This window comes from Natronocella acetinitrilica (assembly GCF_024170285.1).
GTDB classification, from domain to species: domain Bacteria; phylum Pseudomonadota; class Gammaproteobacteria; order Nitrococcales; family Aquisalimonadaceae; genus Natronocella; species Natronocella acetinitrilica.
The window spans coordinates 451246-564966 of record NZ_JALJXV010000001.1 but is presented as its reverse complement, the minus strand read 5'-3'; the positions used below and the strand labels follow the sequence as shown (position 1 = coordinate 564966).

Annotated in this window: 114 protein-coding genes and 2 pseudogenes (2 of these 116 cut by a window edge); 47 read left to right on the top strand and 69 right to left on the bottom strand. The window is 61.7% G+C overall.

The genetic code is table 11. The annotated features are described in order from the left end of the window. Positions 1-125, bottom strand: partial view of a c-type cytochrome gene (locus tag J2T57_RS02710; protein WP_253473819.1) — the start only. It extends 493 nt beyond the left edge of the window; 125 of the gene's 618 nt are visible here — the first part of the coding sequence; it begins with the start codon at positions 123-125; the stop codon falls past the left edge of the window. A 206-nt stretch (positions 126-331) separates the two neighbouring features. Between J2T57_RS02710 and yihA the strand changes: the two genes are divergently transcribed. Next, positions 332-940 carry a ribosome biogenesis GTP-binding protein YihA/YsxC gene (yihA, locus tag J2T57_RS02705; protein ID WP_253473818.1) on the top strand — a complete coding sequence of 203 codons (609 nt, stop codon included), beginning with the start codon at positions 332-334 and terminating at the stop codon, positions 938-940. 216 nt (positions 941-1156) lie between these two features. Here the strand turns inward: yihA and polA are convergent, their stop codons facing one another. After that, entirely contained in the window at positions 1157-3859 is a 2703-nt protein-coding gene (polA, locus tag J2T57_RS02700; protein WP_253473816.1) for a DNA polymerase I, read from the bottom strand. 237 nt (positions 3860-4096) lie between these two features. Here polA and J2T57_RS02695 point away from each other — a divergent pair, with 237 nt between their 5' ends. After that, positions 4097-4816 (top strand): LOG family protein, encoded by a 720-nt coding sequence (locus J2T57_RS02695; RefSeq protein ID WP_253473814.1) that lies wholly within the window; start codon positions 4097-4099, stop codon positions 4814-4816. Positions 4817-4845: 29 nt separating this feature from the next. Then, complete coding sequence (locus J2T57_RS02690; RefSeq protein ID WP_253473811.1) at positions 4846-5181, top strand: DUF2782 domain-containing protein; 336 nt, start codon at positions 4846-4848, stop codon at positions 5179-5181. Positions 5182-5184: 3 nt separating this feature from the next. Here the strand turns inward: J2T57_RS02690 and uvrD are convergent, their stop codons facing one another. Next, the gene (gene uvrD, locus J2T57_RS02685; protein WP_253473809.1) at positions 5185-7359 is read right to left on the bottom strand and encodes a DNA helicase II; all 2175 of its coding nucleotides are present in this window, start codon (positions 7357-7359) and stop codon (positions 5185-5187) included. A gap of 33 nt (positions 7360-7392) precedes the next feature. After that, complete coding sequence (locus J2T57_RS02680) at positions 7393-8322, bottom strand: LysR substrate-binding domain-containing protein (protein ID WP_253473806.1); 930 nt, start codon at positions 8320-8322, stop codon at positions 7393-7395. Between the two features lie 193 nt (positions 8323-8515). On the opposite strand from J2T57_RS02680, the gene J2T57_RS02675 reads away from it, so the two are divergent. Further along, positions 8516-9523: a GGDEF domain-containing response regulator gene (locus J2T57_RS02675; RefSeq protein ID WP_253473802.1), complete on the top strand. Its 1008-nt coding sequence runs from the start codon at positions 8516-8518 to the stop codon at positions 9521-9523. Positions 9524-9542: 19 nt separating this feature from the next. On the opposite strand, the gene J2T57_RS02670 is transcribed toward J2T57_RS02675, so the two are convergent. The 9 genes from J2T57_RS02670 to J2T57_RS02630 all read right to left on the bottom strand — a co-directional run bounded on the left by J2T57_RS02670 (position 9543) and on the right by J2T57_RS02630 (position 18566). Further along, a complete protein-coding gene (locus tag J2T57_RS02670) occupies positions 9543-10700 on the bottom strand; it encodes an NADH:flavin oxidoreductase/NADH oxidase (RefSeq protein WP_253473799.1) in 1158 nt (385 codons plus the stop codon). Positions 10701-10733: 33 nt separating this feature from the next. Next, positions 10734-11525 carry a hypothetical protein gene (locus J2T57_RS02665; protein ID WP_253473795.1) on the bottom strand — a complete coding sequence of 264 codons (792 nt, stop codon included), beginning with the start codon at positions 11523-11525 and terminating at the stop codon, positions 10734-10736. Continuing rightward, positions 11522-12862: an amidase gene (locus J2T57_RS02660; protein ID WP_253473792.1), complete on the bottom strand. Its 1341-nt coding sequence runs from the start codon at positions 12860-12862 to the stop codon at positions 11522-11524. The genes J2T57_RS02665 and J2T57_RS02660 overlap by 4 nt, the downstream gene beginning before the upstream one ends. A 2-nt stretch (positions 12863-12864) precedes the next feature. After that, positions 12865-13542, bottom strand: a complete 678-nt coding sequence (locus J2T57_RS02655) for a DUF2848 domain-containing protein (protein WP_253473789.1) — start codon at positions 13540-13542, stop codon at positions 12865-12867. Between the two features lie 68 nt (positions 13543-13610). After that, positions 13611-14894, bottom strand: a complete 1284-nt coding sequence (locus J2T57_RS02650; RefSeq protein WP_253473787.1) for a TRAP transporter large permease — start codon at positions 14892-14894, stop codon at positions 13611-13613. Further along, the gene (locus tag J2T57_RS02645; RefSeq protein WP_253473784.1) at positions 14891-15484 is read right to left on the bottom strand and encodes a TRAP transporter small permease subunit; all 594 of its coding nucleotides are present in this window, start codon (positions 15482-15484) and stop codon (positions 14891-14893) included. Before J2T57_RS02645 ends, J2T57_RS02650 begins: the two co-directional genes overlap by 4 nt. Before the next feature lie 62 nt (positions 15485-15546). Continuing rightward, positions 15547-16611, bottom strand: coding sequence for a TRAP transporter substrate-binding protein (locus tag J2T57_RS02640; RefSeq protein WP_253473781.1), 1065 nt, complete (start codon positions 16609-16611; stop codon positions 15547-15549). 160 nt (positions 16612-16771) lie between these two features. After that, positions 16772-17575 carry a putative hydro-lyase gene (locus J2T57_RS02635; RefSeq protein WP_253473778.1) on the bottom strand — a complete coding sequence of 268 codons (804 nt, stop codon included), beginning with the start codon at positions 17573-17575 and terminating at the stop codon, positions 16772-16774. 115 nt (positions 17576-17690) lie between these two features. Then, positions 17691-18566: a LysR family transcriptional regulator gene (locus tag J2T57_RS02630; RefSeq protein WP_253473775.1), complete on the bottom strand. Its 876-nt coding sequence runs from the start codon at positions 18564-18566 to the stop codon at positions 17691-17693. A 129-nt stretch (positions 18567-18695) separates the two neighbouring features. Here J2T57_RS02630 and J2T57_RS02625 point away from each other — a divergent pair, with 129 nt between their 5' ends. Next, positions 18696-20060 (top strand): autotransporter outer membrane beta-barrel domain-containing protein, encoded by a 1365-nt coding sequence (locus J2T57_RS02625; protein ID WP_253473772.1) that lies wholly within the window; start codon positions 18696-18698, stop codon positions 20058-20060. 82 nt (positions 20061-20142) lie between these two features. Beyond that, the gene (locus J2T57_RS02620; RefSeq protein ID WP_253473769.1) at positions 20143-20742 is read left to right on the top strand and encodes a 2-hydroxychromene-2-carboxylate isomerase; all 600 of its coding nucleotides are present in this window, start codon (positions 20143-20145) and stop codon (positions 20740-20742) included. 48 nt (positions 20743-20790) lie between these two features. Here J2T57_RS02620 and J2T57_RS02615 read toward each other — a convergent pair whose 3' ends face one another. Next, a complete protein-coding gene (locus J2T57_RS02615) occupies positions 20791-21039 on the bottom strand; it encodes a hypothetical protein (protein ID WP_253473766.1) in 249 nt (82 codons plus the stop codon). A gap of 238 nt (positions 21040-21277) precedes the next feature. Between J2T57_RS02615 and J2T57_RS02610 the strand changes: the two genes are divergently transcribed. Together J2T57_RS02610 and J2T57_RS02605 are read left to right on the top strand one after the other, a co-directional pair. Beyond that, on the top strand, positions 21278-21553 hold the full coding sequence (locus J2T57_RS02610; RefSeq protein WP_253473763.1) for a hypothetical protein: 276 nt from the start codon (positions 21278-21280) through the stop codon (positions 21551-21553). Between the two features lie 69 nt (positions 21554-21622). Continuing rightward, positions 21623-21877, top strand: coding sequence for a DsbA family protein (locus tag J2T57_RS02605; protein WP_366519061.1), 255 nt, complete (start codon positions 21623-21625; stop codon positions 21875-21877). A 333-nt stretch (positions 21878-22210) separates the two neighbouring features. On the opposite strand, the gene J2T57_RS02600 is transcribed toward J2T57_RS02605, so the two are convergent. Together J2T57_RS02600 and J2T57_RS02595 are read right to left on the bottom strand one after the other, a co-directional pair. After that, complete coding sequence (locus J2T57_RS02600; RefSeq protein ID WP_253473757.1) at positions 22211-22642, bottom strand: phasin family protein; 432 nt, start codon at positions 22640-22642, stop codon at positions 22211-22213. Between the two features lie 197 nt (positions 22643-22839). Beyond that, complete coding sequence (locus J2T57_RS02595) at positions 22840-23079, bottom strand: HupE/UreJ family protein (protein WP_253474211.1); 240 nt, start codon at positions 23077-23079, stop codon at positions 22840-22842. A 273-nt stretch (positions 23080-23352) separates the two neighbouring features. Here J2T57_RS02595 and J2T57_RS02590 point away from each other — a divergent pair, with 273 nt between their 5' ends. Both J2T57_RS02590 and J2T57_RS02585 read left to right on the top strand, forming a co-directional pair. Then, positions 23353-24672, top strand: a complete 1320-nt coding sequence (locus J2T57_RS02590) for a ferredoxin reductase family protein (protein WP_253473754.1) — start codon at positions 23353-23355, stop codon at positions 24670-24672. A 149-nt stretch (positions 24673-24821) separates the two neighbouring features. After that, positions 24822-26344: pseudogene (locus J2T57_RS02585) on the top strand (NAD(P)H-dependent oxidoreductase). A gap of 487 nt (positions 26345-26831) precedes the next feature. Here J2T57_RS02585 and J2T57_RS02580 read toward each other — a convergent pair. Next, positions 26832-27797 (bottom strand): Bug family tripartite tricarboxylate transporter substrate binding protein, encoded by a 966-nt coding sequence (locus tag J2T57_RS02580; RefSeq protein WP_253473752.1) that lies wholly within the window; start codon positions 27795-27797, stop codon positions 26832-26834. 418 nt (positions 27798-28215) lie between these two features. Between J2T57_RS02580 and mdcA the strand changes: the two genes are divergently transcribed. From mdcA to J2T57_RS02545, 7 genes are read left to right on the top strand one after another with little or no spacing between them, the layout of a single operon-like run. Continuing rightward, complete coding sequence (mdcA, locus tag J2T57_RS02575) at positions 28216-29874, top strand: malonate decarboxylase subunit alpha (protein WP_301289049.1); 1659 nt, start codon at positions 28216-28218, stop codon at positions 29872-29874. 8 nt (positions 29875-29882) lie between these two features. Further along, a complete protein-coding gene (gene mdcC, locus J2T57_RS02570; protein ID WP_253473746.1) occupies positions 29883-30197 on the top strand; it encodes a malonate decarboxylase acyl carrier protein in 315 nt (104 codons plus the stop codon). Positions 30198-30202: 5 nt separating this feature from the next. After that, complete coding sequence (locus J2T57_RS02565; RefSeq protein WP_253473742.1) at positions 30203-31090, top strand: biotin-independent malonate decarboxylase subunit beta; 888 nt, start codon at positions 30203-30205, stop codon at positions 31088-31090. Next, the gene (locus J2T57_RS02560; protein ID WP_253473739.1) at positions 31087-31815 is read left to right on the top strand and encodes a biotin-independent malonate decarboxylase subunit gamma; all 729 of its coding nucleotides are present in this window, start codon (positions 31087-31089) and stop codon (positions 31813-31815) included. Before J2T57_RS02565 ends, J2T57_RS02560 begins: the two co-directional genes overlap by 4 nt. A gap of 17 nt (positions 31816-31832) precedes the next feature. Further along, the gene (mdcG, locus tag J2T57_RS02555; protein WP_253473737.1) at positions 31833-32477 is read left to right on the top strand and encodes a malonate decarboxylase holo-[acyl-carrier-protein] synthase; all 645 of its coding nucleotides are present in this window, start codon (positions 31833-31835) and stop codon (positions 32475-32477) included. Beyond that, entirely contained in the window at positions 32474-33334 is an 861-nt protein-coding gene (gene mdcB / locus J2T57_RS02550) for a triphosphoribosyl-dephospho-CoA synthase MdcB (RefSeq protein ID WP_253473735.1), read from the top strand. The genes mdcG and mdcB overlap by 4 nt, the downstream gene beginning before the upstream one ends. A gap of 54 nt (positions 33335-33388) precedes the next feature. Further along, positions 33389-34318 carry an ACP S-malonyltransferase gene (locus J2T57_RS02545; protein ID WP_253473733.1) on the top strand — a complete coding sequence of 310 codons (930 nt, stop codon included), beginning with the start codon at positions 33389-33391 and terminating at the stop codon, positions 34316-34318. A gap of 35 nt (positions 34319-34353) precedes the next feature. Here J2T57_RS02545 and J2T57_RS02540 read toward each other — a convergent pair whose 3' ends face one another. The 9 genes from J2T57_RS02540 to J2T57_RS02500 form a co-directional block, all read right to left on the bottom strand. Further along, positions 34354-35862 carry a tripartite tricarboxylate transporter permease gene (locus J2T57_RS02540; RefSeq protein ID WP_253473731.1) on the bottom strand — a complete coding sequence of 503 codons (1509 nt, stop codon included), beginning with the start codon at positions 35860-35862 and terminating at the stop codon, positions 34354-34356. 57 nt (positions 35863-35919) lie between these two features. Beyond that, the gene (locus J2T57_RS02535) at positions 35920-36444 is read right to left on the bottom strand and encodes a tripartite tricarboxylate transporter TctB family protein (RefSeq protein ID WP_253473729.1); all 525 of its coding nucleotides are present in this window, start codon (positions 36442-36444) and stop codon (positions 35920-35922) included. Positions 36445-37091: 647 nt separating this feature from the next. Then, positions 37092-37784, bottom strand: a complete 693-nt coding sequence (locus J2T57_RS02530; RefSeq protein WP_253473727.1) for a nitrile hydratase subunit alpha — start codon at positions 37782-37784, stop codon at positions 37092-37094. Continuing rightward, the gene (locus tag J2T57_RS02525; protein WP_253473725.1) at positions 37777-38088 is read right to left on the bottom strand and encodes an SH3-like domain-containing protein; all 312 of its coding nucleotides are present in this window, start codon (positions 38086-38088) and stop codon (positions 37777-37779) included. Before J2T57_RS02525 ends, J2T57_RS02530 begins: the two co-directional genes overlap by 8 nt. Continuing rightward, positions 38085-38423 (bottom strand): SH3-like domain-containing protein, encoded by a 339-nt coding sequence (locus J2T57_RS02520; protein WP_253473723.1) that lies wholly within the window; start codon positions 38421-38423, stop codon positions 38085-38087. Before J2T57_RS02520 ends, J2T57_RS02525 begins: the two co-directional genes overlap by 4 nt. 178 nt (positions 38424-38601) lie before the next feature. Continuing rightward, positions 38602-40023: an amidase gene (locus J2T57_RS02515; protein WP_253473721.1), complete on the bottom strand. Its 1422-nt coding sequence runs from the start codon at positions 40021-40023 to the stop codon at positions 38602-38604. Positions 40024-40060: 37 nt separating this feature from the next. Beyond that, positions 40061-40606 (bottom strand): amino acid synthesis family protein, encoded by a 546-nt coding sequence (locus tag J2T57_RS02510; RefSeq protein WP_253473719.1) that lies wholly within the window; start codon positions 40604-40606, stop codon positions 40061-40063. An 84-nt stretch (positions 40607-40690) separates the two neighbouring features. Continuing rightward, on the bottom strand, positions 40691-41857 hold the full coding sequence (locus tag J2T57_RS02505) for an ABC transporter substrate-binding protein (protein WP_253474208.1): 1167 nt from the start codon (positions 41855-41857) through the stop codon (positions 40691-40693). A 172-nt stretch (positions 41858-42029) separates the two neighbouring features. After that, entirely contained in the window at positions 42030-42809 is a 780-nt protein-coding gene (locus J2T57_RS02500; RefSeq protein WP_253473717.1) for a FadR/GntR family transcriptional regulator, read from the bottom strand. Between the two features lie 306 nt (positions 42810-43115). On the opposite strand from J2T57_RS02500, the gene J2T57_RS02495 reads away from it, so the two are divergent. The 5 genes from J2T57_RS02495 (at position 43116) to J2T57_RS02475 (ending at position 47384) form a co-directional block, all read left to right on the top strand. Then, on the top strand, positions 43116-44036 hold the full coding sequence (locus J2T57_RS02495; RefSeq protein ID WP_253473715.1) for a dihydrodipicolinate synthase family protein: 921 nt from the start codon (positions 43116-43118) through the stop codon (positions 44034-44036). A gap of 31 nt (positions 44037-44067) precedes the next feature. Beyond that, positions 44068-44934 carry a branched-chain amino acid ABC transporter permease gene (locus J2T57_RS02490; protein ID WP_253473713.1) on the top strand — a complete coding sequence of 289 codons (867 nt, stop codon included), beginning with the start codon at positions 44068-44070 and terminating at the stop codon, positions 44932-44934. 143 nt (positions 44935-45077) lie between these two features. Continuing rightward, complete coding sequence (locus J2T57_RS02485; RefSeq protein ID WP_253473711.1) at positions 45078-45935, top strand: branched-chain amino acid ABC transporter permease; 858 nt, start codon at positions 45078-45080, stop codon at positions 45933-45935. After that, positions 45935-46696, top strand: a complete 762-nt coding sequence (locus J2T57_RS02480) for an ABC transporter ATP-binding protein (RefSeq protein ID WP_253473709.1) — start codon at positions 45935-45937, stop codon at positions 46694-46696. The genes J2T57_RS02485 and J2T57_RS02480 overlap by 1 nt, the downstream gene beginning before the upstream one ends. Then, complete coding sequence (locus J2T57_RS02475; RefSeq protein ID WP_253473707.1) at positions 46680-47384, top strand: ABC transporter ATP-binding protein; 705 nt, start codon at positions 46680-46682, stop codon at positions 47382-47384. The genes J2T57_RS02480 and J2T57_RS02475 overlap by 17 nt, the downstream gene beginning before the upstream one ends. A gap of 206 nt (positions 47385-47590) precedes the next feature. Here J2T57_RS02475 and J2T57_RS02470 read toward each other — a convergent pair whose 3' ends face one another. Then, positions 47591-48847, bottom strand: coding sequence for an MFS transporter (locus tag J2T57_RS02470; protein ID WP_253473705.1), 1257 nt, complete (start codon positions 48845-48847; stop codon positions 47591-47593). A gap of 195 nt (positions 48848-49042) precedes the next feature. On the opposite strand from J2T57_RS02470, the pseudogene J2T57_RS22550 reads away from it, so the two are divergent. The 6 genes and pseudogenes from J2T57_RS22550 to J2T57_RS02445 all read left to right on the top strand — a co-directional run. Next, positions 49043-49219: pseudogene (locus J2T57_RS22550) on the top strand (IS3 family transposase); the annotation flags it as partial. Further along, on the top strand, positions 49215-50717 hold the full coding sequence (locus J2T57_RS02465) for a UbiD family decarboxylase (protein ID WP_253473703.1): 1503 nt from the start codon (positions 49215-49217) through the stop codon (positions 50715-50717). The pseudogene J2T57_RS22550 and the gene J2T57_RS02465, both read left to right, overlap by 5 nt. 41 nt (positions 50718-50758) lie before the next feature. Next, positions 50759-51754 carry an ABC transporter substrate-binding protein gene (locus J2T57_RS02460; protein WP_253473701.1) on the top strand — a complete coding sequence of 332 codons (996 nt, stop codon included), beginning with the start codon at positions 50759-50761 and terminating at the stop codon, positions 51752-51754. Beyond that, positions 51744-52604 carry an ABC transporter ATP-binding protein gene (locus J2T57_RS02455; protein WP_253473699.1) on the top strand — a complete coding sequence of 287 codons (861 nt, stop codon included), beginning with the start codon at positions 51744-51746 and terminating at the stop codon, positions 52602-52604. The genes J2T57_RS02460 and J2T57_RS02455 overlap by 11 nt, the downstream gene beginning before the upstream one ends. Continuing rightward, positions 52601-53389, top strand: a complete 789-nt coding sequence (locus J2T57_RS02450) for an ABC transporter permease (RefSeq protein WP_253473697.1) — start codon at positions 52601-52603, stop codon at positions 53387-53389. The genes J2T57_RS02455 and J2T57_RS02450 overlap by 4 nt, the downstream gene beginning before the upstream one ends. Next, the gene (locus J2T57_RS02445) at positions 53386-54687 is read left to right on the top strand and encodes an amidohydrolase (protein WP_253473695.1); all 1302 of its coding nucleotides are present in this window, start codon (positions 53386-53388) and stop codon (positions 54685-54687) included. Before J2T57_RS02450 ends, J2T57_RS02445 begins: the two co-directional genes overlap by 4 nt. 23 nt (positions 54688-54710) lie before the next feature. Here J2T57_RS02445 and J2T57_RS02440 read toward each other — a convergent pair whose 3' ends face one another. Next, positions 54711-55646 (bottom strand): LysR family transcriptional regulator, encoded by a 936-nt coding sequence (locus J2T57_RS02440; protein WP_253473693.1) that lies wholly within the window; start codon positions 55644-55646, stop codon positions 54711-54713. Between the two features lie 257 nt (positions 55647-55903). On the opposite strand from J2T57_RS02440, the gene J2T57_RS22545 reads away from it, so the two are divergent. Further along, positions 55904-56074 carry a hypothetical protein gene (locus J2T57_RS22545; protein WP_436262679.1) on the top strand — a complete coding sequence of 57 codons (171 nt, stop codon included), beginning with the start codon at positions 55904-55906 and terminating at the stop codon, positions 56072-56074. Positions 56075-56690: 616 nt separating this feature from the next. On the opposite strand, the gene glmS is transcribed toward J2T57_RS22545, so the two are convergent. From glmS to rpmH, 22 genes are all read right to left on the bottom strand, one after another. Further along, complete coding sequence (gene glmS / locus J2T57_RS02430; RefSeq protein WP_253473691.1) at positions 56691-58526, bottom strand: glutamine--fructose-6-phosphate transaminase (isomerizing); 1836 nt, start codon at positions 58524-58526, stop codon at positions 56691-56693. A gap of 48 nt (positions 58527-58574) precedes the next feature. After that, the gene (locus J2T57_RS02425) at positions 58575-59420 is read right to left on the bottom strand and encodes a universal stress protein (RefSeq protein ID WP_253473689.1); all 846 of its coding nucleotides are present in this window, start codon (positions 59418-59420) and stop codon (positions 58575-58577) included. Positions 59421-59516: 96 nt separating this feature from the next. Beyond that, positions 59517-60899 carry a bifunctional UDP-N-acetylglucosamine diphosphorylase/glucosamine-1-phosphate N-acetyltransferase GlmU gene (gene glmU, locus J2T57_RS02420; protein WP_253473687.1) on the bottom strand — a complete coding sequence of 461 codons (1383 nt, stop codon included), beginning with the start codon at positions 60897-60899 and terminating at the stop codon, positions 59517-59519. Between the two features lie 88 nt (positions 60900-60987). Continuing rightward, positions 60988-61416, bottom strand: a complete 429-nt coding sequence (locus J2T57_RS02415; RefSeq protein ID WP_253473684.1) for a F0F1 ATP synthase subunit epsilon — start codon at positions 61414-61416, stop codon at positions 60988-60990. 15 nt (positions 61417-61431) lie between these two features. Continuing rightward, positions 61432-62808: a F0F1 ATP synthase subunit beta gene (gene atpD, locus J2T57_RS02410; RefSeq protein ID WP_253473681.1), complete on the bottom strand. Its 1377-nt coding sequence runs from the start codon at positions 62806-62808 to the stop codon at positions 61432-61434. A 63-nt stretch (positions 62809-62871) separates the two neighbouring features. Continuing rightward, positions 62872-63741 carry a F0F1 ATP synthase subunit gamma gene (atpG, locus tag J2T57_RS02405; RefSeq protein ID WP_253473678.1) on the bottom strand — a complete coding sequence of 290 codons (870 nt, stop codon included), beginning with the start codon at positions 63739-63741 and terminating at the stop codon, positions 62872-62874. Positions 63742-63759: 18 nt separating this feature from the next. Continuing rightward, positions 63760-65301, bottom strand: a complete 1542-nt coding sequence (atpA, locus tag J2T57_RS02400; protein ID WP_253473675.1) for a F0F1 ATP synthase subunit alpha — start codon at positions 65299-65301, stop codon at positions 63760-63762. Between the two features lie 13 nt (positions 65302-65314). Then, positions 65315-65851 carry a F0F1 ATP synthase subunit delta gene (locus J2T57_RS02395; RefSeq protein WP_253473672.1) on the bottom strand — a complete coding sequence of 179 codons (537 nt, stop codon included), beginning with the start codon at positions 65849-65851 and terminating at the stop codon, positions 65315-65317. A gap of 10 nt (positions 65852-65861) precedes the next feature. Then, positions 65862-66332 (bottom strand): F0F1 ATP synthase subunit B, encoded by a 471-nt coding sequence (locus J2T57_RS02390; protein WP_253473669.1) that lies wholly within the window; start codon positions 66330-66332, stop codon positions 65862-65864. Between the two features lie 49 nt (positions 66333-66381). Beyond that, the gene (atpE, locus tag J2T57_RS02385; protein ID WP_253473665.1) at positions 66382-66669 is read right to left on the bottom strand and encodes a F0F1 ATP synthase subunit C; all 288 of its coding nucleotides are present in this window, start codon (positions 66667-66669) and stop codon (positions 66382-66384) included. Between the two features lie 44 nt (positions 66670-66713). Continuing rightward, entirely contained in the window at positions 66714-67538 is an 825-nt protein-coding gene (atpB, locus tag J2T57_RS02380; protein ID WP_253473661.1) for a F0F1 ATP synthase subunit A, read from the bottom strand. Positions 67539-67545: 7 nt separating this feature from the next. Beyond that, complete coding sequence (locus tag J2T57_RS02375; protein ID WP_253473658.1) at positions 67546-67920, bottom strand: ATP synthase subunit I; 375 nt, start codon at positions 67918-67920, stop codon at positions 67546-67548. A gap of 192 nt (positions 67921-68112) precedes the next feature. Further along, entirely contained in the window at positions 68113-68967 is an 855-nt protein-coding gene (locus J2T57_RS02370; protein ID WP_253473655.1) for a ParB/RepB/Spo0J family partition protein, read from the bottom strand. 13 nt (positions 68968-68980) lie between these two features. Next, a complete protein-coding gene (locus J2T57_RS02365; RefSeq protein ID WP_253473652.1) occupies positions 68981-69766 on the bottom strand; it encodes a ParA family protein in 786 nt (261 codons plus the stop codon). Between the two features lie 59 nt (positions 69767-69825). Beyond that, entirely contained in the window at positions 69826-70461 is a 636-nt protein-coding gene (rsmG, locus tag J2T57_RS02360; protein WP_253473649.1) for a 16S rRNA (guanine(527)-N(7))-methyltransferase RsmG, read from the bottom strand. Then, entirely contained in the window at positions 70458-72359 is a 1902-nt protein-coding gene (mnmG, locus tag J2T57_RS02355; RefSeq protein WP_253473646.1) for a tRNA uridine-5-carboxymethylaminomethyl(34) synthesis enzyme MnmG, read from the bottom strand. The genes rsmG and mnmG overlap by 4 nt, the downstream gene beginning before the upstream one ends. Positions 72360-72425: 66 nt before the next feature. Next, complete coding sequence (locus J2T57_RS02350; RefSeq protein ID WP_253473643.1) at positions 72426-73718, bottom strand: flavohemoglobin expression-modulating QEGLA motif protein; 1293 nt, start codon at positions 73716-73718, stop codon at positions 72426-72428. Positions 73719-73940: 222 nt separating this feature from the next. Further along, positions 73941-75299 carry a tRNA uridine-5-carboxymethylaminomethyl(34) synthesis GTPase MnmE gene (gene mnmE / locus J2T57_RS02345; RefSeq protein WP_253473640.1) on the bottom strand — a complete coding sequence of 453 codons (1359 nt, stop codon included), beginning with the start codon at positions 75297-75299 and terminating at the stop codon, positions 73941-73943. 6 nt (positions 75300-75305) lie between these two features. Next, a complete protein-coding gene (gene yidC, locus J2T57_RS02340; RefSeq protein ID WP_253473637.1) occupies positions 75306-76988 on the bottom strand; it encodes a membrane protein insertase YidC in 1683 nt (560 codons plus the stop codon). 4 nt (positions 76989-76992) lie between these two features. Then, on the bottom strand, positions 76993-77223 hold the full coding sequence (gene yidD, locus J2T57_RS02335; RefSeq protein ID WP_253473634.1) for a membrane protein insertion efficiency factor YidD: 231 nt from the start codon (positions 77221-77223) through the stop codon (positions 76993-76995). Further along, the gene (rnpA, locus tag J2T57_RS02330; protein WP_253473631.1) at positions 77199-77615 is read right to left on the bottom strand and encodes a ribonuclease P protein component; all 417 of its coding nucleotides are present in this window, start codon (positions 77613-77615) and stop codon (positions 77199-77201) included. Before rnpA ends, yidD begins: the two co-directional genes overlap by 25 nt. Next, a complete protein-coding gene (rpmH, locus tag J2T57_RS02325; RefSeq protein WP_253473628.1) occupies positions 77584-77718 on the bottom strand; it encodes a 50S ribosomal protein L34 in 135 nt (44 codons plus the stop codon). Before rpmH ends, rnpA begins: the two co-directional genes overlap by 32 nt. Before the next feature lie 262 nt (positions 77719-77980). On the opposite strand from rpmH, the gene dnaA reads away from it, so the two are divergent. From dnaA to gyrB, 4 genes are all read left to right on the top strand, one after another. Continuing rightward, a complete protein-coding gene (dnaA, locus tag J2T57_RS02320) occupies positions 77981-79333 on the top strand; it encodes a chromosomal replication initiator protein DnaA (RefSeq protein ID WP_253473625.1) in 1353 nt (450 codons plus the stop codon). Positions 79334-79554: 221 nt separating this feature from the next. Then, positions 79555-80655 carry a DNA polymerase III subunit beta gene (dnaN, locus tag J2T57_RS02315; RefSeq protein WP_253473622.1) on the top strand — a complete coding sequence of 367 codons (1101 nt, stop codon included), beginning with the start codon at positions 79555-79557 and terminating at the stop codon, positions 80653-80655. A 12-nt stretch (positions 80656-80667) separates the two neighbouring features. Further along, positions 80668-81738 (top strand): DNA replication/repair protein RecF, encoded by a 1071-nt coding sequence (recF, locus tag J2T57_RS02310; protein ID WP_253473619.1) that lies wholly within the window; start codon positions 80668-80670, stop codon positions 81736-81738. 25 nt (positions 81739-81763) lie between these two features. Further along, positions 81764-84184, top strand: coding sequence for a DNA topoisomerase (ATP-hydrolyzing) subunit B (gene gyrB / locus J2T57_RS02305; protein WP_253473616.1), 2421 nt, complete (start codon positions 81764-81766; stop codon positions 84182-84184). 46 nt (positions 84185-84230) lie between these two features. Here gyrB and J2T57_RS02300 read toward each other — a convergent pair whose 3' ends face one another. The 4 genes from J2T57_RS02300 to glyQ form a co-directional block, all read right to left on the bottom strand. Further along, entirely contained in the window at positions 84231-84947 is a 717-nt protein-coding gene (locus tag J2T57_RS02300; protein ID WP_253473613.1) for a lysophospholipid acyltransferase family protein, read from the bottom strand. A 117-nt stretch (positions 84948-85064) separates the two neighbouring features. After that, positions 85065-85598 (bottom strand): D-glycero-beta-D-manno-heptose 1,7-bisphosphate 7-phosphatase, encoded by a 534-nt coding sequence (gene gmhB, locus J2T57_RS02295; RefSeq protein WP_253473611.1) that lies wholly within the window; start codon positions 85596-85598, stop codon positions 85065-85067. Positions 85599-85650: 52 nt separating this feature from the next. Then, positions 85651-87750, bottom strand: coding sequence for a glycine--tRNA ligase subunit beta (gene glyS, locus J2T57_RS02290; RefSeq protein ID WP_253473608.1), 2100 nt, complete (start codon positions 87748-87750; stop codon positions 85651-85653). Then, on the bottom strand, positions 87743-88684 hold the full coding sequence (glyQ, locus tag J2T57_RS02285) for a glycine--tRNA ligase subunit alpha (protein WP_253473605.1): 942 nt from the start codon (positions 88682-88684) through the stop codon (positions 87743-87745). The genes glyS and glyQ overlap by 8 nt, the downstream gene beginning before the upstream one ends. Before the next feature lie 207 nt (positions 88685-88891). On the opposite strand from glyQ, the gene J2T57_RS02280 reads away from it, so the two are divergent. The 5 genes from J2T57_RS02280 (at position 88892) to glnG (ending at position 94353) form a co-directional block, all read left to right on the top strand. Further along, complete coding sequence (locus J2T57_RS02280; protein WP_253473602.1) at positions 88892-89458, top strand: hypothetical protein; 567 nt, start codon at positions 88892-88894, stop codon at positions 89456-89458. A 197-nt stretch (positions 89459-89655) separates the two neighbouring features. Then, positions 89656-91071 (top strand): glutamate--ammonia ligase, encoded by a 1416-nt coding sequence (gene glnA / locus J2T57_RS02275; RefSeq protein WP_253473599.1) that lies wholly within the window; start codon positions 89656-89658, stop codon positions 91069-91071. Positions 91072-91199: 128 nt separating this feature from the next. Next, positions 91200-91721 carry a DUF4124 domain-containing protein gene (locus J2T57_RS02270; protein ID WP_253473596.1) on the top strand — a complete coding sequence of 174 codons (522 nt, stop codon included), beginning with the start codon at positions 91200-91202 and terminating at the stop codon, positions 91719-91721. Positions 91722-91895: 174 nt separating this feature from the next. Continuing rightward, complete coding sequence (gene glnL / locus J2T57_RS02265) at positions 91896-92963, top strand: nitrogen regulation protein NR(II) (protein WP_253473593.1); 1068 nt, start codon at positions 91896-91898, stop codon at positions 92961-92963. Beyond that, positions 92953-94353 carry a nitrogen regulation protein NR(I) gene (glnG, locus tag J2T57_RS02260; RefSeq protein WP_253473590.1) on the top strand — a complete coding sequence of 467 codons (1401 nt, stop codon included), beginning with the start codon at positions 92953-92955 and terminating at the stop codon, positions 94351-94353. Before glnL ends, glnG begins: the two co-directional genes overlap by 11 nt. 50 nt (positions 94354-94403) lie before the next feature. On the opposite strand, the gene J2T57_RS02255 is transcribed toward glnG, so the two are convergent. Then, on the bottom strand, positions 94404-94988 hold the full coding sequence (locus J2T57_RS02255; protein WP_253473587.1) for a hypothetical protein: 585 nt from the start codon (positions 94986-94988) through the stop codon (positions 94404-94406). Between the two features lie 95 nt (positions 94989-95083). Here J2T57_RS02255 and J2T57_RS02250 point away from each other — a divergent pair, with 95 nt between their 5' ends. Beyond that, positions 95084-95548, top strand: coding sequence for a tRNA (cytidine(34)-2'-O)-methyltransferase (locus J2T57_RS02250; protein ID WP_253473584.1), 465 nt, complete (start codon positions 95084-95086; stop codon positions 95546-95548). A 12-nt stretch (positions 95549-95560) separates the two neighbouring features. Here the strand turns inward: J2T57_RS02250 and J2T57_RS02245 are convergent, their stop codons facing one another. From J2T57_RS02245 to J2T57_RS02235, 3 genes are read right to left on the bottom strand one after another with little or no spacing between them, the layout of a single operon-like run. Next, positions 95561-96556 carry an NAD(P)H-dependent glycerol-3-phosphate dehydrogenase gene (locus J2T57_RS02245; RefSeq protein WP_253473581.1) on the bottom strand — a complete coding sequence of 332 codons (996 nt, stop codon included), beginning with the start codon at positions 96554-96556 and terminating at the stop codon, positions 95561-95563. 29 nt (positions 96557-96585) lie between these two features. After that, complete coding sequence (gene secB / locus J2T57_RS02240) at positions 96586-97074, bottom strand: protein-export chaperone SecB (RefSeq protein ID WP_253473578.1); 489 nt, start codon at positions 97072-97074, stop codon at positions 96586-96588. Between the two features lie 19 nt (positions 97075-97093). Continuing rightward, a complete protein-coding gene (locus tag J2T57_RS02235; protein WP_253473575.1) occupies positions 97094-97519 on the bottom strand; it encodes a rhodanese-like domain-containing protein in 426 nt (141 codons plus the stop codon). A gap of 151 nt (positions 97520-97670) precedes the next feature. Between J2T57_RS02235 and J2T57_RS02230 the strand changes: the two genes are divergently transcribed. The 5 genes from J2T57_RS02230 (at position 97671) to J2T57_RS02210 (ending at position 102632) form a co-directional block, all read left to right on the top strand. After that, positions 97671-98852 (top strand): murein hydrolase activator EnvC family protein, encoded by a 1182-nt coding sequence (locus J2T57_RS02230; protein ID WP_253473572.1) that lies wholly within the window; start codon positions 97671-97673, stop codon positions 98850-98852. Between the two features lie 47 nt (positions 98853-98899). Next, positions 98900-100198 (top strand): S41 family peptidase, encoded by a 1299-nt coding sequence (locus J2T57_RS02225; protein ID WP_253473569.1) that lies wholly within the window; start codon positions 98900-98902, stop codon positions 100196-100198. Continuing rightward, entirely contained in the window at positions 100195-100923 is a 729-nt protein-coding gene (locus tag J2T57_RS02220; protein ID WP_253473566.1) for a divergent polysaccharide deacetylase family protein, read from the top strand. Before J2T57_RS02225 ends, J2T57_RS02220 begins: the two co-directional genes overlap by 4 nt. Positions 100924-101074: 151 nt before the next feature. Beyond that, positions 101075-101884 (top strand): motility protein A, encoded by an 810-nt coding sequence (locus J2T57_RS02215; RefSeq protein WP_253473563.1) that lies wholly within the window; start codon positions 101075-101077, stop codon positions 101882-101884. A 1-nt stretch (position 101885) separates the two neighbouring features. Continuing rightward, on the top strand, positions 101886-102632 hold the full coding sequence (locus J2T57_RS02210) for an OmpA/MotB family protein (protein ID WP_253473560.1): 747 nt from the start codon (positions 101886-101888) through the stop codon (positions 102630-102632). Between the two features lie 164 nt (positions 102633-102796). Here J2T57_RS02210 and J2T57_RS02205 read toward each other — a convergent pair whose 3' ends face one another. Continuing rightward, the gene (locus J2T57_RS02205; protein ID WP_253473557.1) at positions 102797-103051 is read right to left on the bottom strand and encodes a helix-turn-helix domain-containing protein; all 255 of its coding nucleotides are present in this window, start codon (positions 103049-103051) and stop codon (positions 102797-102799) included. A 47-nt stretch (positions 103052-103098) separates the two neighbouring features. On the opposite strand from J2T57_RS02205, the gene J2T57_RS02200 reads away from it, so the two are divergent. From J2T57_RS02200 to J2T57_RS02190, 3 genes are all read left to right on the top strand, one after another. Then, positions 103099-103734, top strand: coding sequence for an XRE family transcriptional regulator (locus J2T57_RS02200; protein ID WP_253473555.1), 636 nt, complete (start codon positions 103099-103101; stop codon positions 103732-103734). Positions 103735-103800: 66 nt separating this feature from the next. Continuing rightward, entirely contained in the window at positions 103801-104058 is a 258-nt protein-coding gene (locus J2T57_RS02195; RefSeq protein WP_253473552.1) for a YcgL domain-containing protein, read from the top strand. Positions 104059-104132: 74 nt separating this feature from the next. Continuing rightward, positions 104133-104462 carry a hypothetical protein gene (locus J2T57_RS02190; protein ID WP_253473549.1) on the top strand — a complete coding sequence of 110 codons (330 nt, stop codon included), beginning with the start codon at positions 104133-104135 and terminating at the stop codon, positions 104460-104462. A gap of 117 nt (positions 104463-104579) precedes the next feature. Here the strand turns inward: J2T57_RS02190 and ubiB are convergent, their stop codons facing one another. The 10 genes from ubiB to lysA form a co-directional block, all read right to left on the bottom strand. After that, the gene (gene ubiB, locus J2T57_RS02185) at positions 104580-106244 is read right to left on the bottom strand and encodes a ubiquinone biosynthesis regulatory protein kinase UbiB (RefSeq protein ID WP_253473546.1); all 1665 of its coding nucleotides are present in this window, start codon (positions 106242-106244) and stop codon (positions 104580-104582) included. Continuing rightward, positions 106241-106864, bottom strand: a complete 624-nt coding sequence (locus tag J2T57_RS02180; protein ID WP_253473543.1) for a ubiquinone biosynthesis accessory factor UbiJ — start codon at positions 106862-106864, stop codon at positions 106241-106243. Before J2T57_RS02180 ends, ubiB begins: the two co-directional genes overlap by 4 nt. A 28-nt stretch (positions 106865-106892) precedes the next feature. Next, a complete protein-coding gene (locus tag J2T57_RS02175; RefSeq protein WP_253473540.1) occupies positions 106893-107645 on the bottom strand; it encodes a class I SAM-dependent methyltransferase in 753 nt (250 codons plus the stop codon). A 60-nt stretch (positions 107646-107705) separates the two neighbouring features. Next, positions 107706-108065 carry a gamma-butyrobetaine hydroxylase family protein gene (locus J2T57_RS02170; protein WP_253473537.1) on the bottom strand — a complete coding sequence of 120 codons (360 nt, stop codon included), beginning with the start codon at positions 108063-108065 and terminating at the stop codon, positions 107706-107708. Positions 108066-108093: 28 nt separating this feature from the next. Then, on the bottom strand, positions 108094-109440 hold the full coding sequence (gene hslU / locus J2T57_RS02165) for an ATP-dependent protease ATPase subunit HslU (RefSeq protein WP_253473534.1): 1347 nt from the start codon (positions 109438-109440) through the stop codon (positions 108094-108096). 12 nt (positions 109441-109452) lie between these two features. Beyond that, positions 109453-110004: an ATP-dependent protease subunit HslV gene (gene hslV / locus J2T57_RS02160; protein WP_253473531.1), complete on the bottom strand. Its 552-nt coding sequence runs from the start codon at positions 110002-110004 to the stop codon at positions 109453-109455. A 104-nt stretch (positions 110005-110108) separates the two neighbouring features. Further along, a complete protein-coding gene (xerC, locus tag J2T57_RS02155; protein WP_253473528.1) occupies positions 110109-111020 on the bottom strand; it encodes a tyrosine recombinase XerC in 912 nt (303 codons plus the stop codon). After that, a complete protein-coding gene (locus tag J2T57_RS02150) occupies positions 111017-111703 on the bottom strand; it encodes a DUF484 family protein (RefSeq protein WP_253473525.1) in 687 nt (228 codons plus the stop codon). The genes xerC and J2T57_RS02150 overlap by 4 nt, the downstream gene beginning before the upstream one ends. Positions 111704-111791: 88 nt before the next feature. Further along, positions 111792-112619, bottom strand: coding sequence for a diaminopimelate epimerase (gene dapF, locus J2T57_RS02145; protein WP_253473523.1), 828 nt, complete (start codon positions 112617-112619; stop codon positions 111792-111794). Continuing rightward, positions 112619-113721, bottom strand: the 3' portion of a protein-coding gene (gene lysA / locus J2T57_RS02140) for a diaminopimelate decarboxylase (RefSeq protein WP_253473520.1). 145 nt of this gene lie beyond the right edge of the window; only the last 1103 of its 1248 coding nucleotides appear in the window; the start codon falls outside the window, past its right edge; its stop codon occupies positions 112619-112621. The genes dapF and lysA overlap by 1 nt, the downstream gene beginning before the upstream one ends.

Below are 113721 nucleotides of genomic sequence, written 5' to 3'. Positions count from 1 at the left end.
TCGGCGCCGTGACAGGCCACGCAGGACGCGGATAACTCTTCACCGCGGGATACATCTCCGGCGGAGGAAACCACGGTGAAACACAAAGCCATGGCTGCAACTGCAAGGCATTGCCAGATCTTCATGGAATTCACGACTCCTGGGCAGCTTGGGGCCGATTAAGGGGCGCGACGAGACACCTGTCCCGCAGGCAAAACGACTGGTTTTATACCAGCCACCCCCGACAAGGTCAATTCAGGCCGACGGACACCACCGGGGCGACCCGGCAGGCTGGAGGCCGTACACTCTGCGTACGATTCACTCTGACCAGAATTTCGCCGGAGAATTCAGCATGCCATCCGCCTATCGCCAGGCGCAGTTCCTGACCAGCGCGAGCCGGCTCGATCAGTTGCCCCCGGACACGGGTCTTGAAGTGGCCTTCGCCGGCCGCTCCAACGCCGGCAAGTCCAGCGCGCTGAACGCCATCACCGGCCAGAAGTCTCTCGCCCGCACCAGCAAGACGCCAGGCCGCACCCAGCTGATCAACGTCTTTCCATTCAACGACAGCATGGCATTGGTGGACCTGCCCGGCTATGGCTATGCCAAGGTGCCACCGGCCATGCGCCAGCATTGGCAGCAGACGCTGCCGGCGTACCTGTCGGGGCGACAGGCGCTGCGTGGGCTCATGCTGATCATGGACGTCCGCCACCCGCTACGGGAATTCGACCAGCAGATGCTGATGTGGACCGGTCACGGGGGCTTGCCGGTCCACGTGCTGCTATCGAAGGCGGACAAGCTCAAGCGCGGCCCGGCGGCGACCGCGCTGCAGACCGTGCGAAAAGTGCTGGACCGGGAATTCGGCCATTCGACAGTGCAACTGTTTTCCGCCCAGACGCGTCAGGGGGTCGATGAGGCCTGCGCCATGCTGGACCACTGGTTCGGCCTGGATGAGGCGCCGTAGGCAGGGCGCCGATTTCCATGGTTCGATGAAGATTTTTCGTGTTCCGGATCTGGAACAAAAGAACGTACAGAATTGTCTTAACAGTAGCGCCAGTGCCCGGCGCTACCCCGACCGCAGGAACGCGGAGTCGGGAATACGGCCTGAACCCCAAGGCCGTGATTTTGGCCCTGGTCTTTCCCCCCGAGAGTCAGGGCCTTTCTTTGTCCGGGCACGCCCTCAGTGCGCCTCTTCCCAGTTATCACCCGAACCCACGTCCACGTCCAGCGGCACGTCGAGTTCGGCGGCGCCGGCCATGAGCTTGCGCACCTGCTCGCCTACCGCCTCTACCTGGGATTCCGGCACCTCGAACACCAGCTCATCGTGCACCTGCATGACCATCAGCACGTCGGGATCCTCATCCCGCAGCCACTGATCCAACCGGATCATGGCCCGCTTGATGATATCCGCGGCGGTGCCCTGCATGGGCGCATTGATGGCAGTGCGTTCCGCGTACTGCCGGCGCTGGGCGTTGCGGGCGTTGATCTCCGGCAAATAGAGCCGCCGACCGAACACGGTCTCCACGTAACCCTGCTCGTGAGCCTGGGCCCGGGTGCGGTCCATGTACTGCCGCACACCAGAGAAGCGTTCGAAGTAGCGATCCACGTATTCCTGGGCCTGGCCACGGTCCACGCCGATCTGCCGGGCCAGGCCAAATGCGGACATGCCGTAGATCAGGCCGAAATTGATGGCCTTTGCCGCGCGGCGCTGATCGTCATCCACCGCCGTCGTGTCGACGCCGAACACCTCGGCTGCAGTGGCCCGGTGGATATCCTGCCCATCCGCGAACGCCTTGCGCAGACCCGCGTCACCGGACAGATGCGCCATGATGCGCAACTCCACCTGGGAGTAATCCGCTGCCAGCAGCTTGTAGCCGGGGGTGGCGATAAACGCCTTGCGAATGCGCCGACCCTCGGTGGTGCGAACCGGTATGTTCTGCAGATTCGGGTCGGACGAGGACAGCCGCCCGGTGGCCGCCACGGCCTGATGGTAGGAGGTATGCACCCGGCCGGTGTCCGGGTCGATCATCAGCGGCAGCTTGTCCGTATAGGTGGACTTGAGCTTGGACATTGCCCGGTGTTCCAGGATCAACCGTGGCAGGGCGTAGTCGTCGGCGAGTTCCTGCAGCACCGATTCGGCGGTGGACGGCTGACCTTTGGGGGTTTTCTGCAACACTGGCAGCCCCTGGCGCTCGAAGAGGATCTCCTGGATCTGGCGGGGTGAGCCCAGGTTGAACGGCCCGCCGGCCTCGTCATGAGCCTGCTTTTCGATTGTCTGCATCTTCTCGGCGAGTTCCCGGCTCTGCTTGCCGAGCAGGTGGCGGTCTACCAGCACGCCGGTGCGCTCCATGCGCGAGAGTACCGGCACCAGTGGCACCTCGATCTCCCGATAGACGCCGGCCAGGCGTTCGAGCCCCTCAAGCCGGGGCCAGAGCGTCTGGTGCAGCTGCAGGGTGACGTCGGCATCCTCGGCGGCGTAGGCCGTCGCCTCCTCCAGCGCCACCTGGTTAAAGGTGAGCTGCTTGGCACCCTTGCCGGCCACGTCCTCGAACTTGATGGTGGAGCGTCCCAGGTACTTGAGGGCCAGGGAGTCCATGTCATGGCGGGTGGCGGTGGAGTCCAGCACATAGGACTCCAGCATGGTGTCATGGGCCACCCCGCGCAGGGTCACACCGGCCCGGGCCAGTACGCTCATGTCGTACTTGAGATTCTGGCCGAGCTTGGGCCTGCTGGCGTCCTCCAGCAGGCCGCGGCACCGCTCCAGCACCGTATCCCGGTGGAGCTGATCCGGCGCGCCGGGGTAGTCGTGGGCCACCGGCACATAGATGGCCTCGCCAGGCTCGATGGCGAAACAGAAGCCGACGATATCCGCCTGCATGTAGTCCAGGCTGTTGGTCTCCAGGTCGAAGGCGAACAAGGGCGCCTCCTGCAGCCGGGCGATCCAGGCGTCAAGCTCTTCCAGGTCGGTGACCGTGCTGTAGCGGGTCTCCACCGGATCTGCTGCGGGGGCGGCTTCCTCGCCACTCGCTTCCTCCAACTGGGCCAGCCAGTTGGAGAACTCGAAGCGACGGTAATGATCCCGCAGCGCGCCGGTATCGGGCTCGCCCCGCTTGAGGTCCGCCGGACCGACGTCAAGCTCCACGTCGCAGAGGATGGTGGCCAGTTGACGGGACAGTGGCAAATCGTCCTGATGCTCGCGAAAGCTTTCCCCCACCTTGCCCTTGATGGAACCGGCCTGTTCGATGATGGTGTCCAGATCACCATATTCCCCCAACCACTTGGCGGCGGTCTTGGCGCCGACCTTGGGAATACCGGGAATATTGTCCGAGGTGTCCCCCACCAAAGCCAGGTAGTCGATGATGCGCTCCGGCGGCACACCGAACTTCTCCATCACGCCGTCCACGTCCAGGGTCTTGCCGCTCATGGTATTGAGCAGGGTGATACGCTGGTTCACCAGCTGGGCCATGTCCTTGTCGCCAGTGGAGATCACCACGTCCCAACCATCGGCGTCGGCCCGGCGTGCCAGTGTGCCGATCACGTCGTCCGCCTCTACACCCGTGACTTCGAGCAGCGGCAGGCCCATGGCGCGAACGATGTCCTTGAGGGGCTGGACCTGTGGCCTGAGGTCTTCCGGCATGCTGGGCCGGTTGGCCTTGTACTGTTCAAACAGTTCGTCACGAAAGGTCTTGCCCGGGGCGTCGAAGACCACCGCAATATGGGTCGGTTCGTAATCCGCCAGCAGCTTGCGCAGCATGTTCGCCACGCCGTAGATGGCGCCGGTCTGCTCGCCGGCGGAATTGCTGAGCGGGGGCAGGGCGTGAAAGGCCCGGTACAGGTAGGACGAGCCGTCCACCAGAATCAGCGGTGCATTGCGATCGGCCATGCGACGGTCTCCACCGGGGAATTGATCTGCCGTAGGATACGCAAAGGGCGACCGCTTGCAACGCGAAGCCTGCCGTTGGTGCTCGGGGTCTTGATGCAGTGGTACCGCCCCGGCGGACACGCCGTTAATACATCCATGTAGGCTCGACAGCGGCATCCCTGCCGCTGACGGTCCGCCAGGGCGGTACCACTGCATCAAGACCCCGAGAGCCTCACACGATTTCAACCCGGAGCGTTCATGAGCAGCATCGACAAGTTCACCGGTCGAGCCCCGGTCAATGACACACTGATGACCCGTGAATCCTGGAAGATTTTCCAGATCATGGCGGAGTTCGTGGAGGGCTTCGAGCGGCTGGCACAGATCAAGCCCTCGGTGAGCGTATTCGGGTCTGCCCGCATACCCCCCGATCACGCTTACTACAAACTGGCGGAAGATACCTGCCGGCAGCTGTCCGATGCGGGCTTTTCCGTGGTCTCCGGCGGTGGCCCGGGCATCATGGAGGCCGCGAACCGCGGTGCCCATGCCGGCAAATCGCTCAGCATCGGGCTCAACATCCAGCTGCCCAAGGAGCAATCCGGCAACCCGTACCAGGACATCAGCCTGAACTTCCGCCACTTTTTTTCACGCAAGGTCATGTTCGTAAAATATGCCTCGGCCTATGTGGTGTTACCTGGCGGCTTCGGCACCCTGGACGAGTTGGCGGAGATCCTTACCCTGGTGCAGACCGGAAAGACCCGGCGCATCCCCATTATCCTGGTGCACACCGCGTTCTGGGAGGGGCTGGTGGGCTGGTTCAGCGAGCATCTGGTGGCCGAGGGCATGATCAGCCCACAGGACATGGATCTGTTCAAGCTCGTGGATGACCCCAAGGATGTGGTCACAGCCATCTTCGACCATTACGAGGATCGCGGCTTCGAGCCCTCCGCCTGGGAGAAGGAAATTCTGCTAGACCTATAAGAGAACGGGGCGATCAGAGTGGCATGGTGATGGCGCGATTCGCGGTTGTTCTGGCTCTGCTTGGGCTCTTGTGCTTTTTGCCGATCCACGCCGATGAGCTGCGGCGACCCATCATTACCGCGCCGCCACCCCCGGAAGAGCTCATGATCGATGAAGAGCTGGAACCTCGGGTCACGATCATCGAGCGAGAATGGGCCACCATCGAGGAGTACAGCGTCAACGGTCAAGTCTACGCGGTCAAGATCACACCGGCGCTGGGCCCGCCCTACTATTTCTACGATCTGGACGGCCGCGGCAGCTGGCAGCGCTTCGAGGATCCGGGCGCCATTCCCAGCGTTCGGCAGTGGAAGATCATCCGCTGGTAGGACTCAGGCGCCCTGTAGCTTGGCGTAGGACGCCACCAGCCACTTCGCACCCACGGTATCGAAGTTGACCTGGATGCGGGCACTCGGGCCCTGTCCCTCGTACTGGAGCACCACGCCCTCACCGAACTTCGGGTGCATGACCCGCTGACCCAGGTGAAACCCGCTGTCGGCCATTTCGTGACTCTCGGCCAATCCGCGCCGAATCGCCATGGCGGGACGGCTCACCGATACCCGCGTACGCACGTGATGGATGAGGTCGTCGGGCAACTCGCTGATGAAACGGGAGGGTGCGCACCAGCGCTCTTCACCGTGCAGGCGGCGCTTCTCCGCCCAGGTCATCAGCAGTCGGCGCCGGGCCCGGGTGATGCCCACATAACAGAGGCGCCGTTCCTCCTCCAGGCGGTCCGGGTCTTCAGCGGACATTCGGTGCGGAAACAGCCCCTCCTCCAGGCCCGCGAGGCAGACCCAGGGGAATTCCAGCCCCTTGGCGGAATGCAGGGTCATCAATTGCACGCAATCCTGCCAGTCCTGGGCCTGGCCTTCACCGCCCTCCAGCGCAGCATGGGCGAGGAATGCGGTGAGGGTATCCATCTCGCCGTCACCCTCCCAGTCCTGCTCGAATCCCCGGGCAGCGCTGACCAGCTCGTCCAGGTTCTCCAGGCGCGATTCCCCGCGATCGTCCCGGTCTCGCGCGAACAGTTCCCGCAGGCCGGAGCCCTTGATCACCAGATCAATGGCCTCCGCCAGCGGCTGATCGGTGACCTGCTCACCCAGCGCCTGGATCAGCGCCAGAAACTGTGTGACCGCATTGTGCGCCCGCCCGGGCAACAGGCGCTCCTGCAGGCACTGCTCCGCGGCGTCCCACAGGCTGGCGCGCCGAGCCCGGGATTGCTCCCGTATCAGGTCCACGGTCTTGCCACCGATACCCCGCGGCGGCGTGTTCACCACCCGCTCGAAGGAGGCGTCATCCTGCGGATTACTCACCAGGCGGGTATAGGCCAGGGCATCCTTGATTTCGGCCCGCTCGAAAAAGCGCAGGCCACCGTAGACCCGATAGGGTATGCCGTGCGTCAGCAACGCCTCTTCGAACAGCCGGGACTGGGCGTTGGAGCGGTACAGGATCGCCAGCTCGGAGCGGGCATGACCATCGGCGATGGCCTCGCGCAGGCGATCAACAACAAAACGGGCCTCGTCCAGGTCATTGAAGGCGGCGTACAGCATGATGGCTTCGCCATCTTCGCCATCGGTCCACAGGTTCTTGCCCATGCGGCCGCTGTTATTGTCGATCAGCGCGTTGGCGGCCTTGAGAATGGTTGCAGTGGAACGGTAGTTCTGCTCCAGCCGGAATACGCGCACATCCGGGTAGTCATCCGTCAGGCGGCGAATGTTCTCCACCCGGGCACCACGCCAACCGTAGATGGACTGGTCGTCATCGCCCACCACGAACAGATCGGCCTCGGGGCCGGCGAGCATCCGCAACCAGGCATACTGGATGCCATTGGTGTCCTGGAATTCGTCCACCAGGACATGGCGGAACTGCTCCCGGTAGTGGTTGCGGAGCGACGCGTTATCCCGCAGCAACTCGAAGCTGCGCAGCAGCAATTCGGCGAAATCCACCTGACCGGTTCGCTCGCAGGCCTCCTGATAGGCGCGATAAATGCGGATCATGCGGTCAGTGTGCGGGTCCGCCCCTTCACCGAGATCGTCAGGCCGCTGGCCATCATCCTTGCGGCTGTTGATGTAGCCCTGGACCTGACGTGGCGGGAAACGCGCCTCGTCGATTTCCAGCAGGCGCATCACCCGGCGCAGCAGCCGCTTCTGGTCATCGGAATCGAGGATCTGGAAGCTTTCGGTCAACCCTGCCTCGCGCCAGTGGCGGCGCAGCAAACGGTGCGACAGCCCATGAAAGGTGCCCGTCCACATGCCCGCGGCACTGAAACCCAGCAGGGTCTCGATGCGCCCACGCATTTCCGCCGCAGCCTTGTTCGTGAAGGTAACGGCCATGAGCGTAAACGGGGACGCGCCCTCCACCCGGTTCAGCCAGGCGGCGCGATGCACCAGCACGCGGGTCTTGCCACTGCCGGCGCCGGCCAGCACCAGGGTGCGCCCCGGCGGCGCGGCGACCGCCTCGCGCTGGGCTTCATTGAGCGGATCGAGGATATCGGAGACGTCTTCCATGGCGGGGCAGTCTACCCGTCTCCGGTAACGGATTCACGCAGCCGCATCGTCATGTTGCAGCCGCTGGATCACGTCCAGCTCCTGCACCTGCGCCACCAGGGCGCGCATGGTCGGTTCCCGAGCGGAGCCCTTGCGCCAGAGCAACGCGACATGTCGGCGGGGCTGTGGTGAGTCGAAGCGCTCGATGGTAATCGATCCGGCGTTGGCAATGCCGTCGGTGGACAGGGCGGCCAACTCCGGCAGGAGGGTAATGCCAGCCCCGGCAGCCACCATCTGCCGCAGGGTCTCCAGACTGGTTGCCCGAAACTCGCGCTCCTCGCTGGCCCCCACCAGCTTGCAGATCTCCAATGCCTGATCGCGCAGGCAATGCCCCTCCTCCAGCAACAGGATTCGGGCATCGCTGAGCCGCTCCAGGCTGGGGACACGGGCCTTGCTCAGTGCATGACCCTTGGGCATGGCGAGCAAAAACGGCTCATCGTACAAGCCGGCCTGGGCAAAGCCTTCGCCGCCGTCCACCGGCACCGCCAGCACCGCTGCGTCCAGGGTGCCGTTGCGCAGACGCTCCAGGCAGCGCGACGTTTGCTCCTCGTAGAGCATCAGACGCAGCCTGGGGAGGCTTTCCCTCACCGCCGGCACCAGGTGCGGCAACAGGTAGGGAGCCACCGTGGGGATAAGACCGAGGCGGAAGTCCCCTGCCAGCGGGTCGCTGGCCGCCCGCGCAACCTGCACGATGTCATCCGCAGCGCTGAGGATGTAACGGGCGCGCTGGGCGACTTCATCGCCGATGGGCGTCAACATGACCCGCCGGTTGCTGCGCTCGATCAGCTGCACCCCGAGAAAGCCCTCCAGCTTCTTGATCTGCGCGCTCAGCGTTGGCTGGCTGACGAAGCAGGCCTCCGCCGCGCGGCCGAAATGCCGCTTGTCCGCCACCGCCACCAGGTATCGCAAGTCTCGAAGATTCATCAGTCCACCATTGATCGAACACACCGCCAGCACAAGGTCGCCTAGCCTGCCGTCAGCAAAATCATGCCGTCCAGCCGTTGAGCGATTCGGCCCACTTCCCCGCCCAGCGTCGCTGTAATAGCCTAGGGCGAAAAGACACGTTCAGGAAGAACGTGCACTACTCACCAGCGGCCAGACGGGATCGGCTCGGCAGATGCAGTCAGTATTCGCGCAAAGGTCGCACGAAAACATCCCGGTCGTCATCGTTGACGATGCACGCTTCACGCTGGAGATGCTGCGCCGAACCCTCAAGCAGGCAGGCTTTCTGGACATTCGCACGGCGGGTACCGCCGGTGAGGCGCTGGCCATTTTGCGGGAGCGATCGGCGGGAATCCTGCTTGCAGACTGGCTGATGCCGGAGATGGACGGGCTCGATCTCACCCGCGAAGTCCGCCAGCTCGAGGCCAGTGGCGATCATTACACGTACATCATACTGCTCACCGGCAGCGACAAATCGGAGTCCCTGAGTCTCGCCTTCGCGGAAGGCGTCGACGACTTCGTCAACAAGTCACCGGATAACGAGGAATTGTTGGCGCGAATTCACGCGGCGGGCCGTATCACCCGGCTGCAGAATGATCTCATCCAGGCGAATCGCCGCCTGCTTGAGCTGAACCGGCAGCTGGACGAACGCGCCGGCCTGCAGCCGGGCTCCCGCCTTGGCAACCAGCCGTTCCTGATGACCCAGCTCGATAACCTGCTGCGGCACCTGCGGGGGCGCGGTGGCTCGCTCTGCGTCGCCCTGGTGCAGATGCAGGGCTATCCGGCCATCGCCAATGAACATGGCATGGATATAGCCGCGCAAATGCTCGACACCATTGGTGAGCGCCTGGAGCAGACTTCCCGCCCGGTAGACGTGGTGGCCCGCCTGGAGGGGGCGCGGTTTGTGCTGGTGATGCAACAGGCCGATGAAGAGCCGGTTCCGCCAGGCGCATTCCGTCGCATTCATCAGGCTTTGAATCTGCGCGCCTACAAGACCGGCGCCGGCTTTCTCACGGCGGACTGCGCCATTGCCGTGACCCACGTGGTCAGCAGCCATCTGGAGGACGAGCTGACCGCGCAGGCACTCCTGGACTACACCGAATGCCGGATCGGCGACGCCCGGGATGCCGGGCGGCCACTGATGACATCATGGCAGCGCGAGACCACCCAGTCCGACCAGTAATGCCGTGGGTCAGACCCACTCAGAAAATGTTCGAACGCTCGTACTGCACGGGCCATTCCACGTTCTGTGCCTTCAGGGCAACCGCTGCACGCAGGGGCCACACCGGGTCGGCCAGCAATGCGCGGCCAAGAATGACCAGGTCGGCCTGACCATTGGCAATCACGGATTCCGCGAGATCCGGTCCGTGGATCAGCCCGACGGCGCCGGTGGCGAGCCCGGTTTCCTCACGTACCCGCTGGGCGAACGGCACCTGATAGCCCGGGTGAATGGGGATCTGCTGACGCGGGTCGTTGCCGCCGGACGAACAATCCATCAGATCCACCCGGCCATCGTCCTTGAGCATCTTGCCAAGGCGGATACTGTCCTCCAGCGTCCAGCCGCCCTCCACCCAGTCCGACACCGACAGGCGCATGAACAGCGGCAGGTCGTCCGGCCACTCGCTGCGCACCGCGTCCACCGACTCCATCAGGAAGCGAATCCGGTTCTCGAAGCTACCGCCGTAGCCATCGGTACGCTGGTTGCTCAATGGCGAGTAGAACTGATGGATCAGGTAGCCGTGGGCGGCGTGCAACTCGATGACACGAAAGCCGGCCTCTCGTGCCCGTCGCGTGGCGGCGGCCAGCGTGGTCATGGCGTCTTCGATGTCCGCTGCCGTCATGGGCTCGGGGGTCGGCCAACCCTTGGCATAGGGTAGATCCGACGCCGACACCACCGGCCAGCCACCCTGGTCGACGGGAATCGGCCGCGTGCCCTCCCAGGGCCGACCCACGGAGGCCTTGCGACCGGCGTGACCAAGCTGGATTCCGGGCACTGCACCGCGTTCGGACACAAACGCGGCGATGCGGGCCAGCCGATCACGCTGCTCATCATTCCAGAGCCCGAGGCACCAGGGGGTGATACGGCCGCGAGGTTCCAGATGCACGGCCTCGGTGAAGACAATGCCCGCACCACCCGCGGCGCGGGCACCGAGATGCACATAATGCCAATCGTTGGAGAGCCCATCCTCACCCGAGTACTGGCACATGGGCGAGAGCACGACGCGGTTACGGGCAGTCACCGAACGGAACGTGACCGGGCGGAACAGGTGGGGATTCGGATCGCGGCGCAATACACGCCGCTCGGTCTCACCGCTGGTGCGGGAGTCCACCATCTTGGAGGTCTCTCTGGAGTCAGACATGGCAAGCTCCTGACTGGTTCTGGGTTGAGGGGCTCAGGCCACGGATACCCGGGCCCGGAATTGACTGACTGCCAGCAGGGCCGCACTCACCCCGATGGATGCGATCAACGCAAGAGTAAACGTCCACATGGGTGCAAGCCGCTCGGCGCCGAAGCCAACCACGGCGGTAAAGGCGATCAGGCTGAACAGCGCGGGCTGGGCCGCCGCCATCGTGGCCCGCGCCACCGGCGCACCGTAGCGCTGGTGCAGGGTCAGGCCGATGGTGATCAAGCCGATGGGAAAGCCCAGCATCACACCGGAGATCAACGGCCCGAAGCCATCGGCAAGGGTGGCAGCGAACCCCACCAGCAGGCCCGCCAGGACGCCGCGCAGGAACAGATCGAACCAACCGCCGGGAGCGGATACCCGGGGCTGTGGCAGGTGCAGGCGACGCTCAACGATTCGCACCACCAGGAACACAGCGACGTAAGCGCTCAATGCGGTGAAGAGGCCGCCCGGCAGCAGACCCGCAAACAACAGCGCCGTGGGCAACCAGACCAGGACGGCAAGCGTCAGGCCGCGCACTGCTCCGAGGCGCTGACCGGTAAGGATGTAGCAGATCATGAACGCCAGCGTCGCGGTGAGGGCATGAATGCTGGACACCGCCGCCTCGGCAATGAATGCCGCAGGCTGCTCACGCAGCATGAAAAAGTAGGCCGGGCCGAGCACGATGGGTGTCCCGGCGACAATACCGCCGAGCCGCGGGCCCAGGTTGCCCACCGTCACCGCCACGGCGATCACCACCAGGGCAGTCGCCAGCATCTTCACAAGCAAGGCGGTGATCATGTGGGAGAACGCGCTCCCAGCAGCGCCTCTGCGGTGGCGGCGACCCGCAGCAGCCGTCGATCGGCACCATTTCGCGCCAGCAGCATCAGGCCCACTGGCTGCTCTCCCGGCGCATGACAAGGCAGGGACACCCCGCACAGATCGAGCAGATTACCCACGGTGGGGTTGCGCAGCGCCAGCAGATTGATACGGCCGTAATCGGCATCGTCCTCGAGTTCGTCGAAGCGCGGCGGAATGATGGGCACGGTGGGCAACAGCAGGGCGTCATGGTCCTCCAGCAAGCGATCCATCAGCGCGATCTGGCGGCTACGTTCGTGTTGCAGGGCCAGGTAGTCGGCGGCGCTGATGGACGCGCCCCGCTCGATGCGAACACGAACCCGGGGGTCGTACTGATCGGCATCATGCTCCAGCCAATGGCGATGCACACGGTAACTCTCGGCAGCGGTAAATCCACCACCGGCAAGCAGGGCCGGCAGTTCGCCGAGGTTGTCAGCGGCCACGTCCTGCACGGGGACACCCGCCGCCGACAATCGGCTGACCGCGCGCTGGAAGGCGGCGGCCACGGTATGGTCCATGTCGTCCAACACGTAACGCTGGGGGATGGCGAGCCGCAGGCCGGCCGCAGGCAACGTCTCGGGGGTCCATGGCGCCTCGCCGGCGAGTACCGCATCAAGCAACGCACAACAGGCAACGCTGCTCGCAATGGGGCCGATGGAATCCAGACTGGATGACAGCGGAAAGGCACCGTCCAGGGGCACGCGGGCTTGTGACGGCTTGAAGCCCACCAGGCCGCAGAAGGCGGCGGGAATCCGGATGGAGCCGCCGGTGTCACTGCCAACGGCCGCCGCCGCCATACCCTGGGCTACGGCAACGGCAGCGCCGGAGGAGGAGCCGCCGGGGATGCGCGTCGGGTCAAGCGGGTTGGCCGGCGTGCCGTAGTGTGGATTCAGGCCAAGGCCCGAGTAGGCAAACTCGGTCATGTTGGTATGGCCTGTCAGCACGGCACCAGCCCGGCGCAAGCGACTCACCACGGGGGCATCCACCGCTGCCGGCGCGGCGTCGGCAAGCAGCCGCGAGCCCGCATGGGTCACCTGTCCGGCAACGTCAAACAGCACCTTGAGGGCCACTGGCAGGCCTGCCAGCGGTGCTGCTGGAACTCCACCCTCGCGCAGGATGTCCACCGCCCGTGCCTCGGCCCTTGCCGTGGCCTCGAAAACCGCTGTGTGGATACGGCCGTCATCCGCCTCGCGTATGCGCTGCATGGCGTGGTCGAGAAGGGATACGGCCGAGGTCTCACCACGGGCCTGTGCAGCAAGCAGATCGGCGAGGACGGTCATGGTCAGCTCACCACCGGCAGGGTCTGGACCTCGTAACCATGATCAATGCGTCGACCGCGCACCGGATCGATCAGCGCCATGTCGAAGCGACTGGCGGGTCGGACGCCACCGTGCACCGGTAGGGTGCCGCAGAGCATGGCCTGGCCGGGGCGCAGGCTCGAGCCATTGATCCCGTAACTGGCCAGCAGATCCTTCGGGTGCAGCAATTCGGCGATACTGCCATGCTGGTAAAGGTGACGCTCGCCACCGATTGTGGCGTGGGATTCCAGCTGTAGCTCGTCCCAATGGTGGATCACGTCGTCGAGTCGCCACAACAGGGCTGCTGCGGGCTTGGCACAGCATTGCTTGGAGTAGGCCACGGACCAGGCCTCTGCCTCCCGGTCGGTATGGTCGGAGGACACGCCGACGAAGGTACCGTCCGGCGTACCCACCAGCAGCGCCTCGACCTCACCGCTACTGCCCTCGCCCAGCACCTGGATACGGCTGTTGCTGGTGAGCAGATCGCCGGATACACGATAGAAGAGCGGCGTCTGCGAGGGCGGCGATACGCCGAGCGCCTGCAACTCTTCTATATGGGCCTGGATAGAGGCCTGCTCGCGGCCGGCCCATCCAGCGATGATCAGTTCGTCGATGGCAATGTCGAGGGTGGCGTCCGTGTCAGCCAGGCGAAATCGAGTCATTGGTGTCATGCCTCTTGGCTGTTTGGGTCAATTTCTCCGTCCTGCGCCAGGGAAAAGCGGGTGTCTCCCTAGCGCAGGATGGAGGGCAGATACAAAGCGATGGACGGGAAGGCGATCAGCAAGGCCCCCATGACCATCATGATCAGCACATAGGGCAGAGCGCCGATCATCACATCATTCAGCGAGCCACGCTCACGGACCCCCTGGACCACATAGAGATTGAGGCCCACCGGCGGGGTAATCAGCGCCATTTCGATCAGCAGGATCAGCAGGATGCCGAACCACACCGGATCGAACCCGAGGGCGATGATGATGGGTGCAACGATGGGAATGGTAATCACCATCAGCGACAAGGTCTCGATGAAAAAGCCGAGCACGATGTAGAGCACGATCACCAGGGCCAGGGTCTCGTAAGGCCCGAGGCCGGCACCCTGGAGGAAGCTCGCCAGCTCCCGCGTGATGCCGGTGGACGCCAGGACGAAATTGAGGAAGTACGAGGCGATGATGATCAGCATGATCATGCCCGTGGTGCGCATGGTGCCGTCCAGGGCGTCGACAATGATGCGCCAGCCCAGCCGACCCATGACCAGTGCAATGATCATGGCGCCGATCACCCCCAGCGCAGCGGCCTCGGTGGGGGTCGCCCAGCCGGCATAGATGGAACCCACCACCACACCGAAAAGGATCAGCACCGGCAGCAGATGGCGCAGGCCGCGGAACCGCGTGGGCCAATCATGATAGCGCCGCGGCCCGCCCATGGCCGGCCGCCAGTAGCACAACAGCGCGGTGCCGATGATGAACAGCAGCGCCAGCATCAGGCCGGGAATGAGGCCGGCGGCAAACAGCCGCGGGATCGACGTCTCGGTGAGAAAGCCGTAGACGATCAGGTTGATGGAAGGCGGGATCATGATGCCGAGCGTTCCCCCGGCGGCGATGGAGCCGGTGAAAAGCCGCGGATTGTAGCCCAGCTTCTCGCCCTGGGGCAGGGCCACGGTGCCGATGGTGGCGGCAGTGGCGACGCTGGATCCGGAGGTGGCGGAGAACATGGTCGCCGTTCCGATATTGGCATGAAGCAGGCCACCGGGCAGCCAGGACAGCCAGGACTCCAAGGCCTCGTAAGTGCCCCGGGCGATACCCGTGCGCACCAGGATTTCGCCGAGCAGGATGAACAGCGGTATGGCGATCAGCAGAAAGCTGTCGGACGCCGACCAGAGCACGTCTCCCAGTGCCCGCACCAGCGGGAACGGCGAATAGAATTCGTCGAGAAACAGCGCCAGTGCAATGAGGGTTGCGGCCACCGGTACACTGAGAATCAGCAGCAGCAACAGGACGAACAGGATCATGCCGATCATTGTTCTTCCCTCACTTCGGCGCTGATCTGATCATCCAGGGTGGGACTGCCGGCCACCCGCTGCACCGCCTTCACATCCAGCGCTGCCAGCCCGACCAGAACCCGAAGCAGCAACAGACCCACGGCAAAGGCGAACCAGCACAAGCCGAAGGCCCAGAGAAACTGGGGGATCCACATGGGCGTCTGCAGGGGCGTGTTGGCGGTCGAACCGCGATTGAACGACGACATGGCCACATCCAGCGCGGCACCCACCACCAGTACGCAGAACAGCCCCAGGGTTGCCAGCGCCAGCAGGTCGAGAATACTGCGCACGGACACCGGCAACTGCAGGTAAAGAGCGTCTATCCGGATATGGGCCTTGCGAAACAGCGTGTAGGCAAACGCCCAGCTCGCGCTGATAGCCATGATGTAACCGGTGAGTTCCGTGGCATGGACCGCGGAACGACCGATGAAACGCCGCGAGAGGATCTCTACCGTCACCATGGCAACGGTGAGCAGAATCAGCACGCCACCGCCACGTGCAAGCCAGAGCGAACCACGGTCGACCCAGAAAAGGGCCGTGTCCAGCCATTTGGCGAGGCGATCGAGCATGGGGATGAGCCTCCGTTCAGAGCCTCCGGGGCAGCCTCATGCCACCCCGGAGACATTCACCTTCAGCGTGAAGCGGTGATACCAGTGATTTCACCGATGGTCTCGTTCCAGCGGTCGACCCACTGCTGGCTGACACGAGCGGCCCAGCGGGGAATCACGGTTTCTTCCAGATGGCGGGTGGCATTGGTGAAGTCGTCGTCGGAAGCCTCGACCAGCACCATTGAGCCGGCGTCACCGCGACCGCATTCGCCGGTGCCGGTCAGGCAGGCGATACCTTCGCGGGTTTCTTCCACCGCGGCTTCCCAGACGGCGTTCTCGTAGTTGGTGGCAACTTCGTCCATCAGCCATTCCTGCATTTCGGCGGACAGGCCGTTCCACTTGTCGCCATTGATGGCGGTAACGACGTGATCCCAGCCACCCACGGGCAGCGGGTAGAGGTGGGTGGACACTTCGTGCCAGCCGGAGCTGTAACCGGAAAGGGAGCCGGTCACGGCGCAGTCGATGACGCCGCGCTGCAGGGCACCGGGCACTTCACTGAAGTTGAGGGTGATGCCCTCGGCCCCCAGCGCTTCCAGGAACTCGGCGGTGGTACGGCCACTGGCACGAATCTTCTTGCCGGCAAGATCATCGAGGCCGGAGATCTCGGCATTGCAGAACACCATCTGCGAGGGGTAGGGCACAATAGCCAGCAACTGGGCACCGTCGAAGCGCTCGGCCATCGCATCGGCCATCACCGGCTTGTAGGCGTCAGCCAGTTGCCGCGCCAGGTCCAGATCCGGTGCGATCATGGGCATATCCAGCCCTTCCAGCTCCGGTGCGTCCTGCACGGCATAACCGGCCACGGTGGATACCACCTCGAGCACGCCACGGCCCATGAGCCGGTAGACTTCACCGCCACCCAGTCCCATCTGGTCAAAAGTGGTTACCTGGGTGCTGACCGCGCCATCGGAGGCCTCGGGCAGGTGGTCCTCCCAGAAAGGCCGCTCGAAGTTCTGGTACAGGGACAGACTGCTCCAACTGCCCACGTAGTTGAAACTGGCGTTCTCCATGGCCTGGAGGTTCCCTGCGGTGAGGGCAAGCCCGCCACCCATGACGGCGGCTGCCAAAAGCTGAGTCGACTGCTTCATCATCGTTCTCCCGACATGTTTCGTTAATGGTTGCGCTGCGCGCTGGTGACGGTGTCCGCCGCTGTCTGCGGGTTTCCCGGCAGGGCACCATCGCCTCTCCCCTGAGTCTGAATTGTTGTCCTCCTGGACTGCTCTCTTGTTGTCATGCACGAAATGGCCGTCAACACACGGCAATTTCGTGCTCCCGCAGGTCGGTTACCAGCATGTGCCCCGGGCTGTGGGTCATGGCCAGCGGCAGGCCGGCATCCACCAGCGCGCGCTGCGGCGTCACACCGCAGGCCCAGAACACAGGTAGTTCTCCATCCCTGATGGCCACCGGCTCGCCGTACTCGGGCGCTGCGATATCGCGTATCCCGATCCGGTCGGGGTCGCCGAGGTGGACGGGCGCGCCATGCACCAGTGGAAAGCGTGTGGAAATCTGAATGGCTCGAATGGCATCGGCGGCGTTCAGGGGCCGCATGCTCACCACCATGTTGCCGCCGAATGGTCCGGATCTCGCCAGCGGCAGGCTCGTGTCGTACATGCTGACGTTGCAGCCCTGCTCGACATGGCGGAGCGCGATGTCCGCCTGGCTCAGCACATGGTCGAAGGTGAACGAGCAACCAAGGGCGAAGGTCACCAGGTCGTCCTGCCAGAGTTCGACGATATCGGTGGGGTCGGCGACGGCCTGGCCATGGCGGAACACGCGGTAGCGGGGAACATCCGTGGCGATATCGAGATCCGCGCCGAGCCGCGGCAGGCCGCGCTCGCCGGGCTCACTGACTGCCAGCAGGGGGCACGGCTTGGGGTTGCCCTGACAGAACCGCAGGAAGTCGGCGGCGTCACGGGCCGGAAGAATCACCAGATTGACCTGCACGAATCCGCCGGCCATACCCGCCGTGGATGCTGTCAGCTCTCCTGCTCGCGCCGCCCTGCGCACGTCGACGGCGCTTGCCTGCGCCCACCGCTCCACCGTCGATACCATGCCTTGATCTCGTAGTTGTCATGGACACTTATAGCAATAGATCAGGACTATGATTCACACAAATCGATATTTGGTATCAATTCCGATAGGAAATCTTTATCAGTCATGCCGGTTCTCAGCGGGGAACACTGTCCAGAGCCAGTTCGGCGATGGCGCGGGCCACCTGCGACTCCGGGTTGATGCCGTATGACACGCTGAAGTCGAGGCTCAGGTCCGGGGCGGCAACCTGAAACACCCGCAGATTGCCACTGGCGATCTCCTGCTCAAGGATCTGTGTAGGCAATGCGCTGACACCGATGCCGTCCACGGTCATGCGGATGATGGTGGCCAGCGAAGAACTCGCATGGATACGCACTCGCTCGCCGGATTGCTCCAGCATGCCGCGGATATCGGCGTGGGGTTTGCTCAGGCGGGGATAGGTGATGATCGGCCAGCGAGACAACGCGGCAAGCGGCACCGGCTCGTCAGGGATGTCGAGGCGTGGGCTCGCTACCCAGCTCAGCGGGTAACGGCACAGGGGAAGGTTCGCCACATCGGGCTGGTTGACCGTTCCCATGAGAAAGGCGAGATCAAGCTCATGGGACATGATTTTTTCTGCAAGATGTACGGAGATGTCTACATCTAGCTCGATGTTAACCGCAGGATAGGCGACGTTCAGTCGCTCTATCAGTCGCGGCAGCCAGGTGTAGACGATGGTCTCCGCCACACCCAGGCGAATGCTTCCGCGAATCGCGTCCCGGTTGGCCACCGCCTGCAGCATGTCACCGCGCAGACTGATGAGTCGCTCGGCGTAATCCAGCAACTCCCGCCCTTTCGCGGTGAGGGACACCTGGCGGCCGCGACGGTCGAACAAGCGCACGCCGAGTTCGGATTCGAGATTGGCGATGCGTGAGGAGACCGATGGCTGGGTGGTGTAGACGCGTTCTGCGGCCGCGCGAAAGCTGCCCAGGCGGGCGATCCAGACAAAGGTTTCCAGGGTTCGGAAGTCCACGGCCTCTCCGGAAGCGCGGGCCCTCGCCCGTTGGTCCATTGTAGCGCCAGGGATGGACTAGGCGGGAAGGGGGTTCCAGAAACGCTCATCAACCCGCAGTATGATCAGACAAGCCGAAAAGAAGAACTGGTGGGCAAGTTGCACGGAGCACGCATCAGGACCGCATGGTTGGCGGTGGCCGGATTGACCGTCTGGGTGGGTACGTTGAGCCCGCTGGAAGCCCGCCGTCTGGCTGCGGAGATTGACTTCTACCTCGGTGACGATTGCGCCGCCATGGGCTTTGAGCGGGACGCCAACAATCAGGTCCCGCCGGAGCAGGCCGGTCCGAACCTCGCAGCTTATTGTTCCTTGCCACCGCCGCCGCCTCCACCAGATCCCGGTGCGCCCCCGGGGATCATCGTACCTCCGGACCCGACGCCGACCTTCAGTGCTCCCGGCACCGGCGCCACCAGCAACAGGATCGGACGCCGTGCGGGCAGCGAGCTCAGGCGGCGAGCGCCACCGCCGGAAGACGAGGAGGAGCAGGACAATGGCATGGCCCTGCACTGGCGTCAGCTGGACCGCGCCCTGGGTGGTGGGAGCAGCGAGTTCTATCTGGAAGGACAAACACCCTGGTCCGCCTACCTCACACTGGAGCGGGAGCGTGAGGAGCAGCAGCAAACCCGGCTCGAAGATGGTCACGACAGCCGTGGGCAGGCAGTGCTCATCGGCGCTGACCGGTGGCTATCGGCAAACGTCCTGCTGGGCATTGCCGCCGACATACGCAGAGTGGAAGGTTCGCCGCGCAATGGTGGCGACTTCACGATTGATAGCCAGGGGCTGACCCTCTATGGATCGTTTCTGCCGGATCAGCGCGGCACCTTCATTGACCTCAGCCTGGGCGTGAGTCGACAGGACATGGAGCAACGCCGCCGCACCTTGCGGGAGATCATCGAGGGCGATCCTGATAGCGACCCGCAGATTGATATTCCCCCCACCGTTGTCCGCGGCACCACGGATGGTTCCTCGGTACACGCAGCCCTTGGCGTCGGCACCGACTTCACGAGCGGGCGTTACGTGGTCGGGCCCCGCGCCTCGCTGCAACTCAGACGAACGCGCATGGACGCCTACCGGGAACGCGGCGAGACGCCGCTGACATTGACCTACGACGATCGGACACAACAGTCCGTGCAGAGCATGATCGGGCTCTACGCCAGCGCAGCCTTCTCCCTGCCCAAGGCGGTGCTGGTTCCTCAGCTGGAAGTGAACTGGATCCATGAATTCCGCGACGACCAGCAGACCCTGACCGCCCGCTTCGCCGAGGATCGGCGGGATGATCCGGTGATCCTCCGCTACAACGACCAGCCACCGGACCGTGACTACTACCTGGCCCAGGTCGCGGTAACCGCAGTACTGCCCTACGGCATCAGCGCCTTCGCCGCGCTGCGAACAACCTTCCGCCACGACTACCTGCGCCAGCGCAGTGCCGCCATCGGCCTGCGGGCGGAGTTCTGAGACCCGGTCCTGGTGGCCAGTCTCCAGGGCGAGTATCGGGAAATCGTGGCACGATGATCGCTTTGCTGCCGGGAGAACGCCCATGTCCGACACCATCATCTATTACTACAGCCACGTGTCACCGTGGAGCTTCATGGGCCACGCCCCGTTGGCGCAACTGGCAGCCGAGATGGGTTGCGATATCGATTACCGACCCGTGTCCACCCGGCGCATTTTCCCGAAGACCGGGGGCGTTCCGGTGGCGCAGCGGCCACCGGAACGGCAAGCCTACCGTATGACTGAACTCAGGCGCTGGTCGCGCAAGCGCGGCGTACCGCTGAACCTGGAACCAAGGCACTTTCCCACCGACGACCAGCCGGCAGCCCGCCTGGCCTTGACGGCAAAGGCCGAGGGCCACGACATCGCGGCACTCTCCGGCGCGCTGATGCGGGCCTGCTGGATCGAGGAGCGGCAACTGGCAGACGAGGAAACGCTGGCAGCCATCGCCGACAGCGTGGGGCTGGATGGCAGCGCCCTGCTCGCCGCAAGCAAGGAAGACAAAGCTGAAGCGCTACTTCACCAGTCCTGCGAGCAGGCGCTGGCCGACGGCTGCTTCGGTGTCCCCTGGTACATCTACCGCGATGAACCGTACTGGGGCCAGGATCGGCTTGAGTTGTTGCGAGAGGCACTTGCCAGCGGCTGAGTAAGCGCTGACGTTATTCCGATCCATTGTCACCGGCAGCGGAACCTATCAGTCACGGGCTGGCTCGCAGTGCACCGTCAGACCGTCCATGATCGAGACGAAGCGCGCTGCCTCCATGTTGGGGTTCTCCTGCCGCGCCAGCACGTGGAAAGCGTCGATCGCCACCTGCCGAAGATGGCTCTTCGGAATGTCGTGCTCCGCCGGAATGCGAACACTGTTAGCGATGTCTCCCAGACCGAATTCGGTACGCAGAAGGGCGAGGGACTCGTCGTCTAGCCGGCAGATCCAATTCGCCATGTGGCTCTCCCGTTGTTTGATACCTACTGCGTGACGTGAGGTCGTCGCAGAGAGAAACAACCCCCTTTTATCGGCGACGCCGGGTTGACATGCCCCATAGGTATTTCCCCGATAAGCAGAACCCCTCTCCGTAACTTCGCGAATACAACACCTGCCGCTCTTTGGCCAATATGCACCTCAAGCCAACGGGGATACCGGCGGCGCAAAACTCAACCAATGAAGCGAAGGAGTTTCAATCATGCGTACCATCATCACTGCAACTGTCATCGGCTTTGCCACCGTGTTCTCCGGTCATGCGCTGGCGAACGACACCCAGCCCGACGTCTACGGCAACCTCGGTGCCGGCCTCGCGGGCGATAGTTCAGCCGGTCTGACTCTGGGGCAGCGCACGGCTCCGGTGGCGCCGGATGTCTACTTCACACTGGGCATCGCCGAGCGTTCACCCTCCGTCCACGAGATCACCGTGACCGGTATGACCGATCACCGGGGCAACGCCTTCAAGGGCGGCGCCTGATCACGTCAAGATCACCTCTCCCCTCTCGCCGGAGACCCCTGTCAAGGTCTCCGGCATTCTGCTTTCAGGATTTGGCAGAATGGCTGGATCGCATCAACCACTACCGCCATGCTGACGGCATTGGGATTACCAGCCCGGGAGATCATCGAGACCGCCGAGTCACCGTCAAACAAGGAACACCTGCGCCAGCAGACCGACGAAGCCCTGGCAAGGGGGATTTTCGGAGCACCGACGTTTTTCGTCGGTGACGAAATGTTCTGGGGAAATGACCGGCTGGACGACGCAATGGACCGTCTGCGATCAAGAGAGTCAACACTTTATTAATGCGAGTTCAATGTAGGGAAGGCGGACGTACGCAAACCGCTGCGCTGCTACCCATGAGCCTCAGGCAACCTTGTGCTCGCGTCCTGCCGCATTCCAGCCTGGGTTATCGGACACCGTACGAGTACAAGGCTACCTTGAGAGGCCACTATCAACCCAAGGCCAGATTCCAGGAATCAGTGGTCCGATAAAGTCAGGCAGCTCAGTTACGTCAAGCAGATTCGGGCGGCGTTCCGCTCGGAGCGACTTGACGGATCCGGACGTTCCATAACGAGACCACCCGCCCGGACGAATCCGGAAATGCGGCTTACTGACGACCAAGCAAAGGGCGAATACTTACTGACCTTTTGCTTGAGCCTGAGTCGATTTCCTGGTGCCTTTCTCCAAGGCCTGAGCTGCCCTCTCGGTGCCTTCCTCGGCGGCACTGGACATCTCCCGGGCACTGTCCTGCGCAATCTTCTGTGCCTTCTGGGCGAAAGTCTGGTTCAGGGACGTGACCTTTTCGATATCGCTCTTGAAGCGCTCGCTCAACGCCTGGGCGACCTTCTGTTGGTTCTCGACGTAGCTGTGAAGATCGGATGGGTCTTTCACCTCCAGTGCGGCGCGAGCCTGTTGCAGACCGGTATCGGCATAGGCCCTGGCAGCCTCGAGCTGCAGGCTTGTAAGCTGCTGAATATGATCCAGCATCAGGTTGGCGTAAGTGCGCGCCGGACCGGCAACGGTGCTCTCTATCTGGCTATGCATCTGGTTAGCGGCTTCTTTACTCATCACTGTTCCTCATCTGTTCAACGGCGGTCTGCCGGACCCTCCTGGATCGGCAAGTAGATGCCACCTCAGGGTGGGGGCAAGCGAAAGCCCCGTCAGTTCGGTGGCGCACCCAAGAGAGACAAAACGCCCCATGAACCCAGGCATACTGAATGAGCAACAGCCTTATGCGGATGCCTTTGCCCGCTCCTGGTATCACATCATTCGGCCAGCCGAAGAGGGCGGAGGAACTTGTTTCGCTCATCTCCACCCAGCATTGCGAGGGACGCGCCCGTGAGGAGTCCGGGGATGAATTCGTGAAAGTTTGTCGAGTTGATCAGGGTGACGCTGTTGGCGAGTCCATGGCTCATGCCAAAGAGCACTGAAAGTGCATAACAGGCGGACCACGGCAGCGGCGGCGCGGCAGCAATCAGAATGCCGACGATTATCATCGATGCCACGTTCAAGATGTTTGCGTATGTAACGTAGGACGGGCCAATCACTCAGGCGGCGAGGGAAGAAGCAAGCACAGCAGGAGCAGAACGAGCAGTCGGTTTTGCATGACGGTATCTCCTACGCAACGATGCTGCACAGCCTGAACGAGTTCGGCAACGCACAGATGTAATTCTCTATATCAGTGACTTTGTCAGCCACGGACGCCGGGCCGTGTAGGCCGCGGACACCGTCCGTGAATCGCCATTTCCGTACTTTTGTATGCGGAGACTCTCAGCGACATGATCCCACGCGCCCTTCTGTGGTTGTCTGCTTACGTCGTATTGGCCCTGATTCCCCTCGGCGTGGCCCTCGTCCATCAGCCTGCCGAGGCGAGAGCGTTCTGGGTGGAGTTGGGTGCGATGCTCGGTTTTCTCGGCCTCGGGGTGCTTGCCGTGCAGATGCTGATCACCGGCCGCCATCGGTGGTTCGCCCCAGAAATTGGCCTGGACAACACGTTGCAGTTCCATCGGCAGGTCGGCATTTTCGCCATGCTGCTCGTACTCGCCCATCCCGTAACGTTGATCCTCGCCGAGCCGGAGAACCTGACGTACCTGGACCCCCGGGAAGACATCCTGCGTGCAGTTTCACTCACTTTGGTCGTGATCAGCGTGATTATCGTGGTGTGCACCTCCCTTTGGCGGGTCACCATCGGCTTGCCCAATGAATGGTGGCGAGTTCTCCACGGCGGGCTTGCGCTGTTCATTGTCATTGGCGGCCTGGGCCATGCCTTGATGGTCGACCATTACACCGCCGGGGCGGCAACGAAAGGAATGCTTGCCGGCCTGGTGCTGATTCCGCTCGGGTTTCTGGTGGATACCCGCTTGCTGCGGCCGCTGCGAATGCGCCGACGGCCCTGGCGTGTCGCGGCAACACAGCCCGAGCGCGGCGATTCAACCACCATCCGCCTCGAGCCCGTTGGCCACGAGGGTCTGGTATTCGCGCCCGGCCAGTTCATTTGGGTGACATTGGGCGAGACACCGTTTTCGCTACAGCAGCACCCGTTCTCGCTGGCTTCCTCGGCGACAGAACCGCAGGCAATCGCCTTTACGGCCAAACGACTTGGCGACTTCACGGCCACGCTGCCGAGTGTGGAGCCCGGTACACGGGCCTGGATTGAGGGCCCCTACGGCGCCTTCGTTCCCGACAGCGATCGCGCGGGGACTATCGTTCTGATCGCGGGCGGCATTGGAATCACACCGATCATGAGCATACTGCGCACCTTTGCAGAGCGCGGCGTGCGCACGCCGCTGTGGCTCATCTACGCCAACGAAGACTGGGAGAGTGCCACCTTTCGGGAGGAACTCGATGCGCTCACCAACAGACTTCCGCTGCAGCTCATCCATGTGCTGGATAGTCCACCAGAACACTGGAGCGGCGAGACAGGCTTTGTCGACGAGGAGTTGCTTGAGCGCTGCCTGCCGGCGGACAGCAAGGACGTGGAGTATTTCATCTGCGGACCACCTCCGCTAATGGATGTCGCCGAGAAGGCCCTGTTAAGCCGCGGCGCTTCCCCTACGCGACTCTACTCCGATCGCTTCGACCTATATTATAAGGAGTGACTCCATGCTCCATGTCTATGCCCTTCGAGCCGGAATCGCGGTGTCGGTGCTGTTGCTGCTGATCGTGATCGTGCTGGCAAGCGTTCAGGCAGGCTAAGGCGCATGCCTGGCACACGAATCCGTCGATACGCAGGAAGAACGAGATGTCCATGAACGTGCTTGTCATCCTCGGGCATCCGCGCGCGGACAGCCTTTGCGGCGCATTGGCGGACGCATTTGCGACGGCGCGCGCGCAGCGGGCGTGCAACTGCGCAGGCTGGATCTCTCGGCGCTGGATTTCGATTTACACGTGCGGACGCCATCACCCAATGAGCAGCCTCTCGAGGAGGGCCTGCGCGAGGCGCGGGATCTCCTGGTCTGGGCAGATCATCTGGTGTTCGTCTACCCCACCTGGTGGGGGACCATGCCTGCGCTGCTCAAGGGTTTCCTGGATCGCATCCTGACCCCGGGATTCGCGTTCCGGACCTGCGAGGGCGGAATCGGTTATCAGGGGCTGTTGCACGGCCGATCCGCCGAGCTCATCACCACGATGGACACCCCTCCGCTCATCCATAGGCTCCTCTATCGGCAGCCGGGCAGGAATGCCATGGCGCGGGCGACGCTGGGGTTCTGCGGCATTGATCCCGTGCGCTCGTTGATGTTCGGCTCGGTCAGAGACGCCCAGGCGCGGCAGCGGTCACAATGGCTGGCCCGCGCGGAACGGCAGGGGAAGCGGCTAGAGCGGGGCCGGATCACCACGTCGGAACGGCTGCGGCAGAAAGGCGGTGCCTGGCTGCGGGGCCTGCGGCTCCAGTTCTATCCCATGACCTGGTTGGCGTACCTGCTCGGGGCCCTTGCCATCTCCCCAGACGGCTCCGTAAGGGGCAATTCGGTGTTCTGGATAGGCTACCTCTGTCTGTTCCTGCTTGAGGTGACCACGGTGCTGATCAATGAGCTGGTGGACTTCCCAAGCGATCGCAACAATCGGTACTTCAGTCCGTTCACGGGCGGATCGCGTGTGCTGGTGGAGGGAATGCTGAGTACGCGTGAAGTCCGGGCCGGCGCCATCGCCGCGTTCCTCGGCTTTCTGGGCACTTCACTCTGGCTGCTTGCGGTGACGCCGGCGGAGTCGGCGTCCGTTGTCACCGTCCTGGGCATTCTTGCTGTTCTGGCAATCGGCTACACGGCGCCGCCCCTGAAGCTCAGCTATCGTGGGCTGGGCGAACTGGACGTCGCGGTCACACACAGCATTGGCGTCCTGTTATGCGGCTATGTGTTCCTCGGGGGCGCCTGGAGCGACCCGCTACCGTGGCTGTTGAGCCTGCCACTGCTGTTGGCCATTATTCCGTCCATCACCCTGTCCGGCATTCCGGACTACGAGGCCGACCAAGCCGTGCGCAAGCGCACGCTGGCCGTACGCCTGGCACCGACGGGCGCGTTGGTGGTGGCACTGGTCTTCACTGTGCTGGCCGCCATTGTCGCCGTTGCATGGCAGCTCATGGGGCTGGCTGGCGGCGCCTTCGCCGGGATCGCCCTGGTGGTCGTTCCCCACGCTGCACTGCTGACCTGGTTGTTGTCCCGGCAGCTTCGCTCAGACAGTTCGCCCGGGCGAATCGACGGCCTGATGGTTGCGTCGCTCGGCTATGTGCTGTGGTTCGGACTGATCCCCGTGTTCCGGCTGGCTGGCGGATAATTGAAGTGTGGAAAAAGACCGTTGTAATCACTGAATTCAGATGAAGACTTTGTCGATGGCTAGGGCGCATGGTTGGCACGGTGTTTAGGAGACGTTTTTTAAACGGAAACAGAGACAGTCTTCGAATCATTCAGAAAAAATTGAAAAAACATGGGCTTACAATCCTCGCTAGTGGAGGCTGCCGTAGCCGTTGCTGCCCCCAGGCAAACACCTAACAGCTGAGGTGGCCGCCACGGTCGTAGACCCCTTGTACTACTCAGTACTACTCAGGCTCCGGGGTCACGGCGACGGATTAGCATGGCAAGGGTGCCTGATTATAGCAACGATAGCGCCTACGAGGCGGGAGGCTATCAGGCGCGTGACGCTGGAGAACAGCTAGTCCAACTCAAAAAACGGGCCGGGGGAGACGCCAGCCCCCCAACCCGCACCATGATGAATCCGCTGTCGTTGCCACCGCCACTCGTTGCGGGGCCGCGAAGCGCCGGACTTACAGGTGGCCCAGCGCCCCCAGTACCTCTTCGTATATTTCGATTTCCCCTTCGAGGAATTCCTGGAACTCCTCCGGACCAATCACCACGGAACGGAACTGCAACGCATTCTGCTCCTCAATGTTTTTGTACACGTCCTGCTTGGCCGCCTCCGCCAGGATGTCGTACATCGCTTCTGCGTGGTCCGGATCATCGTCGGCATGCATCGCGAAACCCCTCCAGCGGCCGATGTTGACCTCAAAGCCAAGCTCCTCCGCGGTGGGGACATCGGGTAGCACTGGCAGGCGCTCCTCCATGAAGACGACCAAGGGATTGATCTCTCCGGCCTCGACCAACGAGCGGGCGGGGCCGTACTCCTCGAAGAGAAGGTCGGTGTGTCCACCCAACACCGCCGAGAATGCTTCCGCCGCCGAGTTGAAAGGAATGTAGTTGAGCTCGGCGCCAGAGCGCAGGCCCCACAGACCCACGAGAGTCTCATCGTAGCCCGCTGCGCCGGTCCCGGCGATGGTGAGGCCCCCCGGGTTCTCCCTGGCATATTCGATGACCTGCTCGATGTTCTCGAACTGGCTGCCCTCGGGAGCGTAGAAGACGCCCTGATCCCACTGCACCCGGCTCACGCCCTGCAGTTGGGTGATGTCGATGCGGCCGAGTACATGGTTGATGATCTCCTCTGGGCCCACGGCCATCATGTTGTGACCATCCGCCGGTCGGCTAGTGAACTCGATATAGGCCGGGACGCCACCCCCCCCGGTCACGGAGATGCCCACCATGGATTGCCGGGTGATCTGGGAGAATGGAATGCCGATTGCCCGAATGAAGAGATCGGTGCCGCCACCCGGGCCGAACTGGTTGATCACCTCGACGGTGCGCTCCGGATAATTGTCGCTGGAGATCGCCGCAGTGGGCACCGCCAGACCAAGCCCGAGGCCAACGGCCAGGCCCACTTTCAGTAGCTGATTGTTCATTTAGTACTCCTCTCGCTCGATCATTGTTGTCGACACCATTCGCGGCGCCGTTGTTTTGCAACCATCAATCCCTGTCCGCCGCGTATAACGGCGGTGGCTAACCCGCTGTCATTTCCCTGATTGACGAACTGCCTGCTCCCCCATCCGACAATCGGAGATGTCATGGCCAAGAAGCCACGGCATCCACTGGCTCGGAGCGTCGTGCATGGCAGTGCTGTTCGTGTTTATATTAGTCACAATTATTCAAAAAGAGCGTAGGCACTGCTTCCTACCCCAGTCAACTTTCGGGGTGTCAAGCCAGTGACCTCGGATCACGCGAGCCACAGGCCACACGTATCAAGGGGGCAAACCACTCCAACTGGTGCGCGCCCCGACTACTGGCGCTTGCCGCGCACGGTCTCGGGAGTTGTGGAGGCATATGAGGACCGAAGGCGACGAATCACCTGGCTGGGACACAATCCAACGTAGTTACCGCGCCAGGATGGAACGGAGCAGACGTCTTGCCGACGGCAAGGTGGTGGCAGCAGATGATGCCGTAAAATTGCTGGAGTCGGTGCTCGAACCGGGTGATCGGTTGTGCATCGAAGGCAACAACCAGAAGCATGCCGATTTCCTCGCGGCCAGCCTGGCCCGAGTGTCTTCTGATCAGGTGCACGGGTTGCACATCGTCCAGTCTAACCTGGCCCTGCCTGCTCACCTGGATGTCTTCGAGCGTGGTATCGCCGACAGGCTAGACTTCTGCTATTCCGGGCCGCAGGGGCTGCGACTGGGGCGGCTAGTGGCCGAGGGTCGTGTCCGGGTGGGCGCCATACATACCTACCTGGAGCTCTACAGTCGCTATTTTTCTGACCTGACCCCTAGGGTGAGCTTAATTGCCGCCGACGCCGCCGACGCCGCTGGTAATCTCTACACTGGCGAGAACACCGAGGACACGCCAGCAATTGTGGAGGCGACCGCATTTAAGTCCGGAATCCTGATCGCACAGGTCAACCGGATCGTTGACGAAGTGCCCCGTGTCGACGTTCCCGGAGACTGGGTGAGCTATGTCGTGGAGGCGCCGAAGCCCTACTACATCGAGCCAATATTCACGCGCGATCCGGCGGCCATCACCGAGGTCCAGATCCTCATGGCAATGATGGTGATCCGCGGGATCTACCAGAAATACGGGGTGACCCGCCTAAATCATGGGATCGGATTCGACACGGCGGCCATCGAGTTGATCCTGCCGACCTATGCAGCCGAGTTGGGGCTTCGGGGCGAGATCTGCCAGTATATGTCGGTAAATCCCTGCCCGACCCTGATTCCGGCCATTGAGTCCGGTTTTGTCGAGGGGATCCACTGTGCCGGCTCGGAACTCGGCATGGAACGCTACGTGGCCAACCGTGCAGACGTATTCTTCATCGGTCGGGACGGCACCATGCGTTCCAACCGCATTTTTTGTCAATTGGCGGGGCACTACGCGGACCTGTTCATCGGATCCACCCTGCAGATCGACCTCGAGGGTAATTCGTCCACAGCGACCCTGAATCGCATCACCGGCTTCGGCGGCGCGCCGAACTTCGGTTCTGAATCGCGCGGCAGGCGGCATGGCAGCAAGAGCTGGCTGCAGGCGGGTGAGGAAGCAAACCGGGGTCGACACATGCCCCGGGGCCGCAAGCTGGTGGTGCAAATAGTGGAAACCTTCCGCGAGGGTCTGGAACCCACCTTCGTCGAGCGGCTCGACGCCTGGGAACTGCAGCAGTCCTTCGATCTGCCATTGCCCCCAGTCATGGCTTACGGTGACGACATCACCCACATCGTCACCGAGGAGGGGATCGCCAACCTGCTGCTGTGTGATGACCTGTCCGAACGCGAACAGGCTATCCGCGGCATTGCCGGTTATACGCCGGTTGGGCTCGCCAGGGACCGAGCGGTGGTCGATCGCCTGCGCGAGAAGGGTGCGATCGCCTACCCCGAAGACCTCGGTGTCGACAAGCGCCTGGCCAACCGTGACCTTCTTGCAGCCCGTTCCATCAAGGACCTGGTCCACTGGTCCGGCGGGCTGTACCAGCCGCCGACGCGATTCCGCAACTGGTGAGGTGCGTTATGGATCATCTGGAGTTTGATTTCGTGGGCCACGGCAATCCACCGCGGCGCAGCCATGCCCTGGTCGGGGTGGTGGGGTCTGGAAACCTGGAAGTTCTGCTGGAGCGCGCCGAGTTGGCCGGCAACTGCCAAGCGGTGGTTGATACCTCCATCCGCGGTTTCGACACGCTCTGGCAGCGGGTGCTCACGGACTTTGTTAACCGCCACGGGCTCGCAGACGTACGCATCAGCGTCAATGACGGCGGCGCAACACCAGCAGTGGTCACGCTCCGGCTGGATCAGGCGGCAGCGGAAATAAAGGAAGACCGCTTATGAGACCCGTGCGACGCAGCTATGACGAGGCCACAGCCCGAGGTCGCGTGGCTGGCCTGCTGGATTCGAAATCTTTCCGGGAATTTTGTGGCCCCACCGCCCGCCGCACCAGCCCCCATCTTTCCGCCTTGGGTCTGCCCGTATCCTTCGATGATGGCGTGGTGGTCGGCGAGGGCTACCTCGACGGACGACCCGTACTGATCGGCGCGCAGGAGGGCGGGTTCATGGGTGGGTCTGTGGGGGAGGTCCACGGCGCCAAGTTGACTGGGCTGCTGGAACGGGCCCTGGATGTCGAGCCGGCGGCTGTGATCCTGCTTCTAGACTCAGGTGGCGTGCGTCTGCAGGAAGCCAATGCTGGCCTCATTGCGATGGGTGAAATCCAGCGCGCAGTATTCCGGGTGCGTGCCGTAGGTATCCCGGTGATCGTCGCCATAGGCGGACGCAACGGCTGCTACGGCGGCATGTCCATCGTTGCCCGTTCCTGCGACTGGATCGTCGCCAGTGAGCAGGGACGACTTTCCATCTCTGGCCCCGAGGTGATCGAGGCAGTGGAAGGTATCGAGGAGTTCGATGCCCAGGACAGGGCCTTGGTGTGGCGGACTATGGGCGGTAAGCACCGCCGCCTGTTGGGCGAGGTGGATGCCCTGGTGGACAATAGCATCGAGGCGTTTCGTTCTACGGTGACCGGTTGGCTGGGGCAGTCCCGGCCGCTTGAGTTGGAGGACATCGAGGCCGAGCACCATCGGCTGGTTGCGCGCCTGCGGCGTTTCGGCGAGTGCTATGATGGCCTGGATGTCTGGCGCGAGTTGGGCATGGAACACCCCGAGGAAATCCCCGAGTTGGATGCCGACGCCTTCAATGCGCTAATTGCCGGCGTCGAGGAGCGTGAACGATGAACAACGACAGTGCGGCACGCACCGCCCACCTGCTGGACGAACTCTTCGGATCCGGACATGGTGTTGTGGTGGACGCTCCCTTGGTGAGTGGGCACGCCAAACTGGACGGACGTGACGTTGCTGTGATCGGGACCACCGGCCAGGTGCATATCGGTGCCCGAATCGCGCTCGCCCTCGCCGGGCATGTGCTGGATGTCGTCCGCGATACCCCGGGCAGGCCGATAGTGCTTATCGTGGACAACTCCGGGCAACGCCTCAGCCTTTGGGACGAGCTCATGGGCAATAACGGCTGCATCGCGCACCTGACCAAATGCCTGGATCTTGCCCGGCGGCGACAGCACCGGGTGGTGGGCCTGGTACATGAACTGGCTGTGAGCGGGGGATTCATGGCGACTGGTATGGCAACGGAGGCCTGTTACGCGCTGCCCGGAGCAGAAGTGCGAGTGATGGCGACGAGCGCCATGTCCCGGGTGACAGGCATTCCGGAGGAGCAATTGCAAGAGCTATTCCGGACATCCGCGACACTCGGTCCCGGAGTGGATAACTTCGTCCGCATCGGGGGACTGCACGGAGTCCTCGACGGCGACCTGCGGGCAAGCATTGTCGAGGCCCTGCAACAGACCGATCCGGATCCCGATCCGCGTCGACGACTTGGCGCGGAGCGGGGGGGACGGACCCATGCCGCGGAGGTCGCGGCCATTTCTCGCGCAGGGCGCGAGCTCTAGTGGAACCGTGCACGAGCATGCAGTCCCCGCCTCGTCACCACCTGGCATGGCTGGTGCCCGATGCCCAGGTCCATGTGGTGGAGTCCGCCTGGACGCCCATCGTGCGATCTTGGCTGCAACAGCGACGGCCGCTGATAGTGCGTCGGCGACTTCCCGGGGAACCGGCGGGCGAGCTTGTGCTTGGCCTGCCATTGCCGAACAGGCTGGGGCGCCAGCGACTGGCACTGCGGGCCCCGCCGGATGCCCTGCTCCGACTGGAGCCGCCGCCGCCTCTCGCGCTCGCCGCCGACGTGCTGCCGGAGCAGGCGCGGAGGATCGTGCGCGAGATTGCCGACCGCATTGATGACTGTGGGGCCCGGGCCTTGGTATACGGCTCCGTTGCCTGGCAGTGGCTTACGGGGGAAGCGTACCTGCGATCCGACTCCGACGTCGACGTGCTTATCGTCCCAGATGCACTCTGGCACCCGGGTCGTGGGCATGCGGTGCTGCGGGACATGGCCGCGGTGCGAAAGCCACGTCTCGACGGTGAGCTAGTCCTAGGGGACGGCGCTTTCGTCGCCTGGCGTGAATTGCTGGGCGACTCCCGCGACGTTCTGGTGAAGACCGCTGGCGGCGCTAGCCTGCGCCAGCGTGCCGCATTGCCCCTAGGGACTCTGGCATGAACGCGCCGGCCCTGGTCACCAGCCCTGCCACGGAGCGCTTTCGGGTCATCGACCGCTGCGCGATCAACGCCCTACTGGACGAACTGGCGTGCTACCCGAAGCCGGGACTGGTGAGCTTCGTCGATTCCGGCAGCCACGATGACATGAGTGCTGCAACGTTCCTGCGCAGTATCGAGGCGTTGCGCGGCTACTTCGCGCAAATGGCGGCAGCGGGCGCCGATGACGCCTCGTTCAGAGAACTGAACGTCATTGGACGCACTGCTGAGGCACGCATGTTCGACGCCACCGGCGGCCGAAATACCCATCGCGGTGCCGTGTTCAGCCTCGGGCTGCTCGCCGGGGCAGCGGGCCGGCGGACCCGGACCCAGAAGGGCGCCGGTTCCGGGGTTTGCGAGGTCGTCGGACGACGCTGGGGCGAGGAAATCCTCGCCGTTGCTCGGACCGCGAAAGATACCAGTCACGGTGACCTAGTGCGTCGCCGCTACGGTGCGAACGGCGCGCGAGATCAGGCCGCTGCCGGCTTTCCGACGGTTAGGGAGCATGCCCTGCCGGCCTACCGGCAAGTCAGGGAGCAGGCAAGCAACCCCAGCGCTGCCGCGGTACATGCGCTGTTCGCGATCATGGCGGCACTGGAGGACAACAATCTCCTCTACCGAGCTGGCCCCGAAGGGCTTGACTACGCGCGCACGGCCGCATCGGGTTTTCTCTCCCGGGGCGGCATGATACAGAAGGACGGACATGCGCAGGCGGACGCGATCCACCGACGGTTCGTTGCCTACAATCTCAGCCCCGGTGGTGCCGCGGACCTGTTGGCCGCTACGCTGTTCGTCGTCGCCTGGGAGCAGGAAGCATTCTAGTGTCCCGTTTCAGCCTGTCAGAAACGCAAGTGACGAGTGGGAGGGCACACTAGCATGGGCCTGGCACTGCTCTGCGCCGGTCAGGGCTCACAGCATCCGGCAATGTTTCAGCGCCTGGCGGCAGAGCCTGCCGCCTCACAGGCACTGGAACTCGGTTCCCAAGCCGCCGGGCTGGACCTGCGGGAGCTGGCAGACAGCGCCTCCGGGGACGACCTCACCACCAACCGGATGGCGCAGTTACTGGTCGTCACCCATGCCTTGGGTGCCGCAGCTGCACTCGCCGATTGCGGCGTAGAGCCGACCGTCTGTGCGGGCTACAGCGTCGGCGAGTTGGCCGCGCACTGTTGTGCGGGGTCCTGGTCTGCCTCCACTGCCATCGACGTCACGTCGCAACGCGCAGCGCTGATGGACACAGCCTGCGACGCGGCGGCGACACCCCTCAGCATGGCGGCACTGGTCGGCCTGAGCATCCCGCGTGTGGAGCGCCTGGCTGCGGAACACGGATGCGAGGTGGCCATCATAAACGGACCGGATCACGTGGTGCTCGGCGGTCCTGCCGGAGCGGTTCAGGATATTGTGGATCTGGCACCGGAACTTGGCGCACGCCATGTAAAACGACTTCCCGTGCAGGTCGCATCGCATACCCACTTTATCGATACCGCCGTGGAACCGTTCGCAGGCGTGCTGCGCGAGGCGGACTGGCGAATGCCGCAGTACGCGGTGCTCTCCGGGCTCGATGGGCGCCCGGTGCGCGAGAAGCCGGTCATGGTGAGCCTGCTCTCCCGCCAGATCGGAGAGCGCCTGGACTGGGGCCGATGCCTGGAGTGCGTGGTCGAGCACGGCGCCACCGCGGTGCTGGAGATTGGTCCCGGCCGGGCGCTGGCGCGGATGGTTCAGGGTCGTTTCCCGCACGTGCCGGCGCGCTCGTTCGAGGATTTCCGCAGTGCCGCCGGCGCGGCCCGGTGGGCGAGCCGGCAAGCCTAATACCTCCTTCCGCTCGCCCATGGACGCCTTGGGTGTCACGTTGCCGTCAGCGCCCGTTTCTTGATCTCGGCGTTGCGACGGAACTGGCCGTAGAGCCCATAGAGCAGTGACGCCAGGGCCAGGATCAGCAACGTTGCGGTGATCGGCCGCGAGATCACGGCGATAATGTCGAAATTGTTCATAAGCATCGCGCGACGCAAGCTGATTTCCGCAATGGGGCCAAGTACCAGGCCGATGATCAGCGGCGCAATAGGATAGTCCAGCCGCCGCAGGATGAAGCCCAGGGCGCCGAAGACCAGCATGACGACCAGATCCATAATGTTGTTCCGCAGGGCATAGACGCCGGTCATGCAGAGCACGATGATGCTCGGCCCCACAAGGGCGTAAGGCGCATCCAGGATCTTGGCGAAGTACCTTGCCGCCTTCAGACCGAAGAAGATCATCAGCAGGTTGGCGGCCAGCATGCCGATGAACACCGAGTAAACCAGTTCCTTGTTCTGCACCAGTAGCATCGGCCCCGGTACGATGCCGTGAATTGTGAGGCCCCCGATCATGATTGCCGTGGTGGCGCTGCCGGGTATCCCGAGGGCCAGCAATGGCACCATGGAGCCGCCGACGGCGGCGTTGTTGGCCGCCTCCGGGGCTGCAATGCCCTCGTAGGCACCCTTCCCGAAACGTTCCGGATTCTTCGACCAGCGCACCGCCTCGCTGTAACTAAGGAAGGCGGCGGTGGTAGCGCCCACGCCGGGCAAGGTGCCAATGACGGTGCCGATACCGGCGGAGCGCAGCAGCGTGTACTTCAGAGCCAGGAATTCCTTGAGCTTCGGCAGCGTGGTGGAGACGGCGATGACTTTCTCGCCGATGGGTCGGGACTCGCTGAGCCGGGTCAGCACCTCCGTCAGGGCGAACATGCCGATAATGGCGGGAATGAAGCTCACCCCCGACAGTAGCATGCTGACATCGAAGGTGAAGCGCCCGGTGCCGGTCAGGGGGTCCATCCCGATGGTGGCAATTGCAAGCCCCAGCGCCCCGGACATGAGTGCCTTGAATACCGACGTGGTGCCGATGGAAGCGATTGCGGTAATCCCCAGGACCGCCAGCGCAAAGTATTCCGATGGGCCGAAGGTGAGTGCTATGCGGGCCAGTGGCGGCGCCAGCATCGCCAGCACGATGGTCCCGAATATGCCGCCTAGCGCGGAGGATGCAAGCGCCATCCCTAGCGCTTTGCCGGCATGTCCCTGCTTGGCGAGGGGATAGCCGTCCAGCCCGGTACAGGCGGCCTCCGGGCTGCCGGGGGTGTTAAACAGAATTGCGGCGATGGATCCGCCGAAGGTCGCCCCCACATAGACTGAGCCCAGCAGCAGCAGCCCTTCGATGGGCCCAAAGACGAAGGTGAACGGTATCAGCAGCGCCACCGCCACCACACCGGTGAGCCCGGGCATGGAACCGAACGCGATTCCCCAGACCATCCCGAAGACGATCAGAAGAAAGGAGATCGGGTTGCTCACCATGTAGCTCAGCGCTGAAACAAACCCCTCAACCATGATCCGTGGTCTCCCCGTGGTTTCGGCGCAACCGTTTACCGTTCAGACCGCGGTCGCTCAGTAGAAGAAAAGATTGAACTGGTAGAACGCGCCCACTCCTCTGGGCAACGGCAGTGAAAGCACCAGGACGAACAGCAGCGCAACCAGTGCCGTGAAGACAAACGGAAAGACCACCTTCAGCCACCAACGCTGGTAAGGGGTGATATGCACCGCTATGGACATGAATACAGCAGTGGCAATGAGGAACCCGGTATAGCGCAAGGCAATGAAGTACCCCACCGTAAGTACCGCCGCCAACAAAAACTTGCCCCAGTTGAAGTAGGAGGTGTCCTCGCTAAGTGAAACCTCCGGCTTTTCTTCCATCTGCTGCTGCCGGCGATAGAGCAGCAGGCGCTGGACGTTCTGATACAGAATGCCGAGCGCCAACAGCCCGATCAGCACCAGCAACGCCTTGGGCCAGAAGTCGCTGTCTACGTACTGGTAGCGGGCAAAACGGGGCAGTGCGTCGGCGACGAACCAGAGATAGACTGAGCCGATCAGCAGTGCCACCGCGAAGACGATGTCGGCGACGTACTTGCTCATGTGATCCCCTCCCGGCCTGCCACAAGACTACTCATACGCATCCGGTGCAGGGGCGCGTGGTTGTGGAATGACGTCGGATAGGGGCAGGCGCCGGATTGCTAGCCTGGCGGCAGCGATCATGGCTCGCCCCAGCCGCTCGCCCCGGTGACCCGGCGGGACCGATCTCTACTGGCATGACTCCTCCATCATCCGTCTCGGCCGTCCCCGTTATCTGATCGCGGGGTAGGGCCGTTATTGTTATCTTGCGGCGTGTGCCCGGTCAGGTACCCGGTCTGGCGAATGTGGGATCCGTCAGGTACGTGAGCATGTCTTGCAGGGTGCGGCCCCCTCCGCCGCGACTACGCCCCTAATTCGCGTCGGCTCCATGTTTCGACGACCGACCAGGCACAACCTTCTCGTAGACACTAGGTAAAAACGCACGCATCCGCCATTATCCGAGCATCCGGCATTCGCACCTGACGCGCAACCGCAATATCCTGAGAATCCGGCATAAAGTCTTACTCGACGCAGGTCAAATGGAAGAACGGTCGTACCCCATTTTCTATACCCCGACGCAGCCGCCCTGCTGCTAATTCGTTGGCCTGTTGGTGGCATTACCGAGTGAAGACGACCAGCGTGCCACCCGAAAATACCGACTCAGCGGAATGTCAGGGCTCATCTCCGGCGTCCTCGCAAGTCGTGAGGCCGTGGGCTTCGATGCTCGGATCACGCGGAACCGCCGTGCCTATCATGCAATCTCGGGTCACCAAACCCGACAGTGCCTCCAGGCTCCATCCGTCAGTTCCCTCCGGGCGACGCGGCAGGACGAGATAGCGCATGTCGGCCGTTGAGTCGGAAACGCGCACTTCGACACTGTCAGGTAACTCGAGCCCGAATTCGCGCAACACGGCACGGGGCTCTCGAACGACGCGCGAACGGTAGGCTGAGGCTCTGTACCAGGCTGGAGGTGGACCCAGTAGCATTCGAGGGTAGCAGGAGCAAAGTGTACACACGACGACGTTGTGTACCGCAGGCGTGTTTTCCAGGACCTTCAGGTCTACTGGTACAGGCCCACTCATTGGAAGTTGGAACGCTTTCTCAAGTGTATCGAGCGGATTGGACAGCAAAGCTTGATGAAACGCCGGATCGGTCCAGGCACGTGCGACGACTTGTGCGCCGAGCGCCGGGTTCCGGCTCTCGATCACGTCAATCTGCTGATCCACGGCGCCGGCCGACAAGACTCCTCGTTCAACCAACAATTCACGGAGCGCGACTTCAAGGAGCTCGTCCTCACCAGGGGGACCCTGCGGTTCCTCGATCGGGGCATGGGCATCGTCGTGATGATGATGCTTGTCAGCCATTCGCATTGTCCTCGCTCGCAATTAGCCAGTGCTCATAGAGATCGGCGACCACGCTATCAGCGCCTACTTCCGGGGTCTGCGGCCAGAGTGTCTGTTTTGAAAACAGTACCCGATAAAGCCGCCGACGAGGGAGGCCTGGCTTGTTGAATGCAAGTTGCGATGGATTCCGGTAGACGCCGAGCAATTCCATTACTACACCCTGCTTGCCACGAAGATAGGTAGGGGTTCTACAATGGGCCTCGGCTGGATCGGTACGCACCGTCACATGGGCCCCCTTGGGCAGCGGATCGCGTGAACCGCTCATCGCTCTGAACCTCCTTCCGCAAACCGAGCGCGGACCTCCACAAGTTTTCCCCGAATTTCCTCGGACGTCAGGACCTCCTGCTCGATCAGCAAATCCCGGACTGCGCGAACCCACTTCTGGTAGTAGCCGAGCGTCGCATAGTCTTCGACGCTGTTCTGCTCGACCATGCGGCGTAAGGCATCGACCTTGAAAGCGCCGATTTCCGGATGAATTAACAGCATCACCAAGGCATCCACGCGCTGCTCGAACAACGTTTTCGGGGTCTCGTGACGATCAATCGCAGCGCCATCAAGCCCTCCCAAATCATTCACCTTCCGCCCGGTCACCGTCCTCACCTCATTGATGCGTTCCGCCAGCCACCATCAAACCTTGTCAGCACCGTAGGCCCTACATGGGGCGTACTGAATCTCTCACTTCAGTACGTCCCGTCGTTGAGCCCAGGCGTTGCGCAGAGCGGCATCGGGTCATTAAGATCGATGACTCTAAACGAACTCGGTGGCGTCGATAAAGGGATCACGCGCCCGCAAGCACCGCTTGGTCGGTTGGAAATGTCGCGGCAAATGCATCACTGATCGCTTGCGCGCCGCGGTAAACCAGGTCATCCCGAAACTTGGGTCCCACTAACTGGACACCCACTGGAAGTCCGTCGCTCGCGAACCCGAATGGAATCGACGCTGCCGGCTGTTGTGTCATATTGAATGGATGGCAGTACGGCGACCACGTCACCCAATTGTCCGAAGGCCAATTCGCAGGCACATTCGAGCCCACGGGAAATGCGGTAATCGGCAGGGTCGGGGTAAGCAGAAGGTCCCAACGCGAATGGAATTCAACCATTTGCTCAGCCAGTTCGATGCGCCGGTCAACAGCGCGCAGATAATCCAAGATATCGATACGACGCCCAAGTTCGGCCACCCGCAGAAGCCCCTCGTCAAGCTCACCTCGAGCCTCCGGACTAAGCTTGAATATGGCATTAGCAGCACCGGAGTACCACAGCGTTTCGAAATCATTGGTGGGGTCCGCGAATCCCGGGTCCACGATGTCGACCGTAGCTCCGTTTTCCTCCAGCACCCTGGCGCATTTTGCGGTAAGCGCCTGAACGTCCGGATCGACCTCGGCGTACCCAAGAGTCGGACTGTAAGCAATTCGCAACCCCTTGACGCCGAGATCGAGCGTCGCGGTCCAATCACGAGAGCGCGGTTCAGAGCAGTAAAAGTCATGCACATCACCACGACCAATAACCGACATCATGAGCGCCGAATCAGAAACGGTACGGGTCATCGGCCCGAGGTGTGACAACGTCCCCATTGCACTCGTCGGCCACTGCGGCACATAGCCGAACGACGGTTTGATTCCGAAAGTTCCGGTAAATGCACAGGGAATTCGAATCGAACCACCAGCGTCACTGCCAACATGCAGCACGCCAAGATTCAACGCAGCCGCAGCCGCCGCACCTCCGCTGGAGCCACCAGGCGTCATCTCGAGATTCCAGGGATTCCTCGTAATACCCGTCAGCGGACTATCGGTCACACCCTTCCAACCGAATTCGCAGGTTGTCGTCTTGCCAAGGATGATGCCGCCGGCCTCACGCAGATGAGCCGTGACGGGTGCGTCCACGTCTTGAGGGGCATCAGACGGCGTCGTTAGCGACCCCTTGCGGGTTGGCATGCCTCTCACTAACACGAGGTCCTTGATCGAGCATGGAACACCGTCAATCTGGCCCAGTGGTTCACCACGGAACCACCGGTCCTCGGATGCTTTTGCCTGCTCAAGCGCACCATCTTCGTCGACATGGCAGTAAGCATTCACGTACGGATTCAAGGACCGAATTCTCGCGATGGCATCCGACACAACTTCGACCGGCGACAGCTCCTTCGCCTTGTAGAGTTGCAACAATTCGACTGCCGTCTTTTGGGCTGGACTTCCTTTCGGCGTCATAACGCGGTTCTCCGACAGACTGGTGAGCGCGGTACAGTCAGTTCTGGCAAACAGTGGCCCGCGTCCCCGTGCTAAGTGCGACGATCACCATGATCTCGTCAGCCCGGGGAGAGCCCGATACGGAGACAGTGATTGTGTCGAGATGATCGAATGACCATGCGTCATCCTTATGCGACAGGGGAACATCTATTGACGCACCCATGGGCCCCACCTTGACGTTGGACGGTATGATCGCCTTGCCTCCATTGAGAGCCGCCCGAATCGGCTTGCCAAGCGTTGGATGCATGAGTGCAGCTCCGTGCTCCGGATTGCCCGACTGCCCAACCAGTGTCGCCTTGCCGTAAGCACAGGCCGAAGACGGAAGCATCTCCACCATGTCGTGAATAACGAGGTTGCCGATTGTTTCCCCGAGCGGGAAATAGTCCGACAGATCGTCACCCTTCTTCATACCTAAGAATGGATTCTCGATGATGACGATGCCCGCCGTGCGTACGAGAGAGTCTCCCGAGCGGCCATCGCCATTGGCGGGGAGTTCTTCCCTGACGGTGACGATCCTTCTGACATGCAAGCGGTTCATGTTCATTCCCGGCTCCAAGAAGAGACGCCGGCGCCGGTGCCGAGGAAGCCCTGCAACTGCCACCCGCCACCGACACCAGCGCTCAAATCACTACCGTTGCCAGTCAAGAAGCAGGAATTCCCCAGTCTTGACGTCTTCAGGCCACACGACTTCCCGGGTGCCGTCCTCCTGCCACTGGGTCATGCCCATCACGCGATAGTCGGGACCGAACTTGGGATCATGCTTCTCATCGAAGACCCACCGCCCAGCGACGCCCGTATAATCAGTGGATTCCATCGCTTCCACGAAGGCATCCGGATCTGTAGAACCAGCGCGTTCAATGGCTTCCTTCACGATAAACATGGCATCGTACGTATAGCCCGTCGTGTAGTCCGGAGAGACCTCGAAGCGCTCGGTATACCGATCGAACCATTCGATGGTCTTCGGGGTCAGCTCGACGCGGTAACCACCCTGAATCAGATCGGCATGACCACGCGCCCCGCCTTCTGTATCGTTCCAGAAGCGAGATGACGTACCAGAGGCATTCAGCCCCCCCATAACGGGCCCCTCCAACTGTCCCCACTGGCGGACGTACGTCGACCCATCGACGTGTGAGGAAAAGTCGAGGATAAATTCGGCTCCTCTACTCTCAATTCGAGAAAGTATCGGACGAAAATCACGCGTATCGAGATCGAAGTGCTCTTCTGCGACGATCTCGACGCCCGCCTCTTCCAGGAGTTCACGCACGATTGGAATCACGCCGTCCGTCCACAGAGCATCCTCTGACAGGATTGCGCCCTTGGTATATCCAAGTTCCCCGTGAAGGAAGTTCACAGCCCAATCGGCGACGGACTCGGCGATGTCATCGCTCGTATGCATCACCCGAAACCAGTACTTGTACCGGTCATAGTTCTCTGCGACTTTTGCCGAAAGCTCCAGACTTGCAGCACCTGTCGAGATGAAGGGTACGCGATTACGTGCCATGTGATCGGTGATAGCCATGGATACACCGCTCGATGCCGTTCCGAGCACCACTGCAACCTCGTCACGCAACGCGAGGCGACGGTAGGCGTCAACCCCCTCACTGGCGTCATACTGATCGTTGCGAATGACAAGCTCGACTTGGCGACCGTCGATGCCACCTTCGGCATTTATGTCGTCCGCCGCCATTCGTGCGGCATTGATCAAGCCTTCTCCGGGCGGTGTATCGAATGGCGCAATTATGCCCAGCTTAATCGGGTCTTGGCCGAACGCAGGATTGAACACCATCCCCAGCACGAGGGACAACCCCCCAAGAAATCGAGTCGGGATTCTAGGTTGCATAGCTTTACCCTCCACGCATCTATTCTGCGTATTATGGATAGTCAGTCAGAATCGACTGATACGTGTACCACCACCTTCATTCCGGAAAAGTCCCCTTGGTTGCTCCCGGTTCGTCGTCGCCCTCAGCTCACCCATGGTTTCGCTGGAGCAAGAAATCGCCACTCACTTGACCGTCGCGCGCGTTCACTATGCAGCGCGCATCATGGATATGCGCACTCATAAGGTCACGAACACGCTTCGCATCCTTGTCCTTATAGGCCTGCAGGAGTTGTCTGTGGTATCGGAGCGCGGCTGCCGCGAACTCGCTGTTCTGCGGTTCGATTACGTTTCTGTGCTCCGCGAAATCACGCAAGAGGTCGTTGATGAACCCAGCGAAGAATCCCAACATCGGGTCTGGGCACGCGCGTGCCAGGACGGAGTGAAACTCCAGTTCAGCTGCGCGATGTTCCGAGGGCGGAATCCTGCCGGCGACCCCGTCCTCGCATAGCTCTACGGTCTTCTCAAGCGCCTGAATCTCGTCCTCAGACAGTATGCCTACTGCCTTCTCCGCCACGAGAGGCTCCAACTGTTCCCGAATCTGGTAGACGCTCTCCCAAGTAATGGGCTGGAAGTAGAAGTAATGCCTTAAAAACTCGTTAGCGTGCTCGTAGGAAACCGCGCCAACCTGGGCTCCACCGCCGGCACCGGGAACGATTCTCACGATACCTTGATACTCAAGTATCTTGAGAGCTTCACGGATCGTCCCGCGGCTGCAACCAAGCATCGCGATCAGTTCACTTTCCCGAGGAAGGCGGTCACCCGTCTCGAGATCGTGTCGCACAACCCATCCCTTGATGACTTCTACGACCTGATCGGTCCGCCGGACTCGTGGAATGCGGCTACCGCTTATGGATTTCGATTCCGTCATCCGCCAGTAGTCTCTTGCGTCTGCTTTACATTCATCGTATTTTTTATCATCGTAACGATGCAAATATTATAATAGTTTTTAAACGTTACTAACGCCGCTGAGCACAGTCAAGATTCAGACACTCACGCGACGAGGCGGGACAGAAAGAAACCAAGAAATTCCACTAGGTCAGCAACCTAGAACAAGTTCGCACTGATCGGGACGACAAGGCTCTACACATTTGCCCAGGTCTCAGAAGCTGAGCTGCGTGAGGGGGATCGCATGACTTCAGGGGATAAGGAGCATCAAGGTCGGCAGAATCGCTGGTTGAGTGGCATCTGGGCATCGGTGCCGACCCCGTTCAGTGCGACCGGGGAGTTGGATCCGGCAGGTCTGTCGGCAAACGTGAAGCACTATTCACGCGTCCTTCAACTAACTGGCATCTACTGCAACGGCATCATGGGAGAAGGCTGGTCGCTTACCCTCGAGGAGCGCATGCGGACAGCCGAAATCACGGTGTCCGCCACTTTCGATGCCTCACTGAGGGTCGGTGTGGTGGTAACGGCGGGGTCTCTGAAAGAAACGATCCGCCTCGCGAGACACGCGGAAGAAGTCGGCGCCGATCACATCATCATTTCGCCGCCACCTGGCGACTACGACGCAGTTGCCATCCATCGATACGTGGCGACAATCCGCGATTCAGTTTCACTGCCCATAGTGATTGTTGAGGCCTCCTCTGGCGGGTTCGGCATAGCAACCCTGCAACACCTCGCTTCCCGTCCGACGTTGGTATCAGCGATCAAAGTCGGCAGCACCCGAGACCGTGTATCCGAACTCTCGAACACACACGGCGAAGACTTGGTCATTACAGACCCCTGCGAATGTAACTGGCTAGCGAACTTGGTCGAGTTCGATATGGATGTGCTGTATGCGGATCCCGAGCCATATCTCTTCCAGAACGCCAACTGGCTGCCAATTCAGTCGTACTACGAGGCTTTCCTCGCAAAAGATGTCGATGCGGCGACACGGATCAGCGAAAGCCTCCGGCCGATCCGTGCACTTTACGACCGCATGATCATGCAGCCCCTGCGTGCCGGCCAATCCCCGGTTCCGGCCCTGAAGGCCTGGTGTGACTATCTCGGCCTAGCTGCCGGCCCACCGCGACTACCGCTGGTGCCACTCGAACCCGATGCGCGGAACGAACTTTTCTCCGCACTTTCCGCCCTGCGGCCAGACGCAGCGCCCTGATACCTAAAGCATCATAGCGGGGGAACGAACAATGATGGATATCCTGATGTTTAGCCTGACACGGGGAGCCGTATATGCGCTCGTTGCCGTGGGCTTTGTCCTTATTTTTTCGGTTGGCGGAATCCTCAATCTAGCCCACGGTACATTCTTCATGCTGGGCGCGTACTTCACCTATATCTACTATGCCGAAGTGATCGGCCAACCCAACCTCATGGCGCTACTTCTCTCCATGGTTCTGGCGATCGTTACGGTCGCGCTCTTCGCCGTACTTATCTACCGGTACCTATACCAGAGGCGCATCGAATCGATCTCCTACGTGATGGTCATCTCTTTAGCCATTGCGCTGCTTGTTTCAGAGGTCATGTCCTTGTTGTATGGCGTAACCGGAACATCCGTGCCGCCAATTATTCGTGGAAGTCAGATCGTGCTGGGCACGCGTGTTCTGAACCAGGAATTGCTGATTCTGCCGATCTGCGCCTTTGTGCTTGTGGGACTTTTGGTTTTTCTGCACTACACCAAAATTGGAAAAGCCATTACTGCTGTCGCGCAAAATCAGGAAGGAGCGAGGTTGGTTGGAATCAACTCGGCATACATATTGGGATTAACCATCTTCATTTCTGCCGCGCTGGCTGCCCTAGCCGGGACTCTCGTCTCTTCCCTGTACACCGTGGTGCCGGATATGTGGGTGTTCTGGCTCATCAAGGCCTTCGCGATTGCCATCGTCGGCGGCCTCGGAAGTATCTATGGCGCCATCATTGCCGCATTTCTCTTAAGCTTTGCGGAAGTAGTCACTTTTACGTTGACTAGCGAACAATACGCCGACCTCGTCGCATTGGGAATAATTGTCGCCATCCTCGTGTTCAAGCCGTCTGGCTTGATGGGAACAAGGCGCATATAGCTCTGCCTGGAGGAATCATGCTTACGAAGCTCCGGAGTTCAGCAATGCACATGGTCCACACAGTCACGGGCTTATCACCGCTCGTATATCTGTTCGCAGTCGGATCATTCATGCTCCCGTTCGTTACATCGGATTTCTACCTGATGGAGCTGGTGGTCATCGCGATATTATTCGCACTATTCGCCGCAAGCTGGGACATATTGTGCGGTTACACGGACCAACCTAGCTTTGGCCATGCACTCTTTATCGGCGGCGCTGGTTATATCGCTGCGATACTCAACCGTAACTTCGATTTTTCACCCTGGGTTACGGTGCCTCTGTCAGCTTCAATTGTTGCCGTCCTTGGCGCTTTCATTGGCGTACTGACGCTTCGCCTTCGTGGACCATATTTCGCATTGGCTACTATTGCTTTTTCTGCCGCTTTCTATCGGTTAATCTACATCCAGCGACCGACTACTGGTGGCGACGAAGGATTGACTGGGGTAGATCCTTTCACGTTCTCGGTGGAAGGCGACCTCCAGATTACAGTCTCCGTGTTTCTTGTTTCCGTGATCCTGCTAAGTGCATTTGCGCGCTCACATTATGGTCTGATTCTACGGACTACGCGGCATAACGAGGAGGCGGCCCAAGCTTCCGGAATCAATACTGCGTACTACAAGATCGTCGGCTTTGCCGTAAGTGCGTTTTTCGCCGGTATCGCCGGCGCACTGTATACCCACACTCACATGCAAATCACGCCGGGCATGGCGGCAGGCGGCCTGTCCGTACTGGTGGTCCTGATGGCGACCATTGGTGGCGCCGGTACGCTAGTTGGGCCGATTCTGATTGCCGCGCTTCTCGCCTATTTCAACCAGTGGCTCCGAATTGTCGAAGAGTACCGGATGGTCCTGTTTATGGGGACGCTGGTCGCTCTGATTTATCTCTATCCAAAGGGCCTGGCTAATGCGCCGTGGTTAAAACGTGCACCCTCGATTCGGCGACTGTTGCTCGGGAGAGACTAATGGCACGCGCGATACTGAATGTACAGAACCTGCACAAGTCGTTTGGTGGGTTAATAGCTATCGACGACTGCTCGTTCGAGGTCGAGTCAGGGACCATATTTGGCATCATCGGTCCAAACGGGGCTGGCAAGACGACATTGTTCAATATGCTTACTGGGTTTCTCTCGGCCAACTCCGGAACAATCACCTTCGATGGTCGCGAGGTAAACCGGCTCAAGCCTCACCAAGTAGTAGAGCTAGGAATTGCCCGCACCTTCCAAGTGATGAAGCCGTATTACGAGATGACAGTCTGGGAGACGTTGCAAGTATCCAGGCAATGCAAGCGCGTCCGATCCCGCTACAGTGATGCCGCCATTATCAACAGGATGAACATGGACCTACTCGCACGACTAGGTCTTGAAGATAAGGCGGACATGCTCGTGGACGAGCTGACCCAGGGTGACTTGCGGCTTGTCGACATTGGCCGCGCTCTTGCAACCGAACCCCAGGCGCTTTTCCTCGACGAACCATTCTCCGGCTTGGGCGGTGAGGCATCTGACCGGCTTTCGGCGCTACTCACCTCCCTTCGCGACGATGGTGTCACGATCGTCATTATCGAGCACCGCCTGCGGGAACTGATGAGACTCGTATCCACGGTGATGGCAATCAATTTCGGCGCAGTTCTGGCCAAAGGTACGCCCGAAGAAATCGTCAAGAACCCGGATGTCATTGAGGCATATCTCGGTCGGAGCGGAGGGTCTCTGAGTGCTACTGCAAGTTAACAATCTCGACAGCTATTATGAACGCGTACAGGCTCTGCACGAGGTCTCACTTGAGATCAACGAAGGGGAACTGGTCGCGCTAATTGGGCCAAACGGCGCCGGTAAAACCACACTCCTGAGATCAATCTCCCGACTCGTTCGATCAACTGGCGAGATCTGGTTCGACGGCCAGGATCTTACAAAGCTGTCCGCTCACGACGTCAGCGCAATCGGAATCGGCCACAGTCCCGAAGGGCGCCTTTTGTTTCCCGACATGCCAGTCGAGGATAACCTCAAACTCGGCGCTTTCAGGCGTCGCGACCACCCTCAGATCTCGAAGGACCTCAAGCGCGTATACGACCTGTTCCCAGTTCTCCAGGAAAGAAAGTCCCAGATGGCGCGAACCATGAGCGGAGGCGAGCAACAAATGCTTGCCATTGGGCGTGCGCTGATGACACGCCCCCGCCTGCTAATACTCGACGAACCTTCATTCGGGATTGCACCGATTATCGTCGACCGAATCTTCTCTGCAATCAAAGAGCTCAATCGAGACGGACTCACTACGTTCTTCTCAGAGCAAAACGTGCGCGTGGCGTTGGAGAATTCGGAACGAACTTACGTACTCGAGTATGGCCGCATCGTGATGGCAGATGTCAGTGACACGTTGCGGGATGACCCGCGCATTGCGAAGAGCTACCTGGGGATGTAGTTCTTAGCGACCCGTAAGGTGCCTCCTGCCCCCGTTTTTTCGGGGCCGATCGCGCTGCGCCCTGAGTACCATTCCCGAGAAATAGACAAGGAGTACTTGGAGCCCAGCATTTCTGGGTACGTACTCGATGGGCGGCTGCTTAGAACCGAAAGCCTCGACGGAAGCCGTGGCGGTTCAATGAATCCGATATTTACGCATTGGTTTGCTTATCGCCGCATCGGCTGTTCGTGCCCGCGCACCGGCCACAACAACCAGAGTAACGCCGCGGCCTGCAGCGCCGCCGTCAAGCCAAAGGCGATCTGATACCCCTGCGCATATCCCTCCCCGGCGGCCTCGTCGGGCAGTTCGATGATGATCCCCATTCCCCATTGCAGGCCGAAAGCTCCCAGAAACACCATCAGGTTGAGCGCAGTAACCACCCGCCCCATCAACTCCGGCTCGAACTGCCGGGACAGCGCTGCGTAAAAAAGTGCACCGGACGTGGAGGCAAACCCCATCACCAGCCAGATGGCCAGCAGTCCGTATCCCGGGTGCGAGGCTAGCAGGGCAAGCGTGACACAGAACAACACCAGCCCCACGCTGATCACCCGGAGCATGTCGACGCCTTGCCGGGCTAGACGGCTGGTCAGGTGCCCCCAGGCGGCGAACCCCACGGTGGTAGCAACGGCCAGCATCAGGAGGTAATGGGCTACCATTCCGCGGTCAAACCCCGCCACATCCCGTAACCAGGGGCCCGCCCAGAGCCCCTGAATGGCCATCAGACCTCCGGGGAAGAGCATTGCCGCCGGTGCGACTCGCCAGAAGCGCCTGCTGCGCAGGATAAAGACGAGCCCTGCGATCTGGTGCGCCAACGGCTCCACGGGGATACTTCTGCCGCGCTCCGGAACGGCAAGCCACAGGGCGGCAGCGGTAAGCAAGCAGCCTGCCGCCAGGCCGATGAAGAGCACGCGCCAGGTGGTTATGCCCAACATTGCCTCGACCGGCGCCGTTGCCGTGATCGCCCCCAGTCCACCGAAGGCCAGCAGGTAGCCATTGATCGCCGGCAACTGATCGCTTCTGTACCAGAGTGCAAACGCCTTCAGGCTCGCCATCAGGCAGGCGGAGACCCCGAGGCCGATGAGAGCCCGCCCCACCGTGAGACTCAGTAATCCCTGCCCCAGAGCAAACACCAGTGCGCCAGCCCCGGCGATCAGCAGCAATACGCTTTCGACGCGACGTGGGCCCAGCCGGTCCAGCAGGATGCCCAAGGGCAACTGGAAAAGCGCGAAGGCTAGCAGATAGCTGGCAGTGAGCAGTCCAAGCTCGCTCGCTCCCACCCCAACGTCCGTCTCAAGGTCGCCGGCGATCACGGCGTTGACGCTGCGGAATAGGTAGGACAGAAAATACCCCGCCGCAAACGGCAGGAAAATCTGGGCGAAGCGGTTCACGATCGCGCCGTCAGGAGTGGAGGCGTTGCTGGGCAAGACTGTTTCCTCGCCATGCGGGCCGGCGCAGGCGTCCGTCCGGAAGACGCCGCGCGACTGTGCTGGTTAGCCATAGGCATTGAACCATGCGAAGCCGTCACATTGTACCGGGCCGCGATCTGCCAGATTTTCGAGTCTCACCGCGCCCGCAACAGGAGATGCGGACGAAATCTCGGACTACATGGGAGATCGTTCATGTATTCATATGAAGATCGCCTCAGGGCAGTAAAGCTCTCCATTTAGTACGGAAGAATCTCCAGCGGTGGTGCCTCACCCACGTCGAAACACGGGGTTGCCGGAACGGTCTCCCCAAAGCCGAAGTACTCCGTCGAGCAAAAGCAAAGGGCCGTTGATCACTACTTTACTCATGGCCAACGATCTGTTGCCTAGCCGGCAACGGATCGTTGCAGTTTCGCTAATTTACCACTTCGCAAGCAGGCCTTACCGTTCTCTAGACGAAAACGACAAAGAGAATCGCGCACCAACTATGCCCATTCGGCTGAATTGCGATCATGAGCCTCCGTCCCTGCGCACTTTCCTTGCGGACCTGCCGGACAGCGATCTATTACGTATCGAAGGCTCCACTCCGGCCGACTACGTACCCACCGCTCTGGTACTCGAACTAGAGAAAAAACAACAAACACCTGTGGTCTGGTTTGATGCTGCTGATCCTTTCAACTCTCCGGTTGTGCTGAACCTCTTCGCCTCCCGGGATCGAATTGCTCGCATGGTGGGCGCTGAGCTTGGTGGATTCAACGAAGCCTGGGTTCAAGCGTCGAAGAGAGCCGAAAAACCCGTGATCGTCGAGTCTGGCCCCGTTCAGGAAAACGTGTTGGTTGGGAATGCCGTGGAATCCGGCGACTTACCAATCAGCCGACACTTCGAAGCGGACGCTGGGCGTTACGTCGGCTCGGGCATTCTGGTCTGCAAGGATCCGGATTCAGGCGTGCGCAACCTGAGCTACCAACGCCTTCAGCTCAAGGACTCAAGGCGATTTGGAGCGAGCCTGCATTCCCGTGGGCACATCTGGGAACACCTGAAGCGATCGGAGGAACTGGGACGCAACCTGGAGGTTGCTGTAGTCATTGGCGTGCACCCCGCGATTAATCTGGCAGCGGCCGCAAAAGTAGCCAAAGAAGTGGACGAACTTGACCTCGCCTGTGGCCTGCTTGGCCACAGTATCGAATTAGTCAGGTGCCAGACCATTGACTTGGAGGTTCCAGCCTATGCCGAGTATGTGCTGGAGGGGGAGCTTCTAGCTGATACCGCAGAGCCAGAAGGCCCGTTTGGGGAGTACACCGGCTACTCAACCTCTCGCTCGACCAAAAACGTTTTCGTTGTGAAAGCGATCACGCACCGGTCGAACCCTGTTTACCATGACATCGTACCCGGCTACTCATCCGAGCATTTGCTACTAAGCCGTAGCCCCCGCGAAGCGCACGTCTTCATGCGAATGAAGGAGATGCTTCCAGCAATCCACTCAATCAATTACCCCCGGTCTGGCACGCATTTCCATGCCTATGTCTCGATCAAGAAGACGGCAGAGGGCCAGGCGAATCATGCGTTAACCCTGTTGATGGGCCTTGACCCCTACGTGAAGTTTGCGGTGGCCGTTGATGACGACATAGACGTATTCGACGAGCAGGAGGTCCTTTGGGCACTAGCGACCCGCTTCCAGGCGGACACGGACCTTTTCGTAATCCCGAACGGCTTCTGCAATCAACTCGACCCATCCTCGCGCAACGGCACATCCGCGAAGTTGGGCCTGGACGCGACGGCACCACTGGCATGGGATGTGGAACGAGCAAAAGTGCCGGACGCCGCCATAGCGGCAGCAAAACAGTTACTGATCAGCATGAACCGTCAATGAAGGCAATTGGCAGATTATCCAATGTTAGGGAGGTCGGATTCATGAAAGCTCATTTCACGCTTCGGCAGTTAGTCACTGCGTCCCTTATGGCTCTCGTTGTTGCTGTTGGCCCATCCATAGCGGCTGCCGCTGATCTCAAATCCGTTTCGGTGCGACTGGACTGGCGGCCCGGTACCCAACATTCACCATTCTTCCATGGCCGTGCTCTGGGCTATTACGAAGAGGAAGGAATTGATCTGCGCATCATCACAGGATCTGGCTCTTCTGACGTCGTGACGCAGGTGGGGTCCAGGGCGGTGGAGTTCGGCCTCGCGGACGCCTTGGTGATATCCCAGGCAATCGACCGGGGAGTGCCCATCATCGCCATCGGCGGCTACTACCAGAGAACGCCGATCGTCGTCATGAGTCCACAAGAAAACCCGGTGCGCGAGCCAAGTGACCTCCTCAACCAGGTACGACTCGGACACAATCGAGGCAGTGCGACTGGACAGGGACTGACCGCGATGCTGGCAGCAAACAACATTGCCATGGAAGACCTCACTCTAATTCCGATCGGATTCGGAGTTGAACCACTGCTCGCCGGCCAGGTGGATGCGATGATGGGTTTCGCCCAGAACCAGCCGGTGGAGGCGGAATTAGCGGGGATGCCTATCCACAGCATGCCGATTTCGGATCACGGTGTGGAAAGTTACGGCCTCACGCTGGTAACAAACCCACAATGGATAGAGTCTGATCCAGATCTTGTCCAGGGTTTTGTGCGGGCGACGCTCCGCGGTCTGCGAGCCTCAATGGAAGATCCGGCCGCAGCGATTGCCAGCGTCATGGCCAATGTGGAAGAGCTTGACGAAGAGCTAGAGCGCAGAAAGCTCGAAATCACCCTCGATTATTGGCTAGGGGACGACGGCGAGGAGGAGTCGATAGGCCGACAGACTGACGAGCGTTGGGCCCGCACGATTGATGTGGCGCTGGAACTTGGACTCATCGATCGCCCCATCGATCCGGCCGTCATCTACACCCAGCAGTTCATTGGCGATTAGCGCGGTGTCCGGCATTTCTATCGGCACGCCCGCGGCTTCAGATAGCAGTGCGGCATCAGCGCCAGGGGGAGTCGAACGTGCTGCAGGGACGCAGCCCTGTATCAATGTACAGAACCTCGAACTCACGTTCTTCACTGGCAACGGGCAAACCACAGCCCTTCAAGACATCAACCTGAGCATAGGAGAGGGCGAGTTCGTCGCTCTCCTCGGGCCCACCGGTTGCGGCAAGAGCTCCATGCTGCGTGTGGTCTCTGATCTCCTTAAACCCACTGCAGGAACTGTGACGATCCGAGGAAAGCCTCCCTCAGTGGCGCGGCAAGCCAACGATTTCGGTTTTGTTTTCCAGGAACCAGCTTTGCTGCCCTGGAGAACTGCATTGGACAACGTACGTCTTCCCTTGGAGGTCGTCGGCTTTCCGGCGGATCAGCGACAGAGCCGGTGCGAAGAACTCCTGGAATCTGTGAACCTCCTCAAATTCAAGGACGCCTATCCGCACGAACTCTCTGGTGGCATGAAGCAGCGGATTGCCATCATCAGGGCTCTGAGCTGGCGACCATCCATTCTATTAATGGACGAGCCCTTCAGCGCACTGGATGAGATTACCAAGGGACAACTTCAGGAAGACCTGTTGGAGCTGTGGGAATCCGAGCGAAAAACCGTGCTGTTTGTTACTCACAATATCAGCGAAGCAGTGTATCTGGCTGATCGCGTTGTCGTGCTATCCAGTCATCCCGGACGAATCCGACGCATCCTTCCCGTTGAGCTTCCGAGGCCTCGGGCGGAGAACATCAGGGAGACGATGGAGTTCCTGCGCCATGTGCGCGAGGCGAGAGAGGAGCTCACAGTTTGACTGTTACCGACCCGTCCGCCGCCAAAGAGCGTTACTGGACCCGATTCCTTCCCCCAGTGCTGATTCTGGTGACGGTACTGGCTGGGTGGCAGACGGTAGTTCGACTACTCGATATTCCTCTTTGGTTGCTGCCTGCTCCGACCGACATCGTGCAACGTTTCTTCCAGACATCGAATCTCGCCTACCACACGGGAATCACGGTACTGGAAGCAGGATCGGGATTTCTCATTTCCGCTGTGCTGGCCATTTTTCTGGCATCGGCTATCGTCCATTCCAAGTTCCTGGAACGAGGGCTGCTGCCGTATATCATCATCTCTAACGCCATTCCTATCATCGCAATCATCCCGCTACTGACGATCTGGTTCGGATTCGGCATGGCGCCACGGGTCATGATCTGCATGATCATCACCTTCTTTCCGATTGTTACCAACACGACCCAAGGGTTGAAGTCTGCCGACCCGCGGGCACTGGAATTCATGCGCTCCATCAACGCGACCCGCCTTGAGATTCTCACGAAAGTACAGCTGCCAAGCGCACTGCCCTCAATCTTCGCGGGCTTCAAGATCGCGGCATCTTTGAGCCTTGTGGGAGCCGTGGTAGCGGAGTTCTACAGCTCGGACCGGGGGCTCGGCTTTCTCATCATTACCGCGGCGACCCAGTTACGGACCGATTTACTCTTTGTCGCTGTCGCGATTCTGGCGGCCCTGGGCGTTACCGCTTTCTTTTTCTTCGCCTGGCTCGAGAATCGGGCGCTGCGAGGTCAGCAAGCTGAGGCTACGAGATGAGCAGAGATTCATTGTGCATACGTGACGTGCTGATTGTTCCGGGAGGTGTGGGCGCACCCCTGCCGTACTACGGGTGGGTCGAAGTGCGGGACGGCAAGTTCGCAGACATGGGACAAGGTTCGCCCAAACGGGAATTTTCAGGAGAGGTGATTGAGGGAAACGGAGACGTCTTGCTACCGGGGCTAATGAACCTTCACGCGCACTCCCACTCCAGCCTGACGCGTGGCAGCGCAGAGGGCGCCAGCCTGGAGGACTGGCTGACGATGGTAGAGCGCGAACAGCAGATACTCACCGAAGAGGATGCGTATACCGGGGCCTTGGCAACGTACGCTGAAGCAGTGCTCTCTGGCACAACAACAATCCTCGACATGTGCCTGAAACCGCGCGCGGCAATTGCGGCGGCGCGGGATATCGGCATTCGCGCCATCATCGCGCCCTACGCTGCCGACACCAAACCGTTTTCACCACCTCTTGAGCTGACAGAGGAATTGCTTCAAGCCACGTCGAACCAGACAGATCCGGTCCAGGTCTGGGTTGGCGCGCACGATCTGGAGAGTTGCAGCGATGATCAGATTCAGGTCGCGGCCGCGCTTGCCAAGAAGTACTGCACTGGACTGCATATGCACTGTTCCGAGTCCCGGTTCTCTGTCGAGGCAACCCGAGGTCGCACGGGGCGAACCCCGATCCAACAACTCGGAGAGCTATGCGCGCTTACGGACCGCACCCTGCTCGCGCACTGCGTGTGGGCGGATGAAGCGGACCAGCGTCTACTTCGGGAAAATGGCACCCATGTGACCCACTGCCCCCATGCAAATCTCAAACTGGGATCAGGGTTTGCACCAGTGCCCGCGATGCTGGAGCAGGGGATCAATATCTGCCTGGGAACAGATGGCGCGAAAGCCAATAACCGGCTGGACATGTTCGACGTGATGAAATTCGCCTCCCTGTTGCACAAGGGCATTAAACAGGATCCCCGCGTAATGCCTGCCAATGTGGTCCTCGATATGGCAACACATGGCGCTGCCAAGGCGATACAGAATCCTTTCCTTGGTCGTATAGCCCCTGGCATGACGGCGGACTTCATTACCGTCCGCACGGACGGCTATCACCTCCTGCCCATGGTCCCGGATACCGTGGTAACCAACCTGGTTCATGCGGCACGCGGTTCAGACACCTCGCTTGTTTTCGTCAATGGCCGCATGGTCGCTCGAGACGGAGAACTTGTATCCAAGCAAGGTTGCGGCTTGATGGGACGCTATCGCCAAACAGGGCTCGATCTGCTCGACCGTACAGCGTAAATCACGTACCGAATTTCGGTTTCTCATGCCTCGTTTACCGAGCGTAGGGCCTGCCCAATGCGAGTCGCCAGAACCGGAAACGGCAGGCGGTGCTGCACAAGCAAGGTCAAGCGCTGCACGGACAACCGTCGATCATGAAGACGGACGAACGCCAGCTTTCCGCTCTCCATCTCGTCGGAGAGGCCGAGCCTGGTCTTCAGCGCAACGCCTAAACTGCAACTCGCAAGCAAACTCATGGCCGCGATGCTGTTCGTGACCAGATGAACTTTCAGTGGCCACTCACCATCGACCTCACTCACCGCTTTATGCAGCATCAGAGACCGATCCGGCAGGAAAATGGGGTAGTCCACCAGATCTCGAATCCGCAAGCGGTCCGCCGACGCCAAAGGATGATTGGCAGCCATGACGGCGCCCAGGTTCAGATGCGCCGTCTCATAGACATATTGCTCGCTCTGGGCAGGCACATTGAACGCCACGCCAATGTCTGCCTCACCCTGCTCTATCATCTCCAGCACCTGACTATTCCCGGCCACATGCAAGGAAACCTTTACGTGAGGGTGGTCGCGCCAGAAACTGTCCATCGCCGGAACCAGCAGTGCTCTGGCCGCGCTCTCAACGATGACGATGCGAACATGACCAGACTGTTGTCCCGCCAGGTCACGGATCTCTCTCTGGGCAGATTGCAATTCTCGCGTTGTTCGACGGACATGAAAGAGCAGCAACTCCCCGGCACTGGTAAGAGCGAGCCCGTGGGCTAGGCGCTCGAACAACGGCACACCAAGTTGACTCTCGAGACGAGTAATTTGCCGACTTATCGCCGATGCAGACACATGTAATACCTGCGATGCGCCGCGAATAGATCCGGATTCCGCCGCAACCTGGAAGTAGGCCAGGGCAGTGGAGTCCATTTGCTCGCTACGGCGTTGCCCAGCACGGCGGTCCAACGTCTGTATATTCATCGAAACCTTGCTTCCCGCTGAGACCTGCGCATGCGAATCTTCTGATGAGATTTTCGCATCGACCAACAGTGAGCCAATGCCAAAGCACGTATCGGGCCAGATGCATCACTGTGGGGGACTGCCGCCCAGAATGTCTTCTAGTATAGGTTCGCGTTGGCGGTGCTGGAGCACACAGAGGCGCATTTGGCAGCGTTGCGGTAAACCACGTCCTGATGCGATGACCTGGATTCGAGCTCCGGCAAGACATATGCAACTGCATGCGCACCATTAGCGGGCACGCCAAGCAAGCGTGCACCAATACTGGCAGCGGCTGGGCCTATGTCTCGATTCGCTATACGGAAAGTTTGGCTGAAGCTGGCCTGGAGCCATCTGTCGGCAACCGAGGCGACAGCGACGTCAACGCGTTGGCAGAGACCATCAAAGGCTGATGGAACCCCCGGGGTATATTCCCCTTGCAGAAGCTGAGGCAAACCATTTAAGGCAGATCTCCAGTCAGGCCGCCATCGCAGCCTGACTAAACCAACGAGCCTCCGCGAAAAGCGGGGCGGTTCAGACTCCAGAAGGAGTCCTTCACTAGCATCGACTGGCCGCTCTGGAGTCGCACCACCGGTTACCAGCACGTTACTGATCGGCCATCTTCAGATCTTCACCCACATCCAGCGCACGTAGGCTTGCGGCTGCACTTGGCCCATGTGGCGTTGACTGGTCTGACGAACCACCAAATGGTGGATTCAGCGAGTGGACAAGAAAGCCCGCCCGGGCTGCGGAACGCGGTCTGTTACCCCAAGTCGGAGGGTGTCCCAAGGCAGCACGCACCATCCCCCCCTGCGTGCGTCGATGCCTGCGGCTTCGGTCCGGTCGCATGGCCAGTACCACTCCTTTTCGAGTGAACTGGCCAAGAAGGCACGAAACCTCTAGGCGCAAAAGCTCTAGCTAAACAATGTTCTCAACTAGTTCGCAAACTAGCGGAGATTGTACGAAACCATTCCAATTGTCCGCGTTTGAATTCGAAGAAGACAAAGACACTTATCCTGGGCCGCTCACTTACTCCACCGTCACCGACTTCGCCAGATTTCGGGGCTTATCCACGTCGGTGCCCTTCAGCAGGGCTACATGGTAGGCGAGCAGTTGCAGAGGCACCGTATACACCACGGCTGCCAACGCGTCATCCACGGCGGGAACACTCACGAGGCGCAGCCCCGGGCTGTCTTCGAAGGTGGTGCGTTCGTCGGCGAAGACAAATAACTGACCACCCCGGGCCTGCACTTCCTGCAGGTTCGACTTGAGCTTTTCCATGAGTTCGTCATTGGGGGCAACGGCGACCACGGGCATCTCGGCATCTACCAGGGCCAGGGGGCCGTGTTTGAGTTCGCCAGCCGGGTATGCCTCGGCATGGATGTATGAGATTTCCTTCAGCTTCAGCGCGCCTTCCATCGCCACCGGGTAGAGCGGCCCACGGCCCAGAAACAGGCTGTGGTGCTTGTCGGCGAACGCTTCGGACAGTTTCGCGATGTCCGCATCCATCTGCAGAACGCGGTCGATCAGCGCCGGCAGGGCGTGCAAGCCCTCCACTAGCCGGGCTTCGGTATCCGCAGTCATGGCGTGCCGGCGCCCCAGGGCAATGACCAGCAGGAGCAATGCGGCCAACTGGGTTGTGAAGGCCTTGGTGGAGGCAACACCGATCTCGGGGCCGGCACGCGTCATCAGCACCAGGTCGGATTCCCGCACCAGCGAACTCTCCGCTACGTTGCAAATGGCGAGCGTGGCTAGGTGCTTCGCCTGGGACTTCACTTCACGCAGTGCGGCGAGGCTGTCGGCCGTCTCGCCGGACTGGGAGATGGTCACGAACAGGGTGCCGGGGCTCACCACATGGGGCCGATAGCGATACTCGCTGGCCACTTCCACGTCGCAGGGTAGCCCTGCCAGGCTTTCGAACCAGTAACGGGCAATCATGCCCGCATGATTGCTGGTACCGCAGGCAACGATCTGGATTCGCTGGACCTGGTCGAACACGGCACCAGCGTCCGGCCCGAAGACTTCCGGCAACACCCGATCACGGGAAAGCCGCCCTTCCAGGGTTTCTGCCAGAACCCGCGGCTGCTCGTAGATCTCCTTCAGCATGTAGTGGCGATAGCTGCCCTTGTCCGCCGCTGTCGCCGAGAGTTGTGAACGCTTCACCGGGCGCTCGACCACCTTGCCCCTGGCGTCATGGATGATCACGGCATCGCGGGTAATGAGCGCGATGTCGCCTTCTTCCAGAAAAATGAACTCCTGGGTCACCGGCAACAGGGCAGAGACGTCCGAGGCAATGAAGTGCTCGCCGATACCCACGCCGATCACCAGGGGCGATCCCCGGCGGGCGGCGATCAGTCGGTCGGGCTCGGCGCTGCAGATGACGCCGAAGGCATAGGCGCCCTCGAGTTCGGTGAGACTGGTTCGCACCGCCTCGAAAAGTTCACCGCCCTGACCCATGTTGTGGTGGATGAGATTGACCACCACTTCGGTGTCGGTCTCGGAACTGAAGCTGTAGCCGTCGGCCTGCAAGCGGGACCGGAGTGCGGCGTAGTTTTCGATGATCCCGTTATGCACGATGGCGACGGCGTCGCGGGCCACATGTGGGTGGGCGTTGTTGTCTGTCGGCTTGCCGTGGGTTGCCCATCGGGTGTGGGCGATACCCAACCGCCCGGTGAGGGGGGTTTCCTCCAGGGCGCTCTCCAGCCGCTCCACCTTTCCCGCAGCACGCTGGCGCCGAATCACGCACTCCTGGTCGAGTATGGCCATGCCGGCAGAGTCGTAACCACGGTATTCCAGTCGGCGCAGGCCTTCCAACAGGATACGGGACACATCGCGCTCGGCGACGGCGCCAACGATACCGCACATACAAGTTCTCCCAGTTCGGTTACGGATCAGCGGTGTCGGATGCGTTCTTCAGTCCAGGCCCGAACGGTGCGGGACCATCAGCACTGAGCAGTTGGCGTATCGCACCACGTTCTGAATGGTACTGCCTAGCAGCAATTCCCTGATCGGGCTGTGGCCCCGCTTGCCCATGATGATCATGGAGCTGCCTTCGTCCTCGGCAATACGGCGAATTTCGGAAGAGGCGGTGCCTTCCACGATGCGAACCACCGGTGGTTGCTGCATATTGGGCAAGCGGTCAACCAGAGCCTGCATGGTGGATTGGGCACGCTCCCGGGCACCTTCTTCGCCAAAGGCGTCCACCTCATCATCTTCCATCACATGCACCAGCACCAGCCGACGGGCCTGGCCGGCGAGGTCCACGGCCATCTGCTCGGCGTCCGCAGCCGTACCCGAGAAATCCGTCGCCAGCAGAAGATGATCGAAACCCCTGCCGCGGACCTGCCGCGACTCGCCCTCGATGGGTTCGATCAGGGTGGGGACCGAGGTCTTGCGAATCAGTTGCAGTATGGTGGAGCCGCGCATGAATTCGCGGAAATACTGTTCCCCCCGGGAGCCCACGAGGATCAGGGATGCGCCGCGGAGCCGCGCCAGGTGTGCGAACTCGTGGGCCGGTTGCCCGGTTCGCACCTCAAGATTCACCTTGAAGCCCGCTTCCTCGAGCACGGTACGCTGTTCTTCCAGGCGTCGATGTGTCTCCTCGCGATGTTCCGCCGACTGCTCCTCGACGTGGTGGGAGCGGAGCACATCCACCAGCGTGAGTTCCCGGGCGCCTCGTGCGCGCAATTCCTCAAGACTGGCCAGCAGGGGCGAGGAGGCAGAGGCGAAGTGGGCTGCGACAACGACATGCTCGAACATGGGAGAACTCCTGTTCCAACCGCGGGAGATACCGAGCGACTCCATCAGTTCGCTCTAATAAAAGCATCGACGGCGATGGTCCCCCCGTCAACGGTGTCAGTCGCGTTTTTTGGTGTCTCGTCGTTGCGGCCAACCCTCGATATTGGCCTGCTCGGTCCGGCTGATGACCAGACAATGGTCGGGCGCATCACGGGTTACCGTGGTTCCAGCGGCCACCACGCAGCCTGCACCAACGGTGACCGGCGCCACGAGTTGAGTATCCGAGCCGATGAAGCTCCCGTCGCCGATGCGGGTTTCGTGCTTGTTGGTTCCGTCGTAATTGCAGGTAATCGTGCCAGCGCCAACATTCACGCCGGCGCCAAGCACGGCATCGCCGACATAGCTCAGGTGGTTCACCTTGGTGCCCGGGCCAAGGCTCGCCTTTTTCAGCTCGACGAAATTACCGGCCTTCGCTCCCTGTTCCAGAACCGTACCAGGTCGCAAGCGGGCAAACGGGCCGATGTGGGCATCCGCGGCCACGGTGGCTCCATCAATCAGGCTGTAGGGCTCCACGTGGACGTTTTCACCCAGGCGACAATCACGTAAGACCGCGCCGGCGCCGATGACGCTGCCGGCGCCGATCTCCACATTTCCTTCAAAGATGCAGTTGATGTCGATGGTAACATCCGTGGCACAGTGCAGCTTGCCGCGGACGTCGAGACGGGCCGGATCGACAATAGTCACCCCGTTGCGCATGAGGGATTCGGCAATACGTTGCTGCAAGGCGCGCTCACAGGTGGCCAGTTGAACCCGGTTGTTGACGCCAGCCACCTCCAGCGCATCCGAAGCACGCACGGCGTTGACCGTGCCGCCGTCGCCAGCCCGCAGGGCGACCACGTCGGTAAGGTAGTACTCACCCTGGGCATTGTCGTTGGTGCAACGGGCAAGCAGGGTGTGGAGCAAGGCAGCCGGAGCGGCCATCATGCCGGTATTGGTCTCGGTGATTCGGCGCTGCTCAAGGGTGGCGTCCTTTTCCTCGACGATGCCGACGACCGCGCCTTCTGGGCCGCGTTGAATGCGCCCATAACCGGTGGGGTCGACCAGTTCCACGGTGAGTACGGCGACCGTTTCCGTCGCCGCCTCGCAGAGGGGCTGCAAGGTGGCTTCGCGCACCAGGGGAACGTCGCCGTAGAGCACCAGAACCATGGCATCGTCGGGGATACCGGGCAGCGCTTGCCGGACGGCATGGCCGGTGCCGAGCTGTTGTTCCTGGGCCACCCAGTGCAGATCGTCGTCGCGAATCACCTGCTGCAGGGTCGCACCGCCATGGCCATGGACCAGGTGAATCGCCTGGGGCGCGAGATTGCGGGCCGTGTCGATGACATGGGCAAGCATGGGCCGGCCGGCGACGGGGTGTAGCACCTTCGGCAGGGCCGAGCGCATGCGGGTGCCCTGACCGGCAGCAAGGATTACGACGTGCAATGGCGGTTTTGCGGCCATGTTCCAGGTCTCCAAAAGAAAACCGCCGCGTCGCTGAAGCGAGGCGGCGGTTCAGTATCACATACCCGAGGGGCGCAAGACGAAAAGGCTACTTCTTGCCCCGCTTCTTGCGCAGGCTCTGGATGGCCCGCAGCTGCGCCGCGGCTGCAGCCAACTCGGTCTGCGCCCTGGCGTAGTCCATTTCGCCGGTGCGGTTACGGATCGCCTCTTCGGCCCGTTTCTTGGCCTCTTCGGCGGCGGCCTCGTCGAGATCCTTGGCCCGCGCAGCGGTGTCGGCCAGGATGGTGACGACCTTGGGCTGCACTTCGATCATCCCGCCGGAGACATAAAAATACTGCTCTTCGTCGCCGGACAGCCGGACTCGCACTTCACCGGGCTGCAGCCGGGCAAGCAACGGGGCATGACGCGGCATGATACCGAGCTCACCCTCCGTGGCGCGGGCGACCACGAATTCCACCTCGCCGGAGAAGATCTCCTCTTCGGCGCTGACGACGTCCAGGTGCATGGTGCTGGCCATGTGGCTACCTTTCGGTTAGAGGTTCTTCGCCTTCTCGACGGCTTCCTCGATGGTGCCGACCATGTAGAAGGCCTGTTCAGGCAGATCATCGTATTCACCGGCCACGATGCCCTTGAAGCCACGAATCGTGTCTTTCAGGGAGACGTACTTGCCGGGAGCGCCAGTGAACACTTCCGCCACGAAGAAGGGCTGGGACAGGAAGCGCTGGATCTTCCGCGCCCGGGAGACGGTGAGCTTGTCCTCTTCGGACAGCTCGTCCATGCCCAGAATCGCGATGATGTCCTTCAATTCCTTATAGCGCTGCAGCGTGCCCTGAACCGAGCGCGCCACGTCGTAGTGCTCATCACCAATCACCAACGGGTCGAGCTGACGGCTGGTGGAATCCAGCGGGTCCACAGCCGGATAGATACCCAGGGACGCGATGTCACGGGACAACACCACGGTGGCGTCCAGGTGGGCGAAGGTGGTGGCCGGGGACGGGTCAGTCAGGTCATCCGCAGGCACGTACACGGCCTGGATTGAGGTGATTGAACCCGTCTTGGTGGAGGTGATGCGCTCCTGCAGCACACCCATTTCCTCGGCCAGGGTCGGCTGGTAGCCCACCGCGGAGGGCATACGGCCGAGCAGCGCCGACACCTCGGTGCCCGCCAGGGTGTAACGGTAAATGTTGTCGACGAACAGCAGCACGTCGCGGCCTTCGTCACGGAAGTACTCGGCCATGGTCAGGCCGGTCAGTGCGACACGCAGACGGTTGCCAGGAGGCTCGTTCATCTGGCCGTAAACCAGAGCCACCTTGTCGAGCACGTTGGAGTCTTTCATCTCGTGATAGAAGTCGTTCCCTTCACGAGTACGCTCGCCAACACCGGCGAACACGGAGAACCCACTGTGCTCGATGGCGATGTTACGGATGAGCTCCATCATGTTGACGGTCTTGCCCACACCGGCGCCACCGAAGAGGCCGACCTTGCCGCCCTTGGCGAAGGGGCACATGAGGTCAATAACCTTGATGCCGGTTTCGAGCAGCTCCTGGCTGGCGGCCTGTTCGTCGAACTTCGGCGCCGAGCGGTGGATACCCCAGCTTTCCTCGTTGCCGATTTCGCCGGCCTCATCGATGGGGTTACCGAGCACATCCATGATCCGGCCCAGGGTCTTCTGACCCACCGGCACGGAAATGGCCTTGCCGGTGCTCACCACGGAGATACCCCGCTTCAGACCGTCTGTGGTCCCCATCGCGATGCAGCGTACGACGCCGTCACCAATCTGCTGCTGCACTTCCAGCACCAGACCGCCTTCGTCGACGTTCAGAGCATCGTAGACCCTAGGCACGGAATCGCGGGGAAACTCCACGTCGACGACCGCACCGATGATCTGGACAATCTTTCCCGAGCTCATACCCCAGTTCCTCTAGATTCGATTCTTGAAAACGGCGTCAGCCCCGTGGGCTGCGGTACCGGTCTAGACTGCTGCCGCCCCGGAGACGATTTCACTCAACTCAGTGGTGATCGCCGCCTGACGCGCCTTGTTGTAGACCAGCTGCAATTCGTCGATCAGTGACTCAGCGTTATCGGAGGCGCTCTTCATGGCAACCATGCGCGCCGCCTGTTCACTGGCAATGTTGTCTACCACGGCCTGATAGACCAGGGATTCCACGTATCGCTCGAGCAGGTGATCAAGCACTTCCACGGCGTCGGGCTCGTAGATGTAGTCCCAGCCGTACTGCTGCTCTTCCTCGTCGTCCGCCTCGACCGGCTGCAACGGCAGCAGTGTCTCGAGCCGGGGTTCCTGGGTCATGGTGTTGATGAAGCGGTTATACACCAGGACGATCTGGTCAAGCTCACCTTCCCGATAGGCGTCCAGCATGACCTTGATGGAGCCCAGCAGATCGGCGATACGCGGCGTATCGCCAAGGTGCGTCACATTGGCAACCAGGTTCGCGTTGAGCCGCGAGAAGAACTGCAGCCCCTTGTTACCGATGGCGCAGACATCGACGTCCAGCCCTTTCTGCTGACAGGTCGCGAGTTGCGGCAATAGCTTGCGAAACAGATTGGCGTTCAGGCCACCACAGAGCCCGCGATCGGACGTGACGACGATGAATCCCACGCGCTTGACTTCGCGCTCCACGAGAAACGGATGGCGGTATTCCGGGTCGGCTTTCGCCAGATGCGCAATCACGTTGCGAATCTTGTCGGAATACGGACGAGCACGCTGCATGCGCTGTTGCGCTGAACGCATCTTGCTCGCCGCCACCATTTCCATGGCACTGGTGATCTTCTGCGTACTCTGGACGCTCTTGATCTGCGTGCGAATCTCTTTTGCGCCGGCCATGCGTCTGCCCCTATCCGGTTACCAGGTGCCCTGCGACTTGAACTCCTCGACAGCCTTCTTGAAGCCTTTCTCGATGGCGTCATCGAAGTTGCCGGTATCGTTCACCTTCTTGGCAAGCTCGGCGTGATTGCCGTTCAGGTGCGCGTGCAGTCCGTCCTCGAACGGGCCCACCTGCTTCATCTCCAGGTCGTCCAGGTAGCCTTCGTTGGCGGCATACAGCGAGATTGCGATCTCGGCGATGGACAGCGGCGAGTACTGGCGCTGCTTCATCAGCTCGGTCACGCGCTGACCCCGCTCAAGCTGCTTACGGGTGGCTTCGTCCAGATCCGATGCAAACTGCGCGAAGGCCGCCAGCTCCCGATACTGAGCCAGCGCCAGACGGATACCACCACCGAGCTTCTTGATGATCTTGGTCTGGGCCGCACCACCGACTCGGGACACCGAAATACCGGCGTTGATGGCCGGGCGGATACCGGAGTTGAAGAGGTCCGTTTCCAGGAAGATCTGACCGTCGGTGATGGAGATCACGTTGGTTGGTACGAATGCCGACACGTCACCGGCCTGAGTCTCGATGATCGGCAGTGCGGTGAGAGAACCCGTCTTGCCCTTCACCTCGCCGTTAGTGATCTTCTCGACGTACTCGGCATTGATCCGCGCGGCCCGCTCCAGCAACCGGGAGTGCAGGTAGAAGACGTCACCGGGGTAGGCTTCGCGGCCGGGCGGACGGCGCAGCAACAGGGAAACCTGCCGATAGGCCACCGCCTGCTTGGAGAGGTCATCATAGACGATCAGGGCATCTTCGCCGCGATCGCGGAAGTACTCACCCATGGTGCACCCGGCATAGGGCGCGATGAACTGCATGGCCGCCGACTCGGAGGCGGCTGCAGCCACGACGATGGTGTGCTCGAGAGCGCCATGCTCCTCGAGCTTGCGCACCACGTTGGCGATGGAGGAAGCCTTCTGGCCCACCGCGACGTAGACGCACTTGATGCCACTACCCTTCTGGTTGATGATCGCGTCAATCGCGACAGCGGTCTTGCCAGTCTGGCGGTCACCGATGATCAACTCGCGCTGGCCGCGGCCAATGGGCACCATGGCGTCGATGGCCTTGAGACCGGTCTGCACCGGCTGGTCCACCGACTGCCGTGCGATAACGCCCGGCGCAACCTTCTCCACCGGAGCGGTGGTCTTGGTGTCGATTGGGCCCTTGCCGTCGATGGGGTTGCCCAGGGCATCAACCACGCGACCCAGCAGGGCCTCGCCCGTGGGCACTTCCAGAATGCGGCCGGTGCATTTGACCGAGGCACCTTCGGTAATGTGCCGGTAGTCACCGAGAATAACCGCACCCACGGAATCCCGTTCCAGGTTCAATGCCATGCCGAACGTGTTGTCGGGGAACTCGAGCATCTCCCCCTGCATGACATCGGCGAGGCCGGCAATGCGGACGATACCGTCCTGCACCGATACGGCGGTGCCTTCATTACGGGCCTCGGACGCGCCCTCGAAATTTTCGAGGCGCTGCTTGATGAGATCACTGATTTCCGACGCTTTGAGTTGCATTGGAGTCGTCCCCTTAGCGGCTCAGCTGCGTGGCCATGCGCTGCAAGCGCCCACGCACCGAACCATCGATAACCAAATCCCCTGCACGAATGATGGCGCCACCGAGCAGTCGCTCGTCCACCGCCGTCTCCAGGGAGACTTTGCGTTGCAAGCGGTTGCCCAGGGCTTTGGCCAGCTCATCCCGCACCTTGTCTTCCACCGGCAGCGCCGACGTCAGCAGAGCCTGGAGCGTCCCTTCCTCGGCGGCACGAAGCTCTTCGAACTGCTTCACCAGAGCCGGCAGCGCCATCAGCCGGCGGTTCTCGGCGAGTAGTCGAATCAGGTTCCGCCCCGCTTCGCTAAGCCGGTCGCCGCAGAGGTCTGAAAACAGGCCTACCAGTTCGTCCGCCGACGGACGCGGGCTGGAGAGCACGGGTTGCATGCGCTCATCGGCCGCAATCAGCCCGAGCAACTGCAGCGTCTCGGACCAGGGGCCGAGCTGCTTGTGCTCCTTGGCATGCTTGAAGACTGCCTGCGCGTACGGCCGGGCGATGGTGGTCAATTCAGCCATCGTGTCCGCCTCAGAGTTGCTTGGCCAGATCGGTCAGCAGGTCATTGTGCGACTTGGCGTCCACCTCGCGCTCCAGCACACGGGAAGCCCCGGTGATGGCGAGTGTGACCACCTGTTCGCGCAGTTCGCGCTTGACCTTGTTGAGCTCCTGCTCGATTTGCGCCTGGGCCTGAGCCAGCTGGCGCTCGCCTTCCTTGCGGGCAGTCTCGCGAGCTTCTTCAACCAGTTCGTTGGCACGCTTGTTGGCCTGATCGAGCATTTCATTGGCCTTGGCGCGGGCCTCTTTCAACAGCTCAGCCTTTTGGGCTTCCGCGTCTTCGAGGTCCTTGCGGCCGCGCTCCGCGGCGGCAAGCCCGTCACTGATCTTCTGCTGCCGTTCCTGCATGGCCTGCGTAAGCACTGGCCATACGAACTTCATGGTGAACCAGACGAAGATGCCGAAGGCAATCATCTGGCCTAAGAGCGTGGCATTGATACCCATGCCATCCCCTCCGATGCCGAAACCTGGAATTTACCGGCGAGGCCGGACCTCAGGCGCCAGCCGCCGCCTGCACCGGACCCAGGAACGGGTTGGCGAAGGTGAAGATCAGGGCCACGGCAACGCCGATCATGGTCACGGCGTCGAGGAGACCGGCGATCAGGAACATGCGGCCTTGCAGCATGGGGGCCAATTCAGGCTGACGAGCCACGCTCTCGAGAAACTTGCCGCCCATCAGGCCGAAGCCGAGCGCGGTACCGAACGCGCCACCGGCGAAAATGATGGCCACCGCGATGGCGGTCAACCCCTGGACGTTGGCTACCAGGCTTGCGAGTTCCATGTTCTACCTCCGAGTCGAGTCAGGACGTTAAGTTGATGATGCGATTAATGGTGTTCCGCGGCCATGTTCAGATACACGATGGTGAGCATCATGAAAATGAACGCCTGCAGCGGGATAACAAGAATGTGGTAGATCGCCCACGCGGCGGCGAGCACGATCTGGCCGAACAGTAGCGAAAGACCTCCGACGCTGGTGAGCATATCCACCCACGCCGTGCCGAAACCGAGAGTCAGTGTGGCAATGAGTATGAAGATCAGCTCGGCCGCGTAGAGGTTGCCGAATAGTCGCAGCGACAGCGAGATGGGCTTGGCCAGCAGCTCGACGAAGTTCAGCACCAGGTTGAACGGGGCCATCCACGGACCGAACGGATGGGTCAGCAGCTCCTTGGCAAAGCCGCCAGCACCCTTGTACTTGAAGCTGAATACGATAATGAGCCCGAGCACCGCCAGCGACAGCCCAAAGGTCACGTTCATGTTCGCGGTGGGCAGGATCTTGAAGTAGTCCCAGCCAAGGGCATGCATGGTATCTGGTGCCACGTCGATGGGAACCAGATCCATGAGGTTCATGAGGAACACCCACACGAAGATGGTCAACGCCAGGGGAGCCACCAGCTTGTTCTTGTGGTGGAAGGTCTCCTTGACGAGACCCCCGATCAGCTCGAGCATCATCTCGACAAAATTCTGCAGACCGCCGGGCACACCGGCGGTGGCGTGCCGGGCCGCCAGCCAGAACACGAAACAGAAGAGGGCGCCGAGCAGGGAAGAGACGATCAGGGCGTCGGCATGGATGGCCCAGAAGCCTTCGCCAATCTGCCAGTTCGTAAGGTGGTGACCAATGTAGCCACTAACGTCTGGGCCGTCGTCGTTCATCTCGCTCTCACCGTGGTCGTCGGCCCACACCCACGAGGAGCGCTGGCCAATACAGGAGGATCGCCAATATGTACGTCGTCAGAAGGGGGAGCGGCGTGGTACTGAACCACTGCAGCAGGACCACCAGCATCAGGACCGTGGCCCCGATCTTGATCGCTTCCCCCCGGTAGAACGCCCCGAGAATGCGCTTGGGCGGAGCATCCGGAGAAACCGAAAACACGATGGCTGCAAAAATCAGCGTGGGGAACATCACAGCGATGCCACCACCCACGGCCGCCAGCCCGTGCCAGCTATCTACCAGCGCCCACCAGACAGCCGCTCCCAATACGGTTACGCTCGCCTGGGTGGAAAACAGAACTCCGAGAACTCGCTTCGTTTCCATGATTCACGGTCGCGCGAATGCCGGCCCCAGCAAGCGCCCTGCTTGGCTGGTCCGGGTCCCGGAATGCTGCTGGTAAACAGCTCTAAATGCTCATGTCTAGGTCACTTTTCCCCGTGGCCCGACAGCATTGAGGTGCGGAGTATAAAGACTCGACCCTATTCGGTCAACGCCGCCACTGCGGCGATTACCCGGCTAGCGGATGCGCCCCAGAATGCCATCGAGTTCATCCAGACTGGTGTACTGGATCACGAGCTTGCCAGCGCCACCACGACTCTGCTGGATCTGAACGCTCGCCCCGAGGCGGTCGGTGAGATCATCCTGAAGACGACGGATATCCGGGTCGAGCTTCTGCGGACGGCGACCAGGGCGCTCACTTTCAAGCAATTTTCGAACAATGCTTTCCGTGGCCCGCACCGACAGTGCCCTGGCGACCACTCGGGCGGCAACCTCACTCTGCACACCGCCCTTGAGAGCCGCCAGGGCGCGGGCATGGCCCATTTCGAGCCGCCCCTCGGCGACCAGTCGCTTGACGTCGTCGTTCAGCTCAAGCAGGCGCAGGAGGTTCGAGACGGCGGCCCGTGAGCGACCGACGGCCTCCGAGACGGCCTGGTGCGTCATGCCGAACTCGTCGATCAGGCGCTCCAGGGCGAATGCCTCTTCCAGGGGATTCAGGTCCTCCCGCTGGATGTTCTCGATCAGGCCAACGGCAAGGGCCACCTCATCGGGGATTTCCCGGACGATGGCCGGCACCCGGTCTAGACCGGCCAGCTGGGCGGCACGCCAGCGCCGTTCACCGGCGACGATCTCGTAGCGCTCCTCGTCAATCGCCCGGACCACCAGCGGTTGCAGGATACCCTGGCTGCGAATGGAGTCGGCCAGTTCCTGCAGCGCCGCCGGGTCCATGTCACGGCGGGGCTGGTAGCGGCCACGTTGCAGCAGATCCACAGGCAGGCGTCGCAGGGTACCGCCGTCATCCGGGTTGGCGCTGGTGGCGCTGCCCAGCAGTGCATCCAGACCCTTGCCCAGTCCTCGCTTCTTGCTCATCACAGTCCGCCCATTATCATGCACTTGCCGCCGTGACCTGCATGTCCTTGCGGATCAGCTCGCTGGCCAACGCCATGTAGGCCAGGGAGCCACGGGAATAGCGGTCGTACTGGATTGCCGGCTGGCCGTGGCTGGGCGCCTCGGCAAGCCGCACGTTGCGTGGTATCTGCGTACTGTAGACCTGTTTCGGGAAATGCCGCAGCAACTGCGCGCCGACCTGGTTGGCGAGGTTGTTGCGCGGATCGAACATGGTGCGCAGCAGACCCTGGATCTGCAGTTCACGATTGGCGCTCTGCTGCACGCGGCTGATGGTGTTCAACAGGGCAGTCAGGCCTTCCAGTGCGTAGTACTCGCACTGAATCGGGATGAGCACCCCATGTGCGGCGACCAGGGCGTTGATCGTCAGTATGTTGAGGGAAGGGGGACAGTCGATCAGGATGTAATCGTAATCCTGGCGAATCCGCGCCAGCTGGCGCCGCAGGTGCTGCTCACGGCCCTGGGCGTCCATCAACGCCACCTCCGCCGCCGTCAGATCACCATTACCCGGCAGCAGGTCAAACCCGCACTCCTCCACGGTGACGATGGCCTCGCGTATGTTCACCTGGTCCATCAGGACTTCGTAGCCGGTGGGCCGATCGCTGTCCTTGTCGACACCGCAACCCACGGTCGCGTTACCCTGGGGGTCCAGGTCCACAAGCAGGATCCGACGGCGGTTCATGGCCAGCGCAGCTGCAAGATTCACGCAGGTGGTGGTCTTGCCGACGCCCCCTTTCTGATTGGCGATTGCGATGATCCTGGCCATGACCGCTCCGCTGAATGATGACGCCCTAACCGGGCGTTTTGACGCAGCACAGTAGCATATCAAATCGTGGCGGCTTCGATCCGCACCAGAGTGCGAGCCGCATCAAGCCCCGGCACTGCAAGCGCCATGGTCTTGCTCTGCCAGGCTTTGCCCCCCGGATCATCGTCATCGGGGCGGCCCTTCATGGCAAGCAGGCAACCGCCGGCAGCCATTAGCCCGGCACTACTGTTCACGAAGGTATCAGTCCGGGCAAAGGCGCGGGAGATGATGCAGTCGAACAGCGCATCAGGGCGGTAATCCTCGACACGGGCATGCACCACGTCGACGTTGGCAAGGCCCAGGTCGGCCACGCACTGGCGCAGAAACCGGGTTTTCTTGCTGTTGCTGTCCAGAAGAGTCACCGCGAGCTCGGGCCGGCAGATGGCGAGAGGCAGGCCCGGCAGTCCGGCACCACTGCCCACGTCTAGCAGTCTCTGGCCACGCAGCCAGGGCAGGACAACAAGACTGTCCAGCACATGGAGCGTCACCATGGCGGCAGGATCTCGAACAGCCGAGAGGTTGTAGACCCGGTTCCAGCGGTGCAGCAGGGCGAGATAGTCCAGCAGGAGCTCCCGGGCTTCCGGGGGCACGTCCGGCAGTTCGGCCATGCCCCGATCAAGCAGCCCGCCGAGTGCCTCGCGGGGGAATGCCGTCATGCCCGCCGGCGTTGTGTGGCGGGGTCGCCGCGGCGCAGGTGCACCAGCAGCAGCGACACCGCCGCCGGCGTAACGCCCGAGAGCCGTGCTGCCTGACCCACGGTGGCCGGCCGGGCGGCGATCAGCTTCTGGCGAACCTCGCTGGACAGGCCCGATACGGCGTCGTAGTCCAGATCATCCGGGATGGCCATGGATTCATGGCGCTGGTTGCGCGCCACGTCCTCGCGCTGGCGCTCCAGGTAGCCGGCGTACTTGGCCTGGATCTCCACTTGTTCGATCACGTCGGCGGCAAGCCCGGGATCATCAACCGCCGACAGGCTGACCAGGCTGCGGTAGTCCACCTCCGGGCGGCGCAGCAGGTCATCCAGGTGCTGCTCGCGCCGCATCGGGCCACCGAGCACGCGTTCGGCCTCCGCGCCACCCAGATCACCGGGGCGTATGAGGGTGTCACGGAGCCGCTGCTGTTCCCGCTCGACGGCTTCGCGCTTTGCCTCGAAGGCAGCCCAGCGGTGGTCATCCACCAGGCCCAGGTCACGGCCCATGGGCGTTAGGCGGAGATCGGCGTTGTCCTCGCGCAGCATCAGCCGATACTCGGCGCGGCTGGTGAACATGCGATAGGGCTCCTGGGTGCCGCGGGTGATGAGGTCATCCACCAGCACCCCCAGGTAGGCTTCATCGCGGCGCGGGCACCACGGGGCTTCATCGCGGCTGGCGCGGGCGGCATTGATTCCCGCCAGCAGACCCTGGGCAGCCGCCTCTTCATAGCCGGTGGTGCCGTTGATCTGGCCGGCGAAATATAGCCCGGCCACATGGCGGGTCTCCAGACTGGGGCGCAGACCCCGGGGGTCGAAGTAGTCGTATTCGATGGCGTAGCCCGGCCGGGTGATATGCGCCTGCTCCAGGCCGACACAGCTGCGAACCAGCTCCAGCTGCACATCGAAGGGCAGGCTGGTGGAGATGCCGTTGGGGTAGACCTCATTGGTGCCCAGACCCTCAGGCTCGATGAAGATCTGGTGGGAGTCCTTGTCGGCAAAGCGGACCACCTTGTCTTCCACTGACGGGCAATAGCGCGGACCCACGCCCTCGATCTCGCCGGCGTACATGGGTGAGCGATCAAGCCCGCCGCGGATGATGTCGTGGGTGCGGCTGTTGGTGTGGGTAATCCAGCAGCTCACCTGCCGGGGGTGCTGACCACGATCTCCCAGGAAAGAAAAAACCGGCTCGGGGCTGTCCCCCGGCTGCTCGGAGAGGCGGCTGTAGTCGATGGTCTTGCCGTCGATGCGCGGCGGCGTACCGGTCTTGAGCCGGCCCACGGTAAAGGGTCGCTCCCGCAGCTTGCGCGCCAGGGCGTTGGAGGGCGGGTCACCGGCCCGGCCGCCTTCGTGGTTCTGCATGCCGATGTGAATGCGCCCACCGAGAAAGGTGCCCACGGTGAGCACCACGGCGGAGGCGTAAAACCTCAGGCCCATCTGGGTCACCACCCCTGTGATGCGATCCCCCTCAATGATGATGTCATCCACGGCCTGCTGGAACAGACGCAGGCCCGGCTGGTTCTCCACGGCCTCGCGCACCGCGGCGCGGTAGAGGGCACGATCAGCCTGGGCACGGGTAGCACGAACTGCCGGCCCCTTGCGGGCGTTGAGGGTACGGAACTGGATACCGCCCAGGTCGGCGGCTCGGGCCATGAGCCCGCCCAGGGCGTCGATCTCGCGCACAAGATGGCCCTTGCCGATACCACCGATGGCCGGGTTGCAGCTCATCTGGCCGATGGTTTCAATGCTGTGGCTGAGCAATAGCGTGCGCGCACCGGAGCGCGCCGCCGCCAGCGCAGCCTCGGTCCCGGCGTGTCCGCCGCCAACCACGATTACATCGAAGCGCTCTGGATAATCCACCTTCATCACTCCCGGGGGCTTCGTCAGGCGAGGACCGGTATCTTAGGAGCATGGTCGCCGCGCAGCAAGTGATCACACCAAATGTGCGTAGTCGGCCTCGATACGATCGAGATTCAGACGGCCCAGGAAGTTGCCATAGGCCATCCAGGAAACCAGCCCATTGAGGTCGGCGATTTGTGGTGGCAGGAAGCGGGGCGGCTCCACGATGCCCTCCTCCTGTAACTGGGCAAGCACGGGGATATCCTCAAGCGTTACCTTGCCGCAGAACAGCAGCGGAATGCGCTCCAGCCGACCGCGGCGTACCGCCAGTTGCAGGAAGTTATAGAGCAGGATGAAGCCACGATTGTAGCTCAGGTCCTTGGTGAAGGGGCCTAGCTCCGGAGCGCTGCCGCGGAAGATCCGCGCGGTGTGATTGTAGGCCTCGTCGTCGCTGAAGCCCTGTTCGCGAAAAAAGCCGAAGCAGTCGAGAAAGGTGGCGCCATCCTCGGCCATGGCAATGGCCCGCACCCGGTTGCCGAGCTTGCGCAGCCGGGCCGGATAGGAGGCGAAGGCGATGATCTCCATCAGGATGGCCAGCCCCTCCTGAGTCACGGTCGCAGACGGCGGCCCCTTGGATAGGAAAGTGCATACGGACTGCGCCTGGCCATTCAGCGTGGTGCCCAGGTGCACCCAGCCCTCGTGGACCTCCAACAGGCGCACCTCGCGGGCGTTGAACATGGCGTCGCGACGCACCTTGAGGTAGTCGGCCCCGGCGGCGGCATCTGCAACGATGCCGTCATCCAGCAGCACCCTTACACCACCGCCGCTGTCCGCGAACACGGCGGACAGGCGCTGTTGCAGGGTGGCCACGGCCTGGGCGGCGGTGATGGTCTTCGGCTCCGGGCGCAGCGCCTCGGAGCGATCGATGTTGCCCAGGGTGTCGGCCATGAGTGCGCCCAGGTCCGCCAGCGATGGATCGCCGGCATGGAACGCATCACTGGCGGCGCCGTAGAGCTCCTGGGAGAGCTGGGAGAAATCGGCACTGCCCCGGGCCTCCAGCATCCGCACCGCCATCTGGTATTCCCTGCAGATACGGGCCATGACCTTGGCCACCGGGTTGAACTGGCCCAGCGTCTTGACCGCATCCCGCTGGATGGCGTGGAACTCGCCACGCACGGCGGCAGGGTCGAAACCCAGCGGCCGCTGCCGGTAGTACTCGGCATCAACTGCCGGCTGTTCGCGGCAGCCCCGGGCGAAGAAGTCCTCGCGTACGGGGGCCGTCCACTGGATGGCATCGAGAATGCGGATGGGCTTCTGGGCAGCAACGATCCGGTCGGACAAGGACCTGATGGCCTCTCGATACTGCTGGTCGCTGGACGTGACCACGGATAACCCCTTTAGGCGTGGATGACTGCCTTTATAACAATGCGGCCACAGCGGCGCATAGGCCGAGGGCACAAACGGCTGGCGGGTGTGCCGCTCAGGGACCGTCAGCGACAGGGATGTCGCTGTCGAGCCTACAAGGACGTATTCACGGCGTGTCCCTGAGCGGCATGCCCGCCAGCCGTTCCCTCCCGCAACCCGTTCTCAGGCTGCAGTTGGCCACTGTCACTTGCCGATACAGAAACTGGAAAAGATTTCGCCAAGCAGGTCTTCGGTGGTGAATTCCCCTGTGATTTCGGCGAGGGCCTGCTGGGCCCGGCGCAGTTCCTCCGCCACCAGTTCCCCGGCGCCGATCTCAAGCTGCCCGGCGGCCGCCTCAAGCGCCTCGGCGGCCCGGTCCAGGGCATCCAGGTGGCGGGCCCGGGCACTGAATACGCCCTCGCCGCCGGTGTAACCCATGGATGCGGCGAGATGCCCGCGCAGGGCTTCAAGGCCGGCACCGGTCACTGCACTGACACCGATCACCGAATGGCCAGCGTCCGGCCGCTCGCCCGCCACGCCACCACTGAGATCCGTCTTGGTACGAATCTCCGTCACCGGTGTGCCGGGGGGCAGTTGCGCGCGGATTGCCTGTTCGCCCGCGCCGTCGCCGTCGCCCTCGCCCTCGCCCGGGCAATCATCCACCACCAGCAGAATGCGATCAGCAGTTTGCAGGGCATCGCGGGCACGGCGTATGCCCTCCTGTTCCACACGATCAGCGCTGTCCCGAAGCCCGGCGGTATCCACCACATGCAGGGGCATGCCGTCGATGTGCAGGTGCTCCCGCAGCACGTCGCGGGTGGTGCCGGCCACATCCGTCACAATGGCAGCCTCGTAACCGGCAAGGGCGTTCAGAAGGCTGGACTTACCGGCATTGGGGCGACCGGCGATGACCACGGTCATGCCGTCGCGCAACAGCCTTCCCCCGGCCGCGGCTTTTCTCACCCGGGCAAGTTGGTCACACACGGCTGCTAGCTGGGCCGCCACGGCACCGTCGCTCAGGAAGTCGATTTCCTCGTCGGGAAAGTCGATGGCGGATTCCACATGGACCCGCAACCGCACCAGGGCATCCGTGAGCCCGTGGACTTCGCGGGAGAAACCGCCCTGCAAAGACGCCATGGCCGCATTCGCCCCCGCCTCGGAGCTAGCGGCAATGAGGTCCGCCACCGCCTCGGCCTGGGCGAGATCCAGCCGACCATTGAGAAAGGCCCGCTCGGAGAATTCCCCGGGGCGGGCGAGGCGAGCACCGAGCTCAACCAGGCGCTGCAACAGCCGTTGCATGGGAATCGGACCGCCATGGCCCTGCAGTTCGACCACATCCTCACCGGTGAAAGAGCCAGGGGCGGGGAAGTAGAGCACCAGACCTTCGTCGATGATCTCGCCGGTGCTATCCGTGAAGCGTCGATAACCGGCGTGCCGTGGCGCAGGCAGCGAGGTGCAGAGGCGGGCTGCGAGGGTAGATGAATCAGGTCCGGAGACCCGCACGATGCCAACACCGCCGCGTCCCGGCGGTGTGGCAATCGCGCAAATCGTCTCTGGCTGCACCGGTGGCTATTTCTCCTCGCCGCGCTCGATGCGCTTGGTAATCACGTACTGCTGGGCGATGGAGAGTGCGTTGTTGACCACCCAGTAGAGCACCAGCCCGGCAGGGAAGAACATGAAGAAAATGGTGAAGGCAAACGGTAGCGCCATCATCACCTTCTGCTGGATCGGGTCCAGCGGCGCCGGGTTCAGCTTCTGCTGGATGAACATGGTGGCACCCATCAGCAGCGGCAGGACGAAGAAGGGATCCGGCGACGAGAGGTCGTTTATCCAGAGCATGAACGGTGCATGCCGCAATTCGACGCTCTCGAGCAGCACCCAGTAGAGCGCGATGAAGACCGGGATCTGCACCAGGATTGGCAGACAGCCCCCCAGCGGATTGATCTTCTCTTCCTTGTACATCTTCATCAGCGCCTGATTCAAAGCCTGGCGATCATCGCCATAGCGATCCTTCAGGGCCTGCATCTTGGGCTGCATCTTCCGCATCCGCGCCATGGAACGGAAGCTGGTCTCGGAGAGCTTGTAGAAGACGATCTTGATCAGCAGCGTCAGGATGATGATGGCAAAACCCCAGTTGCCCACCACGCTGTAGATCCAGTTCAGGGCAATAAACAGGGGTCGGGAGATGATCGTGAGCCAGCCGTAGTCCACCGTCAGGTTGAGATGCTCGGCGGCAGCCGCCAGACGATCCTGTTCCTTGGGGCCCACGAACAGCTGGCTTGAGAAATCCACGCTCTCGCCATCGGCCACCGGCCGCCAGAACGTGTTCATGCCGAAGTCGAACACGTTATTGCCGCGGTCCCTGCTCCAGTAACGGCGCTCCTCGCCTTCCGGCGGAATCCAGGCGCCCAGGAAGTAGTGCTGGATGATGGCCAGCCAGCCGTCGGAGATGTTCCGATCCACCGGGCTTGAAGCCATGTCCGAGAACGAGATCTTCTCATAGCGGGAATCCGGGCTGTTCAGCACACCGCCGGTGTAGGTGTAAATGAACCAGGAGGTGCCATCGCCATAGTCGGAGCTACGTCGCAGGAACACCTGCTGGGACGCACGCATGTCCCCACCGGTGGCGTTGTCTACCTCGTGCTCAACGTCGATCAGGTAGGAATCACGGTGGAAGATGTAGCGTTTTGTGACGCGCAGACCCTCATCGCTTTCCCAGACAAAGGGAACCACGATGCGATCTTCGCCATCACTGAGCTCGAACTCATCAGCGTCAACGGAGTAGACACCCCGTGTTCCGGGGCCGGACACGCCGTTGGCCGTGACAACACCAGCCCGGGCGGTGAACAGCCTGTCCCGTTCGGTGCTCATCAGTCGCAGAGGGGTAGGATCATTGGTGGAAACGGCGTGTTGAAGCAGATCCACCTGCTGAATTTCGCCACCCCGGGTGTTGATCACCACGTCCAGCAGATCGGTACGCACGCGGATGTCGCGGCCTTCCTCATCGCTGTCAGCTTCCTCGGTCCGCTGCCGCTCGTCCACATCGGTGAAGCCGGGGCCTTCGGCATCAAGGTCATCCGGCACGAAGACGTCATCGTCATCGCCATTTTCGCTGCGCTCCCGTGCCTGTTCCTGCTCGGCACGTTCCTCCATGGCCTGGCGCGGTGTGCCGTAGTCGGTTTCCCAGGCGCTCCAGATCAAGAGCAGGATGAAGCCGAGGGCGAAGAACTGTATCAGTCGTTGCGTATCCATGGATTCAGCGTGATTTCGACCGGGGTTGGGGAACGGGATCGATGCCACCCGGATGCAACGGGTGGCAACGGAGTATGCGACGCAGACCCAACCACAGGCCACGGACAGGGCCATGCACCTGGACCGCCTCCATGGTGTAGTGGGAGCAGGACGGATAGAAACGGCAGCATGGGCCCAGCAGCGGGCTGAGCACCAACTGGTAAAGCCGTATTAGCAGGATGATTGGCCTTCGCATCGTTTCAGTACACGCTGCCAGAGTCGGCCCAAGGCCTGTTTCAGATCCGGTCCTGTCGCGCTTCGGGCTGCTGCCCGAGCCAGAACAACCACATCCATGGGTGGCAACCGTGAGCGATTCAGCCGAAAAGATTCCCGAACCTGTCGCTTGATGCGATTGCGATCCACTGCACGTGGAACGGCACGTTTGGGAACGGCCATCCCCAGGCGGGCGTGTATCGACGATCCTCGGCAAAAGAGCACCGTGAAATGACGGTCGGAGACACGCTCGGCATTCTGGAATACAGCGCGAAAGTCTCGCGCCCGGAGGAGACGGTTCGTCCGCGGAAACGGGAACCGCTCTCCCGACGATGCGGGCAAATCAGGCAGAGAGGCGCGCGCGCCCCTTGGCACGGCGAGCCTTGATGACGCGGCGGCCGTTCTTGGTTGCCATGCGTGCCCGAAAACCGTGAGTCCGCTTGCGCTTGATGACGCTGGGCTGAAAGGTCCGCTTCATGACGTGCTCACTCGTATATGTGTGGTGAACGGCAAGGGGCCGTCGCTGAAATCAGCCCGCGAAGATACTTGCACCGGGCAGTTGTTGTCAATCGTAATCGGCCATGGTGCGGGTGTGGTCAGCGCCGGTGCCGACGTATAGACTGAGCCTGTTCCGGGTTCCGGCAAGCCGCCGCCTCCGATGTGCCACCGGGCGCACTCAAACGCGCGTCGGTTCAACCGCGCATGCAACTGTTACGCAATCTGGTAATGGGAGTCCATTGGTGGGCGACTCTGTCTGGCACAGCTGTCTGGTGCGTCTTGAGGGAGAAATCCCCGAGCAACAGCTGAATACCTGGATACGGCCACTGCAGGCCGTTCAGCACAACCACGAGCTGTGCCTTTACGCGCCCAACCGCTTCGTGCTGGATTGGGTGCGCGACCATTATTACGAAAGAATTCAGGAACTCGTGCAGCAGCACGAGCCTGTAGAGGGCCTGCCGGTGCGCCTCGAGGTCGGGAGCAGTCCGAATCCGGTTCCCGAGACAAGTCAGTCCAAGGCCCCGCCGCAGGCAGTGCAGGCTCGCAGCCAGGGCCATCGAGCACAGGCCTCATCGGGGTCCAACATCAATCCCCGCTTCACCTTCGACTCTTTCGTGGAAGGCAAGTCCAATCAGCTGGCACGAGCCGCCTGCAGCCAGGTGGCCGCGAATCCGGGTGGATCATATAACCCGTTATTCCTTTACGGTGGGGTCGGTCTTGGCAAGACCCACCTCATGCATGCCATTGGCAATCTGATGCTTGCGGCCAACCCCGGCGCACGGGTGTTGTACCTGCATTCGGAGCGGTTTGTCGGCGACATGGTCAAGGCGCTTCAACACAACGCCATCAACGAGTTCAAGCGCCATTATCGCGGCGCCGATGCATTGCTGATCGACGATATCCAGTTCTTCGCCGGCAAGGAACGTTCTCAGGAGGAATTCTTCCACACGTTCAATGCGCTGCTGGAAGGCCAACAACAAGTGGTACTCACCTGCGACCGCTACCCGAAGGAAGTCGATGGCCTGGAAGAGCGATTGAAGTCGCGTTTCGGTTGGGGCCTGACAGTCGCCATCGAACCCCCCGAACTGGAGACACGGGTCGCGATCCTCATGAGCAAGGCGGTCCAGGAAGGGATTGATCTGCCTGATGAGGTGGCCTTTTTCATTGCCAAACGGGTGTGGTCGAATATCCGTGAGCTGGAGGGGGCGTTGCGCCGCGTCGTGGCCAATGCCCGCTTCACCGGTGCGCCCATCACGGTGGATTTCACCAAGGAAGCGTTGCGTGATCTGCTGGCGCTGCAGGACAAGCTGATCACCGTGGAAAACATCCAGAAGACTGTTGCGGAGTATTACAAGATTCGTGTGGCGGACTTGCTGTCCAAGCGTCGCAGCCGATCCATCACACGGCCACGACAACTGGCAATGGCCCTGGCCAAGGAACTGACCAGTCACAGTCTGCCGGAGATCGGAGATGCCTTTGGTGGTCGGGACCACACCACGGTGCTGCATGCCTGCAGGAAAGTGGCAGAGCTCAAGGATGCCGATGCGCGGGTTTCAGAAGACTATGCAAACCTGTTGAGAACCCTGACAACATGATGTGGATAAGTTGTGAGCGACCGGGGAGTCAGGGACAGAGGCTATTTTATCCACAGGATATCCTCTGTCAGTCCGCAGTCTTACCGGGGTACTTATACAAGGTTTTTGCGCGACAACGTTTTGTTAAGTAAGGAACTTTCAAAGTTACACACAGAAACGTCATTACTTAATAAACATAATAAGTTCTTAAAAGATTACTTATCTATTACTGGTAGGAGCCCATGAAAATACAGATCACACGGGAACAGCTCTTGCCCGCTCTCCAGGCGGTGATCGGTGTTGTCGAGCGTCGTCAGACCTTGCCAGTACTGGCTAACGTGCTGGTAGTCGCCGACGAGGCAGGTTTGTCATTGACAACCACCGACCTCGAAGTGGAGCTGGTGTCCAGGGTCGAGCTTGCCGTTGAGGAAGGTGGTCAGGTCACCGTGCCGGCACGGAAGCTCATGGACATCGTGCGTAACCTACCCGACGGCGCAGTCATCAAGCTTGCTGTCGATCAGGAACGGGCAGTCCTGCAAGCTGAAAGAAGCCGCTTCTCCCTGGCCACGCTGCCGGCCTCGGAGTTTCCTGCCGTGGAAGACATTGGCGCCACGGAACCTGTGGTTTTGCCCCAGGCAAGTCTTCGGGAGCTGATCGAGCGGACCCACTTTTCCATGGCCTTGCAGGATGTCAGGTACTATCTCAATGGTTTGCTGCTGGAACTGGAACCGGGCCGTTTGCGAGCCGTTGCCACAGACGGGCACCGTCTGGCTCTAGGTGAACTCGAAGGCCAGGTCGAAGTAACGAACAACCAGCAGGTTATCGTTCCACGCAAGGGCGTTCAGGAGCTGTTACGGCTGCTGGATGAGAGTGACGAGTCACTGCGGCTCGAACTCGGCAGCAATCACATCAGGATCACGTTGCAGAACCTTCGGTTTACTTCAAAGCTGATCGATGGTCGGTTTCCCGAGTATCAACGGGTTATTCCGCAGGTGGAGTCAAACATCCTGCGTGCCGACCGCGAGACCCTGCGGCAGGCCCTGGTACGCGCTTCGATTCTTTCCAATGAGAAATACCGCGGTGTGCGTTTCATCCTGGAAACGGATCTTTTGCGAATTCAGTCCAATAACCCCGAGCAGGAACAAGCCGACGAGGAGCTTGTCGTGGAGTACCAGGGTGCACCCCTGGAGGTGGGTTTCAATGCGACTTATCTACTGGATGCACTTGGAGTTCTGGACGGTGATGCAGTCCAGATTGGTCTGGTGGACGCGAATAGCAGTTGCCTGATCGGTGCCGTTGGGGTGGATCATTTCCGGTACGTTGTCATGCCCATGCGACTGTAAGTCAGGCAGGTCATGCTGCGCGAGCTCGATGTAACGGGCGTACGCAATCTGCAGGCATGTCGTCTGAGCTTCGAGCCGGGGTTCACAGTGGTTACCGGAGCCAACGCTGCTGGCAAGACCAGTGTGCTTGAGGCCGTGCATCTACTTGGCCGGGGGCGTAGTTTTCGGGCACGACGGCTTGATCAGGTGATCGGTCGTGAGCAGAGCGTGATGCGGGTCGTGGGTGTCTGTGAGACAACGCATGGGTCTCATCGGCTCGGGCTGGAATACAGCCAACGGCAATGCCGGGTTCGTCTGGATGGCGAAGACGTCCGCTTGTTGTCCCAGCTTGCCAAGATTCTGCCGGTGCAAGTCATCAATACGGAAACACAACGAATCCTTCAGGATGGGCCGGCGGGGCGTCGACTCTATCTCAACTGGGGGTGTTTCCACGTATCCATGAATTATCATGCCGATTGGCAGCGTCACGAGCGGGCGTTGCGTCAACGGAATGCTGCCCTGCGTTCCGGGGATGGACGGCTTGCACGGGTCTGGGAAGGGGAACTGGTTACTTCGGGTGAAGCGGTGGATGAGGCCAGGCGCGATCTGGTAGCCGGGCTCTCAGTCGCATTGCAGGAGTTGTTGTCCAGTTGGATGCCCGAGGTTGCAGTGGTGGTGGAGTACCGCCGTGGATGGCGGGCGGGCTCGACCCTGCAGGAGTGTTTCGATGACGGGAGGCTCCGTGAACTCGATGCCGGATTTACCCTGTTCGGGCCGCATCGGGCTGATTTGTTGCTCAAGGTTGATGGAGTCGAGGCGCAGTTTGCCCTGTCCAGGGGCCAGCAGAAGTTGGTGGCGATTGGTTTGATGCTGGTGCAATGCCGGCAGTTGATGAGAAGTGATTCTGCGTCTCCATTGATCCTGGTTGATGATCTTGCTGCAGAGCTTGATGCCGGCAGGCGGGAACAGGTGGCCCAGGCGCTTAAAGAGACTAGCTGTCAGGGGATCATGACGGCAATCGAGCCGGGGGATTTACCGGAAGGCTTCCAGAACGGACGGGGATATCGTGTGGAGCAGGGCCGCGTGTCAGAAATGATATACTAGATCGGTTCAACTGTAAGGAACCGATATGAGTGCAACGCCTAGTTACGATTCAGCGAATATCAAGGTCTTACGTGGTCTCGATGCCGTACGCAAGCGGCCGGGCATGTACATCGGCGACACAGATGATGGCACGGGTCTGCATCACATGGTGTTCGAGGTGGTGGACAACTCCATCGATGAGGCCTTGGCCGGGCATTGCAGTGTCATCGAGATCGTCATCCATCTGGATAATTCCATCACGGTGTCAGACAACGGTCGTGGCATCCCGGTAGATATTCATCCGGAAGAGGGTCGCTCCGCGGCGGAAGTCATCATGACGGTCCTTCATGCCGGGGGTAAGTTCGACGACAACTCCTATAAGGTGTCCGGCGGGCTGCACGGTGTCGGTGTGTCGGTTGTTAATGCTTTGTCGGAACGACTGGTCCTGACTGTACACAAGTACGGAAAGGTGCATCTCCAGGAGTTTCGGATGGGTGAGCCGGTGGAGGCGCTCAAGGTCATCGGCGAGACGGAACAGACGGGTACGTACATCACCTTCCTTCCCAGTTCTCAGATCTTTACCAATATCGATTTTCATTACGACATTCTTGCGAAGCGGTTTCGGGAATTGTCGTTTCTCAATCCTGGTGTCCGAGTCGAACTCAAGGACGAGCGATCGGACAAGGCGGACGTGTTCGAGTATGCCGGTGGAATCAAGGCCTTCGTAGAGCATCTCAACAAGAACAAGACGCCCTTGCACAAGGAGGTGGTCTACATCAATGCGCGCCGTAACGAAATGGGCGTGGACGTGGCAATGCAGTGGAATGATTCATACCAGGAAAACATTTTCTGTTTCACGAACAACATCCCGCAACGGGACGGTGGGACGCACCTTGCCGGTTTTCGCTCTGCGCTGACTCGTACGCTTAATCAGTACATGGAAGCCGAAGGCTATCTGAAAAAGGTCAAGGCCAGTCCATCCGGGGAGGATGTCCGTGAGGGCCTTACGGCAGTGTTGTCGGTGAAGGTTCCGGATCCCAAGTTCAGTTCACAGACCAAGGACAAGCTGGTGTCGTCGGAGGTGAAGGCGGCGGTGGAATCCGCGGTGGCGGAAGAGCTGAACGCGTTCCTTTACGAGAATCCGCAGGATGCCAAGGCGATTGTGGAAAAAGTGCTGGATGCGGCCAGAGCCCGTGAAGCCGCGCGGAAGGCACGTGAGATGACTCGTAGGAAAGGGGCGCTGGATATCGCCGGCTTGCCGGGCAAGCTGGCGGATTGCCAGGAGCGGGATCCCAGTCTGTCGGAGCTCTATCTTGTTGAGGGTGACTCGGCGGGTGGATCTGCGAAGCAGGGGCGCGATCGTCGTACCCAGGCTATTTTACCGTTGAAGGGCAAGATCCTGAATGTGGAAAAGGCCCGTTTCGACAAGATGCTGTCGTCTGCCGAGGTCGGGACGTTAATCACGGCACTTGGCTGCGGGATTGGACGGGACGACTTTGACCCGGACAAGCTTCGTTACCATCGCATCATCATCATGACGGACGCCGATGTGGATGGCTCACATATCCGCACGTTGCTTCTCACCTTTTTCTATCGCCAGATGCTGACGCTTGTTGAGCGCGGTCATGTCTACATTGCACAGCCCCCGCTCTACAAGATCAAGCGCGGAAAGCAGGAACATTACGTCAAGGACGACAAGGAACTGACGGAGTATCTCCTGTCTTTGGCATTGAATAATGCGGTGCTTGTGCCGAGTTCGGATGCACCGGGTATTCGGGGTGAACAGCTGGAGGCGTTAACACGGCAGTTCCTCCGGGTGCTGGATATCATCGGCCATATGGCGCGGCGCAATTATGATCGTGATCTCCTGGAGTCATTGCTGGAGATGCCCTCCGTTCGTGAGAACGATTTTGTGGAGCGGCAGTCGCTGGAGCGCTGGTTCGCGGAGCTCGTGGAGCGACTCAATCGCGTGCAGCCGACCGGAACGAGCTTCGAGTGGCGTGTGGTTTCCGGGCCGGATGGCGGTTTTCAGGAAGGTGTGGTGTCCAAGCGGAAGCACGGTATCAGGCAGGACTACCGGTTCAAGCCTGAGTTTTTCCTGTCTCCGGAATACAAGGCCATTCGGGATTTGGGTGAGACATTGGCAGGGTTGATTGGCGAGGGTGCGTCCGTTCATAGGGGCGAGCGCGTGCTGCCCATAACGCGTTTTGGCGAGGCGGTGGATTGGCTACTCGAGGAGTCGAAGCGGGGTCAGAGCGTCCAGCGCTACAAGGGTCTTGGGGAGATGAATCCTGATCAACTCTGGGAAACAACCATGAATCCGGAGACGCGTCGGCTGTTGCAGGTGCGGATAGAGGATGCCGTGGCGGCTGATGATGTGTTTACCACGTTGATGGGGGATCACGTTGAGCCACGTCGGGAGTTTATTGAACGTAATGCGCTTGCGGCGACGAACCTCGACGTGTGACTAGTCGGAATGTTCCACGTGGAACCATGTGTTCCACGTGGAACATTCACATCTCTTCTTTGCCGGTCCCCTGATCCATCCCCCTTCGCTCGTAGCGGGCACTCACAGCCCGTGTGTTTTCCTCGATCCACGCCTTGGTCACCTTGAGTAAGGTATCAGCGTCCCTGCCACCTGGTTCGATGAGTTCACCGATACGGACCTGAACTGTGCCGGGGTATTTCAAGAACGAGTTTCTCGGCCAAAACTCGCCGGCGTTGTGAGCAATCGGCAGGATTGGCGTGCCGGTCTCTGCTGCAAGCACGGCGCCCCCTCGGCGGTAGCGACCACATCGGCCAGCCGCCACACGAGTGCCTTCCGGGTAAATGATAATCCAACGATGCTCCGCCAGCCGCTGTCGCCCCTGCTCAAGCATCTGCTGCATGGCCTGCTTCCTCGCCGAGCGATCAATAGCAATGGGTGCCAAAAGACCCAGCGCCCAGCCGATCAAAGGAATCTTCATCAGTTCCCGCTTGAGTACCCAGGTTTGCGGGTTCAACCAATATTGTGTTGCCAGGGTTTCCCAGGCGGACTGATGCTTGCACATGACGACGCATGGCCGTTCCGGAATATTCTCCAGACCAGTCACTTCATGCCTTATGCCGCAGGTGACTCGCGCGAGCCACAGAATAAAGAAGCTCCATTGAATGAACAGTTGGTAGCGGCGGCGATAGGGCAGTACGAAAGCTATGGCAAGCCCGATGGTCCCGAAAAGCAGTGTGGCCAAGCTGGCGCCCACTGCCCATGCAATGGATCCAGGCAGTGCCCGTATTTTCGCTGACCATGAGGGGGTGTGGAGTGGTTGCTTGAATCGCTCTATTGGCATGCGGGCTATCTCCTCCGGTCAGGCAAGTAAAGCGCTTGCCACCGCCTGCAGGTCGTCATGGATTTCTATTGAACCGAGGTTGCTGATGGTGGCCGCTGTTTCCACGCCCTTGCCGGTACGTACCAGAATCGGACGCGCATCCACCTTGATTGCCGCCTCGAGATCCCTGGCGGCATCCCCAACGACCGGTGTATTTCTCAGAGTGAATCCCAGCTCCTCAGCGGCCTGTATGTACAAGCCGGGTTTGGGCTTCCGGCATGCACAGCCGTCCAGTGGCCCATGGGGGCAGCTATAAATGCCATGGACATTCCCACCGAGTTTCTGCACACCCTGTCGAATGGCGTCGTGAATCTGCTCCAGGTTCTCTGGTGTCAGCAGACCTCGTGCGATTCCGGATTGATTGGTGCAGATGGCGATCGTCCAACCTGCTTGTGATAAGGCGGCGATCGCCTCCAGGCTCCCGGGGATGGCGCGCCACTCATCCACACTCTTGATGAATTCTGAGGAGTCTTCGTTGATTACGCCGTCGCGGTCGAGAATGATAGCTGGCACTCGAGCAACTCCTTGACCGCCCTGCCGACGCAGGGCGGGCCGAGCGGAAGGTTCACTGGCTTGGTAGCCGGGAGATGTCCGCGACGCTGGTGAAGAGCTGTGACAGTTGACGCAAAAGTGCAAGGCGATTCCCCCGGACTTCCATATCCTCGTCCATCACCATGACCTGATCGAAGAATGCGTCCACACCGTCACGCGCGGTAGCCAATTGTTCCAGCGCTTGCTGATAATCCCCTTGCCTTGCCAGGTTTGCGACCTTCTTGGTCAACGGTTCGATCACCGCATACAAGGTCTTTTCCGCCTCCACCTGAAGAAGGTCTGCTGACGGTACCTCCGGGATATCAACGCCGTCAGCCTTGCGCAGGATGTTGTTGACCCGCTTGTTGGCCGCAGCGAGGCTTCTGGCCGCATCCAGTTGAAGAAATGCCGAGCAAGCGTGAATGCGCCGATCAAAATCGACCGGCTCGTCCACCGGCTCACCGTCATTCACACGCACATCCCGCACGGCCTCGAAGAGTTCTGGGAGCAAGCCCTGGTCAAGATAGTAGGCTTTCAGGCGGTCCATGCAGAATTCGAACACTGCATCCACCACCGCATCGCCCTTGACGTCCTCGGGGAGATGATCTGCAGCACGCCCAAACAGGGCCAGCAGCGGGATCTGGCGTTGCGATTCCACCAGGATCCGCATGAGCCCGAGGCCCGCACGCCGCAGTGCGAAGGGATCCTTGTCTCCGCTGGGCGCCTGGCCAATCGCGAAGATCCCGATGAGCGTATCGGCCCGTTCGGCCACCGCCAGCACCTGACCGAGCGGCGAGGTTGGAATCTGGTCGCCGGCGAAGCGGGGCTGATAGTGCTGCTCCAGCGCTTCGGGGATTCCATCGCCCAGACCCTCGTGGGCCGCGTAGTAACGACCCATGATTCCTTGCAACTCCGGAAACTCTCCGACCATTTCTGTTAACAGATCGCATTTGCCGAGCAATGCCGCACGTTCTGCCGTCGCTGGGTCAACACCGAATTCAGGAGCAAGCTGCCGAGACAGTGCCGCAACGCGAACTGCCTTGTCATAGAGGCTGCCCAACCGCTTCTGGAAAACAATTTCCTTTAGTTTTTCAATGCGTTGCGAGATCGGTTCGCGTCGATCCTGTTGCCAGAAGAACTCGGCGTCGGCCAGCCGTGGGCGAATGACACGCTGATTCCCCCGGGCAACTTCATCCGGGTTGCGGCTTTCCAGGTTGGCGATGGTGACAAAGCTCGGCAGCAACTGGTCATCGCTACCCCGAACCGGGAAATACCGCTGGTGACCCTGCATGCTTGAGACAAGCACCTCTGGTGGAATGTCCAGGAAGCGCTTCTCGAAAGTGCCGATAATTGCGGCGGGCCACTCCACAAGCGCTGTGACTTCCTCCAGCAGTGCTTCATCGATCATGGCGACGCCGCCAGCGGTCCTGGCCGCGGCTTCGACCTGTCGGAGAACCTCCTGACGTCGGGCATCCAGATCGGCGATCACGTGCGCATTCTCGCGCAGCTGTTTTTCATAGCTTGCTGCCGAGGCTATCTCCAGAGACGCTGGGCCATGGAAGCGATGACCCCGACTGGTCCGGCTACTGGCAACTCCAAGTACTGAGGCATCGACAACCTCATCGCCAAGCAGGACCACAAGCCAGTGCACCGGCCGCACGAAGCTGTGTTCATGGTCACCCCAGCGCATGCGCTTTGGCACCGGCAACTTGTGGATGACCTCCGGCAAAAGTGCCGCAATCAGTTCTGAAGCCGGCCGCCCGGCCTTGTGGCCACGATAGTAGAGCCACGCGCCCTTTTCGGTCTCGACACGCTCGAGGTCGGAGACCTCGGCGCCGCAGGAACTGGCAAAGCCGATGGCGGCTCGTGTGGGCTGTCCGTCCTGATCGAAGGCTGCGGCCACAGCGGGGCCCCGACGCTCCACAACCTGTTCCGGCTGTTGTATCCGCAGCCCCTGGATAGCCACCGCCAGGCGTCGTGGCGTGGCGAAAGATTTCGTTGTGCCGGGCTCCAGCCCGGCATCGCGCAAGCCGCCAACAATTAGCGCACTGAAATCGTCGCGCAGGCGCCTCAGCGCAGTCGGTGGCAACTCTTCCGTGCCCAGCTCGATCAGCAGATCACTTCGATCATCCATTGGCCACCTCCCGCGTTTCCTGGCAGAGCGGGAAGCCCAGGGCCTCGCGCCGGGCGTAGTAGCCATGGGCGGCGCTGCGGGCCAGTGTCCGTACGCGAAGGATATAGCGCTGGCGCTCGGTCACGGACAGCGCGTGGCGTGCGTCGAGCAGATTGAAGGTATGGGAGGCCTTGAGACATTGCTCATAGGCTGGCAGGGGCAATTCTGCCTCGGCCAGGCGCGTGCTTTCCCGCTCATGGGCGTCGAAAGCCGAGAACAGCCAATCGGTATCGGCCTGCTCGAAGTTGTAGGTGGACTGCTCGACCTCGTTCTGATGGTAGACATCACCATAGGTCACGATGCCGGCTGGTCCGTCCGTCCAGACCAGATCGTAGACACTCTCCACCTCCTGCAGATACATGGCGATGCGCTCGAGGCCATAGGTGATTTCCCCCATGACGGGTTTACAGTCGAGTCCACCCACCTGCTGAAAGTACGTGAACTGGGTGATTTCCATGCCGTTCAGCCACACTTCCCAGCCGAGGCCCCAGGCTCCCAGGGTCGGCGATTCCCAGTTGTCTTCGACGAAACGGATGTCATGCACCAGGGGATCAATGCCAAGCTCCTTCAGAGAGCCAAGGAAAAGCTCCTGGAACGCAGCTGGAGAGGGCTTCATCACCACCTGAAACTGATAGTAATGCTGCAGACGATTGGGGTTCTCGCCGTAGCGACCGTCAGTCGGGCGACGCGATGGCTGCACGTAGGCCGCGTTCCAGGGCTCTGGCCCCACTGCGCGGAGGAAGGTGGCGGGATGGAATGTACCGGCACCCACCTCCATGTCCAGCGGCTGCATGACTATGCAACCATGACGGGCCCAGTAAGTCTGTAGAGCCAGAATCAGGCCCTGAAATGTGCGCGCATCGGGCGCATTGCGGTAAACAGCCTCTTCAGCCAAGACGCACCCCGTGATATACCCATGGTTATCGGAACGTGAACAGCCGCGATTCCCCTTGCATTTTCGGGGAGTCGGGACAGGGGCGCAGTATACCCCTTCGAGAGTGGCATGCCGAAGCCGTTGACAGGCGAAAGCCAACTCGAAGCCCCGAATTAGCAAAGGTTTTCCGCTGTGCGTCCCGAATCCGGGCTGTGTGGAGGGTAGCCGATGAATCGCCTCATACTGGACAGCACCAGTACCGCCCAGTGGCATCGTCTGGTGAAAGAAGCGCAAGCTGCCTGCGACACCCGGCTCGACGAACATGGCGAGAGCTATCTGGTCTTCCTCCTCATGCGCTACCTCCGCAATCGGGAGTTGTTGCGTAGGGCAATGGGCGTGGGCTATCTACACGCCCTCCAGACCAGCGGGCGCCTGCAGGGTGAACGTTTGCGTGATGTGGGTGACCAGTGCCTGATGCTGTCGGGACTGTTTCCTGGTCAGGCTGTGCGACGTCGCGTTCGCAGCGATTACTTTGTGGCCCTCGGTCGCAGTGCCTACGATGAGGCGCAGCGCACGGCCCCACCGGCGCTGGGCGATCTCTATGCCAGCCTCGCTGAACATTTCATTGAACTGCGTGACGTCTTGCAGGCCATGCGGGCAGACCCGGATGACAATGCCACCTCGCTGGACAAAGCCTTGCGTAGAATGGAGCGCACTGCTGCGGCAGAGCCTGGTACCGGACTCACCAAGGGTGGCAGGATTCCCGGGCAGGACAGTGGACAGTTTCGTCACTAACGCAGACTCAGCGCACTGTTATGGTGCAAACTCGGCGCACCCCGCACTATTCTTGTGCGCCGTTTCCTGATCCAATGCTGACTGTGCACCAGTAGAGCCCGTAAACTGCTGTCTTTTGGTGCTGGCATAGAATCTGCTTCATTTGCGCCCGAACTCGCTCCGGCGACCACATACAACGACCATGTTGGAGGTAACGCATGTCCCGCACCGGTGCTGACATACTGAAGATGATCAAAGAAGAGAACGTGAAGTACGTGGACCTGCGCTTCACGGATACCAAGGGCAAAGAGCAGCATGTCACCGTGCCTGCGTCCACGGTCGACGAGGATCTGTTCGAAGACGGAAAGATGTTCGACGGCTCCTCCATTGCCGGCTGGAAGGGGATCAACGAATCCGACATGATCCTCATGCCCGATCCTGACACCGCCACGCTGGATCCTTTCTTCGATGAGCCCACGGTGAACATCACCTGCGATATCATCGAGCCGAACACCATGCAGGGCTACGAGCGTGATCCGCGCTCCATTGCCAAGCGTGCCGAGGCCTACCTCAAGTCCACAGGCTTGGGCGACACCGCGTTCTTTGGCCCGGAGCCCGAGTTCTTCATTTTCGATGACGTCCGTTGGGGCGCCGAAATGTCCGGCAGCTTCTATCGCATCGACTCCGAGGAAGCAGGCTGGAACTCCGAGCGTGTCTATGAAGACGGCAATATGGGCCACCGGCCTGGTGTGAAGGGCGGCTACTTCCCGGTTCCGCCGGTGGATTCGCTGCACGATATCCGCACCGCCATGTGCCAGGCAATGGAAGAGCTGGGTCTCGAGGTGGAAGTGCATCACCACGAGGTCGCCACTGCAGGTCAGTGTGAGATCGGCGTGAAGTTCAATACGCTGGTCAAGAAGGCCGACGAAGTGCAGAAGCTCAAGTATGCCGTGCACAACGTCGCTTCCGCTTATGGCAAAACCGCGACCTTCATGCCCAAGCCACTGGTGGGCGATAACGGTAACGGTATGCACGTGCACCAGTCGTTCTCCAAGAACGGCGAGAACGTCTTCACCGGCGATCAATACGGCGGCCTGAGCGAAACGGCGCTCTACTACATTGGCGGCATCATCAAGCACGCCAAGGCCATCAACGCCTTCACCAACGCGTCGACCAACAGCTACAAGCGCCTTGTTCCCGGTTTCGAGGCCCCTGTGCTGCTGGCCTACTCGGCCCGCAACCGGTCTGCATCTATCCGGATTCCGTGGATTTCCAATCCCAAGGCGCGTCGCATTGAGGTGCGTTTCCCGGATTCCACCGGCAACCCCTACTTTGCGTTCACGGCCCTGCTGATGGCCGGCCTCGATGGGATTCAGAACAAGATCCATCCTGGCGACGCCATGGACAAGGACCTCTACGATCTTCCGCCGGAAGAGGAAAAGGATATCCCGAAGGTTGCCTTCGATCTGGAAGAAGCCCTGCAGGCCCTCGACGAAGATCGCGAGTTCCTGAAGGCTGGCGGTGTCTTCACCGACGATTCCATCGATGCCTACATCGAATTGAAGACGGAAGAAGTGCAGCGTCTGCGCATGACCACCCATCCGGTGGAATTCGACATGTATTACAGCGTCTGACACGGACCGAAACCGTTCGAAAACCAGGGGCCGCCATGCGCGGCCCTTTTTTTGTCCACTCGTCCTGCCAACGCATCCGGCTGTCTTGCCAACCCGGCAGCAGATTGCTGACGCGCTAGACTGGAGGCATGGAGAGACGTTACCTACCACTGTTGCTGTTGTTGCTGCCGGCGCTTTCCCTGAGCCAGGTCTACAGGCATGTGGATGAGCAGGGTAACGTCAGCTTCAGCGATCAACCCCGGCCCGGGGCCGAGGAAATACAACTCGATACGCTGCCGACCTATCAGCCCCGCACACCTCCGCGGCGGCAACAACAAAGCGCGCAACAGGCTGAATCTGCCTCCGAACGCTACCGGACGGTCGCCATTGCATCACCCGGCCATGACGACGTCGTTCGGGACAACCAGGGTCTGGTTACCGTGCGTGTCGAGTCCGAGCCGTCGCTGCATGATGGACATCGCTATCGGCTGTTGCTCAACGGCGATGCAGTAGCTGCCGGCCGACAGGCCAGCTTCCAGCTTGAGGGCATCCATCGGGGTGAATACAGCCTGCAGGTAGAGATCATCAACCGCAGTGACGACGTGGTTGCCCGCTCCGAATCGTCCACCTTTTACATGCTCCAAGCATCCCGACTGAGCCCGGCCCGCTAGCGCCACGCCCTCTTTTAGCACACCATGCACTATATTGGTGCATACTTGTCTGTGTCGGGCACCACCGGTTACAAGTGCAGCCAATCCCGACCGCTCTCATGCTTGATCTGCACCCTTTTACCGCGCTCCGCCCTCTTTTGGTGAGTGTGGACCGCTTTTTGCTAGGTAAGCAGCATGACTATCCGTGCACCTGCATCCGGCCTTGTCGATCGCGTCGTCGAGCACCTGTCTCTGGGTGTGATTCTGCTGGACGAAGAACTGCGCGTGCGCTTTATCAATCCTGCCGCCCAGGCCATGTTTGCGGTCAGTGCGCGGCAGGTCAGTGATAGCCCGCTGCGTCGATTCACGCCGGCCGGGCGCGTGCTGGAGCGCTCTGCGGGTCAAGTCCTGGCAAGCGGAACGGCATTCACGGAGCGCGAGCTTCGCCTTGAGGTCTCCGAAGGCCGCTACATCACTGTGGATCTGTCCATGGCGCCTTTGCCCCATGACGAGGTCCTGATCGAACTAAACCATCTGGACCGGCGCCTTCGTATCACCCGAGACCAGAACCTGATTACCCAGAATCAGGCCACACGGCAGCTCCTGCGTGGCCTCGCCCACGAGATCAAGAATCCACTGGGCGGTCTGCGCGGCGCGGCACAGTTACTGGAGCGGGAGCTCGGCAATGAATCCCTGCGGGAATACACCCAGGTGATCATCGAAGAGGCGGATCGACTGCGCACACTGGTTAATGGGCTACTCGGTCCGAACACACGGCCAAACAAGCGCCAGGTGAACCTTCATGAAATCCTGGAACGTGTACGCCAGCTCGTGGAAGCGGAGGCCCCTACCGGTGTCACCGTGGAACGCGACTACGACCCGTCAATCCCGGATATGCTCGCCGAGCCAAATCAGCTGATCCAGGCCACCCTGAATATCGTGCGCAATGCCCTGCAGGCGGTGGACCAGCATGGCCGGATCACCCTGCGCACACGCACACAACGCCAGTTCACCATCGGCGACATACCGCACAAGCTTGTTGCCCGTATAGACGTGACGGACACCGGACCGGGCATCCCGCCGGAGATCCTCGATCACATCTTCTTTCCGATGGTGACGTCCCGCCCTTCCGGCACCGGGCTTGGCCTGTCGATTGCGCAGACCCTGGTCAATCAGCACGGCGGGTTGATCGAGTGCCGCAGCGAACCCGGCGAGACGGTGTTCACCATCTGGTTACCATTGGAGGCCGAGCATGGGGGATAGAGATCAGATCTGGGTGGTCGATGATGACCGCTCCATTCGCTGGGTCCTGGAGAAAGCCATCCAGCAGGCGGGTCATGGCGTGCGCAGTTTCGACAGCGCCAACGCCGCACTGCGCGCGCTGGATAGCGCTGAGCCGGCCGTACTGATTACCGACGTTCGCATGCCGGGAATCGACGGCCTCGATCTGCTCAACCAGCTCCAGCATCGTTGTCCGGAACTGCCGGTGATTGTCATTACGGCGCATTCCGATCTGGATGCCGCTGTCTCCGCCTATCAGGGCGGTGCCTTCGAATACCTGCCGAAGCCGTTCGACGTGGACGAGGCCGTGGGGCTGGTCCAACGTGCCCTGGACAATCGACGCAAGCCGTCGGCTCCTTCGTCGGAAGATTCCGACCAGGTGTCCGAGATCATTGGAGAGGCCCCTGCCATGCAGGAGGTCTTCCGTGCGATCGGTCGACTTTCCACATCAAACATCAACGTCCTCATCAACGGCGAATCCGGTACCGGCAAGGAGTTGGTCGCGCGGGCCCTGCACCGACACAGCCCGCGACGTGATGCGCCCTTCATCGCACTCAACATGGCCGCCATTCCCCGGGATCTCATGGAGTCAGAGCTGTTCGGGCACGAAAAAGGAGCGTTCACCGGCGCGCAACAGAGTCGACAGGGCCGGTTCGAGCAAGCCAACAATGGCACCCTGTTCCTGGATGAAATCGGCGATATGCCGCCGGAACTGCAGACCCGCTTGCTCCGCGTGCTCGCCGATGGGCAGTTTTATCGGGTCGGTGGGCATACGCCGATATCGGTGGACGTGCGCATCATCGCCGCGACCCACCAGAACCTTGAGGCGCGGGTCAACGATGGTCAGTTTCGCGAAGACCTCTTCCACAGGCTCAACGTGATTCGCATTCACTTGCCCGCGCTGCGCGAGCGGCGCGAGGACATCGCCAAGCTCGCATCACATTTCCTCGTTCGTGCCGCCGAGGAACTCAACGTCGACAAGAAGCAGTTGCGCCCCGAAGTGGAGCGCTACCTGATGGGCCTGCCCTGGCAGGGCAATGTCCGTCAACTCGAAAATACTTGCCGCTGGCTCACGGTGATGGCCAATGGCAAGGAAATCCACCTGGCTGATCTGCCCCCTGAATTGCGCGACGATGGCCGCCAGGAGTCCAAGGGTGAGGACTGGGAAGAATCCCTGGCCGTGTGGGCGGAACGCGCCCTGGCTCGCGGCGAGCAGGCCATCCTGGAATCAGCGCTGCCCAATTTCGAGCGAATCATGATCAAGGTCGCCATTCGCGCCACTGGCGGCCGCCGCCAGGATGCGGCCCGTCTGCTCGGCTGGGGGCGCAATACATTGACCCGAAAGATCAAGGAACTCGATATGGAGTGCTGATGGGCGGGCCTTCGGGGCGCAGAAACGCGCCGAACTTCCGGCATGGGATACTAAAAGCGAAAACCGGCACTGGCCTCAAGTACGGGGATGAATTCGCTGCCGACGCGCCCGCCGTCCTGGGTGCGGATGGTTTCCAGTTGCGCAACGCCGAGGGTAAACCCCGCGCGGAGTCGCTCCCGGACGAGTTGATAACCTAGCCCGCCGCCACCACCCAGGCGCTGATAGGCGACCCGTCGTCCGTCCTCCCGCTGGGTTTCCACCGCCAGGGTGCCGCCGAACAGGGTTCCGTGCCAGCCGCTACTGAGCCCGTCACCAGCAAGAAATCGCAGGCCGGCCATGAATCCGAACCGATCACCCTTTTCCCAATCATCGACACTGCCCGTGTCGGCATGGCCACCAGCCATGATGAAAACACTCCCCACCGGGTTTGCTACTTCGACCTGAACCCCGGCGAGACCATTCCAGGCAGCCAGACCGAGATAGCCGGCATCCGGATAAGTCCCGCCACGGCTCGACCACTCCCGGGCCTCGGCTGCGGTCATGCACAGCACCGTGAAACATGCGGCAAGCAGGGCGCCGATGGCGCGACGGCGACGGGCATGACAACTGACAGGCGCGTGTGGGGGTGATGACACGGGTTCTCCCGAAAGGTGGTTTCAGCCAGTCTTGAGCATAGAATACCGGGTGCCGCCCACGATACAGTCCCGACTCGCCGACGCCGGATCGACGCATGTTCCATGTGATTCTCTACCAGCCCGAGATACCGCCGAATACGGGCAATGTCATCCGCTTGTGCGCCAACACCGGGGCGCGGCTCCACCTGATCGAGCCGCTTGGCTTTGCGCTTGAGGATCGCCTGCTTCGGCGCGCTGGTCTCGACTACCACGAATGGGCCAGCGTGCAGGTGCACGCTGGGCTCACCGATTGCCTGACCCAGATCCGGGGCCGTGTTCATGCATTGACCACCCGGGCAACCCGGTCGGTCTACCATGCGAAATTTGCCCTGGAGGATGCCCTGCTGTTCGGCCCGGAGACCCGCGGTCTGCCCACGGCCGTCCTTGACACGCTGCCCGATGAACAACGGCTGCGGCTGCCCATGCGCGCAGAATCCCGCAGCCTGAATCTCTCCAACGCGGTGGCGGTGACCGTCTACGAGGCCTGGCGTCAGCTAGCCTTCCCCGGCGCTGCGAGTTGACCCCGGAGATCGCTAGAATTCCGACTTGCGGGTACGAGCCATGAGTATCTGCAATGCCTTGCTTGCCGTACGATGGCCGGCGACCACCTGATAGACCTGTTCGCAGATAGGCATTTCCACTTGCAGACGCTCTGCCAGGGCGTGGACTTCCCGTGCCGTGCGCAGGCCCTCGACTGTCTGCCCGATATCGGTCAGGGCCTGCTCGATGGTCGTTCCCCGACCCAGTGCCAGACCGAAGCGGCGATTACGGGATTGGTCGTCGGTACAAGTGAGGATCAAGTCACCCACGCCGGATAAGCCCATGAACGTCTGGCGCTCGGCACCCAGTGCAATGCCAAGGCGCGTCAGTTCCGCCAGGCCGCGGGTGATAAGCCCGGCCCGGGTGTTGGCGCCGAGCCCGAGCCCGTCGGCAATGCCGGTGGCCACCGCCAACACGTTCTTCACCGCACCGCCCAGTTCCACACCGACCAGGTCGTTGCTGGTGTAAGGGCGCAGCCCCGCGCCGTGGAAGGCCGCCGCCATGTCTGCGGCAAAGGCGGCATCCCGGGATGCAATGGTCACCGCCGTGGGAAGTTCTTCTGCAACTTCCCGGGCAAAACTCGGACCCGACAGCACCGCCATGGGATGATCGGGCAAATGCCGCTCCACCAGGCCGTGCAGCAAACCACCGGAATCCGCATCCAGCCCCTTGGTTCCCCAGAGTATGCGTCCATCCCGCGGCAGGTAACGTCCCAGGGCCTGGAGTTGGGCGGCGAATGCGTGACTCGGGACCACCACCACGACATCCCTGACATCGTCCATGGCCGCATCCAGATCCGCAGTCGGCGTCAGCGTCTCGGGAAAGCGGAATCCGGCCAGGTGGCGACAGTTCTCCCGGGCCTGGATCAAGCCCGCCATATGCCGAGCATCATGCCCCCACAGACGCACCGCATGCCCATTGCGCGCCAGCACCAGGGCAAGTGCGGTACCCCATGACCCTGCACCGATTACTGCGAAACGCCGTTGCATACGGCCTCCGCTGATTCGCGCCTACTGTCTCAACTTTCCCCAGGCGCCTGCGCTGCCGCCTTCTTCTGTTTGCGCTGCATGTACAGCGCGTCGAAGTTGACGGGACCGAGGAGCATCTGCGGGAAGCCGCCCTTGGACACCAGATCCGACACCACCTCCCGTGCATAGGGAAACAGGTTGGCGGGGCAGTAGCTGCCCAGCAAGGCTTCCAGCGTCTCGCCACTGAAGCCGCTTAGCGTGAACACCCCCGCCTGGTGCACCTCGCAAAGGTAGGCGGTCTTTTCCTCCAGCTTTGCGGTGACGGTCACCTTGAGCACTGTCTCGAAGGTGTTGTCGTCGAGCTTGCGAGTCTCGGAAGTGAGATCCACGCTGACTTTCGGTTTCCACTCGCCACGGAATACTTCCGGCGAATTGGGCGTCTCGAAGGAACTGTCCTTGAGATAGATCTTCTGGATGGCGAACTGCTGCCCTGATTTCTGCTCACCGGCCGCGCCGGCGGCACCATTCTCCTCGGCCATGTCGTGACTCCGTGGTTGTCTACTTACGTTCGATAGGCAGGTTGGCGGCTTCCCAGCCGCTGAAACCGCCCTTCAGCAGGAAAACCTGCTCGAACCCCTGTTCCTTGAGTTGCTTGCCGGGCTTGGCCGACTGCATGCCGTTCTGGCAGTAGACGATCACCGGCTTCTTCTTGGCCTTCTCCAGGCGGCGGTTTTTCTGATCCAGGGCGCTTGGCAATACATGCATGGCACCCGGCAGATGGCCCTTGCGGAAATCCGCCTCGCCGCGAAGATCCACGAACAGTGCGTCTTCCCGGTTGTACTTGTCGGTGGCTGCCCCCGGGTCGAGCTGCGCGAGGCCGAAGGTGAAGCGTGTCATTTCGGAGGTCAGTATCCACAGGATAATGACCGCCAGGGCAAGGAAAAGTACCCAGTTATTGGCGATGAATTCTGGCAGACGTTCCATGATGCTCACTTGATTGGCAAATGGTGGGGCCCGTGGCAGGCATCCCCGGCGGCTATGACAATACCGGTGACGGCTGGCCCTGCGCTCGACGAAGCCCGTATTATACAGGCGCCTTCCGTCGAGTGAATGGGACGGACCAACCCCAAGCGCAATGAGCCACGCCTCCGGCTGCCGAATGATCTCGAAATGCTTTGTCCACGCATGTGCGTTCCTGTTACTGCTGGCCCTGACGGCACTTGCCGGAGCGAATGACTACCAGGATCGCCAGCGCGAGCTTGAAGCCCTGCGCGCCGAGATGCAGACCATCGAGCGCCGTTTGCAGGAACGCCATGGGCGCGCCGATCGTATCAGCAATGAGCTTGGTGCTGTGGAGCAGGCTATCGGCGAGACCGTTCGCCGTCTCCAGGAGGTGGCTGAGGCCCGGGCCGAGAACCAAAGCCGTCTCGCCGATCTCGACCGGGAGCGTCGCGCCCGGGAGGTGGATGTGGCGGAACATCGGGATTACCTCAGGGCCGCCATCCGCGAGGCCTATGCCCAGGGCAACCAGCCGCTACTGAAAGTGCTTCTCAACCAGACCGATCCCGCCGCAGTGGATCGTCTCATGGTGTACTTCGACTATCTCGGTCGGGCCCGTCAGGAACGGATCGCCACAGCCCTGGAGCAACTCCGCGGCCTGGCGGAGGTCGAACAGGCATTGGCGGAACAGCGGGCCTCGCTGGTGGCTCTCGAACGCGAGCAGCGGGCCCAGGCCGAGACCCTCGGGAGGCAGCGCGATGAGCGCGCCGAGGTACTGGCGAGCCTGCAATCCACCATCGCCGACGACAGTCGCCGGCTGGACGTGCTGGCCGAGGATGAGGCCGGCCTGCAAGCGCTGCTCGATGATTTGCGTAGCGCTCTGGCCGATATCCCCGAGCAGGGCCTGGAGCGGCCTTCCTTCCAGGCCCGCCGGGGAGAATTGCCGTGGCCGGCAGAGGGCCGCGTCCTGACCCGGTTTGGCAGCCGCGAAGGGCGCCACGATGGCGAATGGCGCGGCGTGACCATAGGTGCCGAGGCCGGAACGCCCATCCGCGCCGTCTCTGATGGACGGGTGGTCTTCGCCAACTGGTTGCGTGGCTTCGGGCTTTTGTTGATCATCGACCACGGGGATGGCTACATGACCCTGTATGGCCACAACGATGGTCTCTATGCCGATGTCGGCGATTGGGTGGACGAGGGGCAGCTCATTGCGGCCGCTGGCAACAGCGGTGGGCGTGATCGCACCGGCGTCTACTTCGAGATTCGGGCTGCAGGCCAGCCGCAGGACCCCCTGCCCTGGTTGCGGCAACGCAGCTGACCCCGACGGCGGACGCCGCCGGGATACCCCGCAAGGAGTGGATACGCATGACAGGAACCGCCGGACTGCGCCGCATCGTAGTTGTCTCCCTGGCCACGGCCCTGACCCTGGGCCTGTCGCTGGCGCCAGTTGGTGCGGAGCAGCGCGGAGCAGAGCGCCTGCCGCTTGAGGATATCCGTACCCTTTCCGAGGTGTTCTCCCGAATCAAGGCCGACTATGTCGAGGACGTTTCCGATCAGGAGCTGCTGGAGTCCGCGGTCCGCGGCATGCTACAGGGGCTGGACCCGCATTCGTCCTATCTGTCGCCGTCGGAGTTTCGGGACCTGCAGGAGGGCACCCAGGGACAGTTTGGTGGACTGGGTATCGAAGTCGGCCAGGAGGACGGTTTTCTCAAGGTCATTGCCCCCATTGACGACACGCCAGCGCAGCGTGCCGGCATCCGCCCGGGTGATCTGATCATTCGGCTCGATGGCAAGACCACCAAGGGCATGGGCATGAGCGAGGCGGTCTCGATGATGCGTGGCGAGCCCGGCGAGGAGATCGTGCTGACCATCGTGCGCGACGGTGAGGACGCCCCCTTCGACGTGACCCTGGTGCGGGATATCATCCGCGTTCAGAGTGTGCGTTCCCGGGTGCTCGAGCCGGGCTTCGGCTACGTGCGTATCAGCCAGTTCCAGTCGCGCACCGGGCCCAACCTGCTCGACGCCATCGACAAGCTGAAGGCCGAGTCGGATGGCCCGCTCAAGGGCCTGGTGCTTGACCTGCGCAACAACCCCGGCGGTGTGCTGCAGGCAGCGGTGTCCGTCTCCGATGCCTTCCTCCGCGAAGGGCGGATCGTCTACACCGAGGGGCGGGTGCAGCAGGCGCAGATGAGCTTTGACGCCAATCCCGCCGATGTGCTCGATGGTGCTCCGCTGGTGGTGTTGATCAATGGCGGTTCGGCGTCCGCCTCGGAGATCGTCGCGGGAGCGCTGCAGGATCATGGTCGCGCGGTGATCATGGGAAGCCGCAGCTTCGGCAAGGGCTCGGTGCAGTCGGTGGTCCCGCTGAACAGCGGCGCCGCGGTGAAACTGACCACGGCCCGCTATTTCACCCCCAATGGGCGATCCATTCAGGCCGACGGTATCCGCCCCGACGTGGAGCTTGACGGGCTCAGCGTACAACTGGGCGAGCGCAATGACGCCGGGCGGGTGGCCGAGCGGGATCTGAGCCGTCACCTTGACGAGCGTACTGGCGAGGGCGAAACCTCGGCCTCGGACCCGGGGCTGGCTGCCAGCGATTATCCGCTGTTCGAGGCCCTCAACCTGCTGAAGGGCATGGCGATACTGGGTGAACGGCAGCGGTGATTCGCACCGCCGCGCTTGTCCTGTTCTGTGTGCCGTTGCTGGCCGTGGCGGACGTGCCGAAGATCGCGCTGATCATCGACGACATCGGCGATCAGTCCATCGCCGGTGAGCGGGTGGTCGCGTTACCCGCTCCGGTGGTGTGTTCGGTGCTGCCATGGACACCCCACGCAGTGCCCATCGCCAGTGCCTGCCATGCGGCGGGCAAGGAAGTGTTCCTGCACCTGCCCATGCAGGCGGTCAATGGGAACGACCCAGGGGCTGGCGCCCTCACCCTGGATATGTACCCGGAAGAGCTGGCGCAGGCGACGCGGGACGCGCTGGCCGTGATTCCCCATGCCAGTGGCGTGAACAACCACATGGGTAGCCTGCTGACTCAGGCGCCGGGTCCCATGCGCTGGCTCATGCGGGAATTGCTGGATTTCGACCCGAGCCTGATCTTTGTCGACAGTCGCACTAGCCCCAACAGCCTGGCGGAACGCAAGGCCAGGCGCTACGGCCTTGCCCACCAGCGACGGGATGTGTTCCTCGATAACCTGCGCGACGAAGCGGCTATCGGGGCCCAGATCGCATTGCTGGTGACGCGGGCACGGCAGCACGGTGTGGCGGTGGGCATCGGCCATCCCTATCCGGAGACCCTGGCTGTTCTCGAGTCCATCCTGCCCACCTTCGAAGCGGATCATGGCGTCCGCCTGGTGCCCTTGCGCTCCATCGCCATCCAACCCTGAGGCGACCAGTCCGTTGTGTGAACCGTTGCCCGCTTCTGCGCCCCGCGCTGCGGCACGATGCAGACTCAGACTCAAGGCTGGCCCCAGGCGGCCGAAACACTAGATGGGCACGCTTGCCCGTGGATGGGCAACGGTAACCAGACGGGACGGCATGAATCCATCAACAGTCATCGGCATGGTCGCGGGGGTCATCCTGCTTGCCACGGTACTGGTGTTTGCCGTGGACCAACCGGCCACCTTCATCAACCTGCCTGGTCTGGCCATTGTGGTTGTCGGCACGCTGGCGGCGACCTTCATCAGTTACCCCCTTCGCGAAGTGGTTCGGGTGGTGCGGCTGGTGACCATCGTCATGCGCAACGAGAACACCTATAGCCGCGACGACATGGAGGAGCTGGTGCAGATCTCGCGGATGTGGTTTCGCGATGATCTGCGCGCAGTGGAACGGGCGCTGGAGCGGACCGGCAATCCCTTTCTGCGCACCGGTGTGCAACTGGTGATCGACGGCACCAACGAACACGACATACTGGATCTGCTGCGCTGGCGCATTGCCCGTCTCAAGGCCAAGGAACATGCCGAGGCCCAGATCTTTCGCACCATGGCTGCCTATGCCCCGGCATTCGGCATGATTGGTACCCTGGTAGGCCTGATCAACATGCTGTACGTCCTAGAGGAGGGTGATATAGCGGTGATCGCCCAGAACATGGGTATCGCGCTGCTTACGACCTTTTACGGCATTCTCCTCGCCAACCTCATTTTCAAGCCCTTTGCCGTGAAGCTCGAGCGTCGCACCGAGGAACGGCTGATTTCCATGAACATGGTTCTGGAAGGCGTGGCGTTGATCAGCCAGAAGCGCAACCCGGCCTTCATACAGGAGACGCTGCGCTCGTTCATGGCGCAGTACCAGGACGAAATCAGGCAGGCGCCGGCCGCTGTCCGGAACCTCGCCCGCGAGAAGCGTTGAGATGAGCGATCCTCTGGTCGAACACGCCAATGGCGGCGCATTCCGTGGTGACCTGACCCAGCCGGTCAGCTCCGGCGGTGAAGGGGAGAGCTGGCTGCTGATCTACCTCGATGTTCTCACCCTGCTGCTCACCCTGTTTGTCGTGCTGCTCGCCTTTACCGACTTCGACGCGCCGGAGCCGAGCCCGGACGCCATGGCCTTTGTGACACCACAGCCCTGGAGCGAACCGCTGGAGCAGACCGATCCCGAGCCGGAGGCGGAAGCGGCCGAGGCGGCGGCACCCCCAGCAGAGGTCGATCCGCTGGCGCGATTCGAGATTCCGGAGCTTGCCGATGGCATCGAGGTGCAATTGGAAGGCGGCAGGCTGAGCTTCCGCATTCGTGACAGCCTGCTGTTTGGGTCCGGCTCGGCGCAACTCACCGGTGCCGGCGGGCGTCTGCTGGATGAACTCGTCGGCACCCTGTTGCGCCTGGATGGGCCCATTTCCGTTGAAGGTCACACAGACGACAGGCCCATCGCCACCGCGCGCTTCCCTTCGAACTGGGAGCTATCCTCGAGTCGCGCCATCGCGGTGCTGCGGCGCCTGCAGCTCACGGGGATCGACCGCGAACGGCTGCGTGCCGTGGGCTACGCCGATACCCGCCCGATTGCCGACAACGCGGATAGCAGTACCCGTGCCGCCAACCGACGTGTCGAGCTTGTCCTGCACATGGACCTGGACCCTGCCGACCCGATACCGCCTCGCTGATGGAACACGTCTCCCGCGCCGTTCCGGCCAGAATGCATTTTGTTGCGGTTTACTGTCACAACTGACAGGTTGAGCCCGCGTGCCGGATTACACACAATCGGATCATGTATTGCATTACAGGACGCATTTCGGGTGAATGTCGCCTGGTCAGGCGACCCGAGGCGTCACATCGAGGAAGCCTTGTCCATGGCGTAGCGCTCTGGCCAAAGCTGCTCAGGCCGCAGCTCAAGCACCTGGGCGATGATTCTCTCCCACTTGGGGTAAGGCCGGTTCAGTGCCGCCTGCGGCTGTTGCCGCGTCACCCCGTACTCCCTGGCCAGCGCGGCAAGGCTATAGCCACGAATGGCAAGCTGGTACTTGATCCACTCACGGCGAATGTGTGGGTCGGATGGAATGTCGATGGGATTGATGGCGCTCATAAGCGAGAAAGCTAACACCCGTACGGGTATCACGCAATGGTGTTTGAATGAATATGACGAGTGTGAGTAACGGCGGTTCGGCAACGGCCCTGGGCAGTCGCATTCGGGAGCTACGGGGGCGGCGGTCGCGAGACCGTTTCGCGTCCCAGCTTGGTATTCACAAGAACACGCTCGCCCGCTACGAAAACGGCGAGCGGTTGCCGGATGCCGAGATGCTTCATCGGCTCTGCAGCCTCTGCGGGGTATCTGCTGACTGGCTGATTCATGACCGTGCCGTGGGGCCGGACGCTGGCAGCACCTGGTGTCTGCCGGAAGTCGACGAAGTCGAACTCGACGATGCACCCATGCTGCTGCATCGGGGCTGGCTGAAGACGCAACGGGTACATCCCGACCGGCTCATGGTGCGCACCATGCAGGGCGATGGCATGGCCCCTACCCTTGGAGACGGCGAGGTCCTGTTCGTGCTCCTGCAGGAAGACCATGAGAACCTGGCCGGCGATGGTATCTATCTGTTCGAGTTCGATGGTCAACCCATCGTCAAGCGGCTGCACGGCGCGGGAACGCGGCGTGCACAACTGATCAGCGACAATCCGAGCTATCCGGCCATCGACCTGCCGGAAGATGCCATCGGGCAGAGTTGCCGTATTGTCGGTCCGGTCATCTGGCACCTTCGGCGGCTGTAGGGGAAGCGCTGGACCTGCCGGGGGCGGCATCCTAAAGTGTGGTCCCGGTATTCTTTCGAGTCGACCATGCATTGTTCCGTCTACAAGGGGCGCAAGGCGCCGGATCATTACCTGTTCCTGCCGCGCAGGGATGATTTCGACGGGGTGCCGCAGGCGCTACTCGACCGCTTCGGCGTGCTTGAGCACGTGATGGATCTGGTGCTGACGCCGCAGCGGCGCCTCGCGAGGACGGATATCCATGCGCTGATGCGCAGCCTGCTGGTTCAGGGATGCTACGTTCAGTTGCCTCCGAAGGACGAAACGGACTTTAATCAGATTGCGTGACGTGTGTCTCTTTTCTTCGACATGTCGCCTTGTTACGATCATTTCCTAGAAACTGAAGAAGATAGGATTCGATCGTGATCTTGCGTCTCACCTGCCGCATATCTGCCTGCACCTGCTTGCTTGCCATGTCCATGGTGCATGCAGCATCAATGGAGGGCGAGGCGCTCGATCTGAGCTACGATCACCAGGCCGCCGAGATCTCCGATCGCTGGCAACTTCCGGCCAGGCAAGAGGCTGCGCCGGTCCGCGCCGGCCAGCCGCTACCCGCCTTCCGTATCGGCATGCTCGTACCCAGTGTCTGCGACGACCGTGGCAGGCAGACCGCCTTCGGCATGCTCCAGACCGGCGGCGAGGCCTGTGAATCCGGAGCCGTCAGCTTTTCCCTCACCATCCGAAACCGGTAGCCAGGGGACAACACGTGACCCTGCCTGTGCCTGGAGCCGGCCATTGTGATGGCTGGGGCGCGGCGGCTTCTGCCGGGTGAGCAGACCACCCTTGGAGTTCGCTACAGCACAAGGGTTTCAGCGTCGTAGCAGGGCAAACCCGCTCAGACCCAGCGCACCGGCACCCAGCAGCCAGGTGGTGAGCGGTGCTCCCAGGAACACTGGCCCGGCGCCGGCCTCCGCCACCGTCAGGATGACGGCGATGACTGCCAGAACGGTGGCACCGTTGATGGCATTGCGTTGGCTCGCCTGGCGTGCCAGATCCGCACGCAGCTCCGCCAGTTCCGTCTGCTGGCCGGCCAGTGCCTGGCTCACCGTGTGGAGGTCGTCCGTGGCCTGCAGCAGGCGTGTGGGCAGCTCCGGCAGGGTCTCGCCCCAATCAGGCAGATTGCGCTGGACGCGGCGCATGATGCCTTCCAGGCCAACCTGCTTTTGCATCCAGTGTTCCATGTAGGGCTTGGCCGTGCGCCAGAGGTCCAGCTCCGGATAGAGCTGCCGCCCCAGTCCTTCGATGTTGAGCAGCGTCTTTTGCAGCAACACCAACTGCGGCTGGATTTCCATGTCGAAACGGCGGCCGGTTTCGAACAGTCTTAGCAGCACGGCACCGAACGAGATGTCCTTCAGTGGGCGCTCGAAAATAGGCTCGCAGACGGTGCGGATGGCCGCCTCGAATTCCTCGACACGCGTCTCTGGAGGCACCCATCCCGACTCCACGTGCAACTCAGCCACGCGCCGGTAGTCGCGGTTGAAAAAGGCGAGAAAGTTCTGTGCCAGATAGCGGTGGTCGAAAGGCCCGAGACTGCCGACGATTCCGAAGTCCACCGCGATATAGCGCGGATCATCCGGTCGGCTCACCTCGACGAAGATGTTGCCCGGGTGCATGTCGGCATGGAAGAAACTGTCCCGGAACACCTGGGTGAAGAAGATCTCCACGCCGCGCTCTGCCAGCAGGCGCAGATCCACGCCCAGTTCCCGCAAGCGATCCACATGACTCACGGGAACGCCACTGATCCGCTCCATGACCATCACCCGGCGACTGGTGTAGTCGAACATCACGTCGGGAATGTAGAGGAGTTCGGAGTCGCGGAAGTTGCGGCGCAACTGCGAGGCATTGGCGGCTTCGCGCAGCAGGTCGAGTTCGTCGATCAGGCTTTTCTCGAACTCGGCGACCACCTCGCGGGGGCGCAGCCGACGACCCAGTGGCCAGTAGCGCTGCGCCAGCCCCGCGAAAAGGAACATGAGTTCCAGGTCCCGCCGGATGATCCGGTCGATATCCGGTCGGACCACCTTGACCACAACTTCACGACCGTCGCGTAACCGGGCGCCATGGACCTGCGCGATGGACGCGGAGGCGATAGGCGTGTCGTCGAATCGCTCGAACAGCGCATCAATCGGGCTGTCCAGCCCATGCTCGATGATGCGTCGGGCGTCCCGACCGGGGAATGGCGGCACCCGGTCCTGCAGGAGCGCCAGTTCCTCGGCGATATCGGGTGGCAGCAGATCGCGCCTGGTTGACAGGATCTGGCCGAACTTGACGAAAATCGGCCCGAGATCTTCCAGGGCGAGACGGATGCGCTGACCGTGGCTGCCGTCCCTTGATCGCAGCCAGTACCAGGGCGAGAAATACATCAGCCAGCGGATTGGGCGAAACCATCGCGTGGCAAGCACGATCTCGTCGAGACCGTGCCGTATCAGCACCAGGTTGATGCGGATCAGCCGAAAGACATGCCGGGTTCCTATCATGCGCCTGTGCCATCCCCGGCAAGGCGGCGTTCCAGGTGGCGCAGACGGGCCTCCAGCCGATCTGCATGTTCCCGCAGCTCATCCACTGCCGACAGGAACAGGGCCGTTTCCGCCTCGCTGGGAAGCAGCCGCCGCTCTTCCGTAAGGTATTCCGCCAGCCCCGATTCCGACGCGACGCGCACATCGGCAAGCCAGTGCCGCAGGCGCCGTCCGGTTGCGCCCGCCTGATGGGCGATATCGTCACCTACCATGCGCGAGAGTTGCTCTTCCAGGTCGATGTCCAGCCCTGCCAGCAGCTGTCGGACATCCCGCACAAAACCGAGATCGCCGTTGAACGACACCTGATCACCGCCGCCCAGGGGGTCCCTGGCCAGGTTAAGCAAGGCCAGCGGAGTTCCACGGATCGAGGCGTCAGCCGGCTCCGTGGCGGCGTCCCACGGCGCCAGAATGACCCCATCGGAGGTGAAGCTCACCGACAACGCAAGGGAAGTGCCTTCCAGCTCGATCCCCAGACGGCGTCCTGCCAGCTGGCCCAAGCGGCTGCGGGCATCAGGATCCAGGCTGATCACATGGTCGAGCACGCGATTCAGGGGTTTCAGCAAGGTGTTCAGCCATTCCATCGGGCTGCTCCGCTTCTGCAATGGCGCATCAGTAGCGGTATCCCCGGTGGACCGCGACAATGCCGCCGCTGAGATTCGTGTAATCGCAGTCTTCCAGGCCGGCGCCGGACATCATGTCGCGCAGCGTCTCCTGGTCGGGATGCATGCGGATGGATTCGGCCAGATAGCGATAACTCTCCGAGTCGCCGGCGATCATCTGCCCCATGCGGGGCAGCACATGGAAGGAATACATGTCATAGACAGGCGTCAGGCCGGGCAGGTAGAGCTTGGAGAACTCCAGCACCAGAACGAAGCCGCCAGGGCGCAACACCCGCCGCATCTCCTGCAGCGCACGGGCCTTGTCGGTGACGTTACGCAAGCCGAATCCAATGATAACCCGGTCGAAACTGGCATCGGGGAAAGGCAATTCCTCGACGTTGGCAAGCACGTATTCCACACCCAGCACGCCCTCGTCGATGAGCCGGTCGCGACCGCGGGATAGCATGGCTTCGTTGATGTCGGACATGACCATGCGGCCCCGCCCACGGAGTTCGCGCATGGCCAGTCGCGTGAGATCGCCGGTGCCCGCCGCCAGATCCAGCACCGCGTGACCGGGACGCAGCCGTGCCATGCCGATGGTCTGCCGCTTCCAGAGCCGGTGCAGTCCGGCGGACATGAGATCGTTCATCAGGTCGTAGCGCTCGGCGACGGACCGGAACACGGCGCCAACCCGTTCCACCTTCTGGGCCGCCGGGATGCGCTGATAACCGAAATCGGTGCTGTCGCTATCGGCCTTGCTCAAATGATTGTCTCCGTCGGAAGTTCGCGCCCCGGGCGGCGGGGCAATGTCATGGTGCGGCTGTCAGTCCGCTGCGCGGCGTTGATAGCCCGCCTCGCGTAGCCGGTCCAGATAGCGTTGCCAGTGCTGTTCCTGGTTTCGCCCGAGTTCATGCAGGAACTCCCATCCATACAGGCCGGAATTGTGGCCGTCATCGAAATGCAGGCGCACTGCATACTCGCCCACAGGTTCGATACGCGTGATGTTGACGTCTTCCTTGTTGACCTGCAGCACCTCCTGACCCGGTCCGTGGCCACGCACCTCGGCCGATGGCGAATGCACCCGCAGATACTCACAGGTGAGATTGAAGCTGCTGCCGTCATCGAAGTGCAGTTCAAGCACCCGGGACTGGCGGTGCAGCTTGATTTCGGTCGGTACCGGCATGAATGCCCCTGTGTGAAATGCTGTTTACCTACAGAATATACCGGCTCAGGTCCTGATCCTGTACCAGTTCGTCCAGCTGGCCGTTGACGTAGGCGGCGTCCACGGTGAGGGACTGGCCGCTCCGATCCGGTGCATCGTAGCTGATTGCCTCCAGCAGTCGTTCCATCACGGTGTGGAGGCGGCGGGCGCCGATGTTCTCGGTGCGCTCGTTGACCTCCCAGGCCACCTCGGCGATACGGGCGATACCGTCCCTGGTGAATTCCAGGGTGCAGCCCTCGGTTTCCATCAGGGCCTGGTACTGGGCGGTGAGCGAGGCGCTGGGCTCGGTGAGAATGCGGACAAAGTCCTCTACCGCCAGCGCCTGCAGCTCGACCCGAATCGGCAGCCGGCCCTGCAGTTCCGGAATCAGGTCCGAGGGCTTGGACAGGTGAAAGGCCCCGGAGGCGATGAACAGGATGTGGTCGGTACGCACCACGCCGTGCTTGGTGGACACGGTGCAGCCCTCCACCAGTGGCAGCAGATCCCGCTGCACACCTTCACGGGACACGTCGCCGCCACTGACATTGGCGTCCTGGCGGCGGGTCACCTTGTCCAGCTCATCGAGAAAGACGATGCCGTGCTGCTCGAGTCGCTGCATGGCGGCGAGCTTGATCTCCTCGTCGTTAACCAGGCGCGCCGCTTCTTCTTCCCGCAGCACTTTCAGGGCGTCGCGGATCTTCATCTTGCGGTTTCGCTTGCGGCTGTTGCCGAAGTTCTGGAACAGGTTCTGCAACTGGTTGGTCATTTCCTCCATGCCCGGCGGCGCCATGATCTCGACACCCATGGGGGAAGATGACACCTCGATTTCCACTTCCCGGTCGTCCAGTTCGCCGAAGCGCAGCTTGTTTCGAAACTTGTTGCGGGTGGCGGAATCGACTGGCTCGGCCTGGCCCTGCTGTTGCTCCCACGGCCCGCTGCTGGCGCGCGGCAGCAGGATATCCAGCAGCCGATCTTCGGCGGCCTCCTCGGCCCGATACTTGACCTTGTCCATCTCCTCTTCACGGGTCATCTTCACGGCGATATCCGCAAGATCGCGCACGATGGACTCCACATCCCGGCCAACATAGCCCACTTCCGTGAACTTGGTGGCCTCGACCTTGATGAACGGCGCCCGGGCCAGCCGCGCCAGCCGGCGGGCGATCTCGGTCTTGCCCACACCGGTGGGGCCGATCATCAGGATGTTCTTGGGGGTGATCTCGTTGCGCAGGTCCTCACCCACCTGCATGCGCCGCCAGCGGTTGCGCAGGGCGATGGCAACGGCGCGTTTGGCGTCGTCCTGGCCGATGATGTGACGGTCCAGCTCCTGAACGATTTCCCTAGGTGTCATCTCGGACATGCGATTCTCCGGTCAGGCCTGGCCGCCAAGGGCCAGTTCCTCGATGGTCAGTTCGTGATTGGTATAGACGCAGACGTCGGCGGCGATGTGCAGTGACTTCTCCACGATCTGCCGGGCGCCCAGCTCGGTATTGTCCAGCAGTGCAGTGGCTGCCGATTGCGCATAGGGTCCACCGGAGCCGATGGCAATGACGTCGCGTTCCGGTTCAATGACGTCGCCGTTGCCGGAAATCACCAGGGTTGCCTCCCGGTCGGCTACCAGCAACAGCGCCTCAAGCCGGCGCAGCGCGCGATCGGAGCGCCATTCCTTGGCCAGTTCCACCGCCGCGCGCACCAGGTTGCCATGGTACTTGTCGAGTTGACCCTCGAAGCGCTCGAACAGGGTGAATGCATCGGCGGTGCCACCGGCGAAGCCGGCCAGTACCTGATCCTTGAACAGGCGGCGCACCTTGCGAGCGTTGCCCTTCATGACTGTGTTACCGAGAGATACCTGACCATCTCCGCCAATGACGACGTGATCACCACGACGGGCGGCAAGAATAGTGGTTCCGTCAAACTGCTGCATGGATGCTCCGGCAGGCTGCGATGAGTCGTTGGTTTGCGTGACTGAGACTGCAATTCGCAGTTATGGGGTGAATGGCGGCGACTTTCAACGCGGCGATGACAGGATCAGCGTTTTTTTCTGGCGCGGGGGTGGGCTGCGTCGTAGACCTGGGCCAGATGCTGGAAGTCCAGGTGCGTATAGATCTGGGTGGTGCCGATATCGGCATGCCCAAGCAATTCCTGTAGAGCCCGCAGGTCGCCGCTGGACTCCAGCATGTGCGTGGCAAAGGCATGTCGCAGCATATGGGGGTGGACGCCGACTGCCAGGCCGGCGCTGCTCGCACGGCGTCGCAGGCGCTGCTGCACGCTGCGCGGGGACAGGCGGCCGCCGCTACGGGTGACGAACACGGCCTGCTCACCCCCCGCCGCCAGACTGTCGCGGTGTGATAGCCAATCACGGAGCCGATCCACGGCTTTGCGGCCCACAGGCACGATGCGTGTCTTCGACCCTTTGCCGGTCACCCGCACCAGCGCCTGTTCCAGCGACAGGTCGGAAAGATCCAGGCCCACCGTCTCGGCAAGCCGCAGCCCGGATGAATACACCAGTTCGAACAGGGCGAGATCCCGCACAGTCAGGCTGTCGTCTTCGTCGCTCGGCGCGTCCAGCAGATGGCTCACGGCGTCCACGTCCAGGGTGGCCGGCAGGCGCGATGGTGATCGCGGAGCGGAAAGCCCGTCCGCCGGATTGGCCTGCAAGGCGCCCTCGCGGACCAGAAAGCGGAAGAAACTGCGGATGGCGGACAGGCGCCGCTGCAGGGAGCGCCCGGAGAGCCCCCGGCGATGGCCCTGGCCGATAAAGCGGCGCAGGGCATGGCTGTCGATAGCGGACCAGTCGGTCAGGGATTCCGCCAGACACCAGTCCCGCAGTGCGTGAAGTTCCCGGGCGTAGTGTAAACGTGTGGTGTCGGCCAGGCGCCGTTCGCTGCCCAGATGACGGTCAAAACGTGACAGCCAGTTCGTGTCCGGCCCTGCGGTCACAGCCGGGCCGCCACCGCATGGCTGGTGAGATCGCCCAGTTGCCGCAGGAAGACCGTCCCCTGGCTGCTGTGGTAGCGCTCGGCATCCAGGCTGCCGATGGCCAGCAGCCCGGTGACCCCGTCGTGCTGGAGAGGGACCACGGCCATGGACTGCACGCGGGTACCGCTGTCGCCGAACAGGAAACTGCGCTGGTTGTCATGGAAATGGCCACAGCGCGGCCGCTGTGCCCGGAAGACTTCCCGGAACAGGGAGAAGCCCGGGTCATTGGGGTTGCGGAACTCGGCCCGGTCGCCGCCGTAGCCCTGGGCCCGCAGTCGCATGGCGACGAAATCCGCGCCGAAGTGCAGGCGAAGACCGTCGGCGACGGTGTCGAGCGTGCTGTCCAGGTCCCGGGCGTCCATCAATTCCAGGGTGAGGCGCTGCAGGCGATCGGCCAGTCGATCGTTGTCCCGCGCGACCTGCACCAGGTCTTCCAGCCGTCGCTCCAGCCGCCGGTGCTGATCCCGCAGCAGGCGGACCTGATACTGCACCAGGGAGACCGCGTCACCGCATTCGTGGGGCAGTCGCAAGCGTTCCGTCAGTTCCGGATGGCGGCGAAAGAAGTCGGGGTGGCGCTCAAGGTAGTCGGCCACCGATTGTTCCGGTATCTGCTCTTCCAGGCCGGTTTTCTGCTGAATGCTCACCTGTGGGTTCCCCCCGGGGGTGGCCTTTGCCCGGTGTGACGCAAAAACGCCAATCCCCTGGGCAGTCTATCGAACCGTTGGCGGGCCGTCACGACCCGGGCCATTCACCCTGGAAAACGGCCACAGCGGGACCCGTCATCCACACCGGTTCGCCCTCACCGGCCCAGCGCAGACGGAGCTTGCCGCCTGTCAGCGCCACTTCCGCTTCGTCGTCCAGCAGACCCTGCACCCGACCGGCAACCATGGCGGCACAGGCCCCTGTGCCGCAGGCACGGGTCTCGCCCACGCCGCGCTCGAATACCCGCAGGCGCAGATGGCCGCGGTCCACGACCTGCATGAAGCCCGCATTGACGCGCTTTGGAAAAGCGCTGTGCTGTTCGATCAGTGGCCCGAGGCGCTCCACCGGCGCTGTATCCACATCCTCCACCTGCAGCACGGCATGGGGGTTGCCCATGGACACCGCTGCGATCTGCAGGGTTTCTCCATCGACGTCCAGCGGATAAAGGGTTTGCCGGGCAGCCGCCTGGAACGGGATCTCGGCCGGTTCCAGGCGCGGTGCGCCCATGTTCACCGTGACCTGGCCGTCGTCCAGCAGCCGCACCACGGCGGGCTCCGCGTCGGTCTGTATGGCGAACTCCCGGCCTTCCACCAGCCCCTCGTCGTGCAGGAACAGGGCGAGACAGCGGACACCGTTGCCACAGTGCTCCACCTCGGTACCGTCGGCGTTGAATATCCGATAACGGACGTCCATCTCCGGATGGGTGGGCGACTCCGCCACCAGTACCTGGTCGCAGCCCACCCCGTAGCGCCGGTCGGCAAGGCGGCGAATCATGGCTGTGTCCAGGGCGACCCGCTGGCGGATGCCGTCGATGACGACGAAATCATTGCCCAGGCCCTGCATCTTGGTAAAGCGCATCAATCCTCCAGCAGCCGTTCGCCGGTGAGTAGATCGTCGACGGTTTCGCGGCGGCGGATCAGGTGTACCTGATCACCGTCTACCATGAGCTCCGGTGGCCGAGGCCGGGTGTTGTAGTTGCTGGCCATGACGAAACCGTAGGCGCCGGCGGAGCGAACCGCCAGGAGATCCCCCGGTTCCAGCGTCAGTGAACGGTCCTTGCCGAGAAAGTCCGCGGTTTCGCACACCGGACCTACCACGTCCCAGTTAGTCGGGGCGCCATCCCTCGGCGTGACCGGGTCGATGGCTTGCCAGGCCCCGTAGAGCGCCGGACGCAGCAGATCGTTCATGGCGCCATCCACCAGGGCGAAGTGCTTTTCCGGCGTCGCCTTGAGGTACTCCACCCGGGTCAGCATGACACCGGCATTGGCGACGATGGCGCGACCGGGTTCCATGTAGATGTCCAGTTCGCGGCCGCGCAAGCGCGGCAACAGCGCAGCGGCATAGGCGTCCGGTGCCGGCGGCGTCTCGTCGCGATAGCGCACCCCCAGCCCACCGCCGATATCCAGATGCCTGAGCCGCAGGCCGTCCTCGGCCAGGCGGTCCACCATGGCGAGAACCCGGTCGAGGGCGTCAATGAAGGGGTCGAGGCGGGTCAGCTGCGAGCCGATGTGGTAATCCACGCCGACGAAGTCCAGTGCCGGGAAATCGGCACGGCGCCGGTACAGCGCCTCGGCCTCATCCAGTGGGATGCCGAACTTGTTCTCTTTCAGCCCGGTGGAGATGTAGGGATGTGTATCGGCGTCCACGTCGGGATTGACCCGCAGCGATACCGGCGCCCGGGCATCGAGCCGGGACGCGATGTACTGGATGCGCTCCAGTTCCGGCAAGGACTCCACGTTGAAGCAGCCGATCCCCTTGTTGATGGCGTCGGCGATTTCCCGTCTGGTCTTCGCCACCCCGGAGAAGACGATTCGGCTCGGGTCGCCGCCGGCGCGTAGCACGCGCTCAAGCTCGCCCCCGGAGACGATGTCGAAACCGGAGCCGAGACGGGCCAGCAAATTGAGCACTGCCAGGCTGGAGTTGGCCTTTACCGCGTAGCAGACCTGGTGTGGCAGGTCAG

What these genes read in the sequence shown, in the direction of transcription:
- yihA (WP_253473818.1), top strand. Translation starts at nt 332, where the DNA reads ATGCCATCCGCCTATCGCCAGGCGCAGTTCCTGACCAGCGCGAGCCGG.
- polA (WP_253473816.1), bottom strand. Translation starts at nt 3,859, where the DNA reads ATGGCCGATCGCAATGCACCGCTGATTCTGGTGGACGGCTCGTCCTAC.
- J2T57_RS02695 (WP_253473814.1), top strand. Translation starts at nt 4,097, where the DNA reads ATGAGCAGCATCGACAAGTTCACCGGTCGAGCCCCGGTCAATGACACA.
- J2T57_RS02690 (WP_253473811.1), top strand. Translation starts at nt 4,846, where the DNA reads ATGGCGCGATTCGCGGTTGTTCTGGCTCTGCTTGGGCTCTTGTGCTTT.
- uvrD (WP_253473809.1), bottom strand. Translation starts at nt 7,359, where the DNA reads ATGGAAGACGTCTCCGATATCCTCGATCCGCTCAATGAAGCCCAGCGC.
- J2T57_RS02680 (WP_253473806.1), bottom strand. Translation starts at nt 8,322, where the DNA reads ATGAATCTTCGAGACTTGCGATACCTGGTGGCGGTGGCGGACAAGCGG.
- J2T57_RS02675 (WP_253473802.1), top strand. Translation starts at nt 8,516, where the DNA reads ATGCAGTCAGTATTCGCGCAAAGGTCGCACGAAAACATCCCGGTCGTC.
- J2T57_RS02670 (WP_253473799.1), bottom strand. Translation starts at nt 10,700, where the DNA reads ATGTCTGACTCCAGAGAGACCTCCAAGATGGTGGACTCCCGCACCAGC.
- J2T57_RS02665 (WP_253473795.1), bottom strand. Translation starts at nt 11,525, where the DNA reads ATGATCACCGCCTTGCTTGTGAAGATGCTGGCGACTGCCCTGGTGGTG.
- J2T57_RS02660 (WP_253473792.1), bottom strand. Translation starts at nt 12,862, where the DNA reads ATGACCGTCCTCGCCGATCTGCTTGCTGCACAGGCCCGTGGTGAGACC.
- J2T57_RS02655 (WP_253473789.1), bottom strand. Translation starts at nt 13,542, where the DNA reads ATGACTCGATTTCGCCTGGCTGACACGGACGCCACCCTCGACATTGCC.
- J2T57_RS02650 (WP_253473787.1), bottom strand. Translation starts at nt 14,894, where the DNA reads ATGATCGGCATGATCCTGTTCGTCCTGTTGCTGCTGCTGATTCTCAGT.
- J2T57_RS02645 (WP_253473784.1), bottom strand. Translation starts at nt 15,484, where the DNA reads ATGCTCGATCGCCTCGCCAAATGGCTGGACACGGCCCTTTTCTGGGTC.
- J2T57_RS02640 (WP_253473781.1), bottom strand. Translation starts at nt 16,611, where the DNA reads ATGAAGCAGTCGACTCAGCTTTTGGCAGCCGCCGTCATGGGTGGCGGG.
- J2T57_RS02635 (WP_253473778.1), bottom strand. Translation starts at nt 17,575, where the DNA reads ATGGTATCGACGGTGGAGCGGTGGGCGCAGGCAAGCGCCGTCGACGTG.
- J2T57_RS02620 (WP_253473769.1), top strand. Translation starts at nt 20,143, where the DNA reads ATGTCCGACACCATCATCTATTACTACAGCCACGTGTCACCGTGGAGC.
- J2T57_RS02615 (WP_253473766.1), bottom strand. Translation starts at nt 21,039, where the DNA reads ATGGCGAATTGGATCTGCCGGCTAGACGACGAGTCCCTCGCCCTTCTG.
- J2T57_RS02610 (WP_253473763.1), top strand. Translation starts at nt 21,278, where the DNA reads ATGCGTACCATCATCACTGCAACTGTCATCGGCTTTGCCACCGTGTTC.
- J2T57_RS02600 (WP_253473757.1), bottom strand. Translation starts at nt 22,642, where the DNA reads ATGAGTAAAGAAGCCGCTAACCAGATGCATAGCCAGATAGAGAGCACC.
- J2T57_RS02590 (WP_253473754.1), top strand. Translation starts at nt 23,353, where the DNA reads ATGATCCCACGCGCCCTTCTGTGGTTGTCTGCTTACGTCGTATTGGCC.
- J2T57_RS02580 (WP_253473752.1), bottom strand. Translation starts at nt 27,797, where the DNA reads ATGAACAATCAGCTACTGAAAGTGGGCCTGGCCGTTGGCCTCGGGCTT.
- mdcA (WP_301289049.1), top strand. Translation starts at nt 28,216, where the DNA reads ATGAGGACCGAAGGCGACGAATCACCTGGCTGGGACACAATCCAACGT.
- mdcC (WP_253473746.1), top strand. Translation starts at nt 29,883, where the DNA reads ATGGATCATCTGGAGTTTGATTTCGTGGGCCACGGCAATCCACCGCGG.
- J2T57_RS02560 (WP_253473739.1), top strand. Translation starts at nt 31,087, where the DNA reads ATGAACAACGACAGTGCGGCACGCACCGCCCACCTGCTGGACGAACTC.
- mdcG (WP_253473737.1), top strand. Translation starts at nt 31,833, where the DNA reads ATGCAGTCCCCGCCTCGTCACCACCTGGCATGGCTGGTGCCCGATGCC.
- mdcB (WP_253473735.1), top strand. Translation starts at nt 32,474, where the DNA reads ATGAACGCGCCGGCCCTGGTCACCAGCCCTGCCACGGAGCGCTTTCGG.
- J2T57_RS02545 (WP_253473733.1), top strand. Translation starts at nt 33,389, where the DNA reads ATGGGCCTGGCACTGCTCTGCGCCGGTCAGGGCTCACAGCATCCGGCA.
- J2T57_RS02540 (WP_253473731.1), bottom strand. Translation starts at nt 35,862, where the DNA reads ATGGTTGAGGGGTTTGTTTCAGCGCTGAGCTACATGGTGAGCAACCCG.
- J2T57_RS02535 (WP_253473729.1), bottom strand. Translation starts at nt 36,444, where the DNA reads ATGAGCAAGTACGTCGCCGACATCGTCTTCGCGGTGGCACTGCTGATC.
- J2T57_RS02530 (WP_253473727.1), bottom strand. Translation starts at nt 37,784, where the DNA reads ATGGCTGACAAGCATCATCATCACGACGATGCCCATGCCCCGATCGAG.
- J2T57_RS02525 (WP_253473725.1), bottom strand. Translation starts at nt 38,088, where the DNA reads ATGAGCGGTTCACGCGATCCGCTGCCCAAGGGGGCCCATGTGACGGTG.
- J2T57_RS02515 (WP_253473721.1), bottom strand. Translation starts at nt 40,023, where the DNA reads ATGACGCCGAAAGGAAGTCCAGCCCAAAAGACGGCAGTCGAATTGTTG.
- J2T57_RS02510 (WP_253473719.1), bottom strand. Translation starts at nt 40,606, where the DNA reads ATGAACATGAACCGCTTGCATGTCAGAAGGATCGTCACCGTCAGGGAA.
- J2T57_RS02500 (WP_253473717.1), bottom strand. Translation starts at nt 42,809, where the DNA reads ATGACGGAATCGAAATCCATAAGCGGTAGCCGCATTCCACGAGTCCGG.
- J2T57_RS02490 (WP_253473713.1), top strand. Translation starts at nt 44,068, where the DNA reads ATGATGGATATCCTGATGTTTAGCCTGACACGGGGAGCCGTATATGCG.
- J2T57_RS02485 (WP_253473711.1), top strand. Translation starts at nt 45,078, where the DNA reads ATGGAGCTGGTGGTCATCGCGATATTATTCGCACTATTCGCCGCAAGC.
- J2T57_RS02480 (WP_253473709.1), top strand. Translation starts at nt 45,935, where the DNA reads ATGGCACGCGCGATACTGAATGTACAGAACCTGCACAAGTCGTTTGGT.
- J2T57_RS02465 (WP_253473703.1), top strand. Translation starts at nt 49,215, where the DNA reads ATGGCCAACGATCTGTTGCCTAGCCGGCAACGGATCGTTGCAGTTTCG.
- J2T57_RS02460 (WP_253473701.1), top strand. Translation starts at nt 50,759, where the DNA reads ATGAAAGCTCATTTCACGCTTCGGCAGTTAGTCACTGCGTCCCTTATG.
- J2T57_RS02445 (WP_253473695.1), top strand. Translation starts at nt 53,386, where the DNA reads ATGAGCAGAGATTCATTGTGCATACGTGACGTGCTGATTGTTCCGGGA.
- J2T57_RS02440 (WP_253473693.1), bottom strand. Translation starts at nt 55,646, where the DNA reads ATGAATATACAGACGTTGGACCGCCGTGCTGGGCAACGCCGTAGCGAG.
- J2T57_RS22545 (WP_436262679.1), top strand. Translation starts at nt 55,904, where the DNA reads ATGCGCACCATTAGCGGGCACGCCAAGCAAGCGTGCACCAATACTGGC.
- glmS (WP_253473691.1), bottom strand. Translation starts at nt 58,526, where the DNA reads ATGTGCGGTATCGTTGGCGCCGTCGCCGAGCGCGATGTGTCCCGTATC.
- J2T57_RS02425 (WP_253473689.1), bottom strand. Translation starts at nt 59,420, where the DNA reads ATGTTCGAGCATGTCGTTGTCGCAGCCCACTTCGCCTCTGCCTCCTCG.
- glmU (WP_253473687.1), bottom strand. Translation starts at nt 60,899, where the DNA reads ATGGCCGCAAAACCGCCATTGCACGTCGTAATCCTTGCTGCCGGTCAG.
- J2T57_RS02415 (WP_253473684.1), bottom strand. Translation starts at nt 61,416, where the DNA reads ATGGCCAGCACCATGCACCTGGACGTCGTCAGCGCCGAAGAGGAGATC.
- atpD (WP_253473681.1), bottom strand. Translation starts at nt 62,808, where the DNA reads ATGAGCTCGGGAAAGATTGTCCAGATCATCGGTGCGGTCGTCGACGTG.
- atpG (WP_253473678.1), bottom strand. Translation starts at nt 63,741, where the DNA reads ATGGCCGGCGCAAAAGAGATTCGCACGCAGATCAAGAGCGTCCAGAGT.
- atpA (WP_253473675.1), bottom strand. Translation starts at nt 65,301, where the DNA reads ATGCAACTCAAAGCGTCGGAAATCAGTGATCTCATCAAGCAGCGCCTC.
- J2T57_RS02395 (WP_253473672.1), bottom strand. Translation starts at nt 65,851, where the DNA reads ATGGCTGAATTGACCACCATCGCCCGGCCGTACGCGCAGGCAGTCTTC.
- J2T57_RS02390 (WP_253473669.1), bottom strand. Translation starts at nt 66,332, where the DNA reads ATGGGTATCAATGCCACGCTCTTAGGCCAGATGATTGCCTTCGGCATC.
- atpE (WP_253473665.1), bottom strand. Translation starts at nt 66,669, where the DNA reads ATGGAACTCGCAAGCCTGGTAGCCAACGTCCAGGGGTTGACCGCCATC.
- atpB (WP_253473661.1), bottom strand. Translation starts at nt 67,538, where the DNA reads ATGAACGACGACGGCCCAGACGTTAGTGGCTACATTGGTCACCACCTT.
- J2T57_RS02375 (WP_253473658.1), bottom strand. Translation starts at nt 67,920, where the DNA reads ATGGAAACGAAGCGAGTTCTCGGAGTTCTGTTTTCCACCCAGGCGAGC.
- J2T57_RS02365 (WP_253473652.1), bottom strand. Translation starts at nt 69,766, where the DNA reads ATGGCCAGGATCATCGCAATCGCCAATCAGAAAGGGGGCGTCGGCAAG.
- rsmG (WP_253473649.1), bottom strand. Translation starts at nt 70,461, where the DNA reads ATGACGGCATTCCCCCGCGAGGCACTCGGCGGGCTGCTTGATCGGGGC.
- mnmG (WP_253473646.1), bottom strand. Translation starts at nt 72,359, where the DNA reads ATGAAGGTGGATTATCCAGAGCGCTTCGATGTAATCGTGGTTGGCGGC.
- yidC (WP_253473637.1), bottom strand. Translation starts at nt 76,988, where the DNA reads ATGGATACGCAACGACTGATACAGTTCTTCGCCCTCGGCTTCATCCTG.
- yidD (WP_253473634.1), bottom strand. Translation starts at nt 77,223, where the DNA reads ATGCGAAGGCCAATCATCCTGCTAATACGGCTTTACCAGTTGGTGCTC.
- rpmH (WP_253473628.1), bottom strand. Translation starts at nt 77,718, where the DNA reads ATGAAGCGGACCTTTCAGCCCAGCGTCATCAAGCGCAAGCGGACTCAC.
- dnaN (WP_253473622.1), top strand. Translation starts at nt 79,555, where the DNA reads ATGAAAATACAGATCACACGGGAACAGCTCTTGCCCGCTCTCCAGGCG.
- recF (WP_253473619.1), top strand. Translation starts at nt 80,668, where the DNA reads ATGCTGCGCGAGCTCGATGTAACGGGCGTACGCAATCTGCAGGCATGT.
- gyrB (WP_253473616.1), top strand. Translation starts at nt 81,764, where the DNA reads ATGAGTGCAACGCCTAGTTACGATTCAGCGAATATCAAGGTCTTACGT.
- glyS (WP_253473608.1), bottom strand. Translation starts at nt 87,750, where the DNA reads ATGGATGATCGAAGTGATCTGCTGATCGAGCTGGGCACGGAAGAGTTG.
- J2T57_RS02280 (WP_253473602.1), top strand. Translation starts at nt 88,892, where the DNA reads ATGAATCGCCTCATACTGGACAGCACCAGTACCGCCCAGTGGCATCGT.
- glnA (WP_253473599.1), top strand. Translation starts at nt 89,656, where the DNA reads ATGTCCCGCACCGGTGCTGACATACTGAAGATGATCAAAGAAGAGAAC.
- J2T57_RS02270 (WP_253473596.1), top strand. Translation starts at nt 91,200, where the DNA reads ATGGAGAGACGTTACCTACCACTGTTGCTGTTGTTGCTGCCGGCGCTT.
- glnL (WP_253473593.1), top strand. Translation starts at nt 91,896, where the DNA reads ATGACTATCCGTGCACCTGCATCCGGCCTTGTCGATCGCGTCGTCGAG.
- glnG (WP_253473590.1), top strand. Translation starts at nt 92,953, where the DNA reads ATGGGGGATAGAGATCAGATCTGGGTGGTCGATGATGACCGCTCCATT.
- J2T57_RS02250 (WP_253473584.1), top strand. Translation starts at nt 95,084, where the DNA reads ATGTTCCATGTGATTCTCTACCAGCCCGAGATACCGCCGAATACGGGC.
- J2T57_RS02245 (WP_253473581.1), bottom strand. Translation starts at nt 96,556, where the DNA reads ATGCAACGGCGTTTCGCAGTAATCGGTGCAGGGTCATGGGGTACCGCA.
- secB (WP_253473578.1), bottom strand. Translation starts at nt 97,074, where the DNA reads ATGGCCGAGGAGAATGGTGCCGCCGGCGCGGCCGGTGAGCAGAAATCA.
- J2T57_RS02235 (WP_253473575.1), bottom strand. Translation starts at nt 97,519, where the DNA reads ATGGAACGTCTGCCAGAATTCATCGCCAATAACTGGGTACTTTTCCTT.
- J2T57_RS02230 (WP_253473572.1), top strand. Translation starts at nt 97,671, where the DNA reads ATGAGCCACGCCTCCGGCTGCCGAATGATCTCGAAATGCTTTGTCCAC.
- J2T57_RS02225 (WP_253473569.1), top strand. Translation starts at nt 98,900, where the DNA reads ATGACAGGAACCGCCGGACTGCGCCGCATCGTAGTTGTCTCCCTGGCC.
- J2T57_RS02215 (WP_253473563.1), top strand. Translation starts at nt 101,075, where the DNA reads ATGAATCCATCAACAGTCATCGGCATGGTCGCGGGGGTCATCCTGCTT.
- J2T57_RS02210 (WP_253473560.1), top strand. Translation starts at nt 101,886, where the DNA reads ATGAGCGATCCTCTGGTCGAACACGCCAATGGCGGCGCATTCCGTGGT.
- J2T57_RS02205 (WP_253473557.1), bottom strand. Translation starts at nt 103,051, where the DNA reads ATGAGCGCCATCAATCCCATCGACATTCCATCCGACCCACACATTCGC.
- J2T57_RS02200 (WP_253473555.1), top strand. Translation starts at nt 103,099, where the DNA reads ATGAATATGACGAGTGTGAGTAACGGCGGTTCGGCAACGGCCCTGGGC.
- J2T57_RS02195 (WP_253473552.1), top strand. Translation starts at nt 103,801, where the DNA reads ATGCATTGTTCCGTCTACAAGGGGCGCAAGGCGCCGGATCATTACCTG.
- ubiB (WP_253473546.1), bottom strand. Translation starts at nt 106,244, where the DNA reads ATGATAGGAACCCGGCATGTCTTTCGGCTGATCCGCATCAACCTGGTG.
- J2T57_RS02180 (WP_253473543.1), bottom strand. Translation starts at nt 106,864, where the DNA reads ATGGAATGGCTGAACACCTTGCTGAAACCCCTGAATCGCGTGCTCGAC.
- J2T57_RS02170 (WP_253473537.1), bottom strand. Translation starts at nt 108,065, where the DNA reads ATGCCGGTACCGACCGAAATCAAGCTGCACCGCCAGTCCCGGGTGCTT.
- hslU (WP_253473534.1), bottom strand. Translation starts at nt 109,440, where the DNA reads ATGTCCGAGATGACACCTAGGGAAATCGTTCAGGAGCTGGACCGTCAC.
- hslV (WP_253473531.1), bottom strand. Translation starts at nt 110,004, where the DNA reads ATGCAGCAGTTTGACGGAACCACTATTCTTGCCGCCCGTCGTGGTGAT.
- dapF (WP_253473523.1), bottom strand. Translation starts at nt 112,619, where the DNA reads ATGCGCTTTACCAAGATGCAGGGCCTGGGCAATGATTTCGTCGTCATC.